Genomic DNA, 115,343 nt, shown 5'->3' on the forward strand with positions numbered 1-115,343 from the left:
ACAACGCAGCAGAGGAAGACACCGACCAAGCCCTTCTGGCCGGATACGAACAGGATGGCCTGACGCTGCGTGACGACCCGGACAGCCACAGGCTGCTCATCGGGGTAGACCCGGCATCTTTCCGGTCACAAGTGCAGTCAGGAACCAATCAATATCACCTGGCCGTGCGCGACGTGCTTTCTGCCGCTGCGTCATATGCCTATCTTTATTTTGGGCAACATCCAGATGCCACAAGCCTGACTGTTCAGGCCGATATTGAGAACGATACACCCGTCCCAACGACTGGGGGAACGGCAGATAGCTCATCTCAACAACCAGCATTGTCGTTTGATATCCCACGCCCTGCGTTGCCTATCACAGCAGACCGTAAACCGGATGCGTATTCAGCCCACATGATAAGCCAGATTTTAGGGACGATAGACCCCGCTCAGGCAACGATAGCGCCATGGCTCCGCGCCAGCCTGCAGCCGTCCGCTCAAAGCCAGTAAAAAACAGGTGGATGGCTGGCTTGTTTCCTAACGCGGGATGACCTGATAAATTTTTGCTGTTTATACGCCCAAAACTCTATAAAAGCGCAGGTCCGGTGCATGCCGGGGCTTTTTCTGCTACAAGTAGCCCAGCATTATTTCCCCTTTACCATGGCGCAGTGTATGTCTCTCGTTAATTCCGCTCATCCATCCCGCACACATGATGCAGAGGCCGCTGCGGCGCTTAATGCAGAAGAAAGATCCCGTATTCTTGCCAAGGCGGCTCTGTTCAGCCCGCCGGATGCAAGGCTGCCTGACGGTCGGCGCGACCTTGTCGGCCTGTCACGGGAAGAATTGACGGACATTCTGGTAGAAATTGGCGAAAAGCCATTCCGGACCAAGCAGCTCTGGCACTGGATTTATCATCAGGGCGTGACAGATTTTACGCTCATGAGCTCCATTGCCAAGCCGCTTCAGCAAAAACTGGCTGAGCGCTTCATAGTGGGTCGCCCTGAGCCTGCCATGGTTCAGACATCCAATGATGAGACACGTAAATTCCTGTTCCGCTTCCGCGATGGTCAGGAAGCCGAGACTGTGTATATCCCTGACAGACGGGAAGACCGGGGCGCGGTCTGCATTTCCTCTCAGGTTGGCTGCACTCTCTCTTGCACTTTCTGCCACACAGGTACGCAGAAGCTGGTCCGTAATCTGGGTGCCGCAGAAATTGTGGGGCAGTTTATGGCTGCTCGGGATTCCTACAAAGAATGGCCTAGCCCGAAGGGTGACACGCCCCGCCTGCTTTCCACCATTGTATTAATGGGTATGGGTGAGCCGCTCTACAATTACGAAAACATCGCCAAAGCCATGAAGATTATCATGGATGGTGAAGGTATCGGTCTGTCCCGCCGCCGCATCACACTTTCAACCTCGGGCGTAGTGCCTTTGATGGACAAGTGCGGAGATGAGTTGGGCATTAACCTTGCGGTGTCTCTACATGCCGTCCGGAATGACCTGCGGGATGAAATTGTCCCCCTCAATCGCAAATATCCTATTGAAGAAGTTCTGGCTGCCTGCCGCCGTTACCCTGCTGCGAGCAACGCACGACGGATCACTTTTGAATACATCATGTTACGCGGCATCAATGACAGTGAGTCCGATGCCCGTGAACTGGTGCGCCTGATTTCTGGCATTCCGGCCAAAGTTAACCTGATACCGTTCAACCCGTGGCCGGGGAGCGACTACCGCCCCTCCACGCGGGAACAGCAGAATAAATTTGCCCAGATTATTATGGATGCAGGCTTCGCCTCCCCCATCCGCACCCCGCGCGGGCGCGACATTCTGGCAGCCTGTGGGCAGCTTAAAACCGAAAGTGAGCGTGTTCGCGCCTCTCAGTCCTGATTTTTCTGCCTTTCTGCATCAGTCTTGCCCACCGGGGCACTGGCTCCCCGGCATGACTGATGCTAGGACACTGTGCGAAACAGCATTCGTTTTTAGATTCAGGAGATCATCCTCATGGGCGCACCTGCAGCCAGAAAAGATGTCAAAAAAGTTGTGCTTGCCTATTCCGGGGGGCTCGACACATCTGTCATTCTACGCTGGCTACAGAAAACCTATGGGTGTGAGGTCGTTACCTTTACGGCTGACCTAGGCCAGGGCGAAGAACTGGAACCTGCCCGTAAAAAAGCCGAAATGTTTGGCGTGAAGGAAATCTTCGTTGAAGATCTGCGCGAAACGTTCGTTAAAGACTTCGTATTCCCCATGTTCCGGGCCAATACGCTGTATGAAGGCCAGTACCTACTCGGCACGTCCATTGCCCGCCCGCTGATTGCACAGCGCCAGATTGAAATTGCACGCGCCGTTGGTGCTGATGCCGTTGCACACGGTGCGACTGGCAAAGGGAATGACCAGGTCCGGTTTGAACTGGCTTACTATGCCCTGCAACCTGACATCACGGTTGTAGCTCCCTGGCGCGAATGGGATCTGACATCCCGTACCAAGCTGCTGTCTTTTGCTGAAGAAAACCAGATCCCCATCGCAAAGGACAAGCGTGGCGAAGCCCCGTTCTCGGTAGATGCCAATCTGCTGCACTCCTCTTCCGAAGGCAAATTGCTGGAAGACCCCGCTGTTGGTCCGGAAGAAATTGTGTTCCAGCGCACCATTTCTCCTGAAGCCGCACCGGATAAGGTGACGGAAATTACCATTGACTTCGTGTCAGGTGACCCGGTTGCCATTAATGGTGTGGCCATGTCTCCGGCAACGCTGCTGACACGCCTGAATGAACTGGGCAAGGAAAACGGCATTGGCCGCCTTGATCTTGTTGAGAACCGTTTTGTAGGCATGAAGTCACGCGGCATTTACGAAACGCCCGGTGGCACCATTCTGCTGACCGCACACCGTAGCATTGAATCCATCACGCTCGACCGTGAAGCCATGCACCTGAAGGATAGCCTGATGCCGCGTTATGCTGGCATTATCTATAATGGTCTGTGGTTCTCACCCGAACGCCGCATGCTTCAGGCCCTGATTGATGCGTCCCAGCAGTCTGTCAGCGGTCGGGTTCGCCTCAAGCTGTATAAAGGCAATGTCGTGTGTGTTGGGCGTGAAAGCGCCAACAGCCTGTACGATACCCGCGTTGTGACGTTTGAGGACGATGAAGGCGCATATAATCAGCAAGACGCACAGGGCTTTATCAAACTCAATGCGCTTCGTCTCCGTCTGGGCGCTCAGATTGGCCGCGCAGGCGGTACACTCTGATCTGTCTCCCCTGCCATTTTTTGTGAAGTGTCGAGAGGACCATGACCCGTCGTTTCAAACTCATCCCTTATATGCTTGCGGCCAGCATGGCCGTTTCTCTTACAGCCTGCGGTGGACATAAAGACGATGATGTGGAGCTGACACCGCAGCAAACAATGGCCAAGCTGCGTGCTGAACCGGGTGTCGTGACACTGAAGGACGGTCTGGCTTACAAAGTCATCAAATCTGGCCCCAAGGATGGTGAACAACCACGCGTTGGGGACATGATGATGGTGATTTATGAAGGTCGCCTGCCTGACGGGTCCATCTTTGACAGCTCCGAACAGCATGGTGACGGCGCTTACATGCAGATGCCTCTGCAAGGGCTGGTGCAAGGCTGGATGGAAGCCATGCCCATGATGCATGTTGGTGACACCTGGATGCTCTATGTTCCGCCCGAACTGGGTTATGGGCATAAAGCTATGGGGGTTATTCCCTCTGATAGTCCTTTGATTTTCCGTATCCAGATTTTGGGCGTTGATCACGCGCATTAATCAGGCTGTACGATTTTACCGGCTCCGTAGTTCTATGGAGCCGGTGGGATACCTGCATATGGCAGTAAAGTTTCCAAGCCGCCGGCCTACCCTGCTCTCTGTGGTAATGCTGGGTGCGCTCTCCCTGTCCCTTACCGACTGCTCTCGCAAATCTCCAAAAATGCTCTACGGAAGTAATTGCGGAATTTGCCATCATAGCGGGGATGGGATGCCGGGTTCTGTTCCGCCTCTGGTTGGCCGAATTGATAAAATTGCCAGCACCCCTGCCGGTAAACAGTATCTGGCCAATGTGCTCATGAACGGTGTAAGCGGCCCCATTACGGCAAATGGCCAGCCTTACAACGCTGAAATGCCTCCCTTCCGGTACCTGAAGGACGATGAGGTTGCCCAAATTCTCTCCTGGCTCTCTGCCAGAGGAACAACGCAACCAGCCCCAGAGTTTTCCGCACAGGACATTGCAGCCGCTCGCGCAAACCGCATCTCCTCCGGCAGAGTGGCAACCGAGCGTGAGACCTTGAACAAAACCACGCCCCTCCCCTGATTTTTATCTGACGTCATACTGGTAAGACCAATGCAACGCATTTTTTCTGGCATTCAGCCGTCTGGCATTCCTCAGTTAGGTAACTACCTTGGGGCCATTCGTAACTGGGTTAATTTACAGGCTGACCATGAATGCGTGTTCTGTCTGGTGGATATGCACGCCATTACCGTATGGCAGTCTCCGGAAGACCTGAGAAGACAAACCCTGACACAGGCCGCCATTCTGCTGGCTTCTGGCATTGATACTGAAAAACATATTCTGTTTAACCAGTCTGCTGTTTCAGCCCATGCACGTCTTGCATGGATTTTTAACTGTGTCTCCCGTCTCGGCTGGTTAAACCGCATGACGCAATTTAAGGATAAGGCAGGCAAGGACCGTGAAAACCATTCTGCGGGCCTGTATGTTTACCCCAATCTGATGGCTGCGGACATTCTGGCATACAAAGCCACACGCGTGCCTGTTGGCGAAGACCAGAAGCAGCACCTTGAGCTAACCAATGATATTGCCCAGAAGTTCAACCATGATTACGGCGTAGAGTTTTTCCCTACGGTAGAAGCCGTCATCCCTCCGGCCGCAGCTCGTGTCATGAGCTTGCGTGACGGGACCAAGAAGATGTCAAAATCTGACCCGTCTGCCCAAAGCCGTATTGAAATGACCGATGATGCAGACGCCATTGCGCTCAAAATTCGTCGCGCCAAAACGGATACAGATGTCCTACCGGGAGAAGAAGCTGGGCTTGAGGGCCGCGCAGAAGCTAAAAATCTGGTCACCATTTACGCAGCTTTGGCTGACATGAGCGTTGCTGATGTGCTGGCGCAGCATCAGGGTGAAGGCTTCGGTCCCTTCAAAAAAGCCCTGACAGATGTTGTGGTTAACGCAATAGCTCCCATTGCGCAGGAAACCCAACGCCTGATGCAAAATGAGGATCATCTTGTCTCCGTGCTACGGGCTGGCGCTGCACGCGCGCACGCCATTGCAGACCCGATTGTGACTGAAGCCGAAAAAATTGTAGGTTTTGTAAAATAAAATCCAAAGGGTTGAAGGCACAGGCGGTGCTTCAACCCGTTTACGACACATCCCCTTTATCCCGGTTCATGTTGACCATGATACCGGGAAGGGACAAACATGCCAGCACACCGGCCACAGCAAACAGAAAACCTGTTGGCCAATGTGTGTAGCCGTACACACCCAGGCCACTCCCGAGAATAAAGCAGCCAATAATCTGACTGTGTAGCCAGAGGCGTTGCTGCATTTTACGGTGCTTCTCGGCATCCTCTTTTTGCCGAAAAGAGCTCAACCAGTCTGCCAGTTCAATACCAAGATCTGTCACCATCCCAGTCACATGCGTGGTGCGCACTACAGCGCCGGAGACACGGGTCACCGTAGCGTTCTGCAACCCCATGAGAAATGAAAGTAATAATGGGGTTAGACTGGACGGTGTGCCATGAGGCTGCCAGAGGAGTTGCATACAGGCCAGCCCGCATAACAAAACGGCTTCAAGCAGAATGGTAAATGCGTAAATGGCACCCTGCCCCCGCCGTCTTCCATTATTCATAAGCAACGTGCAGGTCATGGCCCCGCCCAGAAAACACAGAACAATTGCGCCCGCCATAAAGGCGGGTTGCAGTTTTCCTGCCACAAAAGCGCTAGCCAAAGCCGACACATTGCCTGTCATGTTTGCGCAGTAATAGCCTACGCTTAAAAAACCTGCTGAATTGAGAGCCCCCGCGACCAATGCCAGAGAACTACCGAGTTGTCGGTCCTGTAGAAAAGTACGGTTCCCTTTGTGAAGCCATAGCACTGGTGCACAAATCCTCTCAGTTGGTGTGTAGGCTATTGCAGCTCACGGCAGGTCACATGCGCCGCTCCACCTGCGTTTCTCTGCGTAAAAAAGGCTTCTTTTTCTTTTGTCCACCAGACGAAGTTGTCGGCAGCATATTTTGCACCGGAAGCCGCCACAACATTGGCAAAAACCAGCGTTTGGCCATTTAAAGGTAAGATTGCCAAACTGGTTTCACCTGCATTGATATAGGTAACGGGCACGGTCTGGCTGGAAAAATGCGCCAGAAGTGCCGGATCACCCAAACAGCGATAACTGGCTTTTGTCGTTTTCACCGCAACGGCAGGCTTCAGCGGTATAGAGAACGAGTTTTGGGGCGCTGCTTCTGTGGACATGGGTTGCGCGTGCCCTACCTGTGTAGAGAGGCCGATAAAAGCTACCAGCAAAGAAGCGACACCCATCTTTTTCTGCTTAGACACAGTCAGCATAATTATTTCAGTCCTCAGACGCATCACTTTACTCAGCCTACACTGCTTACAGGGCCTAACGCAAAGCCTGCCTTCTGGCGCAATAGCGCAGAGGGAGCTCGCTGCACCTCGCACCAAAACATTACCCTATGCCGCAAAACACGACCCCTTGAAAAAATACCCCCATATAATGTAATGTTATAGTGTTTCATTTATGGTGTGTTTATGATGCTCTCCACCAGTTGCCCCACAAGAAGCCTTTTTCCGCTTATTTCTGCACCGCTACCGCAGACAATAGGCAAAGGCCCCCTCTTGCGTATCCGTCGCCCGCTGTCCTCTCCCCTTCAGCAGGCTATTGCTGCGCATATGGCTTATGGACCAAGCTTACTTCTCGCTCGTGGTAGACCCCAGCATATCGGGACATTACTTCAGCCCCATATGCCCCCCGATGCCGTGTTACTGTTGAAAGATGCACTCGCATTGGCGCGCCTGTATCAAGTTCATAGCGGGCTTTCTGAAGTCAGGTTCAGGTTGGAGCATGTCAGCACAGACTCTTGCCGAAAATTCCATACAGATCACGTCAAGCTGCGGCTGTTATGCACCTATCATGGATTAGCGACAGAGTGGGTGCCGCCTGAATTTTTACAGGCAGACACTCTCAACGAACGCGGCGTACCGGCCACCATTCCTGCGGACTGTATTCACCGGTTAGACACAGGAGATATCGCATTACTGAAAGGCCGTGCGAACGCTGGACATACAGGCGTTGTTCACCGCTCTCCCCCTGTGTCCCATCTTCCCAAAAATCAACGGACCCGATTGCTGCTGACGATAGATGAACCAACCGCATGTGGCATGTCGGACGACCAGAACCCGACTGTGCGGCATACCGTCTGTTAGGCTTTATTATATTCGGCGGCCATGGCGTGCAGGCAGGCCCGAACTTGTGCGAGCTTTTCCTTGCTTTGCACGGATGGGGCATTTTTAATCTGGCTCCCAAGCCAGTGATCCACCATAGGGCTCCAGCGTAATGTGCTCATGCCCTGCTGGCTCCATTTGCGCAAAAACACGCGTAAACCACGACGGGCAGTAACGGGTATAACTGGGTCTTGCGCCGCATCTCGCACAAGCACCACCCCCATCCCAAGGCTCATGGTCTGGAGTTGCTCCTGCATGTAGGCCAGCCGCATGGGCTCTGGAACGCCCTGTGCATTGCGCAAAATTCTCACAAGACTATCGGCACTGCCGGATAGCCATTGCTGCATGGTTGTGTGGTCATTTTTCTCAGCCAGATGCTTGAGGCTCTGGTTACGCCATGCCCGCGTACGCCGCATGTGTGAATCAATATGAAACGGCAGAATTGCGCGGTACGTCCACCCGACAAACAGAACTGCAAATAAAAAGGCCAGAGCCCCGTTAAGGAAAGACTGTTCATCATACCGTCCGGTATTGGATGGCCCCAGCAGAACCGGCAGAAACATGTTGAAAGAAAACGCATAGCCCGCCGTATTAGCATGACGCGCCGCAAGCCCGCCAATGGTCATGGGAACCATAAGCGCTAGCAGGAGCATTTCCGGGGTTGTGACAAGTGGCATCACCATAAAGGCGTACAGGCCGGCAGCCAGAGCACACCACACCGCCCCTTTGAAGAATGCGCTGGACGCCAGAATAGGGTTCTCTCTGGTAGCAAGCAGACCATATACGAGTGCGACAAAAGAGATAAAAGCCGCACCGGAAGGCCACGCTGTAACGTCCCACACCAACCATGCAGCAGTAATGCCCGTAGCAGAGCGAATACCGTTTTCAAGGGCCTCCCGCGCATGTCGTCTGGACGTCATTTTAAAGCGGAAGCGGTCATTCTTTTGAGGGGTTTCGCTCGCCTGAATATGATAGCAGGCCGACGTGTAATCACTCTTCAATGCCGTAGGGAAAACATTGTCCTGCGCTACACCGGCGGGCTGCTGGCGGGCTAACAGAGCAATGCCCCGCGCTCTGGCCAGCATGACCATAAGATGAGACAGGGCGGCTTTAGCGTGATCTCCCGCGTGGGTATGCGGCCCCAGTTCCAATGCATCAAACTCAATACGGCTGTTGGCCGTAACAAGGGTCGTCAACACCTGTGCCTGCGTCTGGGGGGTCGCTTTTCCATCCAGCATGTCTGTCACCATGGAGGTAACAGCCTGCAGGGCACCGTTCAGGCGTTGCCGGAGATTGCGCTTGGCCTGCTCCCGCAGAGAGGGCGTGCACAGAATAGCTAAAGCCGCCTCACACACGACCCCAAGAATAATGTACGAGCCACGCGCTATGGCGATATCGAACACATGATCAGGCTCAGAAATAGCGCCCGTTGCTACAATAGCCGAGGTAAAGCCCGTCAAAACAAGGCCGTAAGCACGGTAGCTTTCCAGAAAAGTCGCAAGGCCACAGCACAGGCCGACCCAAAGCGCCAGCGCACCAAAAAATAGGGCCGTCTCCTGCGGGAAAGCCGCAATAAGTGCTACCCCTACGCAACACCCGACAACAGTGCCAATAATGCGCCACCGCGCTTTTGAAAGACTTTCCCCGCGGGAAGACTGGGCCACCACCCACACACTGAGGGGGGCCCACTGCGGGCTGTCCAACTCCATCCACATAGCAATGAGAAGAGACAGGCCGGCAGCAAAAGCGGAGCGTACAGCAAATGCCAGATCAGCCAAAGATGGCTGTATTAACCATTTTAGCTTGTCCCGCCACGGTTTGGGGCGGCTATGGAACCAAGATGGCGCAAACCATGACAGTAAGCCCGCGTACGCAACAGCACCGCTTTGCCCTGCCTGCTGCCGTGTTCTGCTCATGATAACGCTTACCCCCTGCGCCTGTAGCGGCAGACCATGCAAAAAGGCGACTTAGGCGTCCAAGCGTTTGTTATAATAACATCATAAACACAGATTATGATGCAGTGGCAGCACCATAAATATCTGCCAGTTCCAAGCTTTGTGTTACCCCCCACAGTCGTTCCAGCAGGGCAGTGCTATTGGGTTGGCTAAGCCGCACAACCCCTACATCCGGTGAGACAAAACCTGCCATGCGGCGGGTTTGCAGGCTTTCCCTGCCAGTTCTTTCCGGTAAGGCCGCAACGGGCAGAATGCTGGCTATTTGCCCTTTAAGAATTTCCGCATGCAGGAGTTCAAGCGTATCCGTTTCCAAAAGTATGTTGGGAAGAACTCCCGCCTGCCTGAACCCATCATCAACAAGTTGCCGGCTACGCATATTCCGGCTGAGCAGGCACAGAGGAACGTTTTCTATATCTTTCCAGTTAAACACCCGCCCCGCAGGCAAAGACATTGATTTTGCGGCAACCAGAACATGCTCCTCCGCATAAAGCGCATGTTTTTCAAACGGCCCATCGGCTGGCACCTGATCAAGATACATCAAACCAAGTTGCAGCGTATGTTCCCGCAGCAACTGCACAATCTCGTTGCTGGAATAAACCTTAACCTCAACATGAAGCGCCGGAACAGCAGCCCGAAAGCTTTCCAGCAGAGTGGGGATAACCAATATGGCTGGTGGCATAACCCCAATGGCAATTGACCCACCGGCAACATCCTGAGCAAAAGCCGCTTCCTGCCGTAACCCATCCAGAGCGGCAACGGTCTGGCGAGCCCAGCTCAGCACGCGCTCGCCCTCTGCCGTCAGACCGTAAAAACGCCGGTTACGTTGAATGATGGTAATGCCAAGTTCTGTTTCAAGCTGCCTGATACCCGCAGAAAGTGCTGGTTGGGATACACCGCAACTTTCCGCTGCACGAGAGAAATGCCGAAAGCGGTCCAGTGCTATCAAATACGTTAACTGCCTGAGAAACACGGCCTATCCTTGCTTTACTCTCTGCACAGCAGAGGATTGCCTATGCCGCCTGAGCCTGTGAACGCTGATCATAACGGCAGATAAAAAAATGGCCAGCACACCACAGAGCAGCGGTGCCACGACACTCCACCGTGCCAGCGGATGGCGAAGCCATGCCCAAAAATCCATATCGTGAAGGCCATAGACGAACCAGCGTGAACGCTGCGCGGAGGAATCTATAAGAACCTCAACTTCTCCTGTTTCGGCATTCAGATAAAAATAGGTGCCATCACGGGCTATTCCCCGCAAAACAGGAAAATGCCGTGTGCGCGTGTCTTTGTTGAAGTAATACGCGTCGGCCTTCGTCAAAAATGTCAGCTTTTGGGTGGGTGCCATAAGCCCAAACTCTTGCAGGCCCCGCTCCATATCGGTCAGCCTCAAGGAGCTTGGCTGTAAGGCTTTATCCAAACGCACCCAATGCCCGTCCGCCTTCATTACGGACAAAAAAATCTTCCGACCGACAAGAACACTGTGCACGCTGCGCCATTCAGGCGGCGCTATTTCAATAATCTGGCGCAACACTGGCACCAGATCCTGCCCCAATACGGTCCCGGTTATCCTAACCGGCTTGATCTTCTCAGGGTCACTTTGAAAAACCCCTGCTGGGTTCATGGTCAACAGACCGGTCGTAATCCACACCAAAGCCAGACTACCAAACACGGTGCCGCTTACATGATGCACAAAATGCCAGCGCCTATACGGGCTGAACGGCCATCTGCCCCGCACTCTTAGTACGCCGACCCACAGGCCCGTTACTGTCAGAAACACACCGGCACCCGACAGCACAATAACAACCTCCTGCCACACGAACGGATGCTTGCGCAACACAGCAGGATAGAGCCAATGCGGAATAGCCCCAATCCATGCCCAGAACCGTGACTGCTCGGTTGTGGCCTGCACAACATCTCCGGTAAAACGGGAGACATAAACAACGTCATGAGCAGCGTTCTGAAACCGGAACCGGGCAAAACCTTCTGCGCGCCCGTGAGTATTCAACACCCACTGGTCATCTGTGGTCAGACCATCAAACTGGGGAGCGCCCTGCCCGCCTAATGCCTGCACATAGCGGCCTGCATTTATGCCGCTTTCAACATCATTTACGGCACCGGTGTGCCCCGTCCTCAAATCTACGGCTGTAACTGCCCCATCTTGCGCGTAGAGGGTTAAAACAGGCACCTGCCCTATCATCCCGATACGAAAAGACTGGAACCGCGTTGTGTAAAATGCTGCGGGCAGAACCGGCACGCGGTCTGGCCATACCAGAACAGAGTGTGCCCGCTGCTGGCCGTTTTCATCTGGTCTGGGCCATGTATGCCACAGCATGACCAGACCAGAGGCACACCAACTGCTCATAAGCAGACAGAGCGAGATACCCAGCCACCGATGCACCAGATACAGCGTGCGCAGAAGAGTTTTTCTGGTCATGTTTGAGGAGTATTTAGCGCCATGGCCCCGGTAGATGCCCTTAGATCCTGTAATGCGATTGCTTGTTGCACGGCTATACACCCACCAATAGCTTTACCAGGACACATACTTAATACCCGCATAGTTCTTGCCTCACCTGCCCGGTGCTTGGCATGACGATGATCAACAAACTCCTGACATGCAAATCATTGCGGCACTCTTCGCCTTCCAGCACGGAGTGTCCTTGGCATATCGGTTCCTATAACAGCAAGATTTCTCAAACATCATACTGTCGCCTTATGGCATTGACAGACTTTGCCATACCGTGTCTACGCTGCCGCAGCTATGGCTCCCGCAGGCTGCATCTGCATGGCTGAGGGCTAAGAGGGAAACCGGTAAAAGCCGGTGCTGCCCCCGCAACTGTAAGCTGAGAGGCTTTTGGCCATAACGCCACTGCCCCCCTGCAAAAGGGAGTGGGAAGGCGGCCAAAAACCGATGACCAGCAAGCCAGGAGACCTGCCATTGCCTGAAAGTCACGGACGGACGCAACCATACGGGGTGATATGGTGGCGAGGTTTTGCTTCGCGCGCAGGCCTCCACCATGGTGACGCTTTGTTTGGAGCATACGCGTGCGCATTTTTTATCCCGCCCACAGTCTGGCTTTAGTGTGCCTGACCTGTTTACCAGCAGGTTACGCCATGGCCACTGACACACAGCCTGTTTCTTCCCCCCGCAAAGCACCCGTTGCACCACGCGCCAGCAAAGCAGAGGCAAAGCCGGAATATATTACTGCCTATGGTGCCACAGCACCCCTTAAAATGGCTCCCGCCATTGGTGGAAAACTGGGGCTGTCCGTACAGCATAATCCCGCAACCATTAATGTTGTGCAGCATGACCTTATGATGCAGCGTGGTTATGCGCAGGCCGAAAATGCAGCAGATAGCGCACCGGGCGTTTCCTCCGGCGGTGGTCCAGGTAGCCCGGCACAGCTTATGATGCGCGGTTTTACTGGCAACCAGATCCTGACGTTGCGGGATGGTGTCTATTTTGGGCCAACCACCATGGTTAACCGCCCTCAAAACACCTTCAACCTTGAAAGCGTGCAAATCCTCAAAGGCCCCGCCTCCGTGTTATATGGTCAGGGTGCGGTAGGCGGCACGGTGGATATGCGCACCCGTGACCCGCGGTTTGATGGGCCACATGCCAATGCTCTGGTATCCTATGGAAGTTTCAACACCTGGAATGCTGGTGTTGGCGGCTCTGTGCCCATTACACAAACACTGGCTATACGGGCAGATTTCAGCCGCACCTCATCCGATGGTTTTGTCAAAGGGGCAGACCCACACTCCAACGACCTGACGACAACACTGCTCTGGAAGCCATCGGAAAAATTTACGGCACACCTCAGTATGGATTATCTGACGGACAGGCTCTCCACCTATTACGGCACACCTTTGGTTGATCTCTCACAAACAGGGGGGCGTGTTGGCGGGCTTTTGAGCTCCACCAAGGGGCTAGGGATTACGCGTGCTTCCTTATGGCGTTATTATAACGTGCGTGATGGCAAAGCTGGCTCCGTCAATGCCACCCCTACCCTGCATCTGGACTGGCATGTTTCAGACCACGTACTGCTCCACAACACCAGCTATTTCATTTATTCCAAACGCCGCTGGAATAATGCGGAAAGCCTCAGTTACATCAGTAAGTCTGGCGCTATTGATGCCGCAGGCACACCAATTAGCCCCGGCCGTATAGCGCGTGACAGGTTTTATGTTTACCAAAACCAGCATCAGGTTGGAGACACACTCTATTCCCGCTTTGATTTCTCAGTATTGGGTATAAGCAACCGGCTTGTTGCAGGAGGAGATACCTATTATCTGCGTTTTATCCGCAACCGGGGCTTCCCTGATGCTGGATATGCTGACAGCGTTTCTCTAGCGAGCCCGGAACAAACAGAACTCGGGTCTTTTGCCGGGGAATACCCTTTCAAAAAATCTCCTACAACCATGGTACAGGCCGGTCTTTTTTTGGAAGATGTTGCCACCATACGGGACAACCTGCGGGTAGTAGGCGGCTTCCGCTATGACTGGCTTTCTCTGGACCGGCAGAATTATAACCAGAATGGTCAGTTCGCCTCAGGGTCAAGTTTTAAAGGGCACTACAACCCCAACAATTTTCGTATTGGTCCCGTTTATGATCTGACAAAAAATGTCAGCCTTTATGGTGTTTACACAACTGGTGAAGACCCGCCGGGCTCTAACCTTTTTCTGGCCAATAAAGGCCAGTTTTCCCGCCTGAGCCGTGCCCGCCAAGGGGAAATTGGCGTAAAGGCGAACCTCTGGCAGGGCCGCTTTACAACAACTCTTGCTTTTTACGATATCCGCCGCACACGCGTGCTCGTGACCACCGGGCCGGATACGGTTGCGACAGCAGGTGTGCAAAAATCCAGAGGCCTGGAATGGCAGGGCGACCTTGCTGTCACCCGTCACTTCAGCCTGTCTGGAAATGTTGGCTATACCTATTCCCGGTATGGGTCATTCCACCCAAGTGCATCTGTCGATGCTTCCGGCAATCAGGTGCCAAATGTTCCAGCCATTACCGCCAATATGTGGGGCATCTGGTCCCGCGTGTATGACCTGCCGCTCGATCTGGGCGCAGGGCTACGGTATGTTTCAGCCCGAAAGGGAGACTACGCCAACACGCTTACCTTAAAAGACTATGCACTGGTTAATGTTTTTGCAGGCTGGCATGCTTATAAAGGTATTACTGTCTATGGCCGCATTGATAACATTGGCAATAAACGCTTCATTCAATGGGCGGATACAGGATATTCCGGCCAACTCCTTTTAGGAGCTCCACGCTCGTTTTCCATAAGCGCACAGGCCGATTTCTGACGTATCAACAAACATGCAGGAGGCCGAATTTCCGTCCTCCTGCTTTTTCAAAATTATACGTTTTCTAGTTTATCGTATTATCTCAACTACATTTTTATAAATTTCCAGCCCCTCATCTGTCGGCTCAACCCGGAGAGTTATGCTACTTTCCGTGGCGCTGATAACTGCTGCATGCTGCGCATTTGCTGTGTCATCCAGCTTTACACCAGCCCATGCCAGGGCCTGACAGACCTCCCGCCGTAATACGGCATCATGCTCACCAATACCGGCTGTAAAAACTATTCCATCCAGTCCGCCCATAACTGCGGTAAGAGCGCCTATTTCCTGTATAATACGGTACACAAACAATTGGAGTGCTTGCGCTATGTGCTCCGCCTGTTCAGGTTGACTGCCTTGCGCCAGTGCATCCCGTAACACGCGCATGTCAGAAGACACGCCAGACACACCCAGCAGACCAGAGTGATGATAAAGCGTGTTAACCAACCCCTGCCAGTCTGCCTTTTCCTCCTGCACCATGTAAAGCAAAGCGCCGGGGTCAATGGCGCCGCAACGTGTGCCCATCATCAGCCCATCAAGGGCCGAAAAACCCATTGTAGTTTCAATGCTTTTTCCGTCCTTTAAAGCACATAGACTGGCACCACTGCCCAAATGTGCAATGATGGTGCGTCCCCGTGCCAAGGCAGGATCAATTTCTGCCAGCCTGCCTGAAATGTAGCTGTAAGAAATACCATGAAAGCCATAACGCTTTACCCCACGCTCCGCATACCGCCGTGGCAATGGTAGCAGCCGCGCCATTGTTGGGATTGTGCTGTGGAATGTTGTATCAAAACACGCCACCTGTTGTATGTCTGGCCGCTTGCCCGCAATAGCCTTGGCGGGTGCCAAGGTTGCCTGCTGGTGCAGGGGGTCAAATGGCGTGAGTTGATCAAGTTTTTCCAGAACATCCGCGGTAATAAGAACAGGCTTCAGAAATTCTGACCCACCATGGACAATACGGTGCCCAACTGCCACAACTCTGGTCTGGCGGGAAAAACTACCAAACCAACGAAACAGATGGTCGTAAATATCCAACCCTGTTTCAGACCAGTTTTCCTGCGCGACTATAGTCCCAGCATGGTCTTTGGCGACAAATTTAGCTCCCTGCGGGTTTTGCTCAATTTCACCTTTCAACACGCGTTGTCCCGCATGGCCGTTATCAGACCTGAAAACCGTAAATTTCAGGCTGGAAGACCCGCTGTTAAAAACAACAATAACGTCCTGCATTGCGTGTTGCACTTTCCTGCTCTGGCGTTCAGTGGGGTATTTTTTTTCACCCCTTTTGAATGTTTAAGTCTTTATTACGTGGCCTATTACGCTTTTGCGCCGCTAGCAGCACCTTGCACATAACGAGCATACACTGCCCCTACCGCAGCAGAAGCAAGACGCGCCTGCACGCTATCTGCTCGGCTTGTCAGCAGAATGGGCACACTCGCCCCCAACACAATACCGGCGGACTCTGCCTGTGATAGAAAGATCATGTTTTTGGCAAGCATGTTCCCGGCCTCAAGGTCTGGGGTCACGAGAATTTGCGCCCTACCCGCAACAGGAGAGTTAATCCCTTTTATCTGTGCAGCTTCCTGGTTAACGGCATTATCCATTGCCAGAGGGCCATCCAGCACACCGCCCTGTATCTGGCCACGATCCGCCATTTTGCATAAGCACGCAGCATCAATGGTGCCGGGAATTTTTGGGTTAACTGTTTCCACGGCAGAAAGCAGGGCAACACGCGGCGTGCCCAACCCTAGGCCGTGATGCAGATCTATCGCGTTCTGCACAATATCGCGCTTTACACTTAGGTCGGGGAAAATATTGATGGCTGCGTCCGTTACAAACACAATGTTATCGTAAGTCGGCATAGCCAGAAGAAAAACATGACTAATGCGGCGTGCTGTACGTAACCCGTTGTCTGCTGCAACAACGGCATGCATCAAGATGTCCGTGTGCAGACTTCCCTTCATAAGGGCATGAATCTTGCCAGCTTTGACCAGTGCTACCGCCTGCGCGGCGGCGTCCTCCGGTGTTGGCACATCAATCAAAGCAACACCCGTAATATCCAGATTGCTTTGCTCCGCCACACGCATAATGGTCTGTTTGTCGCCAATAAGAACAGGCTCAATAATGGTTTGTCGGGCTGCGTCCAGAGCCCCTTCCAGCGCGTGCTGTTCACAGGGCCAGACAATTCCCATGGGTACTGCATCAGGGTGTTGGATGGCGTGTTGAATCAGGTTTTCAAATGCCTGATGGCTTTTGGAGGTTTGGGGTGCTGGCATGTCGGCAATATCATGCACAAACTGCGCGGCACTTTGCCCGGTTACTGCTGAAGTCATGAGAGGTCAGATCCTTCTTTCTTCCGGCATCACCGGTTAAGTGACGGTGTGGGGGAGATAATGCGCCGATACTGCTGGCGCAGGAACTTCTCCGCCGCTTGCGCTGTGCCGTGCGCAGCAGAGTGTCCTTTAAAGTCCTGCACACTCTCCAATTTTTGTGCCGTCATCCACTCCTGCACTGCCACAAGCATGGTTTTGATAAAATCCGGCCCGTTCCGCAATAACGCCGAAGTCACCATAGCAACGTCAGCACCAGCCAGCAGGCAGCGAACAACATCATCCCCCGACGTCACACCACCGGACACGGCAAAGCTGGTGTCTAACCGGCGTGAAAGCAGCCCTGTCCAGACAAGCGGCAGCCGCAGATCATCGCTGTTGCTCAAGGGCACATGACTATCCAAAGTTTGCGCCCGGATATCCAGTTCTGGTTCATAAAACCGATTGAACAAGACGAGGCCGTCAGCCCCAGCCTGCACAAGCTGCTTGGCTACATTGCCCGGAGCACTCCAGAAAGGCGGTAGTTTTACACTGACCGGAATAGTCACGTCCGCCTTGACCGCCTTTAAAATACCAACCAGCCGTGCTTCCACATCCGCTCCTGTCTCGTCAGGATCAGTTGGGACATGCCAGATATTCAACTCTATTGCGGCAGCTCCCGCCTGCTCAAGCTGGCGGGCAAAATGAACCCATCCCGCCTGTGTGCTCCCATTCAGGCTGGCAATAATTGGTACTCCAGCACGGTCAGCAGCCCGGCGCAGGGTGTTCAGGCGGCCTTCCAGAGGGGACGCCACAGCAAAAGACGGAAAATACTCCGTTGCTTCAGGGTGACTGTTTTCCCCCATACTCATCAGGCTGGCTTCATGCACCTCCTGCGCAGCAATATCCTCCTCAAACAGCGAGGCCATCACGATCGCAGATGCCCCGGCATCTGCCACGCGCAAGATGGACTCAAGCTCTGCTGTGAGCGGAGACGCTGAGGCCACGACTGGGTTTTTAAGCGCCAACCCCATATAACGAGTTGTCAGATCCAGCATTGTAAAGCCCCCTTCTCTCAACCCACATCTTCCCAGTGCGGCAGGAAGCGGCTGCCATCCCGGGCGGCCATGTCTTCGTAAATACGATATTTCTCGTTCAGAGCAGCCTGTGCCTGATGCAGCATGTGGGCCGCAGCATCAGGGTGAGAGCGGACAAGCGTTTTGTAGCGCAGTTCACGGTAAGCGTAGTCTTCCAAAGGAATACGTGGCCGTGTTGAGTCCAGCCGGAACGGGTTTAGCCCCTCCTTCCGCATGGTGGGGTCAAACCGGAACAAGGGCCAGTAGCCCGATGCAACGGCACGGGCCTGCTGCTTCATACCTGTACGCATATCAATACCATGTGCAATACACTGCGAATATGCGAGAATGATGGACGGCCCCTCGTACGCCTCGGCTTCCCGCATGGCAATAACCGCTTGTTCGGGGTTTGCGCCCAACGCTATCTGCGCCACATACACATTTCCGTAAGAAATAGCCTGTAATGCCAGATCCTTACGCGGTGCACGCTTGCCCGCTGCCGCAAATTTTGCGGAGGCACCAAGCGGTGTGGCTTTTGAAGATTGACCACCCGTGTTGGAATAAACCTCTGTATCCAGCACCAGCACATTGACGTTGCGGCCCTGCGCCAGAACATGGTCCAACCCGCCGGAGTCAATATCGTACGCCCAGCCATCACCCCCGATAATCCAGATAGAACGGCGGATGAGGAAGTCAGCCACGGAATGCAGCATGATAGCATCCGGACTTTCCATGCTCTCAAGCTTCTTTTTCAGCGCCGCTACACGGTTACGCTGCTGCACAAAGTCATATTCCGTATGCATGGTGGCGCCTAGCAAGGCTTTGGTGAGGTCCTGCCCAATGGCTGCCGCCTGTTTTTCCAGTAGCATCCTTGCCAAGGCCGTCTGTTTATCCGCGGCAATACGGAAACCAAGCCCGAACTCGGCATTGTCTTCAAACAAAGAGTTAGACCACGCAACACCGCGCCCTTCAGCGTTGGACTTCCACGCATGGGCTGGTGTGTTCCCTGCGAAAATAGCAGAACACCCGGTTGCATTTGCAATTTGCAGACGGTCACCAAAAAGCTGAGACACCAGCTTGAGGTACGGTGCCTCGCCACACCCGGCACAGGCACCACTGAACTCAAACAATGGCTCAAGAAACTGTATGCCCCGCACATTGGCTTCATTAATTGTCGTGCGGTCCATATCAGGCAGTTTTTCAAAGAACGCTATATTCTTGCGCTCCTGCTCCAGAATGGGCAGCTTTTCGCCCATATTGATGGCGCGTTTCTCAGTCTCCGGCACAATGGCGGGACAGTTTTCGACACAGACCCCGCACCCTGTGCAGTCCTCTACATAGAACTGAAGCGTAAACCGTGAGTCAGGGTAGCCGCGTGCGTTGATGGGTGCTGATTTGAAGGCTTCTGGTGCGCCTTCAAGGTCCTTTTGCTCATACATTTTGGCGCGGATAACACTGTGCGGACAGACAATGCTGCACTGGCCACATTGCAGGCAGGCATCAGCGTCCCACACCGGCACTTCAACCGCAATATTGCGTTTTTCATACTGTGTTGTGCCGCCCAGGAATGTGCCGTCTACCGGCATGTGACTTACGGGAATAGCCTCCCCTCGCCCGGCCATAATCTCGCGTGTGATCTGCTGCACAAATTTGGGAGCCTCTGCTGGCACAAGCGGCGGCATAGCCAGTGTGCCTTCGGCCTGTTGCGGCACCTTAACCTCATGCAGGGCCGCAAGCGCAGCATCTACCGCCTTGAAGTTCAGTTGCACAACGGCATCGCCCTTGGCACCATAACTATGCTGAATGGCCTTCTTGATTTCTGCTGTTGCCTCATCCTGCGGCAAAACATTGGAAAGATGGAAGAAGCATGTTTGCAGAATGGTATTAACACGCGGCCCCAGCCCCAAATTCAAGGCTACTTCCGAGGCGTTGATAACAAAAAACTTCAGCTTTTTCTGAACTATTTGGTCCTGCACCTTGCGCGGCAAATGATCCCAGACATCCTCTGGCCCGTAAGGACTATTCAACAAAAACGGTGCGCCATCGTTTGCAGCAGCCAGAACATCTCGGCGGAACAGGAAGTCAAACTTGTGGCAGGCTACAAAATCGGCATGGCGGATAAGATATGGCGCATTGATGGGTTGTTTGCCGAACCTGACATGTGACGCCGTTTCACCGCCGGATTTATGGGAGTCATAATCAAAATAAGCCTGCGCATACCATCCCGGTTTTTCGCTCAGGATTTTAACACTATTCTTGTTGGCTCCCACCGTACCGTCTGCGCCCAGACCGTAGAACAGGCAACGCACCGTGCCCTCGGGCTCAATATCAAAGCCCTCATCATAGGTCAGGTTGGTGTGCCCAACGTCGTCAATAATACCAATGGTGAAGTGGTTTTTGGGCGCGGGTTTGGCCAGTTCATCAAAAACGGCACGCGCCATACCCGGGTTAAAGTCCCGTGAAGACAACCCATACCGGCCACCGATAACACGCGGCATGTGCTCAAACTGCCCATCCGCCACGGCTTCGGCAAGCACACTGACACAATCAGCATGCAGCGGCTCCATGGGAGCGCCGGGCTCTTTGGTGCGGTCCAGCACTGCTATCTGTTTAACGCTTTTGGGCAACGCTGCCAGAAAATGTTTGGCAGAAAAAGGGCGGAACAACCGCACCTGCAAAGCCCCAACTTTTTGCCCCTGTGCGCATAGCCATTTAGCCGTATCCCGCACAACATGAGAGCCAGAGTCCATACTGATGATAACCCGCTCAGCGTCCGGCGCGCCGTCATACTGGAACAGGCCGTAATGTCTGCCTGTCAGCGCAGCAAAACGGTCCATAGCGTCCTGCACCGCATCTGGCACGCGTGCGTAAAACGGATTAACGGCCTCACGGCTTTGAAAATAGGTATCTGGGTTCTGCCACGTACCGCGAATAAACGGGTTCTCGGGACTTAGGGCCCGCTGCCGGTGCGCCTGTACCAGCCGATCATCTATCATGGCGCGGATGGTTTCATCCGGCACCATAAACAGTCCGTTATATTCGTGGGATGTTCGGAAACCGTCCGTATAATGAATAAAGGGTACCCGCGCCGCCAGCGTAGCGGCTTGTGCAACAAGCGCCAGATCATGCCCTTCCTGCACGGAACCGGCACCCAGAATGGCAAAGCCGGTTGTGCGCGCTGCCATGATGTCCTGATGGTCACCAAAAATGGAGGAAGCTCCAGCAGCCAGCGCACGTGCTGCGACGTAAAATACGGTAGAGGTGAGCTCACCTGCAATTTTGAACATATTTGGCAGCATGAGCATAAGCCCCTGCGATGCCGTGAATGTTGTGGTGAGCGCGCCCGTTTGCAGGGAGCCGTGAACACAGCCCGCAGCCCCACCTTCGGCCTGCATTTCCTGCACAACAGGAATATCGCCCCAGATGTTTTTAACACCCTGGTCTGACCATGCATCTGCCAGCTCAGCCATAGAGGATGACGGCGTAATGGGATAAATTGCACAGACCTCGTTCACGCGGTAGGCAATGTGCGCAACGGCCGTATTGCCGTCGAGTGTTACGGTTTGTTCGGTCATATTTCCATTCCCTCTTACGCACGCACTGTGAAGGCTGCTGGCGCTACAGGTTCACCCAAGCTCCCAGTCGGGGCAGTGTTTTCCTGAGGCTCGGGGTGCATTTCTATGGCATGGCATGGGCACTGGGCGGCACACACAGCGCAACCGGAACACAGGTCCAGAGAAACACTGTATCCCTTACCACGACCAAGACGGCTGATGGCTTGCTCAGGGCATGCTGCAAAACAGTTGTCACATTCGTAGCAATTACCGCAGGAAAGACAGCGCCCAGCCTCGTACCGCGCCTGCTGTGCGCTCAGGCCCGCTGTAACCTCCTCAAACCCCACACGCTGCCCAGATGGAACCTCCGCTTGCTGGCTTTGTGCTGCGTTGCGGTAGTCGGGCAGATGCAGCATCTCCAGCCCCACAACAGCAGGAGTAGGTGGGTGTTCATAGGTCTTGCCAGCAAGATAAGCATCAATAGCAGCGGCTGCGCGTTTCCCGTGCCCCGTGCCGGCTGTCATGGTGCGGGCACCGCCTATGCAGTCTCCTCCTGCAAAAATACCCGGCTCACCCGTCATCAGGGTTAGGGCATCCACAGCAAGGGTCGCATCTTTGTTAACGATAATGGAGGGCGTATTACCAACCAAAGCGAGGTCACTATGCTGCCCAACCGCCATCAAGACACTATCTGCGGCCAGTTGAGTGGTCTCACCTGTGGGGGTAACACTCCCATCCGGGTTCATGGTGACTTTTTCAACAATCAGGCCGTCAGCACCAAAGTGATCCACCACGCTGAGCCAGCGTATTTTCACGCCTTCTGCAAATGCTTCCTCTGCCTCGGCGGGGAGTGCTTCCATGTGGTCCCGGTCTACCGGAACACCACCACAACATCGCTCGCACCAAGGCGCTCGGCCGTTCTGGCTGCGTCCATTGCCACGTTACCGCCGCCCACAACGGCCACAACCTTGCCTAGCTCCGGCCGCTTTCCGTGGCTGACCTCATCCAGAAGACTGACAGAGTCCACCAGCTTTTTTCCGTCCTGCGTAGGGATAGCCAGGTGGTTGGCAACCTGCGCTCCTACAGCCACGAACACGGCATCAAAGCCACCGTCTTCTTTGGCCTGCTTGACATCCTGCACTGTTACACCACAACGGAGTGTTACACCCGGCATGGCGGCAATACGGTCTATTTCCTGCTGAAGGGGGCCACGGGGCAGACGATACGCCGGTATACCATGCATCATCATGCCGCCGGGTTCTGGTGCTGCATCCCGCACTTCCACAGCATGACCCCGGCGCGCCAGATGATAGGCACAGGAAAGCCCGGCGGGCCCGGCCCCAACTACCAGCACCTTCTTGCCTGTAGGCGGCGCCACTTCAAACTGCCAGTTCTGTTTTAGGGCTTCGTCCCCCAGAAAGCGCTCTATTGCATGAATTGAAACGGCATCATCCAACCCGCTGCGGTTACATCCGCTCTCACAAGGGTGGTAACAGGCACGACCGTGCACTGCTGGCATGGGGTTATTAACCACAAGCGCACGCCACGCAGCCTCATAATCCCCTGCCTGCGCGTGAGATAGCCACCCCTGAATGTCCTCCCCTGCGGGGCAGGCCTGATTACAGGGCGGTAAAAAGCTTTCATATACAGGCCTCTGCCACCGGTAACTACCAACCCCCTTCCTGACCGTATCCTGCATACTCTGCGTCATGTCATGAAGTTTTAGAGACATTATGCGCTCTCCCGTTGGATGCGTGGCATGATGCACCCACCAAAAAAACAGGTGCATGGCCCGCACGCAGGCGTCGTTAACAAATTGCTGCCAAGGATATAAAAAACGAACACGTTGTCAATTTTAATTGGGTTAAATTTGATTGTTTTTTGTGACAATATTATTTTGTAAAATATGAATTTACTTACAACCAAGAAAAACAATTTGATTTTAATTAGGACTTATTTGGTTCTCTATTTCGGTTTAAATTCCAAAATAATAACTTGACGTTTTCGTCATAAATTATAGATAGTTTGATCTTCACGTCAAACCCCTTCCCCTCGTTCCTCATCTGTTTTTTGCCACGCAAGGTTTATTGTGAAAGCTCCTGCTAAAATAACGCTTATTGCCGCCTCTGCCCTTGTTCTCATTGGGGGCGCTTATGCGTGGCACCACCAGCAGGAAGCAAACCGCATTCCTGATGGCATCATTTACGGTAATGGCCGCCTTGAGTTCACGCGGGTGGATGTAGCCGTAAAGTATCCTGGCCGTATTATCAGCCTGACAGCACACGAAGGTGACACTGTTGCTGCGGGTCAGGTGCTGGCGCAGGAAGATACAGGCACAGTGCTGGCCCAGCTTGCGCAGGCGCAAGCACAACTGGACCGGGCCGGAAGCACGGGCCGTCGCGCAGAGGCTGAACTTGCAGCACGACAGTCGGCCCTCAAGCTGGCACAGGATGAACTGCGCCACGCCCAGACCATGCGCCGCCAAAACCTGATTTCCGATATGGAAGTTACGCAGCGCCGCACACAGGTTGAAACATCACAATCTGCCGTGGCCGCCACAACTGCTGCCGTGCAGGAGGCCCAGCACGCTCAAGCTGGCGCTACAGCGCAAGTGCAGCAAATTCAGTCCATACTGGATGACATGACCATTCATGCACCTTTAGCAGGCCGCATCGAATATCGTGTGGCGGAGACTGGCAGCGTTCTTGCCCCCGGCGGCCGGGTCTACGCCATGCTGGACCCTGTTGACCCATACATGACCCTGTTTTTCCCGACTAAAGCCATAAGTGGCCTGAAAACTGGTGATGAAGCCCGCATCAAGTTTGACGGGCTTGACCAGCCGGTTGCCGCCACTGTGTCCTTTATTGATACGCAGGCCCAGTTCACGCCCAAATATGTTGAAACAGCGACAGAGCGTGAGCAGTTGATGTACCGGGTCAAACTGCGTGTGACCGCGGCGGAGCAGAAGCGTCTGGGCAGCGTGTTGAAAGCTGGCATGACTGGCAACGGCTATATTCGTGAACGGCAGGACGTTGCGTGGCCTACAGCCGCACAACAGAATGGCATTTAAGCATGAGCGCTGATGCCTCTGAAATCCGGCTGGAAGGCGTCTGCCACAGCTATGGTGGCCAGCAGGTTCTGCACGATATTTCCCTGCGCCTGCCAGCCGGGCAAACCATTGCATTTGTAGGGCCGGACGGGGTTGGTAAATCCACATTGCTGGGCCTTATTGCCGGGGTGAGGCACCTCCAGCAGGGGGAGGTCCATACTCTTGGCGTCAATGTCAGAAACAAACCCGAGCGCGAGGCTTTTCTGTCTCGATTGGCCTTCATGCCGCAGGGTTTGGGGAAAAACCTATACCCCACGCTTTCTGTTCGGGAAAATATTGATTTTTTTGGCCGTCTGTTTGCCCTGAATGCCGCTACGCGCGAAAGCCGTATTACGCATTTGTTGGATGCAACAGGTCTGGCACCCTTCCCTGACCGCCCCGCAGGCAAGCTGTCTGGCGGCATGAAGCAGAAAGTCAGTTTATGCTGCTCCCTCGTGCATAATCCGGACCTGCTTATTCTGGATGAACCCACAACCGGCGTGGACCCCTTATCCCGCAGGCAATTCTGGGCACTTGTTGACCAGATGCGCGCTGAGCGCCCATCCATGACCGTCATTGTCTCAACCGCCTATATGGATGAGGCTGAGCGCTTTTCATGGCTTGTTGCCATGAATGGCGGCCGCATTCTGGCCTCGGACACCACGCAGGCTATCAAGAACCAGACCAACACGACCAGCGTGGAGGACGCCTATACGTCCCTGCTGCCGCAGGAAGATCAGCAGGAAATTGCTGGCTTTACCATTCCGCCTTATCAGGATGACGGCAGCCCTCCGGTCATTGATGCTGAAAATCTGACCCGGCAATTCGGGTCTTTCAAGGCCGTAGATAATGTGAGCTTCCGCATTCGCAGAGGCGAGATCTTCGGGTTTCTTGGCTCGAACGGGTGCGGCAAGTCCACCACCATGAAAATGCTGACCGGGTTGCTGGATATTAGTAGTGGCACAGCAAAAATGTTCGGGCACCCTGTCACGGCAGGTGACATGACAACGCGCATGCGCATTGGCTATATGTCACAAGGTTTTTCTCTCTACGAAGAACTGACAGTACGCCAGAACCTCATGCTACAGGCCCGGCTTTTCCGTATGCCGGAAGCAGAAGCCAAACAGCGTGTCACGACCATGCTGGAAAGCTTCCGGCTGGCAGAGGAAGCGGACAGTCGGCCTACAGGTTTGCCCCTTGGCTATCGCCAGCGGCTACAGCTTGCCGCGGCCTGCATTAACAACCCCGATATCCTTATTCTGGATGAACCCACCTCCGGTGTAGACCCTGCTGCGCGGGATATGTTCTGGAAACATCTGGCCAACCTGTCCCACGCCCAGCATGTGACCATTTTTGTCTCCACCCACTTCATGAATGAAGCAGCACGCTGTGACCGTATTTCCCTTATGGATAAAGGCAAAGTGCTGGCAATGGGCACGCCCGAGGAGATTACCCAGCAGGCCGGTGCGCACACGCTGGAAGACGCGTTTATTCAGTGCCTGGAAACTGCGGGCAACAATGCCGGTGTTACAGCCGCTCCGCCTGCACCACCAGAAGCACTGGATGCTGAGACTAAAACAATCCCTCCTTTCATAAGCTGGTTTTCACGCTGCTGGGCCTTTGCTCGCCGCGAGGGTGTTGAGCTTACCCGTGACCGGCTACGCCTGATGTTTGCCATCCTAGGCCCTGCTATTCTGTTGCTCATTTCCGCTTACAGTGTGTCGTTTGACATTAACTCCATTCGCTACACTGTGGTGGACCATGACCAAACCCATGCCAGCCGTGAATTGGTTGAGCAGTTCCGTGGGTCTCGGTATTTTCACGAAGTCTCCTATGCCCCAGACCGGGAGAGCGTGGAGAACCGTATTCAACAGGGCAAAGTGGCGTTTGGTCTGGATATTCCGGCCAATTTTGGGCGCGACATGGCGGCAGGACGCCATCCTGGCCTAGGGGTGGTGATTGATGGCTCCATGCCGTTTCTGAGCGCCAATGTGCGTTCTTATGTGGATGCGGTGCTGCTCAGCTACGCCGCCTCAATGCAGAAAACACTGCCACGTTCTGTTTCGGCAAGCCTTATGCCCGTCAGCATTACACCGCGCTTTGTCTATAATCAGGAATTCCGCAGCATCTACGCCATGACACCGGGCACCATTATGCTGGCGCTTATTCTGGTTCCCACCATGCTGACAGCTCTTGGCGTGGTGCGTGAGAAAGAAATTGGCTCCATCATGAACCTGTACGCCTCCCCGGCCAGTTCCGGGCAATATCTCATAGGTAAGCAACTGCCTTATGTTGGTCTTGCCGTGCTGGCGTATCTGGTACTTGTCCTGCTTTCCACCACATTGCTTGGCGTTCCTCTCAAAGGCTCGTTTATTGCGCTGACTATTGGGGCCACGCTGTATATTTTTGCCTGCACAGGGTTTGGGCTGCTGATTTCCACGTTCGTCAGCTCTCAGGTGGCGGCCATTTTTGGCACGGCTATCAGTTGCCTGATCCTCTCCGCCAATTTTTCCGGGTTATTGTATCCGGTCTCTACCCTGTCTGGCGTTACGTACCTGATCAGCCAGTTTTTTCCGGCATCATGGTTCCAGCTTATCAGTCTTGGGTGTTTTACAAAGGGTCTGGAGCTGAATGCCTTCTGGCGCATGTATGCAGCGCTTATTGGCTTTGCGGCTCTCTACATGACGGGAGCCCGCCTTTTCCTTAAAAAACAGGATACGTAATGCTGCGCTGGTTTATGAATGTCAGCCTACTGTGCCGCAAGGAATTTCACAGCCTTATGGGCGACTTCGTGCTGCTTGGGCTGATCGTGTTTTCCTTTTCCGCGGCGATCATTGAAGTGGCGCATGGCGTGAAAATTGATGTCTCAAACGCAACCGTGGCGTTTATTGATGAAGACCATTCTGCGCTCTCCCGCCACTTGCGGTCTGCGGTTCTACCGCCTTACTTCAAGCCACCAACCCTGACAGACCGCGCCCATGCCAGCACCGGTATGGACGATGGGACATTCAATTTTGTTGTCGATATCCCGCCCCGTTTTGAAGCGGACGTGCTGGCAGGACGCACCCCGGACGTGCAGGAACTGATTGATGCCACAGCCATGACACAGGCCGGGCTTGGCGCGGTGTACCTCCAGCAGATTTTTCTGGCAGAGGTCCAGGCTCAACTTCATTTACCCTCCATGACCAGCCTGATGCCGTTTGAAATCGACAGCCGCATCCGCTTCAATCCCAACAGTGAGTCAGCCTGGTTTACCTCCGTTATGCAGGTTGTCACCAACGCGACTGTTCTTTCAATTGTGCTGGTCGGAGCTGCGGTTATTCGTGAACGCGAGCATGGAACAATGGAACATTTGCTGGTGTTGCCTGTTTCTGCCAGCCAGATTGCCATTGGTAAAATTCTGGCCAACGGAGCGGTTATTTTCATCGCCAGCCTGCTGTCACTGTGGCTCACCGTCCATCTCTGGCTGGGCGTGCCTATCGCCGGGTCGCAACTACTTTTTGCGGGCTGTCTGGTGCTGTATCTGTTTTCCGTCACGTCCCTTGGCATGATGCTGGCAACCATTGCCCCCAGTATGCCGCAGTTCGGGCTTCTGGTCGTGCCGGTCTATGCCGTCGCCTACCTGCTGTCTGGCGCAGCAACCCCGGTTGAGAGCATGCCGGACCTTATCCAGTCTCTTGTCCGGTTTTTCCCGACCACGCAGTTCGTAAAAATTGCGCAGTCCATTCTCTATCGCGGTGCGGGGCTTGAGAGCATTTGGCCCTCCCTGCTGGCCATTATTTTGTCTTCCACTCTTTTTCTTGCCATGGCGCTTACTCGTTTCCGCTCCATGCTTGCCCGTCAGGACTGAACGCCGATGCCTTCTTTTCCCGTGCATTCCGCCCGCCTGCTGCTGTCCAGCCTTGTATGTGCCAGCCTTGCGGCCTGCTCCCCTTTCAAAACACAGCATCCAACATCAAACGTGACGGTTCCCAGCCATTTTGCGGCTCTTCCAGCAACAACTCCTGATACGGACCTGACAAAATGGTGGACTGCGTGGCAGGACCCTCTGCTGTCCCACCTTATTGAGCAGGCACTGGCCGCCAACCCCGACATAAAGAGTGCTCAGGCACGTGTGCGGGAGTCCCGGGCTTATACAAAGGAAGCGAAGTCTGCCCTTTACCCGACAGTGGGTGTCATGGGGTCCATGATGGGCGGCGGCATGGACTGGCGTCACCCCGTACCACCCCTGCTGAAAATGGCTGCACCCGATATTCAGGACCCCGCAACAGATGGTCATATTGCAGGCCTGACCATGGCATGGGAGCCTGACATCTGGGGTGGCAAGACGGCCACCAAACGTGCCGCCCAACACATGTCTTTGGCAACAGAAGAGATTTTGCACGGCACACATATGGCCATTGCCGCCGATGTTGCTGCCAATTACCTCACTGCCCGAGGGCTTCAGCAACGGCTTACCTTGCTGGACCAGTCAATCACGACACTGCAAAGCCTCAAGCACTATGCTTCCGCCCGCTTCAACGCAGGTCAGACAACTCAGGCTGATATTCAGACCATTCAGGCGCAAATAGACAGTATGCAGGCGCAGCAACCTCTGCTGCACGCTTATCTGGATGCATGCCGTCACCGTATTGCTATTCTGGCAGGTGTCCCGCCGGAGCAGGCCCCTGAACTGCCGCTCTCTGTAGGCTTTCCATACACTGTGCCTGCCGTACCTACCGCCGCCCTGCCGTCAACCGTGCTGGAGCGGCGACCAGATATCCGGTTGCAAAAGAATATTCTGGAAGCCAACTTCCAACGCCTGATCAGCGCCAAGACAGACCTGCTGCCGCGCTTTGGGCTGGAGTTTTTTGGCGGAGACGGTCGCCTTCGTTTTGATGGCCTGCCCGGTGTTTCTGGTTCAGGCGGGTTGATGGCCGTGAATGCTTACCTTCCGCTTTTTACAGCAGGACGCATCCATGCGCAGATCAACGCCGCAGATGCCCAACTGGATCAGGCCGTGGCAGGCTATGACAAGGCCGTTCTCACCGCTTTAAGTGAAATTGAAGACGCTTATGAAAATCGCTTCAGTGCGGACCAGAATACGACGCATCTGACCGCACAGGTTGCTGCCCTAGCCAAAGCTACATCTCAGGCAACAGGGCTTTATGAAGGTGGGCGTTTTACCATGCAGGATGTTCTTACCACCCGTATGAAGAAAATTGCCGCGCAGGATGATCTGGCCAGCGCCCGGACACAACGCGCTCTGGCAACCGTGCAACTGGCCCGTGCGCTTGGCGGAGGCTGGAATGCCGATGCAATGCCTGGCACATCCGCCCCGCCTGCCGCAGAACAGAAGAGATAAATTTTTTAAGGGCTTATCGCGTAGCGTTATGACATAATTCGTATTAGAAAATACTTCCCCTTTCCCCTTTTCTGCCCGCACCATCGTTACGCGGGCAACAAAGGAGCACAGAAGCCATTGAGCATGCCCCAACCCTCCTCTTCCAACACCACTCCCCCAAAACGCAAGGCTTATCGGGCGTCAAAAAAACGAGAGATGACACGGTCTTTCAAAGAAGAAGCTTTTGAAAGTGCCGCCTGGAAGATTTTCTCTTCTTTGGGGTTGGATGCGGCGACGGTGCGGGACATTGTGTCTCTTAGCAATGTGTCACCCGGTAGCTTCTATAATTACTATAAAACGAAAGAACGGATTTTCGATATTCTTCTGGTGCGCGTGACAGAACGCGTCAAACAAACCGTTCTGCAAACACGCACAGAAGCTGATGACCTTGAAACCATGCTGACCAAAAGTCATGGGGCAGTATTGCGTGAACTTTTAAGCATAAACGGTGCACCCAGCTTTTTTGAGCTGAACCAGCATCATATTCGTGCCCGCCTGTTTACCATGAAAGAAACGCGGGACATGCTGGATAATCTCAAACAGCACCTGTTACGGCTCATCCCCGTTGCTACAATTTCTCCCGACCGCATGACCTTTATTGCTGCCTCCACACTCACCATGGGTCTGGAATCCCTGCTTTATATGGCGCGCAACCCATTGCTTGATATTGATGAGACAGCACTTCTTGCGGGCAGTATGGCTGCGGGCAACATTCGGGGGGCTGTAAAGGTTCTGTCACCGGAACATATACCCCCTGCATAAGGCGGCATAAATCAGTTTTTCACAAAACCTTCATTCAATTTCAAAAATTACTTTTTACTATGTGGCACTATGCCTGTTTGACACCCAAAACCATTTCCAATACGGTTTACTTGTTTTTAGAACTCTCTCTCAGCAACTTGGCTTTCCGTTGGCTTTCACGCGCGACACAAAGCCTGAATAAATGAGACCATCTGCATGCATTCTTTTTCACTCAAAAAAATCACACGTCACTGTGCCGCTGGTATCGCCCTGTTGGCCACAACAGCGTTAGCCCATGCTAACCCAGCGCCAGCCAGCCAAACAGCGGGACATGTGGTGAGTGCTGAACCACTCTCACCTGCTTTTAGCCTGCCAGATGCAGGCGCGGCCTACCGTGTCACCTATCTTTCAACAGACGGCCTGACCCAGAAAGGGTTGGTTCCGGTGACTGAAGAAGTGATTTTACCCAAAGGAAAAGCACCAAAAGGCGGTTGGCCAATTGTGGCGTGGGCCCATGGGACCGTGGGAGTTAACAGCCAGTGCGCCCCCTCTCTAGCTCCTTATACAGAGCGTAACCGTATTTATCTTTCAGCCTGGATGAAGCGTGGTTTTGCCATTGTAGCCACAGACTATCAGGGGTTGGGCACATCAGGCGTACATCCTTACCTCAATACGCGCGTGGAAGCCTACAGCGTGCTGGATGGCGTACGGGCGGCCCTTTCCTCCTACCCGCTCAAAAATAAAGTCATGATCGTCGGGCAGTCTCAAGGCGGTGGGGCCGCAGTCGCGTCAGCATCGTTCGCGCCAGAATATGCCCCAGATATTGATATCCGTGGCACTGTTGCAACTGGCGTTCCCTATCTGGACCCTGCCTTGATGGCGGCACTTCTGAAGCCACCTGCCGATGGCAAGGTGGAAACCGGCTTTAACCCGCTTATTGTGTATGCACTGTATCTTGCCAACGGGCTTGCCGCGCATGACGCCGCCTTCTCGCCGAAGGATGCGTTTACAGCTAAAGCCATGCCTGCTTATCACGCAGCGGCACAAAGCTGCGTCAGCCAGCTGACAGACCAGGTGAGAAATGAGGGGCTGAATTTTCAGAATGCCATCAAGCCCGAATTCAGCAAACTGATGGCACCCGCTATTGCGGATATGCGGTATCCCACCCTTAAACTGGCTCAACCTCTGTTTGTCGGCACAGGGTCTGAAGACAGGGATGTTCCGCCTGCCCTTCAATTTGCACTTGTAAAAGCTGCTTGTACAGCGGGTTCAAACGTGCAGGCTCATGTTTACAAAGGGCTGGACCATAGCCAGACCGTCAATGCCTCTTTGCCTGATTCTGCAACATTCACCGTAGCCGTCATGGCAGGTAAACCGGTTGCATCTACTTGTAGTGCGCTGAATAACTAAGACATGTAAGGCATCTTACTGCTTTATGGTAAGATGCCTTTCTTCAAGCATGCTGCTTATTTCGTTTATTTTTAGAAATACACAGCATACTTTGATCTAAAAAAGATTATTTACGTTTAGGGTGCGATTTCATGCGCACCCTAAAAACACTGTCCCTCATCCAGCAACTTGAGATGAGGAGGTCGCAATCAGCTTGGCGCTATTTCCACCGCCAATAACCTCAAACACACCCAGTGCACGCCGTGCCTGCCCATCGGGCTGCAAGGTAAAGTGCCCGTCCACCCCGGCAAATCCTTCTGGGCGGGTCAACACGTCCACAGGATAACCGGAGGGAGCAATTTGCGCTGTGGTTTTTGCAACCATGGCGGCATCGTAAGACAAATCGGCCAATGGGCGTGGCATGTGGTGGTTACGCGCCATAAACTGGGTCGCGAATGTCTGCCGGGAAGACGGGTCTGGCGCAGCATACCAAGCGCCCTTCAGTGCACCAAGCTTGGTCGCAAACGCAGCCCATAGGCCTGGGCCAAGAATACGAACCTTATCCGACGTGACTTGGGAGTCATTCAAGGCAGATATAACATTTTTCAAAGCCAACCCGGTGTCACCCAGCAACAGCGCATCAAATGGCGGTGCGCCCAGCTTTGGTGCTGAAGCTGCATCTGCACCGTTGGAATTAAGCGCTGCGGCAAGGTCGGATGGTAACGCCTTGTCGGAGGCCGCGTCTGTATCAGGCTTTGCAGCATCGGTTGTGGCTTTTGCGTCAGCCAGACGGCTATCATACGCCGCTAACTGGCGCATCATAGCTGTGATATTCGTCTCGGTGCCCGTGTGGTAAATAACCGTTGGCGCAATAAGCCCCTGTTCTTGGCAGGCAGCGCGTAACCCGTTGCCCAGCGCATGACCAAGAGGATTATCCGGAAGCAGAGCCGCAAAACGGCTCCGGCCTGTTTTGTGGGCCAGAGCCACCAGGCGCTGCACCTGATCTTCAGGCGTAATGCCCATAACCCAAACGCCGGGTTTGGCCTGCGTGATATCACTGGTAAACGCCAGAACGGGTACGTTGGCACTTATGGCTGCTGGGGCTGCTGCTGCGGTATCCCCTGCCGTTAAGGGGCCAAGCAAAATACCGTCACCTGCCGCAATGGCTGCCGCAGCGGCTGCAGACGCACCCCCTGGCCCGGCGGTATCATGCACATCCATTTGTGCAGGCAGGACCGCCGCCGTTGGGCCAGACGTCACTGTAGATTGAGCAGGCGCATCTCCCAGCGCCAATTGTGCGCCAGAAAGCAGTTCGCGCCCTAGTCCCGCATTAGGGCCTGTCAGCGGCAGAAGCACACCAACCTTATGGCTTACTTTTGCTGGCTCGGCACTGGAGCCGGCAGGGCCAGAGTGGTCAGCACATCCGGCAAGCAGCAGGCCCATTGTACCCAGTACAGCCATTCCGCTCTTGCGTGTTAAGCCGTTTGCCGCCAGACCACCATACGGCGGCTTGGTCAAGCCAACCTCTGACAGGAAAGAATAGGCGCGTGTCATCATCCAGTTCGTCCTCCGAAAACAACCGGTCTGATGCACAATGCGACCGGGACCCTGCTATCCATAGCGAAGGACGCAGCCCAAGTCATGCCCCCCGTGCCTTCAGCCTGACACTTGTTGCCACACCAATTGGTAATCTGGGCGATTTCAGCCCGCGCGCCGTGCAAGCCCTTGCAGCCGCAGACGTTGTTTTGTGCGAAGATACCCGCACCACAGCACGGCTGTTGATTGAAAACGGAATTTCCGTGCGCACGGAAGCCCTGCACGAACATAACGAACGCCAACGTGTGCCCGCCCTGATTGAGCGACTGCAAAACGGCACTAATATTGCCCTTGTGTCTGACGCAGGCATGCCTCTGCTCTCGGACCCCGGCTACAGGCTGGTGCGTGCTGCCATTGATGCAGGTGTGTCACTTACCGTTATTCCCGGCCCCAACGCGGCACTGACTGCGCTGGTTCTGTCTGGCCTGCCCCCGCACCCCTTCATGTTTGTCGGTTTTCCCCCTCCGCGTTCTGCTGCACGCAAGGAAGGCTTTGCCAAACTTCATGCTGCTGAGCGGGCTGGGCTTTCAGCAACGTTAATATGGCATGAGGCTCCACACCGGTTGGCAGAAACGCTGGCTGATATGGCGGAAATTTTTGGGTCCACCCGCCCCGCCGCCGTTGCGCGGGAGCTGACAAAGCGTTTTGAGGAAGTCAAACGGGCAAGCGTTGCAGAGCTTGCTGCATTTTACGCCGAAAACCCGCCGCGCGGAGAAATTACACTTCTTCTTGGCCCAGCGGAGGAGACGGAGACCAGTCAGGATGATCTGGACACAACGTTGCGCACCCTGCTGGAAACTCACTCCGTTAAAGATGCGGCATCCGTAGCGGCAACAGCCGCAGGCCTGCCACGCCGTACAGTCTACGCGCGGGCGCTTGAGCTTGCGGCAGAAAGTAAAAAAGAAGACTAACGATTACCCTTCAGCAATGGCCGTGCCAGCAGCATGGCCACTTGCCCATGCCCAGTGGAAATTATAACCACCCAGCCAACCCGTAACGTCCACGGCTTCCCCAATAATATAAAGTCCCGGAACGCTTTCTGCCTGCATGGTTTTGGAAGAAAGGGCGCGTGTATCAACCCCACCACGCGTAACCTCTGCCTTGGCAAAACCTTCCGTACCGGTCGGGTAAATATCGAGACGATGCAGAGATGCCGCCAGCGCACGAATAGTTTTGTCCGGCCACTCAACCACGGGCCGGTCAGGCACGTGTTGGCGGGCCATCTCCTGCGCAAGGCGTTGCGGCAACCAACGCCCAAGCGCTGCCGGGCCGCGCATTTTACCCTTGGTCGCTTTCAATCCGCCTACCAGTTGCTCTGCGTTCTGCCCTGGCAGAAGGTCCAGCCTGATTGGCTCTCCCGCATGCCAGTAGGACGAAATTTGCAAAAGCGCCGGGCCGGATAGCCCACGGTGCGTAAACAGCAACGCTTCCTCAAACGCCATCTTTCCGCAGGAGGCTTTTACAGGAAGGGAGACACCAGCCAGTTCGTGCATCCACCCCTGATCCATCCCACCAAAAACAAATGGCACCAGAGCGGGTTCGGGCGTCACTATTGGCAAGCCAAAGTGCTTTGCAACATCGTAAGCAAAGCCCGTTGCGCCAATTTTAGGTATGGACAGGCCGCCTGTAGCGAGCACCAGCGCAGGACTTAAAAACGTGCCGCGTGACGTTTCCACCCGGAACTTATCTGAGCGGCTGATCTCCCTGACCCGTACATCCGTGAACAAACGCACACCAGCAGCGGAACATTCAGCCAACAGCACGGACAGAATATCTTGCGCAGAATTATCGCAAAAAAGCTGCCCAAGCTTTTTTTCATGCCACGGGATACGGTGTTTTTCAACCAATGACAGAAAATCTGCCGGTTTGTAGCGGCTCAGGGCTGAACGGGCAAAATGCTTGTTCTGAGAAATAAAGCGCTCAGGCTTGATGTCCCTATTGGTAAAATTACAGCGTCCCCCGCCAGAAATAAGGATCTTGCGCCCAATTTCCGGTGAGTGATCAATAACTATAACCTGCTTACCTTTTTGGGCGGCAGTAAAGGCGGCCATAAGGCCTGCAGCCCCGGCACCAATAATCAGCACGTCTGGCGTGCGTACACCCACGCCATGCATATCTACCAAGAGAGCGTTACTTTCTTCAGAAATCGAGGTTGGCGTAATAGTCCGGCGGTGTAATGCCAGAGACGCGGTCTGCCAAAAGAGGCCGGAAGCATGGGCGAGACTTCATGCGGGCATACCAGTCCCGCACAGCAGGTGCGCGCGACCAGTCAATATCACCAATAAAATCAAGGCAGGACAAATGCGCCGCTGCGGCAAAGTCTGCCATGGACAGGAAGTTGCCAGCCAGCCAGTTCCTGTTTTCAGCCAGACTGTTCATATATTTCAGGTTTGGCTTCATGGCGGCATAGCCTTCACGCAGCACGGTGCCATCCGGGTTGCCACGGCCACTCAGGCGCTTAAGCACGCGCTCTGTAATGAAGCGGTTTGTCACTTCGTTGGCAAAATGGCCATCAAACCATGCCACAAGCCGCCGCACCTCCACACGCTCGGCCAAGGTCCGGCCAAGTAGTGGGGTATCCGAATACGCTTCTTCCAGATATTCGCAGATCACGTGCGAGTCAGGGACAATCAGCCCGTTATCCTCAACCAGCACAGGTACTTCCCCTGCGGGATTAAGAGCCAGAAACTCGGGACGTTCTTCCCACACGCGTTCGACAACGGCTTCAAACGGCAGGCGTTTTTCACCCAGTACAAGGCGCACCTTGCGGCAATAGGGCGAAATGGGATGATGAAAGAGGGTACGCATGCAACAGATTTATGACATTGTCTCCGCTCTTGCCAGAGGTTAAATGACATAAAGCACCATCAATTATGCTTAAACTCTCGGTGCGCAGCCCCGGATACTCGACAGAGAGCGGGCTGGCCTATACCACTAGGCTGTATTGACCCGACCTTATCCAGCGAGACCACACCCTTTGTCCGGCACGTCCTCTCTTCCCCGTATCCGATTGTCTGGCCGGTCTTTTCTGGCCCTTACTCTTACGCCAGAAGCGCCTTTGGTGAATTGGTTAGAAGCGCTTGATGCGCAACTGGCACGTTCTGCAGGCTTTTTTTCAGGCAAGCCTATTATTCTTGATCTGAGCCGTGTCACCGCAGACACGCCTAATCTGCCGTATCTGAAAACGGCTCTGGAAGAACGCGGTGTCCGCATTATCGGCATAGAAAATGGCGATAGAGACTGGCCTGCTGTTGCAGAATGGGACTGGCCCGAGAGTTTTGTGGGCGGCCGCGCCTCCGGGGAGATGGACGTTCCAGAAGAAAACATTCCTCCCCCCCCTCCCACAAGCCTGCTGATTGAAGAACCAGTACGCTCTGGCCAGCATATTGTCTGGCCTGATGGGGATGTCATCATTCTAGGTTCTGTCTCCTCCGGGGCGGAGGTTTCTGCTGGCGGGTCCATCCATATTTATGGTGCTCTGCGGGGGCGCGCCATTGCCGGTATTGGTGGCAATGCAAATGCGCGTATCTTCACCCGCCATCTTGCTGCCGAATTGGTGGCTATTGATGGGTTTTATGCGACAGCGGAAGAAATGGGAGCAGAGCATAATGGCAAACCGGCACAGGTACTGCTTGACGGTGAAACCATCGTTTTTCGGTCAGTTACATAACAACAAACACGTTACCTGAAACTATTAAGATTTTATGCCATATTCTCCGTTCCCTTTTTAGCAGTAGATTGTATCCTAGCCTTAACATGGCCGTCATATCCTGATGATGGCACTTGCCGCGTAAGACAAAGAGGAAAAAAGACCAATGTCAAAGGTTCTGGTCGTCACGTCAGGAAAAGGTGGGGTCGGCAAAACGACAACAACCGCCGCCCTGGGGGCCGCGCTTGCCAAAGCAGGCCAAAAAGTTGTTCTGGTCGATTTTGACGTTGGTTTGCGTAACCTTGATCTGGTCATGGGTGCAGAGCGCCGGGTTGTGTTTGACCTGATCAACGTCATTCAGGGGGACGCCAACCTTGCGCAGGCCCTGATTAAAGACAAACGCGTTGAAAATCTGTCACTCCTCCCTGCCTCTCAGACACGGGACAAGGATGCCCTGACATCTGAAGGCGTTGAAAAAGTTATCAACGAACTCCGCTCAAAGTTCGACTGGGTCATATGCGATAGCCCTGCTGGCATTGAACGCGGCGCCCAGATGGCAATGTACCACGCTGATGTGGCCGTCATTGTCACCAACCCGGAAGTGTCCTCCGTACGTGATAGCGACCGCATTATTGGCATGCTGGACAGCACGACAGCGCACGCCAAAAAAGGCGACAAGATAGATAAGCACCTGCTTATTACCCGCTATGACCCGCAGCGCGCTGCCCGCGGTGACATGCTGGGCACCGATGACGTGCTGGATATTCTCTCCATCCCGCTTCTCGGTATTATCCCTGAAAGTGGTGATGTACTGCGCGCTTCAAACGTTGGTGCGCCGGTAACCATTGCCGAACCTGACAGCCCGCCTGCCCGCGCCTATACGGATGCCGCACGCCGCCTAAATGGCGAAAAGCTGGAAGTGACTATTCCTACAGAACGCAAGGGCCTGCTCGACTGGCTCTTTAAAAGGAGAGTTGCATGAGCTCCTTTCTCTCCAGTTTTTTTAAAAAACGTTCCTCAGCACCCGTAGCGCGTGATCGGTTGCAGATCCTGCTTGCCCATGAACGTATTTCCGTGGGCGATGGCAAGGATGACCTCTTGGGTCAGCTTCACCGTGAGATTATGGAAGTTATTCAACGCCACGTGGCAGTTGATAAGGACAAGGTTCAGATCAAGCTTGATCGTGGAGCCCATTGCTCCACGCTTGAGATTGATGTGGAAGTCCCCGGCCTGACCGATGCAAAAAGCAAGGCGGCCAAAGCTCCGGAAGCATCCAAGGCATAACGCCACAACGCTACCCAGCGCATAATATCAAAAAAAAGCCTGCACAGATTATGTGTCAGGCTTTTTTTGTTGGGCTTTTATCTCATCCCATTACGGCAGGAATGGCTCCAACCAAGACTGAGCCTGTGCAAAGTCCTTGCGCATCGCTTCCCCCGCAGCATCCGGGTTATGCTGACTAAACGCTTCAATAAGCTGTAAATGAGGGTGGTGTGCATCTGCCGGGCTGATGTCCGGCAGACCATTTGCCACGGCGTAAATCGGGCCAATACGTGTCCAGAGCCCATGCACAATACCAGCGGTCAGGCTAAGATTGGAAAAATCTGCCACCGCATTATGAAACGCGGCATTCGCGACAGCCGTCCCGTGTGAATCCTCTGCCTGATACGCCTGAATAAACGCGTCATGTCGTTCTTTCAGAACTTCTATCTGCTCCACGGTTGCGTGCTCTGCTACATCGCGGGCCAGACGTTCTTCAATATCTGCCCGCAAGGCGTGAATTTCCAGAAAAATGGCGCGCGAAATTGCGGGCACCCGCGCCGTGTTTCGCTCATCCAGTTCCAACGCCTGCTCTGATACGAGCCGCAGCAGCGCCTCTCGCACAGGCGTTGGGCTAAGATTGAGGGATGTTGCCAGTGGCCGCAACACAAGCCGCTCCCCGCCGCGGTACTGGCTATGGATCAGCCGGTCCCTGATCTGCTGGTACGCATAGGCCGCAAGAGCCCCCCGCCCTGATGGACGGTCTGCGTGGGAAGAAAGGGCTGCATCCTGCATGGTCATGCGTGGGTTACCTGCTTACTCAAAAAGTAGTTATACGGGCCGTCTTGCTGCTCCAGCACACCGGGAGGGCCATCCTCCACAATTTTGCCGTCCTGCATCACGACAATTCTATCAAAATTCCGCAATGTTGAAAGCCGGTGTGCAACCGCAATCACTGTTCGCCCGATCATGAGGCGGTCTAGCGCCTGCTGAACATGCTCTTCACTCTCTGTATCCAGAGCGCTGGTAGCTTCATCAAGGATAAGGATGGGAGCATTGCGCAGGAAGGCACGGGCAATAGCAATTCTTTGCCGCTGACCACCGGAGAGTTTGACCCCCCTATCCCCCACAATGGTGTTGAATCCTTCTGACATGGCCTCAATAAAATCTCGGCACCCCGCTGCCTGCGCTGCGGACTGCACTTCTGTATCCGTTGCGTCCGGGCGGCCATAACGGATGTTTTCCAGCACACTTCTGTGCAGAAGAGACACATCCTGCGGCACTATGGACAGGCAGCTACGCAATGCATCATCTGTCAGACCACGAATATCCTGACCATCAATCAGAATTTTACCGCCATTCACAAACCGCAAACGCTGTAGCAATGCCAGTACCGTACTTTTGCCGGAGCCAGAGCGGCCAACCAAGCCAACACGAGTGCCGGGCGTAATGTGCAGGTTAAAATCGTTCAGAACCGCAGAGCCATTGGGATAGGAAAAACTGACATCCCGAAAATCGACATCCCCTTTAACAGGCCCAGCCATCACAGTAGCATCGGCCGCATCTGGCATATCGTGCGGGATAAGAAGTGCTGACAGCACCTCTGACAGGCGGGCATTATGCTGGATTGTTTCCACCAAAGACATCGCAAGGTCACGCGTGCCATGCAGGATGGCAAAACCCAGCGTGATGACCATAACAACCTGCCCTACGGTTGCCTGCCCCCACTGCCACAGGAGCACCGCCCATAGTAACAAACCGGTAGTCAGCACAGCGGTCATGGCCGCATGCACCATACGCAAGCGCTCCATATAGCGCAGAGATTTCAGCCTCTGCCCCATTTCATGCTGGGCAAGCGTATTAAAGCGCATGCGCTCCCGGCCGCGCATCCCAAAAGCGCGCACCAGAGCAATGTTACCCATAACGTCCAGTGTTTCACCTTCAAGCCCGGCAGCAGCCTCAGCGTAAAGGCCGTGCAGCCTGCGGCCCCTGACGGCCAGTTTGAACATGAGAAAACACAGGCCAAGAGCCGTCACGACGGTAACGCATCCCATAGTGCCACTGACCGAGAGCATCAGTATAACGGACAGCAACACATTCAGCGCGGGCGGCAGCACGTTCCATGCCAGCATGTTTTCCATAACAAAACTGACATTACCTGCCGTGGCAATGCGTACAGCAAGGGATGTTGGCATCCGGTCTGCAAAATAGGCTGGAGAATGACCTGTCAGAAAACGGAACAAATCCTGCCGAATATCCCCCGTTACCGCCACAAACGTGCCAGAGGCAAACCAACCGGCAACACGCCAGGAAATATTGTCGGCAATAATCAGGCCGATCAACAACCCGACGGCCTGCCAGACACTCCGGCCAGGCCCGCCCGTACCAGAAGCCGTCATGATGTCCACAAGATGTCGGATGCCGTAAGAAGACAGGACCGAGCACGCAATGGCCATCCCCACCGCGCCAAACACCATGACATGCGCAAAAGCGCGATGCCGCATATAACGGAGCAGAAACCTGACAGGATGCCCAGCATACTGGTGCAGTTCGTCATCTGGCACCGTCACGGTCGTGGAAGATGTCATGCGTGTCCTTTTTGATACTCTATGCTCAAATCCAGGCAGCCGTTGCGCAATACCGGAATCCCTGTCACTTGGGCCATACTACACTCCGTGAAAAAAGCAGATTCGGGCCGCCTGCGTCTCCCCTATTTCCTGCCAGATAGCGGCTCCAAGATGGCAGGGAGGAGATGAGGCTGGAAATAGCATTTTTTTCCGGTCATTTTTGCCTTCAAGACTTGCCTTACTGGCGCAAGCCTGCTTGCTGATCTGATTATGCAACGATCATCATCGCATACGACCTGGTTTCCTATCGTGCTCCGCATGGACGGTGCGCGTGTTCTTGTTATTGGCGGCGGCAATGTCGCGGCCAATAAAATACAGCTCCTCGTCCCAACCGGTGCCAAAATTGAGGTTCTCTCCCAAAACCTCACGCCAGAATTGCAGCGCCTTGCCGAGGAAAGTGCCATTGAGCACGTCGCGATAGACGTAACCCCGCATGATGTTAAGGCACGATTGGCCGGGTGCAGGCTGGTCTATGTGGCAACAAACGATGCTGCTTTGAACCGTGACATCGCCTCCGTCTGTCAGGCAGAAAATGTTCCTGTGTGTGCGGTCGATGATCCCGGAATTTCCAGCTTCATAACGCCCGCCCTGTCCATACGCGGCGCTGTGCAGGTTGCCGTGTCCACAGGTGGCGCGGCGCCTGTTCTGGCACGCCGCCTACGTGCCAGAATTGAGGAAGTTCTGCCCGCCGGGCTGCATAGGCTGGTGGAGTTTATGCAGGACAAGCGCCTTCCGCTGCGCGAAAAGCTGCCCGCCTCCTCTGACCGCAGACAGGTATGGGAGCGTTTTCTGGATGGCAGAGGGCAGCATCTGGCTCTGAAAGGTGACACGCAGGCCGCAGCAGAAGAGCTGGACCAGCTTACACAGGGTCATACGCCACAGGGTGAGGTCTGGCTTGTTGGCGCAGGCCCCGGAGACCCTGACCTGCTGACATTGGCAGCACTCCGCCTGATGCAGGATGCCGATACGGTTTTATATGACAACCTGATCGGCCGGGATATCCTCAATTATGTCCGCCGGGACGCAGAGCGCGTGTTTGTTGGCAAGCAGCGCAACCGGCACACCCTGCCTCAAGAAGGCATTAATGAAGAACTGATCCGCCGCGCCAAAGCCGGCGAGCGTGTTTTGCGCCTAAAGGGGGGAGATCCCTTTATCTTTGGGCGTGGCGGCGAGGAAATGGAGGCACTGGTTGCTGCGGGGGTACCCTTCCGCATTGTGCCAGGTATTTCCGCTGCCAATGGGTGTGCAGCTTATGCCGGTATTCCCCTGACACATCGGGACTGTGCTCAGTCCTGCCTGTTCATAACGGGCCATGCACGTGCCGATGGCACTTTGGAACTGGCGTGGGACAGGATAGCCCTCCGCGGCCAGACTGTTGTTATCTATATGGGTCTTAGCATGCTGCCTGACCTGTGCGCACAACTGCATGCACACGGCCTGCCTGCTGACTGGCCAGCAGCACTTGTGGAGCGTGGCACCTCGCCTGAGCAGCGTGTATTTACCGGCACTCTCGCATCCCTGCCAAACCTAGCCCAGAGCAACGGGGTAACAAGCCCTGCGCTCGTTATCGTTGGCGAAGTTGTCCAGCACAGAGTAGTTCCTGCGCCTCCCACTTAATAAAATAATCGTGATAAGTGGGATATTCGCCCCCGAACTCTGTCTCCATTTTTTCGGCGCTGCAAATTTTCGCAGTTTTTGCAAGATTCAATCTTGGCATACCTCCCCCTTTGTCTTCACGGGGTAAGGGCCAGCGCGCTTCATTACTTGCGCCCTGTTATAACATTTTTTCCGCGAAACAAATTCCCACAACCAACTGATATATAAAGTTTTTCCTGCCCTCACCTGTTTTTACCACGCCCATGCCGTGCCCAACACCACAGGCAGGCTCGGTACCGCGCCATAACAATCGCTTGAGTTGAAGAGAAAACTGTCAGGTTTGCCTACACATGTTTGTGTAGTTCTCACCATGTTGACGACAACGGGACTGTTCCTCAACAGAAAGGAAGATCACCCCAAGGAGCATGCCGCTATGGCTCACAAGAAGCCGTTTTTGTTCTCGACCCTTCTTGCCGCCTCGGTTTGTTTCCCGCTTGCCTGCCCCTCTATTGTGCTGGCAGATGATTATAGTGACCTGCTGGATATTTTACGGGCAAAAGGCAGCCTGACCCAGCATGAGTACGACACCCTCCTGTCCAAACACATTCACCGCGCTGCGGCACCACAACACGTCACACGTACCGCTGAGCATACCGCCGCAACGCCATCGGCGCGGCGTGTCGCAGCGCGTACGACCTCTCACCCGGTAGAAGCAGGCTACGAAGACGGGATTCGTTTTGACCCCGGACAGGAAGAGAGCGCTACGCTGCGTGCACAGAATGCCGCCGACCGCGCAGAAGCCAGCGCACGGTCTGCCCAGCAGGCCATGCTTTCCACTCAGAACGCCCTTAACAGTTCCAGTGTTGTCCGTGTGGCCAAATACGTGCCCGGCAAGGGGTTAACCTTTAAAGCCGGTCCGGTTGACATCAATTTCTCTGGCTTTGTGAACGGTTTTTACACTTATAACAGCCCTGCGGGAGGCCGCCCGGTAGCCGGGGGCGTGTCCACCGGGTCAAGTGGCTTTGACTCGTCTTCCGTACGCAATGGCCTGCTCCCGGCAGGCTTCATCCTCAAACTCAGCACCACGCAGTCCGGCATTGATATGTCTGCTGTGCTCGGCATGTATCCGGGCGTGAACAACGCCAAAAACGGGGCCTTCAACGCCAATACTGGTGGTAGCCCGGTTGGTCTGGGTACCGCCGGGATCGATTTACGTCAGGTTTACGTTACGTTTGGCACCAAAGAGGTAGGAACATTCAAGGTCGGGCGTGATCTGGCCATTTTCGGCAGCGATGCCATCCTGAACGATGCCACGCTGCTCAGTGTGGGCTCAACAGGCAGTAATGCGGCCCCCGGCAATACCTCTCTGGGCCGTATCGGTGTTGGATATGTTTATGCGGACTGGATCCCACAAATTTCTTACGTGTCCCCCACCTATCATGGGCTTCAGGGGTCTGTGGGTGTGTTCCAGCCACTGGACCAATTCAATTTTGCTGGCGGAGGGCTGTCGGCTGAATCCCAACAGCATTCTTCACCCATGGTACAGGGCAAGGCGACCTATGACTTTGCTATTGGCGGCATAAAAACACGCCTCTGGGCCAGCTTCCTGATCCAGCATCATCAAGGCCTGACAAGTGATACCATTGCCGAAAGCGACCATAGAAGCGCCATGACGGAAGCCGGAGAAATTGGCGCAAAATTCACGTACAGGAACTTTCAGGGCGTCGCGTATTATTACCGTGGGAGCGGCCTGGGCACCACGGCTCTGTTCTTTGATGGGGTAGCCGCCAACGGCCGCAAACGCTCGTCAGAAGGATATTATGTGCAGGCCATGTATAACTTCACCAAAAAATTCAAACTGGTGGGGAGCTATGGGGTTAGTAACCTGTATCAGGCACCGGGAGAAAATGACTCCATGCTCGTCCGGCGCAATCAGTCTGAAGTAGGTGCCGCTTATTACAGCCTGACAGACTGGCTGAACCTTGTAGCCGAATTTGCCCACACCAACTCCGCCGCCCACGGTGGCAACCATAACAGCGATAATTCAGGCTCCGGCGGGGTTATTCTTCTGTTCTGAGTGTCAGGTTCTGGCTGGGTTGCTTGGAACATCCCAGCCGACCGCGCGTTGGCAAGGCAGTCTCTCATACGTTTTGTTAAAGGATAGTCACCATGCCAGCAGCACCGCTCCTTCCGCTTAACGATGGTAAGTCCATTCCGTCTGTCGGGTTTGGAACCTACCCGATGAAAGACCAGCAACTGGAAACAGCCGTCCAGGCGGCTCTGCTAACCGGTTACCGGCTGATTGATACGGCTGCCAGCTATGAGAATGAAACGAACGTAGGCAATGCCCTGCAGGCCTCCAGCGTTGAGCGGAAGGACATTTTCCTTTCCACCAAGCTCCGTGGATCTGACCAAGGGTACGATGCAGCCCTGCGTGGGCTGGATGCCAGCCTTCAGCGCCTGAATGTTGAGTATGTTGACCTGTACCTCATTCACTGGCCCCTGCCCGCGAAGGATCTGTACGTCGAGAGCTGGAAAGCCATGATCGCCGCCCAGAAAGATGGGAAAATCCGGTCAATCGGGGTCTCCAACTTCAAACCAGCCCATTTGGAACGTCTATTGCAGGAAACGGGTGTGGTGCCCGTGGTCAACCAGATCGAAATTCATGCGGATTTCCCACAAAACGAACAGCGCGCCTTCAACGCCCGCCACAACATTCTCACGCAGGGCTGGAGCCCGTTGGGAAAAGGCCTGATGGACAACCCCACCATCACCCAACTAGCGGAGAAGCATAACCGCAACCCTGCCCAGATCATGCTGCGCTGGGCAACCCAGCTTCAGATCATCCCTCTTCCCAAATCCGGCAACCCGGACCGTATGCGCGCCAATCTGGATATCTTTGACTTCACTCTGGACGCTGACGATATGGCTGCCATTGCCAAGCTGGACACCAACAATCGTCTGGGCGGAGACCCGGACACACACGAAGAATTCTAACTTATTTCACCCTTGACGGAGGCATAGTTGAGCCCTCCGTCAAAAAAACTTTTTTTATTTTTCAGGCAGAAGCCACGTTAAAGCCGCATCTTTGCTACATATCCCCTCCTCGCGTACGATCTGATCCCGCAAGGGGGTGTTGCCCTTGTGGCAGGAGGGGGTAGATAAGGCAGATGACCGCCCGTTCATTTCAGCTCTGGTTGAAGAAGCACGCTCCAACTCTGGACCGTTATATTTTTCATCAGCTCTTCATTGCCCTGCTGGCAACAACCGGCGGGCTGGCGGCGCTTATCTGGCTGATGCAGTCCCTTCACTTTGTATCGCTTGTTGTAGATCGGGGGCTGTCTCTCCGCGTCTTTATTGAGCTGACCAGCCTGCTCATTCCCTCCTTCGTGGCTGTGGTGCTGCCTATCACAACATTCGTGGTCAGCCTGTTCGTGTACCAACGCTTGGCCGGAGACCGTGAGTTAACGGTCATGCGGGCGGCGGGCCTGTCCCCGCTCTCTCTGGCACGACCGGGACTGGCTTGCGCCATAGCCGCCACCTTCGCCGGGTTTTTGCTGAATTTATGGGTGGTGCCGCATTCTTATCACGCCTTCCGGCAGTACGAATATCAGATCAGAAACAAGATGGCGGCCTTCATGCTTCAGGAAGGGGTATTCACCAAGGTGTCGGACGTGATGACGGTTTACATCCGCTCCCGCACTCACGATGGCACCTTGCACGGCATTGTCGTGGAAGATGACCGCCAGCCGGACCGCCACGCCACCATTCTGGCCAACCGTGGCACAATGGTTATCGTAAACGATGCGCCGCGCGTTGTGCTGTATGACGGCTCCCGTCAGGTGATTGACCGCAAGACGGGCCGACTGGATATGCTCGTGTTCAAACAGGACACCATGGACCTGTCTTCCAGTAGAAAAAATGACGAACGCGATGCCGATGCAGCCGAGATGTCCCTGCATGATCTGCTGCATCCGGATACAAAACAGGTTGCCAAAAACGATATTGGTAAACGCAAGGTCGAAGGCTGGAGACGTCTGACGTCTCCCCTCACCTGCTTCTCCTTTGCCATGGTTGGTCTGTTTGCCATACTGCGGGGCGTGTTTTCCCGGCATGGTAATATCAAGCGGCCGTTGGCGGCTGTCCTGAGCGTTGTGGCGCTCTTGGCCCTTAATCTGGTACTACAAAACCTCGCAAGCCGGAATATGGCGCTTATTCCGCTTATCCCGCTCCTTGCCATACTGCCGGGCATTGTCTGCTCGGCCATCCTGTTTGGCCCAGAGTTACGAACGGGGCGTAACCAGCCCCGCACAGCGTAAGGGCGGGTAGCAGCATGGTCGTTTCCGTTACCCTCTCGCTCTATATTGCGCGGCAGTTCGTATTTTCTGTCGTCGCCATGATTGCGTCCTTGACCGGCATTGTCTGCCTGTTTGATTTTATTGATCTGCTTCGTCGCGTTGCCACAAAACCTCATGTTTCCACCAATGTGGTGACGGAAATTGCGGCGCTGCATGTGCCCCATTTTTCTATTGAAATTCTGCCGTTTGGTATTCTTCTGGGTGGTATTGTCTGCTTCTGGCGGCTGACCCGTTCGTCTGAGCTCGTGGTGGCACGCGCCGCGGGTATCTCGGCATGGCAGTTTCTGGCCGGTCCGCTGGCCTGCGCCATGATGATTGGTACAATCGCAACAACCATCATCTCTCCGGTCTCCTCATCCCTTTATCGCAAGGCCGAGGAACTCGATCAGCAATATCTCCGCACGGAAGGCGGCCCTCTCAGCCTTTCAAGCGGCGCATTATGGCTGCGGCAGGCGGATACACAGTTTGACCCTCATGGCGTTGCGCTGCTGAACGCCCGCGGTGTGCAACTTGGCAAGGATAGCGTACTGCGAATCAGGGACATCAGCATTTTCCGTCTGGACCACGCGGATAAGCTCATTCTGAGAATCGAAGCTCCAGAAGGGTATCTGGACGACCATGCCTGGATTCTGAAAAACGCCCAGACAGTACGCCCCTACGAAATTCTCCACCCCGTAGGGCAACTGACCCTTCCCACAGACCTGACCGTTGGGCGCGTGCAGGAAAGCTTTGCATCCCCAGAAACCCTGTCCATCTGGGCCCTTCCAAGCTTTATTAAACTGTTGGAACGCTCAGGTTTTTCTTCCATCCGTCACCGTATTCACTTCCAGTCTTTGCTCGCACTCCCTATGCTAGCAGGCACAATGGCGCTGGTTGCTGCGGGTTTTTCCATGCGCCCCACACGCCGTGGTGGCGTTGCGCGTATGATCGGGTCTGGTGTTGCCGCAGGTTTTCTGCTTTTCACAGTCTCGAAAGTTGCTGAGCAATTTGGTAATTCAGGAGCGCTGCCTGCCGTTCTGGCTGCCTGGGCCCCTACTGTTGCTGGATTGTGCCTTGCTATTTCGTTGTTGCTTCATCTGGAGGATGGCTGATTGACCGTGGCCCATCGGCCTTCCCGCGCCCTGCTGTTGCGCCGTCGATACGCATTGGCTGCTGCCACGGCGTTGGGGAGCGTTGCAACCTGCGTTGTTCTGCAAGCCCCCCGCACTGCCCATGCGCAGTTCCGGCCTGCCCCCATGCATATCAATACAGGCCGCACTTCATCCTCTGATGAGCCGGCAACCTTTCAGTCTGACAAGGTTGATTATGACGATAATGAGCACACTGTAACCTGGACCGGGAATGTTCAGGTCTGGCAGGGTGAACACGTCATGCGGGCCGACAAAATTGTGTATGACCGGGATACCGGCGTTGTGGCCGCCCGTGGAAACGTGGCTACAATCCAGTCAGACGGCTCGGTACTTTACGCGCATTACGCTGAACTGAGCGGCGGTATGCGTGATGGTATTATGATGCATGTTAACGCCAGCCTGCCGGAAAACGCCAAGCTGGCGGCCAACGGTCTCCGCCGCACGGGCGGCAAGATCAACGACATGAGCCGCACTGTTTATACAGCCTGTGAAATCTGCGCAAAAGATAAGACCCGTGCGCCCTTCTGGCAATTTAGAGCGTATGACGCCACGCAGGATCTGGAACACCAGAAGATAGACTTCCGGGATGCATACCTCGATATCTTCGGCATACCTGTTCTCTATCTTCCGTTCTTCTCCATGGCAGACCCCTCAGCCAAGCGTCATAGCGGGTTCCTGATGCCTGGCATCACACCGCATGACCGCTACCTGGGCACCTATTTCACCATCCCCTATTACTGGGTGATTGATGATCAATCTGACGTCACGGTTCAGGCGCTGTTTTCCACCAAAACCAACCCGCAGCTAAGTGCCCAGTATCGTCACCGGTTCAACTTCGGCTCTCTGAACCTGCAAGGGGGTGCTGCCTACAGTTCGCTCCGCTCAAACTCCTTTACCAATGGGTTTGGTGAGCATGTAGAAGGCGGGAACGGGCATGGCCTGCAAGGCTATCTCTTTGCCAATTTCCAAGCCTCTCTGAACAAATACTGGCGCGCTGGTGCCAACGTAAATATTGCCACATCAGCCGATTACATGCGGAACTACCGTGTGCAGGGTTATGGGGCCGACACCCTGAATTCCAACGCCTATTTTGAAGGGTTTGGAACGGGCGCATATAGCCGTCTGGACGGGCAATTCTACCAGGGGCTGAACCAGGGCGTTATTCGTAACTCTGACCTGCCATTCGTGCTGCCCCGCTACACATACAGCTTCCTCGGCCAACCTGATGCCTGGGGCGGGCGCTTTGGTCTGTCCACCACAGACTTCAACGTCAAACGCTCGAACGGTGCCTCAGACGTCCGTGGCCAAGTCGCCCTTAACTGGGACCGCCCTTTCCGTAACAAGTTAGGCCAGCAGTTCCTGCTCACCCTGCATCTGGATTCCATGGTGTACCGGGCCAGCAAGCTCTACCAGCAGCCAAACTACTACAAGACCACCAAAGCCATGACGAGCGGGCAGGTTCTGCCTACCATAGCTCTCAAAACCAACTGGCCTTTCGTGCGGACTTTTGAGCACGGGCGTGGCACGCAAATTCTTGAACCCATCGTACAAGGGATCTACGCACCTAACACAGGTGCCGGGGCAAATGACTTCCTGCCCAATGAAGACAGTCTCGCTTACGAATTTTCCGATTCCACGTTGTTCTCGCTCAACCGCTTCCAGGGCACCGACAGGCTGGATGGCGGTTTGCGTGGCAATGTTGGCATTCATGCCAACTGGACGTGGGATGGGCACGAGGTCGACCTGTTGGCTGGGGAGAGTTTTCAGGAGCATATTACGCATGACCGTCAGCCCTATTCCGGGCTGGACCACCATGCGTCTGATGTTGTCATGAGGGCTCGCGTCTCACCCAATCAGTATTTTGACTTCACTTCGCGTATGCGTCTGGACCCCTACACATCCAAGGTCAATTTTGGTGATGCACTGTTCAGTGCCGGGGTGCCGCACTTCCGCATCCGCGGCGGCTATGTGTTTGAGCCAGTAACACCATACTATTACTACGCAAGTGACTATCGCTCCTCTGGCCCAACGCAGCTGTATTATGAGCGCGTTAACGAAATCAGCGGTGGCGTGTCCACAAACTGGGCCAACTGGTACATGTCTGGTTTTGCGCGCCGCAGCCTGTCCCGCAAGCAGTTCGTGTCACTGGGCGGCAATATCGGTTATACGAACGACTGTTTCGGTCTGGATCTGATGTATCTTAAACAATACACCACCATTGGCGGCCAGCAGCGTAACTCGACTTTCCTTTTCACGGTAAGCCTTAAAACCCTCGGTTCGTTTGGCCTGAAATAAGAACTGCTTCAAAAAAGGCTTAAGCTCGGCTATCAGAGAGCATGCTCCTTTTCTGGCAGAAAGCTGAAAGACTGTCCTGTATGCGTTTGCGCTCCCTTACTCTGGCATGCTCTCTGGCTGCGCTCACCGTTGTGCCAGCCTCTGGCCCTGCGGCATGGGCAGCCCCCCACGCCACGTCACAGGACAAAACCAAGGGGAAAGCGGCCAAACCCGCCGCACCTGAACCCGATGACATGATCCTGGCGGTCGTCAACGGTATCCCGCTGACCAAGCGGGACGTTGACAACCGCGGGAAGCTTTTTGCGCTTTCCACAGGCCTGCCGGTCAGCAACGAACTCATGACCCGCCTGCGCCCGCAGATTATTCGGCAGTTGATTGATGAACGCCTGAGAACGCAGGAAATTCTCAGCCGCCACATTGATATCTCGCCTGAGCAGATTGCAGCCGCCATTGCTGGTATTGAACACCGCAACGGCATGCCCGCCAATGCCCTGCGCGACAAGCTGGCACAGGATGGCGTGTCCCTCACAACGTTGATTGACCAGATCCGGGTACAGATTGGCTGGATTCAGGTTCTGCGTCAGGAACTAGGGGCCAGAGGTCGCGTAAACGCTAACGAAATTGCCCAGCGTGAAGAAGCCCTGAAACGCGAGGACGGCCGTACGGAATTCAACCTGAGCGAGATTTTCGTGAAGGTGGATGACCCCCGCCATGCGGAAGAAGAGCTGGACTTTACCAATACCGTTATTCAGGAATTGCGTAAGGGCGCACCCTTCCCGATTGTGGCGGCCCAGTTCTCCCAAAGCCAGACAGCGCTTGACGGCGGCTCTATGGGCTGGGTGCAGGAAGATGAGCTTGACCCGGCAGTGGTCGCCATCGTCAAGCAGATGCCTGTTGGTGTGAATGCCATCTCTAACCCCATCAAGGTACCAGGTGGGTTTGTGATCGTGACCGTCAACGGTAAACGCGTCATTGGCCATCAGATGGGGCATCTGATCTCCATTCGGCAAGCATTTCTACCGTTTGATACCCAGCTCAACCCCCAGCAGGTTACGCCCCAACAGCAACAGACCCTGCAAAAGGCCATGCATTATATCAGTAGTGTTCAGTCCTGCGATGAGCTGGCTGCCATTAACAAGGCCAATGGCGATAAGCGCCCCAGCGACCCGGGTGAACTTCAGCTTGAACGCCTGAACCCGCAGATGCGCGACCTGCTGGCTACTCTGCCGCTCAATAAGGTTTCTCGCCCTCTTGTCGCACCTGACGGCATTGCTCTTTTGATGGTGTGCAGCAAGAAAGAGAAAAACTTTGCAGACCGCGCTCCGAGCGAAATTGCTGACCAGCTCATGAACGAACGTGTGGAACAGACAGCCCGCCAGTTGGACAGCGACCTTCACCGCCGGGCCATGATTGATAAGCGCGTGAAGCTCAAGGGAGTTTAAGGTTCTGCTTCCCCAACTTGAAAGTCTGAGCGCGGTTATCAGCCGCCATGGCCTTGATGCACGCAAAGCTCTTGGCCAGCATTTCTTGCTGGATCCGGACATTACCGCGCGCATTGCTGCTCTGGCAGGCTCCTTGGTTGGCCGCCATGTTATCGAGGTCGGGCCAGGTCCCGGAGGTCTTACCCGCGCCCTGCTTGCAACACCCGCCGAGAGCGTGACAGCAGTTGAACTTGATTCCCGTGCGGTAGCGGTCATCAGCGAACTGGCAACAGTATTCCCCAACCGCCTGACTGTGGTTGAGGCCGATGCGCTCAAACAGGATCTGACACAGCTTTGCCCGGCACCCCGGCATATTGTTGCCAACCTGCCCTACAACGTCGCCACGCCTATGCTTATTGGCTGGTTACGGCAGGGACTAGCATGGGAACGTCTGACCTTGATGTTCCAGCTTGAGGTCGCTGAACGCATCTGTGCTGCTCCCGGCAGCGACCATTACGGCCGTCTGGGTGTTCTGGCACAGTGGTGTGCGCAATGCGCTATTGTCATGAAACTGCCTCCTGGCGCGTTCTCTCCTCCGCCAGCAGTGTGGTCTGCGGTAGCCAGCATCATCCCCCATGCAGAACAACCTGAACCTGCGCTTTTTAAAGCCATGGAACGGGTTACGGCAGCCGCATTTGGCCAACGGCGCAAAATGCTACGCGGCTCATTAAAAAGCCTGAACGGGGAAGTCTTGCTGGCAGAAACAGGAATAGATGGTGCACGCCGCGCCGAAACCCTGACAATTGCCGAATTTGACCTTTTGGCAAAAGCGCATCTGTCTCTTTGTCGCAAAAACTGACCGAGCGCGGCTCTTTTTACAGCCACAAATTTAAGACTAATTTAGGCCGCTCCATGCTCTGCCTTTACACCACCCCCCTTACTAAGTGGCGATCCGTGTAAAGGCAGAAAAATACAAAAATCTAGATCTAGTTTTTAAAGAGCTGCTGCATTTTCTGCTTCGGCCATGTAGTCACGCGTCAACGGGACTGCCTCTATGGCTGGCGAAAGCTGAATTTGAAAATTCATGTGCCCTTGCACACGGAATGAAAGTTCTGCTGCATCCAGATAAAATTCGAACATCCGCGCAAAACGCTCATCATATAACGCAACAGCTTTAGCCCGATTAGCAGCAAACCGTTCCCGCCAGATGGCTATCGTTTTAGCGTAATGCAGACGCAGAATTTCGCAATCTGTGACCCATAGGCCTGATTTTTCTGTCGCGGCAAAAACTTCGCTTAAGGCTGGAGAATAGCCGCCTGGGAAAATATATTTGTTGATCCACGGGTTGGTCGTGCCGGGGCCATCCATACGGCCAATCGAATGCACCAAAGCAACGCCATCTTGCACCAGACTTTTTTTGATAATATCAAAAAACTGCTGATAGTGCCTTACACCGACATGCTCGAACATACCGACAGAGACAATACGGTCAAACCGTCTCTGAAGGTTGCGGTAATCCAGCATTTCAAAGCGCACACGCCCCTCCAGCCCTTCATCACGCGCACGCTGGCGGGCAACGCTCAACTGTTCTTCTGACAGGGTAATGCCTGTAACAATGGCACCGTAATCCCGTGCCAGCGTCAGGGCCATGCCACCCCAGCCGCACCCAATGTCCAACACTTCCAGCCCCGGACGATTGAGCAGAAGCTTTGACGCTATATGATGTTTTTTAGCACTTTGTGCTTCATCCAGCGTTTCCTGCCCCGTGCGAAAATAGGCGCAGGAATATTGCCGGTCCTTATCCAGGAAAAGCTCATACAGCCGACTATCAAGGTCATAATGGTGCGCAACATTCTGGCGCGAACGCTGGATGGGATTAAACTGAATCCAACTTCTGCACGCAAACCGGAAACCCGCCGCTATCTGCTCCGGCAAATGGCCGGGTGACATGGCATTCAGCATCAGAAGGTCAAGAAGCTGATAGAGCGTACACCCTACGGGAGCAATGCTCCCATTCATGTAACCTTCCCCAAAGGCCAAACCGGGGTTAAGGGCCAAACTGCGTTCAGCAGCGGAATCACGCAGTACCATCCCCGCTTCGGGGCCTGTATTGCGTCCGATATAAACGGTTTTATCACCTTCCGGCCAGGTAACGTGCAAACGTCCTGATGAAATAAAATGGCGTAAAATCTGGTCCAGCAGTCGTTTCATCTGTCTTGGCTCCATTGTGCCCATCTGTATGGCGCACACAATAAGCCAAAAAAAAGAGCCCGGAAAATACTTCCGGGCTCTTTTTCAGTCAGATGTAGAAAAAACCACTATCAGGCGACAGTGTTTTCTTCTTCAGCAACTGTGGTGTCAGCGTCTTCAGCAACGATTTCGCCTTCAATGAGGGCTTCATCGCCAGCCAGTTCAGCTTCTTCTTCCACACTGGTTGCTTCGCCACGTGCCTGACGTTCAGCTTCTTCAGCAGAACGAGCAACGTTGACGATAACCGGCACAACAACTTCCGGGTGCAGAGCAACCTTAACTTCATACAGACCAAGAGACTTGATCGGATGAGCAAGGGAAACCTGCTGACGGGAGATGGTGAAGCCAGCTTCTGTCACAGCCTGAGACACGTCACGTGGAGACACGGAGCCATACAGGCTGCCGCTGTCACCAGCCTGACGGATCAGGATAACAGCCAGACCATCCATACGTTCGGACAGGCGTTCTGCCTCTTCACGACGTTTGATGTTCTGTGCTTCCAGCTGAGCGCGTTCACGGTCGAAGCGTGAACGGTTGGCTTCGTTTGCACGAATAGCCTTGCCCTGCGGCAGCAGATAGTTACGGGCATAACCCGGACGAACCTTCACCACATCGCCCATCTGTCCCAGATGGTCAACGCGCTGAAGCAGGATCACTTCTGTAGCAGCCATGATCGTCTCCCTCAGCTCATAACGTAGGGAAGCAGAGCAAGGAAGCGAGCACGCTTGATAGCCTGTGCCAGCTCACGCTGCTTCTTTGCGGATACCGCCGTAATACGGCTAGGCACGATCTTGCCACGTTCGGACAGGAAACGGCTCAGCAGACGTACATCCTTGTAGTCGATCTTCGGAGCGTTAGCACCGGAGAACGGGCAGGATTTACGACGACGGTAGAACGGACGACGAGCGCCGACGGCCGGACGACGAGCGGCGGGATTGATTTCCATCGTGTCAGACATTCTGGATTATTCCCCTTCGTCAGCAGCGTCAGCTGCTTTTTCATCACGAGCGCGGTATTCTTCACGATCTTCGGAAGAACGACGACCACGACCGCTTTCAAAGCGCCCTGCGGTTTTCGGACCACGGAAGTTGCCACCACGTTCACCACGATCTTCGCCCTTGCGGGACAGAACAGGTGATGGAGCTTCGTCAATTTCGTCAACACGCAGTGTCAGCTGACGCAGGATGTCTTCGTTAAGAGACAGCTGGCGTTCAACTTCTTTAAGCGTTTCAGACTTCGTATCCAGACCGAGCAGCACATAATGGCCTTTACGGTTCTTTTTGATACGGTAAGCCAGCGTACGCAGACCCCAGTATTCGCGCTTCTGGACGCTACCACCGTCTGCTTCGATCTGAGCAACAACACCATCAATGATGGCGTCAACCTGCTGCTGAGAGATGTCATTCCGCGCAATAAGCACGGTTTCATAAAGCGGCATAATGTCTCCCTTCGGATAAGGTCAACCCGACTGCGCCGAACCCTTCCGGCTAACAGCGCCCCTTGAAGAGGCCACGGGTATAGCCGGAGCGATGCCACGCATCCGGCAGGGAAGATGGCGTGTCTTTCACACTTCCCAATAAAAGGCAAGCTATTCAGGCCAAAAAACGTTCCGGAATAGACAAACCAAGCCTCTGCGGAACGTCCCACACTTCCTCAACCTCTTTCACCGTGACAAAACCAGCCTGTTGGTAAAAGGGCAAAGCGCGGGGATGATCTGCCGTACAGGTGTTTACCCGCAAGGTAGTCGGCCGATAAGACCACGCCAGACGCACCACGGCGTCCAGAAAGGCACGGCCTATTCCCTTCCCCACCGCTTCAGGAAAAAGCCCGAAATAGGAAAGGTTGATGTCTTGTGGGGCTGTCAGGTCAAACTCGAAAAACCCGTAAGGGGTTTCATCCTGCATGAGCAGGCCGATCTGAACTGCCGGATTATGTAATATGCCTGCCAGAATAGCATCCGTACTGGCCTGACGCATCCACCAGCAATATGCCCGCCCGACATGATCCTGAAGGTAACGATAATACGTAACCGATGGCTTAATAAGCCTCAGGCTCCAGCCATCCGGCAAGAGCACTGGCGAACCTTCGGGGGGCGCTGCCATTTGCATGAAGGTGACACACACCTTCATGCGGGTTGTTGGCTCAAGTGGCCTTATGGTTATCTCAGTTGTCATCCAGGAAAGAGCGCAGCTTACGGCTCCGGCTTGGGTGCTTGAGTTTACGCAGGGCCTTGGCTTCAATCTGACGAATACGCTCACGCGTCACGTTAAACTGCTGCCCAACTTCTTCCAGCGTATGGTCCGTATTCATGCCTATGCCAAAGCGCATACGCAGCACACGTTCTTCACGCGGGGTAAGAGAGGCCAGAACACGGGTTGTTGCTTCACGCAGGTTGGTCTGGATCGCCGCATCCAATGGAATAACAGCCGTTTTATCCTCAATGAAGTCACCCAGATGGCTGTCTTCCTCATCGCCAATCGGCGTTTCAAGAGAAATCGGCTCTTTGGCGATCTTCAGAACCTTGCGCACTTTTTCCAGCGGCATTCCCAGCTTTTCAGCCAGTTCTTCCGGCGCGGGTTCACGACCAATCTCATGCAACATCTGGCGGGATGTCCGCACCAGCTTGTTGATGGTTTCAATCATGTGCACAGGAATACGAATGGTACGGGCCTGATCCGCAATGGAGCGGGTAATGGCCTGACGTATCCACCACGTAGCGTAGGTCGAGAATTTATACCCACGCCGATATTCAAATTTATCCACCGCCTTCATCAGGCCGATATTGCCTTCCTGAATCAGGTCAAGGAACTGAAGCCCACGGTTGGTATATTTTTTGGCAATAGAGATAACCAGCCGCAGGTTGGCCTCAATCATCTCCTTCTTCGCGCGGGCGGAATCGCGCTCACCACGGGCAACGGTCGCGTAAACGCGGCGGAATTCACCAATGGGCAGGCCAGTTTCCTGAGCCAGTTCCGCAACCTGGTTCCGGAGGTCCACAACCGTGTCACTATGTTTGGCGACAAAGTTTTTCCATGACTTGCCCGGCAGACCGGAGATCATTTCCATCCAGGTGGGGTCAAGTTCACGGCCACGATATTTCAGCAGGAAGTCTTCGCGGGAGACGCGGCAGCTTTCTGCCAGACGCAGCATCCGCCCTTCCAGCACGTTCAGGCTACGGAACATTTCCTTCAACTGCATGACCAGATCTTCAATCCGGTTGCTATGCAGGTGGATCTGCTCAACCTTGCCCACTAGTTCATCGCGCAGAGCGGCGTAATCAGCTTCGGACTGATCCAGCACTTCTTCGCCAGCAGTCAGCGCTTCAATACGCAGAACCTGTACCTTGCGCAGTTTCTCGTACAGCGGACCGATATCGTCAAAATGCGCCAGAATTTCGGGCTTCAGCTTTTCTTCCAAAGCGGAGAGGGACAGACCACTGCCTTCACCTTCTGCCTCGCCTTCGCCTTCGTTTTCGGCATCAGGCTCTTCAGCTTCTTCATTCTCGTCGCCGTCAAAACCAGACTCGGCTTCTTCCGGCGGGTTGCCACCAGCCTGCATGGCTTCAAGGTCAACAATGTCACGCAGCAGCATCTCGCTGTTACGGATCATTTCATGCCAGGAGATGATGGCGCGGAACGTCAGGGGGCTTTCGCACAGCCCACCAATCATTTCATCGCGGCCAGCCTCAATACGCTTGGCAATGGCAATTTCGCCTTCACGGGAGAGCAGCTCAACGGTGCCCATCTCGCGCAGGTACATCCGCACGGGGTCGTCCGTACGGCCAAGGTTTTCCGTGTTGACGTTACCGGCAGGGCTTTCGGAAGATTCGGAATCTTCTTCCGCTTCTTCATCATCCTCGGCTTTTTCGCCTTTGGTCCCTTCGGAGTCGTCACTCTCCTCGTTCTCAACAACCTGAATGCCCATCTCTGAGAGCATGGCCATAATGTCTTCTATCTGCTCAGAAGACATTTTGTCCTGAGGGAGAACAGCATTCAACTCATCGAACGTGATACAGCCGCGCTCACGCCCCTTTGCGATCAGTTTTTTGACCGCCCCGGACTGCGTGTCGAGCGTGGTGGTGTCACCATCCTGCTCTGCTTGCGCTACGTTACCTGATGCTGTTTTAGTTGCCATACCAGACCTGCTCCCTCCCCGCCCACATCCTGAAAAGAATGCAGAACGACCAGTTCACCATACATACTGTTCAGTTTTCCAAGGGCGGGCAGGACGTGGGGTATCCAGCCGCGGAAGTCAAGAGGAACACCGCCTGAACGTCGTTATTCCTTACGCCTCAAACTCTTCCATTTCGCCACGTTTGAGGCGTGCTAACGCCTCCAGACGGGGCTGCAATCGCCTCCATTCTGCCAAATCTCCCCCCTCCACCGTAAAGCGAGCCACTTCCTGCTCAACCTCTTGCTGGAATTGAGAAAAATTTAGCAAACCGTAGAAATGCCACCACTGTGTTCTGATGGCAACAGCCAGAGAAGTATCTTTTTCCTCCAGAGCGAGCGGCAGCCCGCCACCCGTCAGAACCGCCTGCACAACCTCTTCTTCATCCTGCCCTTCGAGGCTGCTCAACAGCGCATCCCCCGTTTCCGGCAACATGCCCTCTGCTGAAAGATCAAGCAACAGGTCCCTTACCTCAGCAAAAGCCGGTGGTAAGGCCAGACGGCAGAGAGCATCCTCCACTTCCGGCACCACTTCCGGGTAGCGCAACAGGAGTGCCAGCAGGATACGTTGCCGCTCCTCCATGGCGTTAAGAGCCACAGGCCCACTATCCCGCACCACGGAGCGCGCTGGTGCAAGCGCACCGCCTTTTGCACCGCTTTTTTTCCGCCGGAATGTCTCAAAGAACCGATCAAGCAGGGTCGAGCGATATTCTGAGGCCAAAGCCTTATCGGGAATAAGCCCGGCAACCTCCACCAACTTATGGCGCAGGGCTGCACGTTCTTCTGGTCCGGGGTTACTCACGCCCACTGTCAACAGATCGAACAGCATCTCAGACAACGGGCTGGCGGTCGCAAACATCTCCCCTACAACTTGCGCGCCTTTTGAGCGCACCAGACTATCTGGGTCTTCACCTTCAGGTAACAAACATAGTCTTAGGGAGTGGTCCGCCTTGACCAGCGGCAAGGCAACCTCCGCCGCCCGCGCAGCGGCACGCCTCCCTGCTGTATCCCCGTCAAAACACAGGATGGGAGCGCGATCGACCTGCCACAGCACCTCAAGCTGCTCTGGCGTCAAGGCTGTACCAAGCGCTGCTACAGCGCCGCGAAAACCAGCCTGATGAAGGGCAATGACGTCCATGTAGCCCTCCACCACAATCAGGTCTGTTGGAGAAACACCTTTCGGGCGCGGCGCCCTGACCGCAGCCCGCGCCTTATCCAGCCCAAAAAGCAGACGGCGCTTGGAAAACAGCGAGGTTTCAGGCCCGTTCAGGTACTTTGGTTGCCCATCTCCCAAAATACGACCGCCAAAGGAAACAAGTCGCCCCTTCCGGTCCCGGATGGGAAACGTCACACGCCCCCAGAAAAGTTCCCCCTTGGGCCGCCCCTCTTCATCAATGCGCATCAGGCCAGCTTCGGCCATCATCTGGGGGGTAATGCCTTTAGGGGCCAAGGCTTCCGTCAGGGCACCACGCCCATCAGCCGCCCACCCCAATCCGAATTCCTCAATGGTCTGACGTGTCAGGCCACGCCGTGTCAGATACTCCAGTCCAGCTTTCCCGGCAGGAGAATAGAGCGCCTGAGACCAAATTTGCTGCGTGTGCTCAAGCACATCTTCCAAAGACTGGCTGTGCGCCACCTCTTCGCGTGTGCGCCGCGTGTCCTTGGGCACTTCCATACCTGCGGAGCCAGCCAATTCCTCCACGGCTTCCGGAAAGCTTTTTCCTTCCATCTGCATGACAAACGAAATGACATCGCCATGCACCCCACAGCCAAAGCAATGGAAGTGATCATCGTAAACGTAAAAAGAAGGCGTTTTTTCCCCGTGGAATGGGCAGCACCCCTTCCAGTTCCGCCCTGAGCGCGCCAACTTGACACGCCGCCCGATGACGGACGCCAGCGGGGTGCGTGCGCGCAGCTCATCCAGAAAACCCGGCTCTATCGCCATAAATACTCCAGCCGTCTATCCTGTTTACGCACACTCACCCGCTTACGCTGCTTAGCTTAACTGCGCTTTCACAAGCCCATTGGCACGCCCCATATCCAGCGCGGCACCGAATTTGGCTTTTAACACAGCCATAACCTTGCCCATTTCCTTCATGCTGGTTGCTCCGGCTTCAGCAATCGCGTCTTTCACGGCGGCATCCAGAGCGGCCTCGTCCATTTCCGGCGGCAGGTAGCTGCGAATAATCTCTATTTCGCTTTCTTCTTTTTCTGCCAGTTCCGGACGCCCTGCATCACGGTACATAGTGGCAGACTCGGTACGGGACTTCACCATCCCGCGCAGGGCGGAAATCGCTTCATTCTCATCCAGGCCTTCACCACCCTTGGCACGGGCAGCAATTTCCACATCTTTCATTTTTGCCGTGATCATGCGGATAGTGCCTACACGCCCGCTTTCTCCGGCCTTCATTGCCGCCTTAAGGTCTGTCATCAGGCGTTCGCGTAAAGACATGATCACTCCTACTTCCGTTTTTTAAATTAGGCTCCACATAGCCTCTTGCAGAGCATGTTTCTCAGTAGTGGGAAAAAATTTCCCACAAACCACCCTCCCCCTTTGCGTTCAGTGGGAAATTTCTTCCCACCGCCACAGCAAACTGGTAAAGGACAGACTACGGGAGGAACAACATACCCTATGCCTATGTCAATCGACACCATAATCGCCCGCCTTGGCGGACCGGATGCAACAGCCCGCCTGACGGGCGTTGGAACAGAAGCTATCCGCAAATGGCGGCAGGCACAGGCTATTCCCTCCCGCCATTGGCCGGTCATTGCGCAGGCAACTGGCCTGTCTCTGGCAGAATTACAGCCCGCACACGCAGCTAACACAGCCTCTCCAGCCCCAACACAGGGCAGCAGCACAACAGGATCATCCATGCCCCACGCCCGCCCGGATGGCGCAACAGCCGCCCTTGTTCTTGCAGACGGAACCGTTCTTTGGGGCAAAGGCTTTGGTGCTTTTACCAAACAGCCAGCCTTGGCCGAGATCTGCTTTTCCACCGGCATGACAGGTTATCAGGAAACCCTGACAGACCCGTCCTTCGCCGGACAGATCATTACCTTCACCTTCCCGCATATCGGCAATGTCGGCACGAACGATGCTGATAATGAGGCCACCAAGGTCTGTGCCCATGGGCTGGTTGTGAAGGAAGATGTGACGGAACAGGCCAACTGGCGCGCAACCGACAGCCTGCAAAACTGGCTGAAAGAGCGCAATGTGCCGGGCATTGCCGGGGTGGACACCCGCTCCCTCACGCTGAAAATTCGGGACAAAGGCGCACAGACCGCTGCTCTGTATTACCCGGAAGATGGCCGGTTTGACTTCCCCAGCATACTCGCTGCCGCTCAGGCCTGGCCTGGGCTTGAAGGTATGGACCTTGCAAAAGAAGTCACATGTGCAGCGCCCTACACATGGTCCGACAGCGTTTGGGAATGGCCTAATGGCACCCGCACGGTTGAAGGCAAACGGCGCAAGGTTGTGGCTGTAGACTACGGTGCAAAACGCAACATCCTGCGTTGCCTTGTTGCCGCCGGGTGCGATGTCACTGTAGTGCCAGCCACCACCACCGCGCAGGAAATTCTGGACCTGAAGCCTGAAGGGGTTTTCCTGTCCAACGGTCCGGGTGACCCTGCCGCAACAGCAACCTATGCTGTCCCTGCCATTAAAGGTGTTTTGGACGCTGGCATTCCGCTGTTTGGCATCTGCCTTGGCCACCAGCTGCTGGCACAAGCTCTGGGCGGCACAACATACAAGCTGACGCGCGGCCACCGTGGCGCTAACCAGCCGGTGAAAAATCTCCTCACTGGCCGCGTTGAGATCACCAGCCAGAACCATGGCTTTGCCGTTGATGCAGATAGCCTGCCATCTGATGCGCATGTTACGCATGTCAGCCTGTTTGATGGCTCCAATGAAGGTCTGGCATCTGACCGCTACACGGCTTTTTCCGTCCAGTATCACCCGGAAGCCAGCCCCGGCCCCTCTGACAGTTTTTACCTGTTCGAGCAGTTTGTGGCGCTGATTGATGCTCATGCCAGCAAAAACTAACCAGCCCCGGCCTGCCATGCCTCACCGCATGGTGGAAGCCCGTATTCGCCCTCATTTTTGCTTATCCAGCCCCGTGTGGGCTGCCTGTCAGGACTGAACGTACCATGCCCAAACGGACAGATATTCGCTCCATCCTCATTATTGGCGCTGGTCCCATTGTGATCGGACAGGCGTGTGAGTTCGACTATTCCGGCGCACAAGCCTGTAAGGCGCTGCGTGAGGAAGGGTACCGGGTTATTCTGGTCAACTCCAACCCCGCCACCATCATGACCGACCCCGGTCTGGCCGATGCCACTTATGTGGAGCCTATTACGCCGGAATGTGTTGAGCGCATTATCCTGAAGGAAAAGCCCGACGCCGTTCTGCCAACAATGGGTGGCCAGACAGCACTGAACACAGCCATGGCCCTGGACGCTTCAGGCTTCCTGAAAAAACACGGTGTGGAACTGATTGGCGCCAATGCGGAAGTCATTGACCGCGCTGAAGACCGCCAGAAATTCCGTGAAGCCATGGATGCCATTGGCATTGAAAGCCCACGCAGCCTAATTGCGCACACCATGGCAGAAGCCAATGAAGCGCTGAAGGAAATTGGCTTCCCCACCATTATCCGCCCGTCTTTCACCATGGGCGGTTCTGGCGGCGGTATTGCTTACAACCGTGAAGAGTTTGAGCAGATCGTCGCATCAGGGCTTGATGCCTCCCCCACCACAGAAGTGTTGATTGAAGAATCCGTTCTGGGCTGGAAAGAGTACGAAATGGAAGTTGTGCGCGACAAAGCGGACAACTGCATTATCGTCTGTTCCATTGAAAATATTGACCCCATGGGCATCCACACGGGTGACTCCATTACCGTTGCCCCTGCCCTGACGCTGACGGATAAAGAATACCAGCGTATGCGGGATGCCTCTCTGGCCTGCCTGCGCGCCATCGGGGTGGAAACCGGCGGGTCCAACGTGCAGTTTGGGGTCAACCCGGCAGACGGCCGCATGGTGGTTATTGAAATGAACCCCCGTGTTTCCCGCTCGTCCGCTCTTGCCTCCAAGGCAACAGGTTTCCCCATTGCCAAAATTGCCGCCAAGCTGGCCGTTGGCTACACGCTGGATGAGCTGAAAAACGACATCACCACAACAACCCCGGCATCCTTTGAGCCGACGATTGATTATGTGGTTGTAAAAATCCCGCGCTTTACGTTCGAAAAATTCCCCGGTGCGCCAGCTCTGCTCTCCACGTCCATGAAGTCTGTTGGGGAAGCTATGGCCATTGGTCGCTCTTTCCCTGAAGCCTTGCAGAAAGGCCTGCGCTCCATGGAAACCGGCTTGCATGGTCTGGACCCCGTGGAAATTCCTGGGGACGGTGGAGAAGATGCCTTCCGTGCAGCCCTCTCCCAGCCACGGCCAGAGCGCATCCTCATGGCGGCACAGGCCTTACGTGCCGGTTTGTCTGTTGAAGACATTCATGAAGCCTGCCGTTTTGAACCATGGTTCCTGCGTGAGCTTGAAAAGCTGGTTCAGGCAGAACGTCAGGTTGAAAACCACGGCCTGCCGCGCGATGCACAAAGCCTGCGCCGCCTGAAGGCCCTCGGATTCTCTGATGTGCAACTGGCTCGGCTGTCCGGCCTACAGGCTGAAGAAGTTGCTAAGCTACGCACGGATGCAGGCGTTACTCCGGTTTACAAGCGCATCGATACCTGCGCTGGTGAATTCGCATCCAGCACGCCTTACATGTATTCCTCTTATGAAGGCATGTTTGCGCCGCCTGTCTGTGAATCTGACCCGACCGACCGTGAAAAAATCGTTATTCTTGGCGGCGGCCCTAACCGTATCGGGCAGGGCATTGAGTTCGATTACTGCTGTGTGCACGCGGCCTACGCCCTGCGTGAAGCCGGGTTTGAGACCATTATGGTCAACTGTAACCCGGAAACCGTTTCAACGGATTACGACACATCGGACCGTCTGTATTTCGAGCCTCTGACAGCGGAAGACGTCATTGCACTGATCCGGTGTGAGCAGCAGAAAGGCAAAATCAAAGGCTGTATTGTTCAGTATGGTGGGCAAACCCCGCTCAAACTGTCCCATGCGCTGGAAAAAGCAGGTATTCCGCTGCTGGGCACGCCGGCAGATGCCATTGATCGCGCTGAAGACCGTGAGCGCTTTCAGGCCATGCTCCACAAGCTGGGCCTACGGCAGCCAGCAAACGGCATTGCCCGTAACCCGCAGGAAGCGGAAGAGATTGCCGAACGCATTGGCTACCCCGTGGTGGTACGCCCATCCTACGTTCTGGGTGGTCGCGCCATGGAAATTGTCTATGATCGGCAGGCCCTTCAGCGCTATATGCGCGTTGCTCTGCAACTGGCCGGAGCAGATATTGCCAACGGCCCTGTGCTGATTGACCATTACCTGAACGATGCCATTGAAGCCGACGTTGACTGCATTTCTGACGGAACGGAAGTGTATGTTGCCGGTGTGATGGAGCACATTGAAGAAGCAGGCATTCACTCTGGTGACAGCGCCTGCGCCCTGCCGCCTTACACGCTCTCCCCTGCAATCGTAACGGAACTAAAGGCACAAACCGAAGCCATGGCCCGTGAGCTGGGCATTGTCGGTCTGATGAATGTTCAGTACGCCATCAAGGATCAAGATATCTTTGTGCTGGAGGTCAATCCCCGCGCCTCTCGTACTGTGCCGTTTGTGGCGAAAGCCACTGGGGTGCCGGTTGCCAAGATTGGTGCCCGCGTTATGGCTGGCGATAAACTGACCAGCTTTAATCTTGATGACCGCGCAGTGACCCCGCATGTGGCGGTCAAGGAAGCCGTGTTCCCCTTCAACCGCTTTGCGGAAGTGGACACCATCCTTGGTCCGGAAATGCGCTCCACCGGTGAAGTCATGGGGCTGGATACGTCTTTTGAGCGGGCTTTTGCCAAATCCCAGCTTGGTGCGGGTGTTCGCCTACCAACGGAAGGCACAGTGTTCCTGTCCGTGCGGGATAATGACAAGGTGCATCTGCCTGCTCTGGGGCGTCAGCTTGCCCGCATGGGGCTGAAAATCCTGGCAACGCGCGGCACTGCCAAGCAACTGCGCGAAGCAGGCATTGATGTAACCGTCGTCAATAAGGTGCTGGAAGGCCGCCCACACTGCGTGGATGCCATCCGCTCAGGTGAAGTCCAGATGGTTATTAACACGGCACGCGGCGCCCAGTCCGTTGCAGACAGCTTTGACATCCGCCGTTCTGCTCTGGTTTTGGGCATTCCACACTATACAACGGTTGCAGGCGCACGGGCTGCAATCCATGCAATTGCGGCCATGCGGGAAGGACCGCTTGATGTTGCGCCACTTCAGTCATACTTTAGTGGGACATTCTAAGCAGACCGGGCGGGGTTAACCCCCTCGCCCATTCTGTTGCGGACTGCAAACTGCCTGTGTTTTCGCTGTGCGGTAGGTGTCCGCTTATCTGTGTAACTTCTCTGCCGGCATGTTGCCGGCAGCTTTACTCTGGGGATACGCCTTGCAGAAAACTCCGATGACGGGCAAGGGCTTGCAGCGGCTTGAAGACGAACTGCGCAGACTCAAGTCCGAAGAACGTCCGGCTATCATCCGCGCCATTGCGGAAGCCCGTAGCCACGGTGACCTTTCAGAAAACGCGGAATATCACGCCGCGCGTGAACGGCAGTCGTTTGTTGAAGGGCGTATTCTCGAGCTGGAAGAAATTGTTTCAACCGCCGAGGTCATTGATCCCACGACCCTTTCCGGTGATCAGGTCAAGTTCGGTGCCACCGTTACGGTAGTGGATGAAGATACCGACAAAGAAGCGACCTATCAGATTGTTGGCGTTTACGAAGCCGACATTAAGCAGAAGCTTCTCTCTGTCTCCTCCCCTCTGGCCAAGACCCTGATTGGCAAACATGAAGGTGACACCATCTCCGTCCCCGCTCCTGGCGGTGACCGGACCTACGAAATTCTTTCTGTGAAATTCATCTGATATGATCGCGTTTGAGGACATCACGGCGGCCGCGGAACGGATCAAGGGCAAGGTACTCCGCACGCCCACGATTTCCTCTCACGCCCTTTCCAAAGCGACCGGGGCCAACATCACACTGAAGCTTGAAAACCTTCAGGCCGTTGGCTCTTTCAAGGAGCGTGGGGCAGCAAACAAACTGGCCTTGCTCACACCTGAGGAAAGACAGCGCGGTGTTATTGCTGTCTCCGCAGGTAACCACGCTCAGGGCGTTGCCCGCCATGCCAGCCTGCTTGGTATTGACGCCGTTATTGTCATGCCAAAGTTCACGCCAGCCGGTAAGGTTGTGCGTACCCGCAACTGGGGTGCACGCGTTATTCTGGAAGGTGAGAGCTTTGCTGAAGCGCTCATGTTCGCTCAGGATCTTCAGGCGCGTGAAGGCCGAACCTTCATTCACCCGTATGATGACCCCGCGGTTATGGCTGGCCAAGGCACTTGCGCTCTGGAACTGCTGGAAGATGCAGGACCATTGGACATGCTGGTAGCCCCCATTGGGGGTGGCGGTTTGCTCAGTGGCTGTTCTGTTGCCAGCAAGGCCATTCGCCCCGATGTCGAGTTGGTTGGCGTACAGGTTGAAAATTATAATTCACTCTCAGCCTTTCCCGGCGCAGCCACACGCCCTAATGGTGGCTCCACCATTGCGGAAGGCATTGCCGTTCTCCAGATAGGCAAAGCCCCTGATCAGGTTATTCGTAACCTGGTTTCCAAAGTGCTGGTGGTACCAGAATGTGCTGTAGAAAATGCCATCACACTGCTGGCGGAAGGAGCCAAGCAGGTCAGTGAAGGAGCTGGCGCAGTTGGTCTGGCTGCTATTCTGACGTACCCGGATCTGTTCCGTGGGAAGAATGTGGCGCTCCCTATTTCCGGCGGAAATATCGACAGCCGCATTCTTGCCAACACGCTCCTGCGTGCCATGCTGCGCGATGGTCGTATTTTGCGTCTGGTGATGGAAATTCCTGACCGTCCTGGCGTATTGGCCGATATTTCCAAGACGATTGGGGAAGCGGGCGGCAATATTATTGAGGTCTCACACCAAAGGCTGTTTGCGGCCCCGTCCGTTCAGGCTGCTGAGCTTGAAGTGATGATTGAGGCAAGAGACCCTGAGCACGCAGCGCTCATTACCAAAGCGCTGGGCCATTCCTATATTGTCAGACGCGCCTAAAACTACCTGTAAAAGCTGGGCGCGGCCTAGAACCGCCCCAGTTTTTCGTATCCAAGATTATACGCCAGACACTGAGCAATGCGCCGAACGCGGCTGTCAGACAGTTTGCGAATAACAACATCGCAGTACATTTTTTCTTCCAGACAAAAAGCAACCATTTCCCACCGATCACGCAGCATGAACTCGTGCCCGGCCTGGATAACGCCATAAGGGCCGTTATCATCCCTCATGATATAATCATTCAAAATAATCAGCCCGGTCACAGGCTTGATCTTACGCCGCACAACCTCAAGGTCACGCACAACGGCCAGATAATTATGGTCGGCATCCAGATAAATAATGTCTACGCTTTCATCAGGAAGGGCATTAAGCATCGCGCCGCTATCGCCCTCAAGCACCTTAACAACCCCAGTTGCTATATCCGCACCAAACTTGCTTTCAAAAAAGCCCCGGTGTGTTTTTCCTTCAAAAAACTCGTCTATAGGACAGCCCCAAACCTCTGGCAGCGTATGCACCCTATATTCGTCAATAGCGTAGAAGGTAGAGGGTTTGCAGACATCCAGTATTTTTCTGGAAAACCCTCCTTTCATTACACCTACCTCCGCAATAACAGCATGCTTTGGCAGTAAGGGGAGCATATCATCACGGCTTGGCAGAAGACGGGCATTCCGTAAAAACCTCTTGGGGAGAGGAGGAACTGCAGGGAGTGAAAGAGCCATAACCGAGACCTTTAATGTCGCAAAAGAATATTAATGTATAGTAATTTTCATGCTGATAAAGCTGATAAAGAAAGAGCAGAGGACTTACCCTCTGCTCTGATGCTTTAGACTGCGCTACCCGTTTTAGCTTCCGGGTTAAGCCTGTAACCACCGCCCTCTGTTATCAGAAGGCTGGCGTTGGTCGGATCCGGCTCAATTTTCTGGCGTAGGCGGTAAATATGGGTTTCAAGCGTATGCGTCGTGACCGCAGCGTTATAGCCCCACACTTCGTTCAGAAGCACCTGCCGTGGCACTGGGCGCGTGCCTGCGCGGTAGAGAAACTTTAGAATAGCCGTCTCTTTTTCCGTCAGACGAATACGCTTGTTTTTAACCGGCTCCTGCAACAGCTTTGCTGAAGGGCGGAAGGTATATGGCCCAATAGAGAAGACCGCATCCTCGCTGTTTTCAAACAGGCGAAGCTGTGCCCGCAACCGCGCCAAAAGCTCAGCAATACGGAAAGGCTTGGCAACATAATCATTGGCCCCGGCATCCAGCCCGCGAACAATGTCTGCCTCATCATCGGAACCCGTCAGCATGATGATCGGCATACGGAAACCGTCTTTTCTCAACTCCGCACAGAAGTCCCGCCCGTCTCCGTCAGAGAGGGTGACATCCAGCAGAACGGCGTCAAAACGGCTATCTGGTGCTTTCAGTTTTTCGCGGGCTTCAGCAAGACTGGCTGCTTCCTTGACGGCAAATTCACCATCAAGCTGCAATTGCTCGACAAGTGTTTGTCGAAGTATCTGATCATCATCGACAACCAATATGGGACGTGCACCTGTCATGAGTGTTTCTTCTCCTTCGTGTCAGCCTTGAAGTCTCTTGGCGGACTCAACCTTTTGATTTTAGAACTCTCTCACGAATTCCGCTTCAAACCAATAGCTCAAGCATAATCCGCTTTTTTCTTCATAAGATACGATATAGGCTTTGTTATCCCTATGATGATACACGTTCACCCAGTCGCGCGCAGTAACCACAATGCACAACTGCATTGCGGACACAAAATCATGACCGCCGTCATAGGTAAAAACGGTGTAACCCCTTGTAAACAAGAGGGAGACCACGCAACGCCGTTAGGGCTATTCCCCCTCCGCCGCGTATTTTACCGCGCAGATAAAGTCGCCCGCCCCCATACATGCCTGCCGACAGAAGCCATAAGCCGGACAGACGGATGGTGCGATGACCCTACATCCCCGCATTATAATAAAAAATTGACCCTACCCCATGAAGCGCGGCACGAAATTCTGTGGCGTGAGGACGATGTGTACGACATTATCGTTGTGATCGGTTATAATGATGACCCAGCACAAGCAGGGCGCGGTTCCGCCATTTTCATGCATAAACAGCGACCTGACCGCTCCCCTACAGAGGGATGCGTAGCTCTAAGTGAAGCAGACCTGCTGGCCGTACTAGCCAGTCAGGCTACGCATATTCTTATTCATGCCCCGACATGATGGGCGGCATCCTGAAACAAGGACGTCTCTGAAAAATCTGGCGGCACAAGGGCAACCACACAATGCCCGTTTTCAAGCTGCGGCCGCGCCTGATCTTCAGCGGACAGAACTGTAATGGAGACGCCTTTTTGTAGAACAAGAAACGGCAGAAGGTTGCTGCCCTCGTAAAAAATAGCGTCCTTGTTTTCGTCCGTTACGGTGAGGTTGATAAAGCGCCAACCTTCCTTGACCAGAGTTTCAAGCAGGGTGAAATTCCACGAAGGCTCACCAAGCACTTTCCCCCTCGCCTCACGACTCAGACCACGATACTGGTCAAGCCGTGCTATGCCGGGACTGACCTGATACACACGCTGCCCGCCAAAATGCGGCGTGAGATGAGCACAGACAAGCCCGTTGTAAATGGCATCCGGGGTTGTGCATATCAGATAGTCCGCAGGGCGCTCTTCCAGACTTTCTGCACCTTCTTCAGAAAGCACCTCTGCAGGCAGCACCGGCACACCAGCAGCCTGTGCGCGTGTCAGGTCAAGCGAGGAATTATCAACCAGAAGAACCGGCACATTCGCTTTGTGTACGGCAATGGCCATCTTGCTGGACCAGTCGTTTGCCCCAACAATGGCTAGCGCAGGCTCATCAGACAAAGTGAGCTTAAGCCTACGACCCAGAGGTGCGAGGGAAAAGCCATGCAGGATCATGGTTGAGGCAATAACGGCAAATACCGCTGGCATCACCTGCCCTGCGCCGGGGTACCCTGCATCCTGCAAGCGCAGCCCAGCCACGCCAGCCACAGCTGCGGCAACAATACCACGCGGCGCAATCCAACCAACAAAGATCCTCTCTGCCCAAGGCATACTGGAACGTGCTGTTGCAAGAAGAATGCCCAATGGCCGCACAAGAAACAGCACGGCCAGCGTAAGCGCACCGATAGACCATGACAGATGTGCCAGCTCAGCACGCTGCAAATCAGCCGTAAGCAACACAAAGAGAATAGAGACAATCAGCACTACCAGCGCTTCCTTCATGCGCTGGATTTCAGCCATACCGGGAATACGCAAATTCACCAGCGCCATACCAAAAACAGTGGATGCCATAAGACCGGCACCATCCATGGCGAGCGTTCCCAGTGAAAACAGGACCAGAGCCGAGGTAATCAATACCGGAATTTTCAGGACTTCGGGCATCATGTCCCGCACCCACAGCCAGCGCATGCCCCACGCCGCACCGATACCCAACGCAATCATCAGCCCTGCACTGGCAATCATATGCGGCAGAATAAACCCGAAAAACGTGCCAGAGCCTTCGTCCGGGCGCATCAGCAGAACTTCGAGCACCAATGTTGCCAGAATGGCGCCTATGGGGTCGTTTACAATGGCCTCCCACCGCAGAAAGGCTGCAACGCGCGGGTGCAGTTTGGCATTGCGCAGCAACGGCAGAACCACTGTCGGCCCGGTCACCACAATAATCGCCCCGAACAGAAAAGCAGCGCCCCAGCTCATCCCGCCGATATAATGCGCCGCAACAGTACCAAGAATAAGATTAATAGGTAGCGCCACCAAGGTGAGACGCAACACGCCCTCCCCGGCTTCTTTTAACTGCCTGAAATCCAACGCAAGCCCGCCCTCAAACACAATCAACGCCACAGCGAGCGAGACGAGAGAGTGAAAGGCCGGGCCGATCATGCGTGTTGGGTGCAAAACTTCCAGCACCGGGCCGTACAACAACCCTAGGGCGAACAATAGAACAATGGCTGGCAACCTGAACCGCCATGCAGTCCACTGCGCCAGCATGCTGCCGCCCAGGACAAAAAAGATGCTGAGAAGTACGCTTTCAGTCATGGTGATCCAATGTGCTGCTATGCTGCGGAGGGTTCTCAACCAGAACCAGCGCAACGGATATCGTGCGAGACAAGATGCTACAGTTTACACGAATATGCACAAATTGGTTTTTTGAAAATGCGTTCTTCTTATAAAAAAATGTATATTTTGCAGCTCTGATTCGTTTTTATTGTAACAACAGAGCTTGCCTCTGCAACAGTTTCCAAAAAGAGAGAAATTCTGTCGCAGAGTGCTGGGAGTATTTTTAGCTTTCCGCTGCCGCAGCTTCAGGTGCAACCTCAGCTTTCCGCTCAAGCACGGCTGCAAAAAAACCATCCGTGCCATTTTTATGCGGCGTGAGCGCAAACATAGACGTCTGATTCAGGCTTTCAGGCAGTTCCGTACTGTCGGACGGCACAAGATGAAACGCACTATTCCGTTTCAGAAATGCGTCTATCTGCTGTGTATTTTCCGCAGACAGAATGGAGCAGGTTGCATAAACCAGCCGACCGCCGGGCCTGACCAGCGTTGCTGCCTTATCCAGAATTTGCGCCTGCTTGACCAGCAATTCATCAAGGTCCTGCCGTGTGGTGCGCAAGCGAGCATCCGGGTTACGCCGCCAGGTCCCTGTACCACTACAGGGTGCATCCACCAGTACCCGGTCAAAAGACCCAGACCGCCGTTTGGCCCATTTATCTCCGGCAGTCAGTAAATGCCGCTCCACGTTGTGAACACCCGCACGCCGCAGCCTGCGTACCGCGCCATCCAGACGTTTTTCCGCAACGTCACACGCGGCAATATGCCCCTTGTTTTCCATCATCATGGCCAAAGCCAGAGTTTTTCCTCCAGCCCCGGCGCAATAATCCAGAACGCGCATATGGGGGGCAGCCCCCAGAATAGCGGCGACAAGTTGGCTGCCTTCATCCTGAATTTCAACACGCCCATCCTGAAACGGCGTAGAAGATGTAACAGGCAAGCGCCCACTCAAGCGCAAACCCCACGGGGAGAGAGGCGTCAGTTCCGCATGCAATCCTTCCCGTGCCAGCGCTTTTTGTGCTTCAGGCCGGGTTGCGCGCAACATATTCACACGCAAATCCAGCGTTGCTGGTTCGGACAGGGCGGCAAGTTCCTGCTCAAGCGCGTCCCCAAAGGTGGCTTCCAGTTCCGGCATCAACCAGTCTGGCAGCTCCAGCTTCACGGCGCGGGGCATGTCCTCCATATCAAGGGTTCTGCGTGCCAGAGCGTGTACGCTATCCCGCTCTTTAAGCGTGAGAGCCCCTGCAGCAAAACGCCCTTCTTCAAAAAGAGCGCTTACCTCCTCCACCCCTGTGCCTTTTAAAACCAGAGAGGCCGCAACCAGCAGGCGCGGGGTTGCCTGTGCCCCAATTTCTGCCAGATGCCAGCCGATCCGGCGCCAAGCCCGCATAATATCCCAGACAAGGCCTGAGACTGCCCGGCGGTCCCCACCACCAATATAGCGCCGTTCACGAAAAAAACTGTTCGCAACGGCATCCGCTGGTTTACGGGGCGTTGCCTCCATAGCGGCAAGAAGGTCAATGGAGGCTGAAAGCCGGGCTGAAGGTGTCATGATTAAATATTAGTCCCGACGGTAGTTAGGGGCTTCGCGCGTGATGGACACATCATGCACATGGCTTTCACGCAGACCCGCTCCCGTAATACGGCGGAAACGGGCGCGCGCCTGAAGGTCTGGCAATTCGGCAGAACCGGTGTAACCCATGCCTGCCTTCAGGCCACCAACCAACTGGTGAATGACGGCTGCCATACTACCCTTGTATGGTACGCGGCCTTCAATACCTTCTGGCACCAGCTTGAGGGAATCCCGCACTTCCTGCTGGAAATACCGGTCAGCAGACCCACGCGCCATAGCGCCAAGGCTGCCCATGCCACGATAGGATTTGTAAGACCGGCCCTGATACAGGAACACCTCACCCGGTGCTTCCTCGGTCCCTGCCAGCAAGGAGCCAACCATAACCACGTCCGCACCCGCACCAATGGCTTTAACAATGTCACCAGAGGTACGGATACCACCATCCGCAATAGCTGGTGTGTTGAGTTCATGGCACGCAATAGCCGTTTCGAGCACCGCCGAGAACTGTGGAACGCCAACCCCTGCTACAATACGTGTCGTGCAGATTGACCCCGGACCAATGCCAATCTTCACGCAATCAGCGCCTGAGTTGATCAGTGCTTGAGCCGCTTCCGGGGTTGCTACGTTACCAGCAATAATCTGGATGGAGTTATCAAGAGCTTTCAGGCGTTCGACTGCCCGCAATACACCTGACGAATGACCATGGGCCGTATCAACAACCAGAACGTCCACACCGGCTTCAACCAGAAGTTTTGCACGGCTGAAACCATCTTCTCCCACGCCGGTTGCCGCAGCGCAGCGCAGCCGCCCCAAACTGTCTTTGATAGCCAGCGGGTAGGCAACAGCCTTGTCCATGTCCTTGACGGTGATAATACCAACGCAGCGCTCAGCGTCATCAACCACCAGCAGTTTTTCAATCCGGTGTTTATGCAGAAGCTGGCGTGCCGTATCAGCGTCTGCGCCATCACGCACAGTCACCAGATTATCGCGGGTCATCAGTTCAGAGACACGCTGGCTCGGGTCTGTGGCAAAGCGTACGTCGCGGTTGGTCAGAATACCCACAAGCTTCTGGCTTGCTGGTTCAACAACCGGCAGACCGCTAATCCCGTTGCTCTGCATGATGGCGCGTACTTCAGCCAGTGTCTGCTCCGGACCAACCGTCACGGGGTTAACCACCATGCCTGACTCAAAGCGTTTGACACGACGGACGTGTTCAGCCTGCTCTTCTGGTGTCAGATTTTTATGAATAACACCCAGGCCACCTTGCTGGGCCATGGCAATTGCCATCTGGTCTTCCGTTACCGTGTCCATGGCGGCGGAAACCAGAGGAATATTCAACTCAATGGAGCGTGTCAGCCGGGTACGGACGGAGGTCTGGCTTGGCACAACCTCAGAGGCGGCAGGAACAACCAGAACGTCATCAAACGCCAAGGCTTCAATTACACGGCTATATGGGGAAGACGTCATACCACGGGAGCCCTTAACTAAAGTGCGGTTGGGGTCACCCGATAGCAGTGGTTTGCCTCAGGTCACCTGACCATTGGCGCTTCCTCTTATGGCGTTGGGGCACGAAAGGCAAGATGAAAGACGCAGAATTGACATGTTTTTAAAACTGTCATGTCTTTGCCTGCAATCGGCGTCACGGGGCAAGCCGACCTGTTTTCATGGCGCGCCGGAAGGCCTCCAGCGTTTCATCACTTACAAAATGCTCCATCCCCTCGGCGTCCATCCGCGCCGTACAGACATCAACCCCCAAAGCCAGCAGAAACTCCTCTACAATCTGGTGCCGCGCTCTTACAGATTCAGCCAGTGTCGCGCCCGCTTCTGTCAGAAATATACCGCGATACGGTTTACGGGTGACAAATCCTTCCGCCACCAGCCGCGTCAGCATTTTGGCGACCGTAGGCTGGGATACCCCAAGGCGATCTGCAATATCTACCTGCCGTGCTTCCCGCCCCTCTGCCAACAAATCATCAATCAGTTCTACATAGTCTTCTATCAGCACATTCCGACGCGCTTCCCGCGCATGGCGAAATCCTTCGCTTTGGCTTTCTGCATCAAGCAGAACTGGCTTTTGCTGTTTCACCGTAGATCTCCGCGTCACATGTGTCGGCCTGGGGGTTGGAGGGTGATATACCGGAACTGAGGGGGGAGCAAAAGCTCGCAATTTCCACGCCCTGTGCACACAACACCTACCAGAACTCGCCTTGGTCAGTTTACTTTCCGCTCATTTATGATATTGATAATCATTATTAACTTTTGACAAAGATTGAGTGCACAAAAATGAGTGACATAGCAGCCCTGTTTATGGGTTACAGTTGCACTGCTGTTGCCATTGGGCTGCTCTACACGACCTCCCCCAATCAGAGGCTTCTGGCTGCACCGAGCCCCCTTCGTTTGAGTGCCCCCATAGCCCTGATATTATGGAGCCTTGGGCTCGTGTTTTTATATGCTCCTTTGGGAGGCGTAATTGCGGTTTTGTGCAGTATCGCCACGGCTATTATTGTCGCCACCCTGCTTCCTTTGTTTATGGCTCTGTGCCGCACCTATGCCGGTGGGCGCATATGACCAAGCCACACCTCTACACTCTCAAAGGGTGGCTCGGCAAAAGCTTGGCTGGTGTAGTCATGGGCTTTGCCGTTGCCTTGGCTTTTTCGGGCATTTTAATCAATCAGGTTTTTGTATCCCGCTCCATTGTCACCGTGCAACTTGCCATGTGGGTTATGCCGCCACTGTGGCTCGCCTGTGTTTCAGTCTGCTTTCTGTTTTCCACCGCTTATCGCGCATGGTTTTTCATGAGCACGCTTGCTCTCATCCTCTTCATTGCTGGCTACGTCTAAACTCATGAAAATCAATACAAGCCTTGTTCTCCTCTACAAAGAAATACACACGTGGGTTGGCATAGTTTGCGGCTTATTCCTGTTTATTGCGTTTTATGCAGGCGCCATAACCATGTTTTCACCCGCTATAGATCAATGGGTGCAAAATGACTTTCTGCACCCTGCCCCCATGCAGGACACGCCAGCTCTCCTGACAAAAATACAGGAGCAAAGAAGCGATCTTTTAAAAAACTATACACTCACGCTGATGGACGCAGACGGCAGCAAAAGCGCCTTCATTGGTTACGCAGGCGGACATGGCCGGAAGAACGAAGGCGCGTCAGCATTCACAGCGTTTCTGGATGATACGAACACACTTCAGGTTCAAAAAATTAATCCCGCCCATACTGGAGAAATCATTAACAAAATTCATCAGACTATCGGGCTACCCTTTAACCATACAGTTTCAGAATTCATCATGGGGTGGGTAGCGCTGCTCTACGGGCTGGCACTAATAACGGGCCTTATTATTTTTCTGCCGGGCCTTAAAAAAAATCTTTTTGCTGTCCGCGTTGGAACAAACAAAAAGAAAATGTGGCTGGATATTCACAACGTCTTAGGTGTTTTCAGTCTTCCATTTCATCTTATCATCGCCCTCACCTCAGTAACCTTTGCCTTTCATGATGTCTTTTATGCAGCACAAGATGCTTTGTTTTATCATCATGACCTCAACAAAACATTCGCCTCAGCAAGGCCTCCTGCCACCCCCACCAGCAAAACCGAGCATGTGTTAAGCCCGCCAGAATTACTGAACGCCCTGAAAGCACAGGCTCCCAATTTCCAACCAACATCCGTTTCTGCTCAAGCTGGCCCACATGGCTCTCTTATTACGCAAGTTCACGGTATGGACCTCCATCACCCCATGCGCTCACTGGCAGGTGGTTTCGTCACATTGGACGCCTATACAGGCGCAATCACGCAGAAGGACTATATGCCCGGCTTGCAGCCCACCAGCTCTGCTCTGCTGACGAGCTTTTTTGCACTGCATTTTGGCAGCTTTGGTGGCACAGCAATGCTGTGGGCTTATTTCGTACTCGGTGCCTCCGGGGCTTTCATTTTTTACTCGGGAAATATTTTGTGGCTGGAAACACGACGCAAAAAAGGAACTCAAGCAGCCCAGACGCCCCCTAAATTATCTCATAAAATTTTAAGCTCTCTGACCGTAGGCGTTACAAGTGGTTGTATTGCAGGTATTTCTGCAATCGTTTTAGCTGCCCGCTGGTTGTCTCATTACAATCAATCACCGGACGTAAGCAGCGTCATACTGTATTACAGCGTTTTTAGTCTTTGTGTCGCATGGGCTTTTATAAGAAAACCGCACTATGCAAGCTGGCACCTGCTTGGCTTTTGTGGCCTTATTACGCTTGGTATTCCCCTCTCCAACCTATGGGCCATATACGGCACCCAACTCTCCGCAACGCCTGTAACGGGGACTACTGAACAGCTCATAGACCTCATTGCCGCGCTTGCGGCGTGCAGCTTTCTATTTATGGCGTATAAAATACGCCAGAAGGCACTCAAAGCGTCCCAAATTTAATATGTTATTTATTTTCAGGCCGAAGGTATCTGTCACACAAACGTGTTGATATGAAAATGAAAGCATTCCACGTCAAAACGTTGCGTTTCTAGATATTTTCGGGACACTTCTGGACTAAAGTGCAAAATTGCCTCTTGGCCACAGGAAACTCTGCGTTTGGATTTGCATATCCTCCTGTTGCCTTTGTGTTCCGCTGCTGCCATGATGCATGAATATGTGCTGGGGTTGAATAGAGTAAGTGTTCCTGTCTGTTTTCTGTTCCGTCTTGCTGCATAAAACCACTCACAAAAACGGCTCAGAAAATGTCTCCATCCCCCCGGCGTTTCTGCCTTCGCCAAGGCACTTGGGCCACCCATCAGGAACTGGATGCCCTTATTGGGCCGCTTAACACTCAGGCAGCCTATAAGCGTTACCTGCTAGCTGTTTACACGCTACGCAAAAGCTTTGAGTCCGCGGTTAATGAGGTCATTTGGCCCGAGCATTTTGCCACCTGGCGGCCAACCATGCTCGCAGCCGCTATGGAGCAGGACCTGGCTGACCTCGGCCTTGCCGCACCCCCAGTCCAGCCGTTACCTCTATTTTCAAATGCGTCTTCTCTATTGGGTGCCTTGTATGTCACTGAAGGTGCCTCACTGGGCGCAAGACTTCTTGTCCGGCAGGCGGCCTCTCTTGGCATGACAGCCAACTTTGGCGCGCGCCACCTCACCCAGCAGGTTGCCGAGAATGAGCAATGGACGCATTTCCTGACCGTGCTGGACCAAGCTCCTGAATTTGACGGCACATTAGCCATAGAAACCGCCCTAAGCCTTTTCTCTTATGCCATGGCGGCCGTTCACCGTGCTGATGCAGCACTGGAAGTGCAGAAACATGGTTAAATTTGGCCAAGCTGACCTGACAAGCTGCGATAAAGAACCCATTCATATTCCCGGCAGCATTCAGCCCCATGGTTGCCTGATAAGCTGCGATCTGGAGCATTTTACAGTCCGCCGCGTGTCCACTAACGCAGCCGACATGCTGGGCCTTCCAATTATTGAACCCGGCAGTGCGTTGTCCGACCACTTACCCGGCGAAACCCTGCACGAAATTCGTAACGCCCTGACAAACAGCTTGTCACTCAAGCGGCCTTCTTACCTGTTTAATATTCCGTTCTCGCCACAACGTAATTTTGACGTATCTGTACATGTCTCCGGGAGAGAAGTTGTCATAGAGTGTGAGCCCGCAGGCTCACCAGAAACAAGCCAGCGCGTTATCAGCCAACTACGGATGATGCTGGACCGTATTCGGGACATTGCCGATCTGGCCCGCCTGTTTGACACGGTGGTCAAGCTCATGCGTGGCCTGCTACATTATGACCGGATCATGGTTTATCGGTTTGACCCGGACTGGTCCGGCAAGGTGGTGGCAGAAGTACGCTCCCCCGTACTGGAAAGCTTTTTGGGCCAGCATTTCCCAAGCGCGGATATCCCGGCGCAGGCGCGTGACCTATACCGCCGTGCCCTGATCCGCATTATTGGGGATGCCTCTTACACACCGGTCATGCTGGAAGAAGTGCCCGGCGCTGAACCGCTGGATATGTCGCTCTCCCAACTGCGGAGCGTGTCCCCTATCCACTGCGAATATCTGACAAACATGGGTGTTGGGGCATCCATGTCCATTTCCCTGATTGTGGATGGTGAGTTGTGGGGCATGATTGCCTGCCATAACTATTCACCTAAAAACCTGACACTTGCCGAACGTGTCATTGTCAAAATGTTTGGGGAATTCGTGGCGCTGCGGATTGTGGTTCTGCTGCGTACCGGTCGCCTTCTGGTAACACAGCGTACCCACACCCTCATTGAGAACTTCCTGCGCGACTCAGTCTCCATGAGCAATATGCCATCCTATCTCCGCAGCCGTATTGCGGATCTGGAGCCGCTTGTCCCCTGTGATGGCATTGGCCTCTGGATTGATCAGGATTGGACATCCCACGGCCTGACCCCCAACAAACCGGAAATTGTGGCTGAGCTTGCCCGTGCGGCAGGCACCCTCGCGGCCCATCAGGTGTGGCACACCACCCATCTGTGCGAAACATTTGAGTGGGCGCGTGACCTGTTGCCAGACATAGCTGGCGTATTGGTCATCCCCATTTCACCCCAACCTGCGGATTACCTCTTTCTGTTCCGCAAAGAAATAATCCAGACCTTGAACTGGGGCGGTGACCCCAACAAGACCTATAAATCCGGCCCGCATGGCCCACGCCTGACACCCCGCACCAGTTTCGCCATCTGGAAAGAGCAGGTGCAGGAGCGCGCCTACCCCTGGACCGCGAACGACCTTGAAGCCGCAAGCCTCTTGCGGTCCGCTTTAATTGAGGTGATGGGCGCTTATCACCAGCAGCAGCTCAAGGAACGTGCTGAGGCCGATGTACGGCAACGTATGCTGAACGAAGAGCTGAGCCACCGGGTCAAAAACATTCTGGCAGTCGTGCAGTCCCTTATGGCTCGCCCGGTGCCGGAAGACCGGAGTGCTCAGGAACATTTCCAAATTCTCAAGGCGCGTGTCAACGCGCTGGCTCAGGCGCATGATCAGGTTGTACGCGCTGACGGCGGTGGCTTGCTGCGTCCGTTGCTGGAGGCTGAACTGGAACCCTATCGGCTTGAGGCAGACACCATACAGTTAAGCGGGCCGGATATATGGCTTACCGGCCGCGCACTTTCCGTCTCAGCCCTTGTCATTCATGAACTGGCAACAAATGCTGCCAAATATGGCTCGCTTTCCCGCAGGGAAGGCAAACTCCATGTCCAGTGGTGGTTTGATGAAGACAGCCAGAACTGGGTGCTGACGTGGCAGGAAAGTGGTGGCCCCTCCGTCAAAGCGTCAACACGTAAAGGGTTTGGGTCTGTTCTGGTTGATCGCGCCATTCCGCATGAATTAGGGGGCAAAACCACAAAAGAGTTTAGAACCAACGGGCTCTTTATTCGTTTTGACTTACCAAGACGCCATGCTGCACTGGTAACACGCGAGGAAAGCCCGATGAACACAATGACGGAAATTCCGACGGTCAACACCCAAAGCAAAGGGCTGCTGGCGCAGGCATCCGTATTGATTGTTGAAGACCAGTTGTTGATTGCCATGGATATTGAGCAGGCTCTAGCTGAAAACGGCGTCACTCAGGTCCAGACTGTTGCGTCTGTCTATGAAGGCGTTCAGGCCATAACCCAGCGCGTGCCGGATATCGCATTGCTTGACCTCAACCTTGGTGATGAAACCTCGGCAGACATCGCGGCCCTACTACGCAAAAAGCAAGTCCCTATTCTTTTTGCCACTGGCTATGCAGACCGCTCCATGATCCCTGCGGGCTTTGAAGATGTCCCGGTCATCCGTAAACCCTATGTAACACAGTCTGTCATACGGGAAATGGAAAAATTGCTGGGCGCGTCCGACACCTGACTCGGACGGGCACCGACAGATCCCAGCGACAAAAAAGCCCCCTTCAATTTTTGGTTTGAAGGGGGCCTTTCCGCTTAATAGTCAAAAGGTACAATGCTCAGGGAATGGGATGAGCCGCGTTCAGCGCGTTACGCTCAGCCATCATCTCGGCACCCTTTTTCGGTTTTGAACGAGCGGCCTTGATGTCATCAGCCGTTATGGTCTGTGCCGTGCCACCAAGAGTCGTTAGGTAAGACAACACAGCCGCCAGATCATCATCTGGCAATCCTTTGAAAGACGGCATGAAGCCCACATAGCTTGCACCACCGGCCTGAATGGGGCCATGTAAACCATTGATTACCACATCTGCCAGATAGGCTTTGCCTTCCGGTGTGGCGGCAATTTTATCAATACGCCCCTTAAGGGCAGGAAATTGCCCCGGCATACCCACGCCACCAGCCTGATGACATACGGAGCAGTTGGTGCTGTACACCGCCGCACCATCTGACGCAGCCAGAGCTGAGCCGGTCAGAACAGAGCAAGCCATTAGACCGCCAGCAAGAAGTGAAAGGCCTGTTTTCAGCATTAAGAACGCCCCAAAAGTATCGATATCATAACAATTGCAGATTAAGGCTTTGCAGTCAAAGCCAATAAAGCTGGTTTTGCCTAACAGGTTTTAAACCACGTCACCAGCCACCCCGGCACAGGTCAGCCCATCCGGGAGGAAATGAAAAGATAAACCAGGAACACGACATCAAGCCCCATCAGCATGATGCTAAGCTCTTTCCACTCCCGCCGCGCGCACACCAGCACGGTATAAAGCAGCAGCCCCAATGCCAGACTGATCATGAAGTCACCCGTCATGACGGTCACCAGCACCATGAGCAGCGGTACAGCTTTATCCTGGGCAGACATATCACGCAGGTCAGTCAGGCCGCCGAGCATCCCCAGCCCCACCAAAATAAGAACAGGCGCCGTCGCAATAGCGGGCACAGACGTAATAAGGGGCCACAGAAAAGAGGACGCCGCAAACAGAACAGCCACAGTCAGCCCCACAAGCCCTGTGCGCCCTCCGGCCTCAACGCCAACCAGAGATTCAAGATAGGCTGAGACAGTGGATGTCCCCAGTGCGGAGCCGACGACACTCGCAGTCGCATCAGAGGCAAACGCAGCCTGCCCAAGCAGAGGTTTACCGTCTTTATCCTTCAGGCCGGACCGCTGGGTCACTGCCATCATGGTGCCCGTGGCATCAAAAAAATCACCAAGGAAAAAATACAAGGTGACAGGCAACACCATAAAGAAGTGCGAGAAAAAGCCCTTAAAGTCATAGGGGAAGAGCATGTGCCACGGGTAATGTGGCCATTCTGCCCAATGTGCTGGCAGGCTGGTAACAAGGCCGCCGCCTTTATGCGGCACAAAGCAGCCTGCTATTGTGATGGCAATAATAGAGAACAGCATGGCCGCTGGCACCCTTGACCAGCGCAGGACCACAGCCAGAAAAACACCGGCTATACTGAGTATGACCGCCGGGTCAGTCAGGCTGCCAAAAGACAGACCTTCGTTACTTTTGACGGCCAGGCCACCTGCCACCATGCCGATATGCGCAATAAAGGCCCCAATGGCAAAATGAATACCCATCCGCACGGGGATAGGGAACGCGGCAATAATTTTCTGCCGCCATTGGGTCAGGGACAGAAGGAGAAAAGCCAACCCGCCAAACAGCACCATTGTAAAGGCAACCGCAGGCGGTACGCCCATACGCACCACGACAACCTGAGCAAAAATGACATTGCTGCTCATGGCCGGCGCCAAGGCTATCGGCAGTCTGGCCCACACTCCCATTAACAACGAGCCAAAAACAGCCGCGGCAATGGTCGTCATGACCATGGCGTTTTTATCCAACCCGGCAGCAGACAGCACGTCCGGGTTCACCGCCATGATGTAGGCCATCGCCCCGAATGTTGTAATACCGGCTATAATCTCCCGGCCAAAGCTGGACCCTCGCGCAGAAACCTGAAAATAGCGGTCAAAAACCTGACCTATACGTGCAGAGAGTCCGGCCATTCATTCCTCGGTGCTGCTGGGGCGTTGCCGGTGTATACCCACCCAGAGCCTGCGCGCCAAATAGTTTCATGTTCAGGACAAATGCCCGGTACAATCCTGCCCGCTTGCACGCGCTATTTTTTAATAGAGCCCCTGCCCAAAAGCCGCCTGCACGGCGTGCACGTCCGTCACGCCACCCGCAATAAGTACCTGTAGCAAAATGCGGGCCTTTTGCGGGTTAAGGTCGTAAGACACCACATAGCCGTGGGTATCGTCCGAGACCTCAACATTCCGGTTCACCAGCCCGCTCCCTACCCTGCTGGCGCGCACCACCAGCAAGCCCTTGGCAACTGCACGATCCAGCCCTGCCAGAGCCTCATCAGATGCGTTGCCATCCCCAATACCAGCCAAAACAATGCCGCGGGCACCATCTTCAATAGCATGGTCTACCTGGCGGGCATCCATGTTGCTATGGCCATAAATAATTTCCACACGTGGCAGCTTGCCCTCGGCGTGTGTCAGGTCCGGCACAGCGGCCTCTGCTTGCACGGCTGGTGTCAGAAACCGTACGGACGCAGGGTCTACATAGCCAATGGGGCCTGCATTGATGGAGTGGAAGGTTTGCACATCTGTCGTGCTAACCTTGGTAACCCAGCGGGCAGCGTGAATGGTGTCATTCAACACCACCATAACCCCTCGCCCTTTGGCTTGCGGTGCAACTGCCACTTTAACAGCTTCATACAGGTTGGCTGGCCCGTCAGCACTTATGGCCGTACTCGGCCGCATAGCACCCGTAACAACAACGGGAGAAGCGCTTTTCAGAACCGTTTGGAGGAAGAAAGCCGTCTCTTCCATAGTATCGGTGCCGTGCGTGACCACAACGGCATCAGCCTCATGGGCCGCAAATGCCGCTTTTATCCGTTTTGCCAGAGCAAACCAGACACCATCGTTCATGTTTTGGGAGCCGATATTGGCAATCTGCTCCACATGCAAGGTCGCCAGTTTGTCCAGTCCCGGCACGCCCGCAATCAGGTCCTGACCGCTAACGCCCCCTGCATCATACCCGATTGCAGACCTTGCATCAGCCTTACCGGCAATTGTTCCACCCGTGGCCAGAATAAGAACGCGTGGGCGTGAATGAGTGGCTGTTGACATAGGGGCCTCCGGAGCAGTCTGTGCAGCAAACGTGGCTGATACCATGGCTGATGCCAGGCACAAGCCTGTTACCACAGAACAAAGCCACCGCCTGCGCCCCATGCCTCGGGCAGCACTCTCTTCGCACCGTCTCTGCTTTGGCATCATCTCAGATTGCGTCCTCAGTCCGGCCTTTGGACAATACACCTTCCCATTTGGCAGAAACCGCTGCGGCATACCCATTACCCAGCACATTTGTGGCTGTGCGCAGCATGTCCAGAAAGTGGTCAATCCCAAGAATCAGGGCAATCCCCGCCTCAGGCAAACCAAACTGCGGCAGAACCGCCACCAGCGTAACAAGAGAGGCACGGGGCACACCGGCAATACCCTTACTGCTCAGCATCATGACAAGCACCATCAGCAACTGCTGGGTCCATGCCAGATGAATGCCATAAGCCTGCGCAATAAACATGGCACCGAAGGACTGGAACAGAATGGAGCCGTCCAGATTAAAGCTGTAACCCAGCGGCAGCACGAACCCACCAATCCGGGCAGGCACGCCAAAATCTTCCAGTTTTTCAAGCAGGAGCGGATAGGCAGATTCACTACTGGCAGTAGAAAAACCGAGCAGAACCGGCTGCACAAGATTTTGGATCAGGTCCTTGATGCGCGTGCCCAACACACAGAATGTAATGCCCGTCAGCACCATCCACTGGAAAAAAATGGTGCCGTAGAATTCCGCAAGGAAACGGCCAAACTGAAGCAGCATTCCAAGCCCACTATGGGCCAGACTGCCCATGATGGAACCAAAGACCGCCAGAGGTGCCGTCACCATCACCATATCGGTCATGCGCAACATGATTTTTGCGAGTTCTTCTGACCATCCCAGCATGGTTTTCCCCGCAGTGCCGGCTGCGGGTAGCGCCAAACCAAATAGAACGGAAAAAACAACAATCTGCAAAATATCGTTCCGCCCCATAGCATCCAGAATACTGGTCGGGACAATATGCAAAATAAAATCAATGGGTTGGAACGGGTGCTTAAGCCCTGACACATCCGCAGCGTGGTCCGGTGTAAAGCCCAAGCCAGGCTGAAGCAGATTGGCCCCCAGCAGCCCGATGGTCAAAGACAGGAAGGACATGGCCACAAACCAGAGTAGCACTTTGCCACCCACGCGCATGACAAGGCTCTGATCCCCCAGCTTTCCAATACCGCTCACCAGCGTGGCAAAGACCAGCGGTGCGATGACCATACGGATCAAGCGCAGAAACAACCCGGTCAGCAGGGATGACACCTGCTCCGCCGTATGGATGTAGGCTGGCAGGAAAGAATGAACAGCAAGCCCGCTTACAATACCAAGAAGCAACGCCACCAGAATGGCGACTGTTCTCTTACGTGTATTGCCTGGGTGTGTCGCAGCGCCCATCCGCATTCCCTTTACCATAGTGTCATTCGATTATGAACATTCTGCACAAAGAACGAACCTATAGAGAAAAACCCGTCCGAGGTCAAAATGTGAAATTTTTTCTTCTTTTTCGTATTGCGAAATTTCCATTTTGGTATGTAAAAGCCCCCGTGTTTTGATTATTATTACGGTTCGTTATCGTATCGTTCTGTATTTATAACACATTCGTATCGAATTTCCGTATCCTGCACTGGCCTTGAAACAGAAATGCTCTACTTTCTTTCATCACTTAAGAAAACAAGACTTTTAACCTGTGCAGGAAGTGTTATTTTATATTTAGCCTGTGTTTATGATGTAGCACAGGCTGAGCAATGGTACACAGGCTCGCTCCTTTCCCCTGCTCCGGCCAAAAACCATGCCGGCCAAGGCACGATTGAGCCTTATTTCACCTATTCTCTCCCCGTAGGATATTTTGATGCCGCAGGCGTGAGCCAGCCGCAGCACCCCAGACAGCAGCTTTTCAGCAACTCCACACTCTGGAAATACGGCCTGACGGAAAGCCTGAGCATACAGGCCCACACCGTGGTGTCTTACGGGTGGAAGAACTCGCAAGGCCACTCCAACGGCCCAAAATTCGGTGACTTCCCGGTGGACCTGATCTGGCGCTTTATTGACGGCAATCAAAAGCGCTATATTCCCTCTTTCAATATTTTTGCGGGTGTTGTGTTCCCAACAGGTGACTACAATAAGCTGCAAAATACGCAGAACGGCGTGGGTACCGGATCTTATGTATTCCGCACCGCCCTCCTGAGCCAGTCATCCTATACGTTGCCGGGCAATCATCCTCTACGGGTGCGCACGTGGGGGTGGTTTCGGCATGCGTTGAATGCGGCCAAGCTTAACGACCGCACAACCTACGCCACCACAACCGGCTTTCAGGGCCGCGGCAGACCTGGCATGAGCGGCCAAGCCGGTTTTTCCCTTGAATACGGCATAACGCGCCGGTGGGTTGCTGCCGTAGATGTCGCGCGGGATTGGGCCAATGGGTCAAAAATTTGGGGCACGACGCAGAACGGCAGCTATTTGAAGAAAATCGGCACGTCTTCAGGGGACTGGCAGGTTGACCCAGCTGTTGAATATAACTTCAACTCGTCTATCGGCCTCATCACGGGGGCATCCATTTATTACGCTGGCCACAATACAGGCATTCGCGTGGCACCACAGTTCGCCGTCAACGTCGTTTTTTAAACAGGAACACTCTTCTGCTCATGAGGCGTTCATCAAAAATGTTGCGTTCCCCGGAAAGAGAACATAACATGAACAACCATGAAGCACAGCCTGACATCCCGCCTGGCCATCCTGTCCGATGCCGCAAAGTATGATGCCTCCTGCTCATCCAGCGGTGCAGGCAAGCGGGATTCTGCCGCCACCAAAGGGCTAGGGTCCACCAGCAATGGCATATGCCATGCCTATACACCTGATGGTCGCTGCATTTCCCTGCTGAAAATACTGCTGACCAATTTCTGTATTTATGACTGTGCGTATTGCATCAACCGCTCCTCTTCCAATGTACAACGCGCACGCTTTACAGCGGATGAAGTTGTCTGGCTGACGCTGGAATTCTACCGAAGAAACTATATTGAGGGCCTTTTTCTCTCCTCCGGCATTATCCGCTCCTCAGACGACACAATGGGCCAGATGGTCAGAGTGGCGCGTGAGCTCCGGTTAACGCATGGGTTCCGGGGCTATATTCACCTCAAGACCATCCCCAATGCCTCCCCCGCTCTTCTGGCGGAAGCCGGACTATATGCTGACAGGCTCTCCATAAACGTGGAAATGCCGACAGAAAGCGGGTTAGCCGCCTACGCGCCCCAAAAACACGCATCCGAGATCCGCCACTCCATGGGAGAGATGCGCACCCATATTGATGCCGGAAAAGAGAAGACACTCTCTGGCAAGAAAGCTCCGCGCTTCGCTCCCGGCGGGCAGAGTACGCAAATGATTGTGGGCGCTGATGCCGCGAGTGACCGTGATATTCTGGGCAGCAGTTCGTCCCTTTACACAGGCTACCGCTTGCGGCGGGTCTATTATTCGGCCTTTAGCCCTATTCCAGATGCATCCTCGCTCCTGCCAGTTAAAGCGCCCCCTCTCCTGCGGGAACATCGGCTGTATCAGGCAGACTGGCTCTTTCGTTTTTACGGCTTTCAGTTTGCTGAAATCACGGCTGACAGGCCCGATGGCATGCTTGATCTGGAGCTGGACCCCAAACTGGCATGGGCTTTGGCAAACAGAGCCCTGTTCCCGGTTGACCTGAACCGCGCCAGCAGGGAGATGCTGCTCCGTGTGCCAGGGCTTGGGGTACGCTCTGTTACCGCCATTCTTGCTGCTCGCCGGCACAGACATCTGCGGCTGGAAGATCTGGCCAAGCTGAACGTGTCGCTCCGCAAGGTTAAGCCATTTCTGTACACTACGGGTTGGTCTCCCACCCGGCTGGCAGACCGGCAGGATCTCCGCGCCCTCTTTGTGCCACCACCCCAGCAACTGTCCCTGTTATGACCATGCTTTACCGTATTCGGCTGCCCGACCATGCCAGTTTTGAAGACTGGCGCCCCCTCGCCCGCCAGTGCTTTCTGGCAGGCCTACACCCGCATGAAGTAGAATGGTGCACCACGTCTGAAGACGCCACGCTGTTTGACCTCGCCACCACGCTCCCGCCAGCGCAAACCGGCAGAATATCCCCTGTCCTGCGCAATACCTGTCTGGCACTTCTTAAATCCATGCTCAGGCACGCCAGCAAAGACCGCTTTGCTTTGGCGTATCGTATCCTGTGCCGCGCACAGCAGGAGCCTGCCCTTGCCTCCATTACTGTCGACCCTGACATTGCTCAGGCCCTCCGCATGGACCATCAGGTGCGGCGTGATGCCCACAAAATGAAAGCCTTTGTGCGGTTTCGTGAATGTGGGGCAGACACAGAAAATACTCGCAGAAACTTTCTGGCGTGGTTTGAGCCAGACCACTACATTCTCTCTACCGTAGCGTCTTTTTTCACGAAAAGATTTGCGGATATGGATTGGGTTATCCTGACCCCAAAGGGGTCTATCGCCTGGAATGGCGAACGTTGCGCACTCTCTCATAAGCCCTGTGAAAAAGCATCGGTTGATGATCAGATAGATGCTCTATGGCAGACATATTATGTCTCCATTTTTAATCCCGCGCGTATCAAGACCAAGGCCATGCGGTCAGAAATGCCTCGTAAATACTGGAAAAACCTTCCTGAAACGCAACTCATCCCGCAAATGCTGGCCGATGCTGAAAAGCGGGTAGCCGAGATGGCAGCACAACAACCCAAAGCGCCTCCAAAATTTCACACGTCACTGCAAAAGAGGTCACATAACGACACGCCGCCACAAACAGGCTAATATACAAGGCTCTGTTTTCCCGTTGCTGTCGCAACTCTTAGCCATGATGTACGGAGCCTATGTTTAAAAAAATCATGCTGGGTCTGGCCTTTGCGCTCACAGGGCCAATTTCCAGCCTTCCAGCTTTCTGCGCCACCGCGCCCACACCCGCTGCAAACACGATAGAACCCAAAGTTATTATTGTAACCGGATGGGAAAATGGAGCCGACACTGGCGATGCACCGGGGGAATACCAATTCTGGGTGGAACGGCTGCACCTTGACCAGACCGTGCCGATAAAAGGCATCTCAACGCAAGTCCTCCGCCGCAATGCTGACGGAGTTTATGGCATTGTGCTCAAAGATGGCATTACAGATCTTGCAGCCCTCGCGCTGGATACCCGGTTTGATCTGCACCATACATATTGGCTGTTTACCGGCATTTCTGGGGTCAACCCCAATGTGGCGTCCGTTGGGAGTGTCGCCTGGTCCCGCTGGGTTGTGGACGGAGATGCCCTGCGCGAAATTGACGACCGCAGCATTCCCCACTCCTGGCCCTACGGCCTCTATGCCATAGGCGCAGATAAACCCAACACTCTGCCCAACAACCCTAACCATTATGGGTCTGTGACAGATATTGCTGACCTGACAAAAGCCTACCCTCTTAACAGAGGTTTGGAACACTGGGCTTACAAACTCAGTGCATCCGTCACATTGGCTGATGCACCCGCCATTTCTGCCCAACGCAAAAACTGGGACGGCTACCCCAATGCCCAAAAAGTACCTTTTGTGCTGGAAGGCGAAACATTAGGAGCCTATCGGTACTGGCATGGTGCGCGCCGCAATACGTGGGCGGAAGACTGGGTTAAGCTTTGGACCAAAGGAGAAGGGCTTTTCGCCATGACCAATGAGGAGAGTCAACTCAACCAGGCTGAAATGCGTATTCTCAGCCAACTTGGTCACATAGACCTTGCACGCATCATGGTATTACGGTCTGGCAGTAATTTCAGTATGCCTCCTGCCCATGCAGACATTACGCACTCCATGGGAGATGAAGGACCAGGACAAGTGATTGCGTTTGATAACAACGAGCGCGCTGGCGAACCTGTTGTTAAAGAACTCGTGAAAAACTGGTCGCATTTTTACAACCACATTCCCGGCAATCCACTCTAAGGCTTTTGGTTTCAAACCCTGTGCCACTTACAGTGCACAGGGTTTATACCGCCACCTACATCCCCGCTATGGAATTTCTGGCCGTAAAAAGAGAAGCACCTACCAGAGCAGTATCAATTTACTTCTCCAGATAGAATAAAAGAACAGACCGTCCCGTCACAATATATTTGTGATCTTTCAAAGTGACTTCTTGTTCCTTTTCTTCGTAATCAGGCTGGTTTGTATCAATAAGAAGCGTCCAGCCCTTTTCCTGATAATCGGGCAGCATAAACTCAACGACATCGTGCCAACTGTTAAGTATGAGCAGTAAGGTTGCATCAGCGCCTCTCTGCTTGATGCCACTCGGCTGAGCTCGACCGTCCAATATCAGGCCAAAACATTGCGCAGCTTGCCACTCTTCTTGCTGCATCTCCTGCCCGTTAGCGCTTACCCACGTTAGTTCCTTAACATCAAGCTCCTCGTTATATCCTTCTGTCAGAAAACGATTACGCCTTAAAATTGGAAAACGTTTCCGAATTTTCATTAATTTTTCTGAAAAATCTCTTAACGCATGTCCCTCGCTGGAAATATTCCAGTCTAGCCATGAAATATCGTTATCCTGACAGTATGCATTGTTATTGCCATTCTGGGTACGCCCAAACTCATCCCCTGCCAAAAGCATTGGTGTACCCTGAGACAGAAAAAGTGTCGCCAGCATATTACGACATTGCCGCCAGCGTACCGCTACTATCTCTTCGTTATCTGTTGGGCCTTCTACACCATAATTGCTGGAACGGTTATCGTCTGACCCATCATTGCCGCCCTCTCCATTGGCGTCATTATGTTTGTCATTATAGGTCACGCAGTCTTTGAGGGTAAAACCATCATGCGCCGTAATAAAATTGACGCTCGCCCATGCTCTCCGCCCGCTATGATTAAAGAGGTCCGGGCTACCTAACAATCGGGGGGCCAGGGCTGCGGCAAGAGCATCCCCACGCCAGAAATCTCTCACGGTATCTCTAAACTGATCGTTCCATTCTGCCCAACTGGGTGGAAAATTCCCGACCTGATACCCACCGGGACCAATATCCCACGGTTCGGCAATAAGTTTAAGCTGCGCCAAGGTCGGGTCCTGCCGGCAAACACGCAAAAAACCAGCTTCAGGGTCAAACCCCTCATGTTCGCGGGCAAGTATGGTTCCTAGATCAAAGCGAAAACCATCCACTCCCATTTCTTCAGCCCAGTAACGCAGGCTGTCCGCTACAAATTGAATGGCGCGCAGATTAGTAAGATTGAACGTGTTTCCAGTGCCGGTATCATTGATGTAATACCGACGATTATCCGGCATCAGACGGTAATAGGATGCGTTATCGATCCCTTTGAAAGAGAGCGTTGGACCCAGTTCGTTCCCTTCGGCTGTGTGGTTATAAACCACGTCCATAATCACTTCCAAGCCAGCGTCATGACAGGCGTTAACCATATGTCGGAATTCGGAAGTAGGGTCTGCGTGGTCAGCAGCATAGCGGGTGTCAGGAGAGAAAAACCCAATAGTATTGTAACCCCAGTAATTACTGAGGTTCTTATCAACCAAGTATTGATCATTCACAAAACTCTGTACGGGCAAAAGTTCTATAGACGTCACACCCAGTTTTTTTATGTACTCAAGAACAGGCTTCTGAGCCAACCCAGCATAAGTGCCTCTTAACTCTTCTGGTAGATCTGGGTGGTTTTTTGTAAATCCTTTCACATGCGTTTCGTAAAGAACGGTATCGGTCCATGCCGTTCTGAGAGGTTTATTATTACGATCCGATGGAGCAGAGATAATGCACTTTGGTATAAACGCAGCACTGTCCCGCTCATCAAAACTGAGATCAAGGTCAGGGTGCCCTAACTGATACCCAAATAAAGCCGGGTCCCATTGCAGGGAGCCAAAATGACTACGCGCATACGGGTCCAGCAAAAGCTTGTTGGCATTAAAGCGATGTCCCGCATCTGGCTCATAAGGGCCATGAACCCGCAGGCCGTAAAGTTGGCCTGGATGCAGGTCCGGTATCCACCCATGAAACACCTGATCGGTATATTCTGGAAGGCGGATGCGGTCTGTCTCTGTCTTACCATCTGGCGAAAAAAGACAGACATCCACAGCAGAAGCATTTGCAGAAAACACCGCAAAATTGACCCCCGCCCCGTCATATGTCGCACCGCGCTCTACGGGACTACCTTCTTTTAAATTCTTATGAAGCGGAAAACTCATGAAAAGGGTTCCAACGCCTGCGGAATATCGTGCCGGTTTACCGCCCCATGGCGAAACCGTGATATTCTTGAGGCGAGAACGCCTGATAGTGAATAAAATAAGATCACATAACCGTGATGATCTGACTTTTCGTTAGGAAAAAACGTTCGGTCAGAAAGGGCATATGGCTGCAACTTACGCTGTCATGGCGCCTCTTTCCCCATTTAGAGAGTGCATGCCATGGTAACCCCTCTCCAGACCGTTAACCTGCTTTCTGTTGCATCAGAAATGTATCCTTTTATCAAAACGGGTGGATTGGCTGATGTTGTCGGGTCTCTCCCAGCCGCATTGGAACAATACGGCATAGCTGTCCGCACACTCATACCCGGCTATCCTTGCGTTTTAAAAAAGGTTTCTGAAAGAACAGTCGTAAAGACATTTGAAAATGTGCTCGGTTACGAAGTGACTTTGTGGAGTGGCGTATCCAATGGTCAGCAACTCTACATTTTAGAATCACCGCAACTTTTTACACGCACGGGCAATCCCTATTGTTCTGCTCCGGGGGCAGACTGGTCGGACAACGGACTGCGTTTTGCCGTTCTATCCCGTATTGGCGCGTCCATTGCTCAGGGCTGCCTTACGGATTGGGCTCCAGACGTTGTGCAGACCCATGACTGGCAGACTGGTCTTCTGGCAGCCTACCTGCATTATGACGCCCAACGTACAGTTCCCACCGTGCATACAGTGCACAACCTAGCCTTTCAGGGTATTTTTCCACAAACCTGCCTGCACCAATTTGGCTTGCCTGACGAAGCTTTCAGTTTTGACGGCGTGGAATATTACGGCCAAATCAGTTTTCTTAAAGCCGCATTACAGTTTTCCACCCGCCTTATCGCAGTTTCCCCAACCTATGCTGAGGAAATCAAGACCGCAGAAATGGGAATGGGCCTGAATGGCCTCCTAAAATCCCGTTCCTCAGCGCTTGTTGGAATACTGAACGGGTTGGATACAGTAGAATGGAACCCCCTGACGGACCAGTCCGTAAGGTTTCCGTACAAAGTGGGAGACGCTCTAGGTCGCGCCCCAAACAAACGCGCTTTTCAGGCTGAGTTTGGCTTGCCCCAAAACAAGGATACGTTTCTACTTGGGCTGGTAAGCCGGTTAACAACCCAAAAAGGCATTGATATTCTTGCAGATATTATACCTGACCTGTGTGAGATGAACATACAGTTGGTCGTCGTTGGCACCGGTGACCCTGCCCTCGCACGGCGGCTCAGTGCCCTACAAAATCAGTTCCCGCGGCAGGTCGCCTGCTATTTGAACTATAGCGAAACTCTGGCACACAGACTACATGCCTCCGTAGATGCCTCGCTCATTCCGTCACGTTTTGAACCGTGCGGTCTTACTCAGATGCAAGCACTACGGTATGGGTCCGTGCCAATTGCCGCGCGTGTCGGCGGCCTTTCTGATACTATTGTGGATGCAAACTCGGCAGCAATTGCTGAAGGTGTGGCAAATGGCATCCTGTTTACACCGACAGATCCCAGCACCCTTTTAGGGGCAATACGGAAAGCTCATTCTCTTTTCAAGCAAAAATCGGTCTGGGCTAGGCTGCAACGCAACGGCTCCCTCCATGATGTGTCCTGGCTAGGGAAAGCGGGAGACTATTCAAAGATATTTATGGAACTTGCTGGCCACACCACATCCTTGTCCGAACATGACGGTGACATAGCACCCAGAAAAGGGGATGTCGCACCCCGTGCACCAAAAATGCGCAGCCGACTACACACTGCCCGCATGCCACGCGCCAGCGCATTTTCTCCAAAAGCTGAGGCGCTAAAGCTGACAGGCACCCGTCACTAAAACATCATGCTCACTCCTGTGTTTATAGTCTTAAAAGGTTGAATAGGTATGCTTTATCATGGGAACTGAACCGTCCGCCCGAAACCGGAAGGAGGCCGATGACGCTCTTCTTCAGCAGATTGCAGCCATTGCATCAGGCGCTAGTTCTGACCCATTTGCAGTGTTGGGTCGTCATCCCGATGGGCGCGGAGATATTGTCAGAGCCTTTTTCCCCGATGCCCTAACTGTCACCTTGACTGCTCTGTCGTCTGACGGAAAAAAAACAGAACGGCAAATGCAGCGTATCCACCCGGATGGCGTGTATAGCGCCACTATCCCCAAGCGCAGCGTCTCTTATCTACTGCATGTGCAATGGGCCGATGGCTGGCAGGATGTAGTTGACCCCTATAATTTTGGCGTATTGCTGGGGGACCTCGACCTCCACCTCCTAGCCGAGGGCAGACACCGCGCACCAGATGAAGTCATGGGGTCCCATATTCAGACGGTTTCCGGCACAGCAGGCGTTCGTTTTACAGTCTGGGCACCGAATGCAAGCCGTGTTTCCATTATCGGAGATTTCAACATCTGGGATGGCAGACGTCATCCCATGCGTCTGCGCCATGACAGCGGCATTTGGGAACTTTTCATACCCGGCCTTGCTGAGGGTGAGCGGTATAAATACGAAATACGCTCCCAGGAGGGCCGTATCCTCCCGGCCAAAGCTGATCCCTACGCACGGTGGGCAGAAGTGCCTCCTGCGACGGCGTCTCGCGTTTTGGCTCCCCTCACCCACGTCTGGCAAGATCAGGAGTGGATGACGCATCGGCCTACAGTTCATGCACCAAATTCTGCTATTTCTGTATACGAAGTGCATGCCCCCTCTTGGCAGTTACCGGAGGATGGCAGCCGCTGCCTCTCCTGGTCTGACCTTTCACGTAAGCTCATTCCTTATGTCTGCGGCTTGGGTTTTACGCATATCGAACTTCTCCCCATCACAGAGTATCCGTTCGCCGGTTCCTGGGGCTATCAACCTGTCAGTCTTTACGCCCCCACCTCCCGGCATGGCTCGCCCGGTGAGTTCGCTGCCTTTGTCGATGCCTGTCACCAAGCTGGGCTTGGCGTCATTATGGACTGGGTGCCTGCACATTTTCCGTCTGACCCTCATGGGCTTGCCTGCTTCGACGGCACGCATCTTTACGAGCATGAAGACCCGCAGGAAGGGTTTCATCAGGACTGGCATACGCTCATCTATAATTTTGGCCGTAACGAGGTGCGGGGTTTCCTTATAGGAAGTGCCCTGTACTGGCTAAAAAATTTCCATATTGATGGTCTGCGAGTCGATGCCGTGGCATCCATGCTCTACCGGGATTACAGCCGCAAGGCTGGAGAGTGGAAGCCGAACATTCATGGCGGACGGGAAAACCTTGAAGCGGTGTCGTTCTTTAAGGAACTCTCCACCACACTAGGCAACATGCATCCGGACACAATGCTGATAGCCGAGGAATCTACCGCCTGGCCGGGCGTAACCTCCAGCGCGGATGAGGGAGGCCTAGGCTTCCAGTTCAAATGGAACATGGGCTGGATGCATGACACATTACGCTACATGCAACGGGACCCCTTATGGCGTGGTTTCCATGCGCATGATGTTACGTTTGGTATGGTGTATGCCTATTCTGAACGGTTCTTTCTTCCCCTTTCTCACGATGAAGTCGTGCATGGCAAAGGCTCTCTCATCTCCAAGATGCCGGGAGATGAATGGCAAAAACACGCCAATTTGCGCAGCCTCTACGCGCTCATGTGGGCCTATCCGGGCAAAAAACTTCTCTTCATGGGCGGGGAGTTTGCCCAAAATGAAGAATGGAACCATGACAGCCAACTTACGTGGCCAAAACTCGCTACACATTTGGGACAAGGGATGCATGCCACGCTCTCAGTTCTGAACCAAATTTATAAGTCCAATCCGGCTTTGTATGCGGATGACAACAGCCCCAACGGGTTCCACTGGCTCATTGCCGATGACACTCAAAACTGTGTTTTTGCATGGATACGCCGTGCTTCAGACGCACCAGATGTCCTTGTCGTCTGCAATATGACCCCCGTGCCACGCCACGGTTATCGTGTGGGTGTCCCGCAGGCCGGTCACTGGCATGAACTTCTCAATACGGACGCGGCCTGTTTCGGCGGGAGTAATATGGGCAATGCTGGAGGCACTTTAGCCGAGAACGTCTCCTCCCACGGCATGGAGAATTCCCTTGTACTGACCCTCCCTCCCCTTTCTGTTTTGTATTTTTCTCTCGGACAAGCCTGAAGTTTTTCTCATATCATCATGGAGTGCTGTCATGGCTAGCTTTGGATTTCGGAAGACTTATGGGGCAGAGTTAACGCAAGACGGACAGACACTTTTTACGGTATGGGCACCCTCCAAACGCAGTATCTCTGTTAAGATAGAAGGCCTGGGCACGTTTCCACTGCACCCCACAGAACATGGTCTGTTTCAAACTAAAGTGAGATGCAGCGCGGGGGCACGGTACCGCTTCGCCTTGGACACGGGAGAAATGGTGTCAGACCCGGCAAGCCGCTATCAGCCAGAAGGCGTTTTAGGACCGAGCGAAGTCATTAATCCTAATGACTACGATTGGCAAAACCCACATTGGCTTGGCAGACCTTGGAACGAAGCTGTCATTTATGAACTGCATGTTGGCTTAATGGGGGACTACGATGGCATCATCACCAAACTCGACGAACTCCGGGAACTGGGTGTAACAGCCATCGAACTTATGCCGCTCAACAGTTTTGGCGGGTCCCGAAATTGGGGGTATGACGGAGTGCTGCCCTATGCTCCCTCCAATACTTATGGCCATCCAAATGACTTAAAAAGCCTAATAGACGCTGCCCATGCACGCGGTATTATGGTCATTCTAGACGTTGTTTATAATCATTTCGGGCCTGAAGGTAATTTTCTCCCACTTTATGCAGAAGACTTTTTCGATCACGACAATAATTCTACCTGGGGCACCGGCATTGCCTTCGCAACACCGCCTGTCGCTCAGTTTTTTACAGAAAATGTCCTCTATTGGCTCATGGAATACCGCTTTGACGGTATAAGAATTGACGCTGCCTCTGCCATTTCTGATCGACACTGGTTCTATGATGTACTTCAGCGTGTAAAAGACACTGTTGCCCCAGAGCGCCACGTCCATCTCATTCTTGAAAACGAGAATAATGATTCAGAACTCTTACGGGATGGGTATACAGCGCAATGGAACGATGACGGGCACAATAGTCTGCATGTCCTGCTAACGGGTGAGCATGAAGGCTATTATGAAATGTTTTCAAAAAATCCCACGGAGGATTTAGCAACAGTCCTTTCCGAAGGCTTTGCCTATCAAGGAAAATTTAATCCCTATTCTGGAAAAAACCGTGGATCACCTAGCAAGGATCTGAACCCGCAAAAATTTATTTTCTTCCTTCAAAATCACGATCAGACCGGAAATCGCGCTTTAGGAGAACGGCTTGTTAGCCTTGCAAACTCTGACGCAGTAAAGGCGGCATATGCTCTGGTGCTCCTTAGTCCAATGATACCCATGATTTTCATGGGCGAAGAATGGGGATGCACGACACCTTTTTATTTTTTTTGTGACTTCAAAGGAGAGTTGGGCAACGCTGTTAAAGAAGGACGATTTCGAGAGTTTGAGAAATTCTCCTCATTTAAAGACCATTCAGAACGTACAAAGATACCAGATCCCAATGCCTTACAAACTTACGAGAAGTCACGCCCAGATAGAAGTATGAGAAACACCCCAGAGGGACAGGCTTGGCTCGAACTGACAAAAACATGCCTAGAACTAAGAAAAAAATACGTTTCACCTTTTCTCAACCATATACAAACTGCTCAAATAGACATTCTTGGCCCCGGATGCATATGGGTAAAATGGTGCCTTACAGACCAAAGTAACATTGTTCTTGTTATTAACATTTCTGAAAAAAATTATACGCTCAATAAAAAATTTCACCTTATTTTTTCAACAAACACAAACATTTCTTCTGAAAACATACCTACCAACACTCTACTTTTTGGCCAGGAAATATGCTCATGAAACCAGTTCTGCGCGCCACTTACCGTTTACAATTTCACAAGGACTTCACGTTATATGATGCTGTGAACCTTGTGCCCTACCTGCAAAAAATGGGTATCAGCCACATTTATGCTTCCCCACTTTTAGAATCTATAAACGGTTCCATGCATGGTTACGATACCGTTAGCTGGGAAAGAATAGATAAAGACCGAGGTGGAGAAAAGGGGCTGGAAGCCTTGGTCAACGCACTCCGTATTCATGGAATGGGGGTGATTTTGGATATCGTCCCCAATCATATGTCTACCAACCACGAAAATTTATGGTGGAATGACGTCGTAAAACGGGGCGCACGCAGCAAATATGCATCTTATTTTGATATCGCATGGGACCAAAAAGAAAATTTCAAGATAAACCTTCCTTTCTTGGAAAAACCATTATCATCAGTTCTTGACGATAAAAAATTATTTCTCGCTTATAATCGTGAACAAAAAAACTTTTACTTTTCCTATGAGGATAAAAAATTTCCTATCCTCTGGAAACATATAAACACCCACTTCAAGTATCATGATAAGACTGATCTGTCTTCTGAGCATGTACATTCTATTGAAGATTTTTTCTCCACCAAGCACCCACTCCATATAAAGGAGCTTCTCTCCAAACAAGCTTACGAACTGTCATGGTGGAAACTTGCTGGCGACACAGTAAACTGGAGACGCTTTTTTGATGTGACCTCCCTCATTGCCCTTAACATGGATAATGAGACAGTTTTTGACCACACTCATGCCTATATTTTTAGTTTGTTTGAGCGTGGACTAATAGACGGCTTACGTATTGATCATATTGACGGACTAAAAAAGCCGTCATGGTACTGCAACAAATTACGAGAACGACTAAAGGCAATACAGAAAAAAAACAGTCAAAAATTACAAGGAGAAATTTATATATTCGTAGAAAAAATACTTAACAAAGAAGAAAAAATTCCTCAAATATGGCATTTGGATGGCTCAACAGGATATGACTTTCTAGAACAAACATCTCTACTTTTCCACAATCCACAGGGAGAGGAGATATTAACATCCTATTGGGACAGTATCGGGAACTCCTCTTATAACTCAATCCAGAAAGCCGCGAGAGCGGAAAAGATAGATACAGCTTTCAATCAGATGTATGAAAGATTTTCTCATCTTCTTTTTAACGCTCTCCCCGCTTGTGGTTACATTTCAAAACATCGAGTATCTTCTATCTTGAAAGAAATTTTATTAGAATTTCCAGTTTATAGAAGCTATTTTTCTGATGTTACAAGAGACAATCAAAGCGATATTTTTATCGATCAAGCCTTTAAAACTGTTAAAGAGCATCTCCCAGAGTGGCAACACAATGCTCTGGAGGCAATAAAGCACGCCCTTACCCAACCCGTTATTGCTGGAAGTAATTTAGAACAAGCGCAAAATATTTTCGAGGCACTCACAGCCCCACTTGCCGCCAAGGCGGGAGAGGACACGGCATTCTATCGTTATAACCGCCTCCTCTCCCGCAATGAGGTGGGAACTGAACCGGGTATATTTAGCGATACTATTGCCAGTTTCCATGAGGCTAATATGCTGCGCCTTGCCGCCTTCCCCTACAATTTGCTTTGTACAGCCACACATGATCACAAACGTGGAGAAGATGGACGGGCTCGTTTAACAGTACTAAGCGAACCAGAGGCAGCCTGGGTACCAGAGGTTGAAAAATGGTTTTCTTATCATGAGGATTTTTCAGAAAAATATCTTTCTAAAGCCGATCAATATTTTATCTATCAGACGCTTGTAGCATCATGGTCTTTTATGGATCTTAACAAAACCTCCTTCTCCAAAAGACTCAAAGCTTACCTTATCAAGGCTCTTCGCGAGGCAGGCCAGACCACAAGTTGGCTCTCACCTAATAAAAACTACGAACAAAGGTGCCTGGAGTTTGTTGATGACTTGCAAAATTCAGAGTTCATGCTTCATCTTGAGAAATATCTCGACCATATAGGCCCCTCTTCCACTTTAAATAGTTTATCTCAGCTTGTATTGCGCTGTACCTCACCGGGCGTTCCAGATCTGTATCAAGGGAGAGAAAGCTGGGATTTCAGCCTTGTTGATCCTGATAACAGGAGAGCTGTAGATTATGCTTTGCTACAGCAGTCTTTACAAAGCGATACCTCACAAGCTGAGCTTATGAATTCATGGAAAGACGGAAGAATAAAACAATGGCTGACACAAATAATTCTTAACTTTCGGAAAGAATTTACAGATTTGTTTGCTCGTGGAGATTATCAACCAGTAGAAGTCACAGGTACTTTTTCAAATAACATTGTTGCATTTTCCAGAGAATACGATGGCGTGAAGATGCTTGTTATCACTTCTCGCTTTGGGTTCTCTCTTGGCCTTGATCATACGCTCAGATCCTATTCAGAAAACTGGAATACCACGGAACTCGCTACCAAAGGTTCTTACAAAAGTATTTTCGATGGCAAGGTTTTGAGCGGCGAGCAAACACTTTGTCTCGATAATATGAGAGGAACTCTACCTATAGATGTACTGGTAAAAATATAAATCTGACAAAACTATAATTTCCTTTTTAGGCACTCGGTGACTTTAATTCTTCGTTTCTGATAGGGCAGAGTACTATAGGATGGTATGTCTCTACGACAGTAAGAATGTATTTACGCAATTGGGGAGACTGTCTTACGCTCCCCCATTAATCACAACATAAGAAACAAAGTCATCGAGAAATACTCAGGATTCAAACAGGAAAAAAATATTTTTATTATGAAATAACTCTCACTTTTCTATATACAGAATATTTTCCCAATATTATGTTTAATCCTTAAATACATTTTTTACTTTAAATATGTCTAATTCTAAACTTAGGGATTAAATATTTTCAATCCTTCATAATATAGCTTATTTGTAAACGCATACAAAATTGGGTTTTTCTTTAGTTCTTTTGTGTAAATTATATCGATATAGATAGGGTCAAGCTTCTCTTTTGTATCTATCATGTAGATTTTTCCGGAAGCAACCAAGTGCGCCGTCAAACTTTCACACGCAACAAAAACACAATTAAAATTCATTCCTTCTGTAAGAGACATATAAAGAGAGTCAACAATCATTAAAACATTATCGAAAGAGTATTTATTCTTGCCTCCATCTGATGTCAGGTAATTAAACTTAGATGCATCCGCTTTTATAATCGGCACATTTTTTAAATCCAGAATAGAATATTTCTTTTCTATAGAAACATTTTTATTTTCGAAAGTTGTAAAAAAAGAGACTTTCGTAGTAGATATATTTTTTACCAGCATAGAGTCAGCATCTTTACTATTTCGGCCAATACCAATGAATATGGTATTGTCGCGAATATTGTTTCCTGTAAGCATTCCATCTGTTATAACCCGTACTTTTATATCTTTATTTTCTACCATAAAATCCTTAATGCATTGCGTCACCCAAGAATTAAGAAAAAACTCGCTACTAATTATTGTTATTTCATTATAATTTTTCTCATTTAAATCTTTTTCATAGTCATTTATTTTTTGAATGAGCACATTTATATTCATGTAATAACTATTTCCTGCTTCGGTGAGAATTATTTTGTTTCCTATTTTTTTTGTTAATTTAAGCCCTATACGGTCCTCTAGATTTGATATGCTTCTAGATACTGTCGAGGGATATATCTGCAAATCTTCAGCCGTTTTACTTAGGCTTTTATTTTCACAAAATCGGATGAATACTTATCTATCTGAAGCATATGTTTGTGTTTTTTCCATTTTTTTCACTCCAGACCTCCCCTTACTTACACGGTATAATTTTAAATTCCATCGCAATCGCGCGAGCACTTAGCAATTCCCTAAATTTCCTGTTTGGGAAAAGGAGTCATGCTTTAACGCAAAATGGTTTTGCGTTAAAGCATCATTTTTTGGATAAATCTCAGCAATATAATAACCGTACTAGTATGTATTTTTCTTGGGTAATGATATAATAATAAAAGTAAATAAAAATTATAACGTATTTTTCATTTTAGTTTGTTTTATTTACAATGAATTGAAGACAGAACTTTCAGTCATTATTAAAATTAATATTAAGTATGATACCTGCCACATCGTAAGTTAGGATGGTATTGGTCTTTACGAAAAAGTATGAAAAACGTAGCTCTACTTCCAGACAGACAGCCAAATTACGACAAGAATTTGCTCAATCTGAATGGAGCATTACAAATGGCCAAAAAAACATGATTAATGCCCTAAATTCAGGGAGGCGCAAAGCACATCAAAGGCTGTCAGATTACTTCACGTGCCACTCGTGGAAAGATGGCTTCTAAAGATATAAGAAATACCTCTTACTGATGATGATTAATTTTCAAAGACTTACCGCGTCAATGGTTGAAAACTGCGGGGATGTGAGCAAAAGATTCTCTACTCTGCCTTGAATTTTCCTGAAAACTTGAGAGTGATTTTGAATTAGATACTGATGCATAAACGACCAGTAGTCTGGGTAACCATCAGCAAGAGAGGCTTCAAACCATAACGCTGCAGTAGTCTGATCCTTCTCCTGCATGTACAGACGCCCCAGATTAAAGGCTGCCCAGCAATCCCGGACATGAGCACCGGCCAAAAAATACTGTCGGGCTTTTTCTTTATCAGGAGGCTGCGTTCCCACCCCGGTTTCACATAGTGTACCAAGCATGTTTAGGGCCTTGTTCACACCATGACAGGCGGCTTTTGCATAACACTCGAAGGCTTTGACCGGGTTAGGCAGCAGTCCGTCACCTGCGAGGTATAAATCTCCCAAATTAAAATATGCCCACCCATATCCTTGTGTCGCTGCCGCTTCGTAATACTTCATTGCTAGTGGGGCACTGCGTGGCACGCCCCACCCTTTTTCATAAGCGCGCCCCAGCATGTTGAGTGCCTGAGCCTGACCACTTTGGGCTGCTCTAGAAAAAAAATTAAATGCTTCTACAAAGCTTCCGTTGTTTAAAGCAATTTGCCCCAAAAGAAGTTGTGCTTCCGTATTATCAAATTTTTGACTGGTAGAGAGAATATTCCCTACCAGAGTGCTGTTTGGCATCAGAACGTTAAACCCACATTACCCAAGAAGGAACGCCCCGGGCCAGGCACAGCGCGGCTGGTGCTGAAAGAAGACGCATAGTTCAGATGATTGGTGAGATTATTTGCATTAAAGGAAATTCGATAATGCTTTGTTTCCCACGAAATCATTCCATTGAGCGAGAACTGGTATGGGATACGAGCTGTGTTACTAAAGTCTCCATTCGACCAATACGCGGAAGCATATTGTGCTCCACCTGCAACTTTAAGATGACCTGTTTCTGGCTTAAACAAATGTTCACTTAAATCGTAGGATGTCCAGACAGAGAAATTGTTATGGGAAACACCCGGCGCTTCCTTACCATTATAACTGGCGCTATTCCTTATCTTGGCATCCATCCATGAATATGCACTGTAAATATCCCAGTTTTTTGTAATTTTCCCGGTCAAGTTTAATTCGACACCACGCGTCCGTAACCCAACTCCGGAATCACTAAAACCATTAACCACATCACCACTTTCATCGTAATAATATGAATTATTCTGGCTAATCTGGAAAAATGCTACGCCCATACCAAGACGCTTATTGAAAAAATCTGTCTTGTTCCCAAATTCAAATAGATCACTGCGCTGAGGCTTGAAGTCCGCACCATTTTGCGGCGTATCACTAGCCAGAATGGTAACCTGAGAAGACACATCTGTGCCAATAGGTTTATACGAGCGCGAAAAAGTAAAATAAAATGACGAATTTTTTAACGGAGTATACATGATACTGCCTGAAGGACTCCAGCGGTATGCATTCTGCTTTTGGCGTGACAAAGGCGTAGCGGAAAGCTGGTAACCCGCAAAAGTAGACTGGAAAGCATCCCACCTTACAGAACCGAATAGAGACAGTTCTTTCGTAAGCTGGATATGATCTGACATAAATAATCCGACGTCTCGCTGGTCTGAGTTCGCCATATTTTCTTTGGGAAGGCGTAAAAAGGCACCATTAGCGGAATGTGAAGGATGCCGAATGGTCTGAGTGTTGGTGCGACCATACCATGTACCTACGTAACGGTTTTCATCCTGATAATTAACGTCCACCCCAAATTTCAGATCATTCTTAAACTGCCATGTATTAAAACGAGCATTTCCCATAAATACGTTTTCAGCACCCCACCCTTTTGAAAGATAAGAAGCGCCACCGCCCGCTCCATAGCTGAGCAGTGGATTTCCCCCGGCCATGAACTGGCCGACACAGGCTGCTGTACTGCAAGCCGCAGGTGTAGTAGCTGCATAATTTCGTTCATACTTCGTTAAGCGGGTGTTGTTACTGAGTGTAAACCACGAAGTAATCTTTGATTTGAGAGAAGATGTCAGACTGTGGATATCTGAATTATCTCTGTCCTCACTGCGTGCATAGGTTGTATTACGTGCCAATCCTTCACTGGTGATGGGACGATAAACACCGTTTGACGTTTTAATCATCCCGACACCATAATCAGGAATACTATCAGTATGTAGCCAACGCCAGTTGAGATGCCATGTGGTGTTGCTGTGTAATCCAACTCCTAAGTCTGCTGCAGCACCATAACGATTTGAATAAACGTAATCACGCTCAGCAACACCCGCACGATTATACATACCGTTGATGCGTAATGCGATATCCCGGTTAAACTGGTGATTTACATCTCCCTGACCACGATACATGCTGGCGCTGCCAAAAGCCTGATCGTAATTATAGGAGTTACCATCGTGTGCTTTTTTGAGTGATTCATTAATCAGACCACCAAGGTTGGCAGCCCCAAAATATTCACCGGCGGGCCCTTTGATAACTTCTACGTTTTCAACGTCGAAAATATCACGTGTATATGTTCCAAAATCTTTTAGGCCGTCTGTATACACATCGCCACGCGCCTGTTGGCCACGAATACGAAACTGATCGCCATTCAGACCACCGCGCCCCTCGCCCGTGGAAAGAGTAATGCCTGGTACGTTAGCCAGAGCTTGATCCAGCGTGTAAAGGCGCTGCTGTTTAATAATTTCCTGCGGCACCACATTTATAACCTGAGGTGTATCCCGCACCGACGTTGGCATACGGCCAATATCAAGCTGTGTCGCGTTAATATTCGGGATCTCATTAACAGTCTTGTTTTCTCCTCTGACACGCACGGTCGCAAGATTGATACTGGTGTCTGTTACCGAAGGCTCTACTTTAGCCTCCTGTGCCTCTGCTTCGTTCTCTGCGTAGCCAAGCCCGGCTGATAACCCAAGGGCCACAGCCGCCCCCAAATGCAATTTAGGGGACAGGGAACGATTAAATCGTTTCATCAACACTCTCCTGAGGAAGCTGTATTTGCCGTTACGGTCCAGATGCCGATCCATATGATGAGTTTGATTATCGTTCGCAACTAAAAAATTTAAACTGAAATTTAAAATTTTACCCCGTGTTGTTTCTTGGTCACAGAGAACCCTCTTTACAGAACGAATAGCAACAATTGGATAGCTACCTGATGCGAAAAATTAAAAAAATGCTTTCCACGTTCTCATTCGTATCGGAATTAGCGATGGCTGGGTTCAGTTCCTGTGAAAATATCATTCTGTAACAAGTTATTAACGGTCTGGATCTCAGACTAACGTGACTATTGGAAGTTGATAAATTTTTTAGGCTGCAAAGTGCTTGTTTCCTGCCACTTTACAGTCTTTTTCCGGTAAGCAGCGTTCAGCGCTACTCCCGCAAAGACACCAAAAATAACTCCCAATCTGACGACTTAGGCTTGCATACAGATAACACAATATTATTATGAGAATGACTCTTAGTTGCGGGTTCAAGGCATATCCATCATAAGCACTTTACTGTGCATTAACTAACCTTCGCCGTTCGGCGCGAATTTTTGGAGATATATGGCTCATGCCTCCTCTTTCACCCAGTTCACTGTCATTTTCTCCCTGGGACATGTTTCTGAATGCAGGCCCGGTGGTGCGCTGTGTGATGATTCTACTTGTACTAGCCAGTGTGCTGACATGGACAGTGTTTTTGGCAAAGTCTGTGGAACTGGTGCGGTTACGTCAAAACCTACGTAAATCTGAGCAAGCGTTGGAAAATGCAAATACACTTGAGGTGGGTGAGGAACGCACGCGCGAGAGCGGCATTGCTCACACTCTGGTCATGGCGGCGGAAACGGAGCGCACACGCTCACAGGACATTCCCAATGACAATGACGGGCTGAAAGAGCGCATTGTTCTACACCTTGAACGCCTGGAAGCCGCAGAAGGGCGTAGGCTAATGCGAGGCACAGGCTTACTGGCAACAGTTGGGGCAACCTCCCCTTTCATTGGGCTTTTTGGTACGGTGTGGGGTATCATGACCTCCTTCACAGGGATTGCTGCCAGCAAGGCTACCAGTCTTGCCGTGGTGGCTCCTGGTATAGCAGAAGCTCTGCTGGCAACCGCACTGGGGCTGGTTGCGGCCATTCCGGCTGTAGTGATTTATAACCACCTTGCCCGTCATACTGCCACCTGCCGCGCCCATGTGGCCGACTTGACCTCTCTGGTTATGCGCCTCGTCTCCCGCGATTTAAGTCGCATGCAAGCCCGGACCAAAAGCGGGCAGATTGTACACTTTGATGCACCCCGTCTGGCTGGGGAGTAAGATTACATGCTGCGTATTCGTCATACAGATGAAAACCCTCACGAAGCGAGCGAGATAAACGTAACGCCTTTTATTGATGTTATGTTGGTACTCCTTATTATCTTTATGGTGACGGCGCCGCTGACAACCGTAAATGTACCGGTGGACCTTCCCTCCTCAACAGAAAAACCAACCCCACGCCCTGATGAACCCGTGTTTTTAACTTTGAAGGCAGACCATAGTCTTGCGCTGGGTGAAGACACTATATCAGCAGACGCATTACCCACGGATCTCGCGCAGGCTACAAAAGGTGATAAAGAGCAGCGCATTTTTCTACGGGCCGACAAGACGGTAGATTACGGCTCTCTGATGAGCATTATGGATAAATTGCGTGCCAGCGGTTACCTGAAAGTTGCCCTTGTTAATCTGCAAGGCCAAGAAGAAGGACAGGAGCAGCACGGTGACTGAGCACACACCCGAAGCTGCTACGTCATACAGCACCTTCAACCAATGGCATTCTCAGCATATTCAGCAGGCCCACCGAGAAGAAGTAAAGCGATGGGGTCTTTCCCTCCTCACAGTACTACTTGTAGGGAGCGGCGCTGCATGGTGGATTATACACTTACCTGCACCTGCAATAACGGTAGCAGAACCACCACCGGCTGCCATTGCTATTGATATGGCCCCAGAACCTATTGCTGCTCCGACACCAACAACAAACGTACCGTTGGGGCCACAGCAAACGCTTTCCATACCGGACCCGGCACCCGTTGAGCCACCTAAGCTAACGGCCCTGCCCGCACCTGCCCCCAATCCACCCATACCGGTACCCAAACCAGAAAAACCAAAAAAAATTATAAAAAAACATAAACCTGTAATGAGTATTAAGAAAACACTTGCGAAAGATACTCCCCCTGCAGAAACAACAACAGCGCCTCCTTCGTCTGACGCACCACCAGCACCTGCTCAGGGGGCACCTGCATCTGGCGCTCCATCCGCCAAAACAACACAAGAACGAGTTACATGGCAGGGAGCTTTGCTAGCGCAACTTGAGAGATTCAAACGCTATCCACCAGAAGCGATGGCTGAGCATAAAGAAGGTGTGCCAAGTATAAAGTTTTCTATGGATAGAAAGGGCCATGTGTTGAGCGTCACTTTAATCAAAAGCACAGGAAGTCCCTCACTTGATGCAGAAGCCCTGGCTCTACCCAAACGAGCACAACCTTTACCCTCACCTCCTGACACCGTTCCTGGAAACATAATTACCTTAACGGTACCGATTGAGTTTTACATTAACTCTCAAAATGACTGAGAAAGTTTATTTTGGATAATTATTATAGTGATCTTATGAAAACTTTTGAAATCCAACCTGTCCGAGAAAAACCAACTAAACTTCCTTGTACAACAATAGGAAATAATGACCCTCTCATTATAATGGAAAAACGCTGCTAAGACGCCGGAATAAAAATGACTAGGTTACGTCGTCGGCTTCTCCTCGGGATATTAAAAGCTGGATCCGGTTTTACAGTAGTTGATGTTTGGAACGCGCTATCTAAAGTAATGCACGAAGTCCGTGTTCCGCCTCAGGAGTCGATACAACGCAACCTGAACCTGCTGGTAGAACACTCCATCCTATACAAAAACGTGACATCCGATCGGCGTTGGCGGTATCACACTGAACCTCAACCTTTGCAAAATTACACGATTACGGTTGTGGAGATTGAGAGTGGCAAACAACTTTTCTTTAACGCATCGGAAGTCGTGACATCATTACAACGGTTTGCATCGGCGCACCGATTAAACATCAATGAAGTCTCCATCAGTGTCACCCAGAACACGACAGATTTGAGCCCAATTTCATAAATTTCTTCTTGAATTCTAGTGATTTTTTCTCGGTTCAATTCACATAACTGGAGAAAATTTTCACCACGAGCATGCCTTATTTTTAATACGGAAATTTTATCTTATAGCACCAAAAACATAACTACTACACTTAAAGAAACGATAGCATTTTTCCAAAAAAGAAGAACACTATTGCCTCCTCAAATCAATCCAATACAGTCGAGCATCTTAATAATTAATACAGATATACTTAAAACACACTCCTGACAGTCGCCATAAAATTCCTAGGCTCACCATAGTAATTGTAATAATACAAATTACCCAACCTTTGGTAGTATTTTGTATTGGAAAGATTATTTACATTCACTGTGATATTAAGTTTTGGATTAAGTTGATAACCAACCTGCGCATTTGCAACCACGTAAGTACCCTGGGTAACCGTTCTGGTAGTGCCAAAAGTCGAACTTTGTGCTGTAACACCAGCACCAACGCTCCACACGTTCTTTGTCTGCTCAGGATCGGCAAAACGATAATGTGTCCATAACTTGAAAAGATGCTTCGGCGAGTTCGCAGCATAAGCCTTCCCCTCAAGCGTTGGCGTGCTGTCTTTTAAAATCACGTTGTCATTGTACGTGTAGCTGGCATTAATATCCCACCCCGGCAGGATCCGCCCCACAACCTCAGCTTCTGCGCCTTGGCTCCTTACTTTGCCAGCAGCACGATAACAGACGCCTGTTCCGGTTAGGCCGCAATTCATAGAACCGTCTTCGTCAACAATAGCTTTATTGCGTTCTATGACACGATAGCCTGTAAGAGAGACATTCAAATTATGATGGAAGAAATCACCTTTCAGCCCGCCTTCAAGCTGCTGCCCTAGATCAGGCTTCAACCGGCCGGAAGGTCCATAAGCAGACTGTGGTGTAAATGTATCCGTAAAGCTGACATAGGCTGATACAGTTGGAATAATATTCCACACCAATCCTAAATAAGGTGTCGGAACACCATTGTTTTTTGTGCTCACCACATAGGGTGTACCCTTGGAAATGTTTTTATATTTATATTCGTAAAAACTAATACGACCACCCATTAACAAATGAAGAGACTTCAGGAGTTCTATGCGGGTCGAACCATAAATGCCGGCTTGCTGTATTGGCTCACGGTACATCGTTGTAATAGCGGGCTGAATAGCACTGGAGATAACTGGATTGAAAATATTCAACCCTCCAAGAGAAGAATCTCGGGATGAGTTAATTGACGCCCCTCCATCGGTTTCAAGATAAGAATCATAATTCCCGCCGATAAGAATCTCGTTCTTGCGCCCTAAAACGCGAATAGGCCCTGTCACATAGACATCAGCGCCATTATACACTTCATTCACACTGCTGTTTGCGACAACGAAGTTCCCAGTCGGGGCGGATTTTGCAAGACTATTAAGATAAGTATAATGGAGGCTGGTATCCGTAACACGATGACGGCCAGTTAAACGAGCGCGCCATCCGTTCCCAAAACGATGTTCCAGTTCACCGCCTAATTCATACATAGGTGACGTAGTGTGACCCCAATCAGCCCCCACAAAACTGTTCCGCGAGAGGTTTAGGTCGCTCCCATTTGCCGCCCGAGGCAATCCCATAAAGCGCGTTGTATCATTTTTTTGCCCTGTCGCATTCATGGATAAGGTTGTGTTGGACGTAATATGAACGTCCACAACAGCATACGCCGTCCAGCGCCGATCATGGGCCTTGTTATAAAAATAATCACGATCAGACCCAGCAAGAACCAGACGGCCTGTAACACGCTTGGAGGCAAGAAGAGGCCCCGTCACATCTGCTGCTGCGTGCAAATTGTTCCACGAGCCGCCGCTAAATTCTCCTTCGGCTTTAAAATTGTCTAAAGGCCTTTTCCTAACAAAGTTTACGCTCCCCCCAGGAGATGAAGACCCTTGAAAAGTCCCATTGGGTCCACGCAAAACTTCAAGCCGGTCATAAATGGCAATGTCAAATTGCTGCGCCATTTGAAGACCTCCTGTAGAAGGAACTCCATCAAACTGAGGCGCCATTGAATATCCGCGGGACGTTATCCCGGCTGTGCCGTCTCCATACAGGTTCACATTCACACCGGGAACCTGCTTGAGGGCATCGTCAACAGTATTAAGGTTTTGGTCCTTCATCTGTTGACGGCTCAAAACAGAAACCGATTGAGGAATTTCGTTTAACCTTAGCAGCATTTTGTTCATTGAAACGCCTTTAACAACGTAGCTTCCCGTGCCATCCGTTGTTGCGTTTTTATGCCGCTCACCTTGAACAACCAGATTTTCCACACTACTGGGCGTGTCCGGCTCGGTCGTGTAGGCTTTTTGTTCAGCCGACGCCTTGTGTTCGTCAGGAGTAGCCTGAGCAGACACATTATTCTTTTTTAGGGCTGCATCCTGAGGATCAGCCGCCTGCGCTGCGCCGCCCAAAAAAACATAAGCTGTACCCCAGAATAATGCCCCATATCCGCATGCACGGCGCGAAGCGCTCCATGTTTTACTGTGCAAACCAAGCATCATGCTAGCGGACATACGTCTTCAACTCACGCAATATTGATAATCATTCTCATATAAGGCTCGGCTTTTTTTTAAGCAAGAAAAATATCGTTCCGTATATACTAAGCCCCTACTGACTGACGCTAATAGGCTCGAGACAATCGGGGGCATGTAGTAGCGCACATGAAGAACTGTAGGCTTGGACAGGCGACACTCTATTACGGCTTTAGTGTGCCAAACGGCAGTTCGATATCATCGCTCATATGGAAGCAGAAAAATCTGCTGGCTGGTATGAGACAGATAAGTCTGACTGCGCCTGGATTAATGGTGATGCAGAATTGTCGTTAGGGGAGCATCTGACACATGGTAATATGGGTAATCTTTCTATAACCATCCAGCCTTCCGCTCTTCATCTGTTAAAAAGCGGAAGGCATAGTGCTTTAAGATTAATCTTTAAACTGGAAATGAGCTCCTGCTCTTATTTCCAGTCGAGACAATCAAAACTCAATTCTGGCCGTCACTTTAAAGGAGCGCCCCGGCTGCGTGTAATACCGCTGGGACAGAGAACTAGAGGACTGGCCATATGGTAAAGAGGCCGCATTATAGTAAGCTTTATCAAAAATATTGTACATACCTGCCTGAATACGCAGTGGTTTATAAAAAGACGGGCTATACCAGCCATTCAAGTCAAACAGAACATAGCCTGAGGTTTTCCACTGGTTGGCTAATGATCCGGTGGATGTCAGATATTTGGCATTATCCCGCCCGGAAGCGAATGTGCCCGACAGGTCAGCCCCCCAGCGCTGGGTTTTATAGCCAAACCCAATAATCCCGCGGAAGGGAGCCACGGAGCTGAGGTGGAAGTTCATATCCTGATCACGCCCATCCGCATAAGCTAATGACCCCCACACATGCCAATGGTCATCAAACGACCAGTTACCGCTTGCCTCCGCTCCATAAATGCGCACACGTGCCAGATTGGTATAACCAAAGCACATCATATAACCGGTGCAACCGCTCATACCCATCATATCTATAAAGTTATGATAATGGTTGTCATAGAAAGAAATTTTTGCACCCCTTTCGGAGTTCCCATATTTCATACCAACTTCCCACCCCCTACTACTTTCAGGTTTAAGGTCTGGATTACCAACAACCTGATAAACAGGGGGGGTGCTGTAATTTAGATATTCTTCTGTTGCGGAAGGGGCACGATATGCCTCCGCATATTGCCCGTATAAAACGAGGTCTTTGGCAATACGAGCTTCAATAAGAACCTTGGGGGAAAAGTGGGAACCGTGTGCCCCATGCGGCAACCCTGCATAGCCTGCATTGGCCATGTAAGACGCAGTGTTATGCGTATCACGCTGGAAATAATCAAACCTGAACCCCGGCGTAATATGCAACCACTCACCTTGGCCAATGCCAATCCGGTCCTGCACAATAGCACCCATATCCGTCCCATGCACTTTGGGCATATCCGAAAAATTATCGTGGGTATAGGCATTGGACACAGCGCGCTGCCCTGTTTGCGTCTGGTACGTATCAGTCAAAAAGACTTCCCCACCATATGTCAGAACGTGGTGTAAAGGACCGGTAAAGATCGTATTGCTGGCAGAGCCTGTTACACCATAGGATTGCACAGGTAAGGTCAGATGCTGGTGCATATAGGCTGTTGGTCTAGCCGGGTCATTATTAGTGACATCGGTATCCGTTTTGATACTTTGCCAATATGCGAGAAAATGGGCCTCGCTAAAGAGCGATTGCGGGCTCTCTGCCTGATAATCATACTGGCCGGATACGCGTGAACGCTGGTTCTCGCTGCGGGTACGATAAACACTTGTTGCCGTAGTCTCAGATGTTCTGGTGCGTTCGTTGTAGTTTTTGTCAAACCACTCACCAGTAAGCCCGACCCTGTGGCCGCCTGCAAAATAATGGCGGATTTTACCCAGAAAACTTCCCTGATCATACGTTGCAGGATTTTGGGCAGTCCGGGTGCGGCCATACCCGCCTATGTTACCGCGGTTTCCGGTCTCACTGCCGTTCTGGTATCCGCCTTGCAGCAGAAAGACGGTATTTTTGTATCGGGCGGCAAAAGCCTGATTAAGCAATGCGGCCTCACTCACGCCATTGTAAGTGAGCTTGGTCAGGCCACCAAAGGTTTTACCGGGCTTGAGCAGGTCTTCTGGGTCCAGAGTGCGCAGGGCGATAACCCCGCCTAACGCCCCTGTACCAAAAAAGCTGGAATCTGCACTCTTAACAACATCAATGGCACCAAGGCCGTTAAAGTCAAAGCTACTCACCCCACCCTGTGCCGAACTAAAGGACCCTGCATAGGCACCATCATTCGCCCACGGCATACGCACGCCATCTATGGTGGTCAAAATCCGGTTCTGGTCTAGCCCACGAATGTTGATACTGGAATTGCCATTGCTATAGTTGACTGAGGCGTCAACACGCCGTGCAAAATCTTCCAGATTATCAATTTGCCGATCACGGAACGTTTTAAGCGTTGTTGTGGTGGTAAGCACACTGGCCTTACCCACTGCACTATGATCCTTGTCAGGATCAAATTTCATGGAATCCAGAATATCTGCTGTCCCTCTGACCTTTACAGGCCTCAACACAACAATACTGGAACCAGCAGACTGGGGGTCTTGGTTCTTTTTACCTGTATTAACCTGCGCAATAGTCCCTACCCCGGCCTGAGTGGAGGACGCCTGTGTTGCAGCAAGAGCAGGTGTTGTACACGCATAAACCAATGCTGTTGTTGCCAGCATCCGGTAACGCACAACCCGAAAGGAAAGCGGCGGCCTTATCATTGCACATCCATTAATTGCGATTAATAATCATTACCATTTTATGATGCGCTACGCATAAGCATTCGGCAAGCTCTTATTGCGCATGATTCTCATTTGCGTTAAATATGCCACACTATCCTATGCTTGAAATACACCTTATGCCGTAGAGGTCCTTAAAATGAATAAACCCTCTGATATACTCTCTCTTTCTCTACGCCTTAAAGAGGCCACCCATACGATCCATGAAGATCTGGACAAAAGCATCATGGCGCAGGGTCTGTTTTCCAGCACAGACCGATACCGCAATTTTGTAAAACTCCAGTACCAATTTCACAGAGATATCAACGTGCTTTATCATCATACCCAACTTGTCGAGATCATCCCCGACCTAAGTGCCAGAAATCGTTATGCACAGATTTGTCTGGATATGGACGACCTAGACCTCTCTTTAGCCTCCACACCAAAGCCGATAGACGCCGAAGAGGCATCAAGTGCTATTGGTTGGCTATATGTTGCCGAAGGATCCAAACTGGGCGCTAATTTTTTAATAAAACTGGCTAAAAAACTTGGCTTTAATGAAGCTTTTGGTGCCCGTCACCTGGCTGCTGATCCAGGTGGACGAGGATCATCCTGGAATGCGTTTAAAAGTGCTATTGATCATGCTGGGTTTGACCCCGCTCTGGCAGCAGAAGGAGCACAGGCAGGTTTCTTACGCGTTAAGAGTTATCTTCTTGCAGCCAATGATAAACATAACGCGCCTGCCTAAAGTTGTAAAAATGGCCTGAAAATACGCTTTATTTCAGGCCATTAAAACATTGGTTTTCTAAAATATAGGCCGGTATCAGACTGTTACGTCCTGCAATACGGTAAAGCCTTCAAAAACCGGCGGT

General features: G+C 52.6%; 89 protein-coding genes, 1 pseudogene and 1 riboswitch (1 of these 91 running past the window's edge). Of the genes and pseudogenes, 48 read left to right on the top strand and 42 right to left on the bottom strand.

Annotated elements, in window-relative coordinates; all coding sequences use genetic code 11:
- The 6 genes from Abci_RS00005 to trpS form a co-directional block, all read left to right on the top strand.
- The coding region (locus tag Abci_RS00005; protein ID WP_048837100.1) for a hypothetical protein at nt 1-488 on the top strand (488 nt) is incomplete at its 5' end.
- 162 nt (nt 489-650) lie between these two features.
- Nucleotides 651-1,865, top strand: a complete 1,215-nt coding sequence (gene rlmN / locus Abci_RS00010; protein WP_048837211.1) for a 23S rRNA (adenine(2503)-C(2))-methyltransferase RlmN — start codon at nt 651-653, stop codon at nt 1,863-1,865.
- A 114-nt stretch (nt 1,866-1,979) separates the two neighbouring features.
- Nucleotides 1,980-3,221, top strand: a complete 1,242-nt coding sequence (locus Abci_RS00015) for an argininosuccinate synthase (RefSeq protein WP_048837101.1) — start codon at nt 1,980-1,982, stop codon at nt 3,219-3,221.
- Between the two features lie 41 nt (nt 3,222-3,262).
- Entirely contained in the window at nt 3,263-3,754 is a 492-nt protein-coding gene (locus tag Abci_RS00020) for an FKBP-type peptidyl-prolyl cis-trans isomerase (protein ID WP_048837102.1), read from the top strand.
- 106 nt (nt 3,755-3,860) lie between these two features.
- On the top strand, nt 3,861-4,295 hold the full coding sequence (locus tag Abci_RS00025; RefSeq protein WP_371861397.1) for a c-type cytochrome: 435 nt from the start codon (nt 3,861-3,863) through the stop codon (nt 4,293-4,295).
- A 30-nt stretch (nt 4,296-4,325) separates the two neighbouring features.
- The gene (gene trpS / locus Abci_RS00030) at nt 4,326-5,321 is read left to right on the top strand and encodes a tryptophan--tRNA ligase (protein WP_048837103.1); all 996 of its coding nucleotides are present in this window, start codon (nt 4,326-4,328) and stop codon (nt 5,319-5,321) included.
- 40 nt (nt 5,322-5,361) lie between these two features.
- Here the strand turns inward: trpS and Abci_RS00035 are convergent, their stop codons facing one another.
- Nucleotides 5,362-6,096: a YoaK family protein gene (locus tag Abci_RS00035; protein WP_048837104.1), complete on the bottom strand. Its 735-nt coding sequence runs from the start codon at nt 6,094-6,096 to the stop codon at nt 5,362-5,364.
- A gap of 32 nt (nt 6,097-6,128) precedes the next feature.
- On the bottom strand, nt 6,129-6,563 hold the full coding sequence (locus Abci_RS00040) for an MliC family protein (RefSeq protein WP_052944736.1): 435 nt from the start codon (nt 6,561-6,563) through the stop codon (nt 6,129-6,131).
- A 204-nt stretch (nt 6,564-6,767) separates the two neighbouring features.
- Here Abci_RS00040 and Abci_RS00045 point away from each other — a divergent pair, with 204 nt between their 5' ends.
- On the top strand, nt 6,768-7,442 hold the full coding sequence (locus Abci_RS00045; protein WP_084597440.1) for a DUF1826 domain-containing protein: 675 nt from the start codon (nt 6,768-6,770) through the stop codon (nt 7,440-7,442).
- Here Abci_RS00045 and Abci_RS00050 read toward each other — a convergent pair.
- The 3 genes from Abci_RS00050 to Abci_RS00060 all read right to left on the bottom strand — a co-directional run bounded on the left by Abci_RS00050 (nt 7,439) and on the right by Abci_RS00060 (nt 11,849).
- Nucleotides 7,439-9,376: an FUSC family protein gene (locus tag Abci_RS00050; protein WP_084597441.1), complete on the bottom strand. Its 1,938-nt coding sequence runs from the start codon at nt 9,374-9,376 to the stop codon at nt 7,439-7,441. The genes Abci_RS00045 and Abci_RS00050 overlap by 4 nt on opposite strands.
- Before the next feature lie 94 nt (nt 9,377-9,470).
- A complete protein-coding gene (locus Abci_RS00055) occupies nt 9,471-10,385 on the bottom strand; it encodes a LysR family transcriptional regulator (protein WP_048837106.1) in 915 nt (304 codons plus the stop codon).
- Nucleotides 10,386-10,388: 3 nt separating this feature from the next.
- A complete protein-coding gene (locus tag Abci_RS00060; RefSeq protein ID WP_048837107.1) occupies nt 10,389-11,849 on the bottom strand; it encodes a hypothetical protein in 1,461 nt (486 codons plus the stop codon).
- A gap of 308 nt (nt 11,850-12,157) precedes the next feature.
- Nucleotides 12,158-12,366, top strand: a riboswitch (cobalamin riboswitch).
- 160 nt (nt 12,367-12,526) lie between these two features.
- Between Abci_RS00060 and Abci_RS00065 the strand changes: the two genes are divergently transcribed.
- The gene (locus Abci_RS00065; protein ID WP_048837109.1) at nt 12,527-14,722 is read left to right on the top strand and encodes a TonB-dependent receptor; all 2,196 of its coding nucleotides are present in this window, start codon (nt 12,527-12,529) and stop codon (nt 14,720-14,722) included.
- A gap of 69 nt (nt 14,723-14,791) precedes the next feature.
- Here the strand turns inward: Abci_RS00065 and Abci_RS00070 are convergent, their stop codons facing one another.
- The 6 genes from Abci_RS00070 to Abci_RS14485 all read right to left on the bottom strand — a co-directional run bounded on the left by Abci_RS00070 (nt 14,792) and on the right by Abci_RS14485 (nt 23,426).
- Complete coding sequence (locus tag Abci_RS00070; protein WP_048837110.1) at nt 14,792-15,985, bottom strand: acetate/propionate family kinase; 1,194 nt, start codon at nt 15,983-15,985, stop codon at nt 14,792-14,794.
- Between the two features lie 86 nt (nt 15,986-16,071).
- Nucleotides 16,072-17,088 carry a bifunctional enoyl-CoA hydratase/phosphate acetyltransferase gene (locus tag Abci_RS00075; RefSeq protein WP_084597442.1) on the bottom strand — a complete coding sequence of 339 codons (1,017 nt, stop codon included), beginning with the start codon at nt 17,086-17,088 and terminating at the stop codon, nt 16,072-16,074.
- 29 nt (nt 17,089-17,117) lie between these two features.
- On the bottom strand, nt 17,118-18,122 hold the full coding sequence (locus Abci_RS00080) for a dihydroorotate dehydrogenase-like protein (protein ID WP_048837111.1): 1,005 nt from the start codon (nt 18,120-18,122) through the stop codon (nt 17,118-17,120).
- 17 nt (nt 18,123-18,139) lie between these two features.
- Entirely contained in the window at nt 18,140-21,715 is a 3,576-nt protein-coding gene (gene nifJ, locus Abci_RS00085; RefSeq protein ID WP_048837112.1) for a pyruvate:ferredoxin (flavodoxin) oxidoreductase, read from the bottom strand.
- A gap of 14 nt (nt 21,716-21,729) precedes the next feature.
- Entirely contained in the window at nt 21,730-22,554 is an 825-nt protein-coding gene (locus tag Abci_RS14480) for an FAD-dependent oxidoreductase (protein WP_261766341.1), read from the bottom strand.
- An 11-nt stretch (nt 22,555-22,565) separates the two neighbouring features.
- Entirely contained in the window at nt 22,566-23,426 is an 861-nt protein-coding gene (locus Abci_RS14485) for an FAD-dependent oxidoreductase (protein ID WP_261766342.1), read from the bottom strand.
- Between the two features lie 357 nt (nt 23,427-23,783).
- Between Abci_RS14485 and Abci_RS00095 the strand changes: the two genes are divergently transcribed.
- From Abci_RS00095 to Abci_RS00120, 6 genes are all read left to right on the top strand, one after another.
- Complete coding sequence (locus Abci_RS00095; protein ID WP_048837113.1) at nt 23,784-24,764, top strand: HlyD family secretion protein; 981 nt, start codon at nt 23,784-23,786, stop codon at nt 24,762-24,764.
- A gap of 2 nt (nt 24,765-24,766) precedes the next feature.
- Nucleotides 24,767-27,505, top strand: coding sequence for a ribosome-associated ATPase/putative transporter RbbA (gene rbbA / locus Abci_RS00100; RefSeq protein WP_048837114.1), 2,739 nt, complete (start codon nt 24,767-24,769; stop codon nt 27,503-27,505).
- On the top strand, nt 27,505-28,632 hold the full coding sequence (locus Abci_RS00105) for an ABC transporter permease (protein ID WP_048837115.1): 1,128 nt from the start codon (nt 27,505-27,507) through the stop codon (nt 28,630-28,632). The genes rbbA and Abci_RS00105 overlap by 1 nt, the downstream gene beginning before the upstream one ends.
- Nucleotides 28,633-28,638: 6 nt before the next feature.
- Nucleotides 28,639-30,126: a TolC family protein gene (locus Abci_RS00110; RefSeq protein WP_048837116.1), complete on the top strand. Its 1,488-nt coding sequence runs from the start codon at nt 28,639-28,641 to the stop codon at nt 30,124-30,126.
- A gap of 123 nt (nt 30,127-30,249) precedes the next feature.
- The gene (locus tag Abci_RS00115) at nt 30,250-30,927 is read left to right on the top strand and encodes a TetR/AcrR family transcriptional regulator (protein WP_048837117.1); all 678 of its coding nucleotides are present in this window, start codon (nt 30,250-30,252) and stop codon (nt 30,925-30,927) included.
- 195 nt (nt 30,928-31,122) lie between these two features.
- The gene (locus Abci_RS00120) at nt 31,123-32,316 is read left to right on the top strand and encodes a lipase family protein (RefSeq protein ID WP_048837118.1); all 1,194 of its coding nucleotides are present in this window, start codon (nt 31,123-31,125) and stop codon (nt 32,314-32,316) included.
- A gap of 156 nt (nt 32,317-32,472) precedes the next feature.
- Here the strand turns inward: Abci_RS00120 and Abci_RS00125 are convergent, their stop codons facing one another.
- On the bottom strand, nt 32,473-33,849 hold the full coding sequence (locus Abci_RS00125) for a penicillin-binding protein activator (RefSeq protein ID WP_048837119.1): 1,377 nt from the start codon (nt 33,847-33,849) through the stop codon (nt 32,473-32,475).
- On the opposite strand from Abci_RS00125, the gene rsmI reads away from it, so the two are divergent.
- The gene (gene rsmI, locus Abci_RS00130; RefSeq protein WP_048837120.1) at nt 33,843-34,802 is read left to right on the top strand and encodes a 16S rRNA (cytidine(1402)-2'-O)-methyltransferase; all 960 of its coding nucleotides are present in this window, start codon (nt 33,843-33,845) and stop codon (nt 34,800-34,802) included. The two genes, Abci_RS00125 and rsmI, sit on opposite strands and share 7 nt — an antisense overlap.
- A gap of 3 nt (nt 34,803-34,805) precedes the next feature.
- On the opposite strand, the gene Abci_RS00135 is transcribed toward rsmI, so the two are convergent.
- Nucleotides 34,806-36,005: a BaiN/RdsA family NAD(P)/FAD-dependent oxidoreductase gene (locus Abci_RS00135; protein WP_048837121.1), complete on the bottom strand. Its 1,200-nt coding sequence runs from the start codon at nt 36,003-36,005 to the stop codon at nt 34,806-34,808.
- Between the two features lie 25 nt (nt 36,006-36,030).
- Complete coding sequence (gene fzlA / locus Abci_RS00140; RefSeq protein ID WP_048837122.1) at nt 36,031-36,699, bottom strand: FtsZ-binding protein FzlA; 669 nt, start codon at nt 36,697-36,699, stop codon at nt 36,031-36,033.
- A 169-nt stretch (nt 36,700-36,868) separates the two neighbouring features.
- Between fzlA and minC the strand changes: the two genes are divergently transcribed.
- The 3 genes from minC (at nt 36,869) to minE (ending at nt 38,824) form a co-directional block, all read left to right on the top strand.
- Nucleotides 36,869-37,561 (top strand): septum site-determining protein MinC, encoded by a 693-nt coding sequence (minC, locus tag Abci_RS00145; RefSeq protein WP_048837123.1) that lies wholly within the window; start codon nt 36,869-36,871, stop codon nt 37,559-37,561.
- A 145-nt stretch (nt 37,562-37,706) separates the two neighbouring features.
- Entirely contained in the window at nt 37,707-38,522 is an 816-nt protein-coding gene (minD, locus tag Abci_RS00150; protein ID WP_048837124.1) for a septum site-determining protein MinD, read from the top strand.
- The gene (minE, locus tag Abci_RS00155; RefSeq protein WP_048837125.1) at nt 38,519-38,824 is read left to right on the top strand and encodes a cell division topological specificity factor MinE; all 306 of its coding nucleotides are present in this window, start codon (nt 38,519-38,521) and stop codon (nt 38,822-38,824) included. The genes minD and minE overlap by 4 nt, the downstream gene beginning before the upstream one ends.
- A 90-nt stretch (nt 38,825-38,914) precedes the next feature.
- Here the strand turns inward: minE and Abci_RS00160 are convergent, their stop codons facing one another.
- Complete coding sequence (locus tag Abci_RS00160; RefSeq protein ID WP_048837126.1) at nt 38,915-39,601, bottom strand: GntR family transcriptional regulator; 687 nt, start codon at nt 39,599-39,601, stop codon at nt 38,915-38,917.
- Nucleotides 39,598-41,388 (bottom strand): ABC transporter ATP-binding protein, encoded by a 1,791-nt coding sequence (locus tag Abci_RS00165; RefSeq protein WP_048837127.1) that lies wholly within the window; start codon nt 41,386-41,388, stop codon nt 39,598-39,600. Before Abci_RS00165 ends, Abci_RS00160 begins: the two co-directional genes overlap by 4 nt.
- A 249-nt stretch (nt 41,389-41,637) precedes the next feature.
- Between Abci_RS00165 and cysG the strand changes: the two genes are divergently transcribed.
- From cysG to rsmA, 8 genes are all read left to right on the top strand, one after another.
- Nucleotides 41,638-43,044 carry a siroheme synthase CysG gene (cysG, locus tag Abci_RS00170; protein WP_048837128.1) on the top strand — a complete coding sequence of 469 codons (1,407 nt, stop codon included), beginning with the start codon at nt 41,638-41,640 and terminating at the stop codon, nt 43,042-43,044.
- A 412-nt stretch (nt 43,045-43,456) separates the two neighbouring features.
- Nucleotides 43,457-45,100, top strand: coding sequence for a porin (locus Abci_RS00175; RefSeq protein ID WP_048837129.1), 1,644 nt, complete (start codon nt 43,457-43,459; stop codon nt 45,098-45,100).
- A 92-nt stretch (nt 45,101-45,192) separates the two neighbouring features.
- A complete protein-coding gene (locus Abci_RS00180; protein ID WP_048837130.1) occupies nt 45,193-46,020 on the top strand; it encodes an aldo/keto reductase in 828 nt (275 codons plus the stop codon).
- 173 nt (nt 46,021-46,193) lie between these two features.
- Nucleotides 46,194-47,342 carry an LPS export ABC transporter permease LptF gene (lptF, locus tag Abci_RS00185; RefSeq protein ID WP_048837131.1) on the top strand — a complete coding sequence of 383 codons (1,149 nt, stop codon included), beginning with the start codon at nt 46,194-46,196 and terminating at the stop codon, nt 47,340-47,342.
- A 14-nt stretch (nt 47,343-47,356) separates the two neighbouring features.
- Entirely contained in the window at nt 47,357-48,472 is a 1,116-nt protein-coding gene (gene lptG / locus Abci_RS00190) for an LPS export ABC transporter permease LptG (RefSeq protein ID WP_048837132.1), read from the top strand.
- A gap of 6 nt (nt 48,473-48,478) precedes the next feature.
- The gene (locus Abci_RS00195; protein ID WP_048837216.1) at nt 48,479-50,806 is read left to right on the top strand and encodes an LPS-assembly protein LptD; all 2,328 of its coding nucleotides are present in this window, start codon (nt 48,479-48,481) and stop codon (nt 50,804-50,806) included.
- Nucleotides 50,807-50,886: 80 nt separating this feature from the next.
- Nucleotides 50,887-52,248 (top strand): peptidylprolyl isomerase, encoded by a 1,362-nt coding sequence (locus Abci_RS00200; RefSeq protein ID WP_048837217.1) that lies wholly within the window; start codon nt 50,887-50,889, stop codon nt 52,246-52,248.
- A gap of 4 nt (nt 52,249-52,252) precedes the next feature.
- The gene (gene rsmA, locus Abci_RS00205; protein WP_048837133.1) at nt 52,253-53,086 is read left to right on the top strand and encodes a 16S rRNA (adenine(1518)-N(6)/adenine(1519)-N(6))-dimethyltransferase RsmA; all 834 of its coding nucleotides are present in this window, start codon (nt 52,253-52,255) and stop codon (nt 53,084-53,086) included.
- 134 nt (nt 53,087-53,220) lie between these two features.
- Here the strand turns inward: rsmA and Abci_RS00210 are convergent, their stop codons facing one another.
- The 8 genes from Abci_RS00210 to Abci_RS00245 form a co-directional block, all read right to left on the bottom strand.
- Nucleotides 53,221-54,438 (bottom strand): SAM-dependent methyltransferase, encoded by a 1,218-nt coding sequence (locus tag Abci_RS00210; protein ID WP_048837134.1) that lies wholly within the window; start codon nt 54,436-54,438, stop codon nt 53,221-53,223.
- Between the two features lie 110 nt (nt 54,439-54,548).
- Nucleotides 54,549-55,148, bottom strand: a complete 600-nt coding sequence (gene rplI / locus Abci_RS00215; protein ID WP_048837135.1) for a 50S ribosomal protein L9 — start codon at nt 55,146-55,148, stop codon at nt 54,549-54,551.
- A gap of 11 nt (nt 55,149-55,159) precedes the next feature.
- Nucleotides 55,160-55,435 (bottom strand): 30S ribosomal protein S18, encoded by a 276-nt coding sequence (rpsR, locus tag Abci_RS00220; RefSeq protein WP_048837136.1) that lies wholly within the window; start codon nt 55,433-55,435, stop codon nt 55,160-55,162.
- 6 nt (nt 55,436-55,441) lie between these two features.
- Entirely contained in the window at nt 55,442-55,915 is a 474-nt protein-coding gene (rpsF, locus tag Abci_RS00225) for a 30S ribosomal protein S6 (protein WP_048837137.1), read from the bottom strand.
- A 154-nt stretch (nt 55,916-56,069) separates the two neighbouring features.
- Nucleotides 56,070-56,651 (bottom strand): GNAT family N-acetyltransferase, encoded by a 582-nt coding sequence (locus tag Abci_RS00230; protein ID WP_048837138.1) that lies wholly within the window; start codon nt 56,649-56,651, stop codon nt 56,070-56,072.
- Nucleotides 56,641-58,611, bottom strand: coding sequence for an RNA polymerase sigma factor RpoD (rpoD, locus tag Abci_RS00235; protein ID WP_048837139.1), 1,971 nt, complete (start codon nt 58,609-58,611; stop codon nt 56,641-56,643). Before rpoD ends, Abci_RS00230 begins: the two co-directional genes overlap by 11 nt.
- 150 nt (nt 58,612-58,761) lie before the next feature.
- Nucleotides 58,762-60,591, bottom strand: a complete 1,830-nt coding sequence (dnaG, locus tag Abci_RS00240; protein WP_048837140.1) for a DNA primase — start codon at nt 60,589-60,591, stop codon at nt 58,762-58,764.
- Nucleotides 60,592-60,642: 51 nt separating this feature from the next.
- Complete coding sequence (locus tag Abci_RS00245; RefSeq protein WP_048837141.1) at nt 60,643-61,098, bottom strand: GatB/YqeY domain-containing protein; 456 nt, start codon at nt 61,096-61,098, stop codon at nt 60,643-60,645.
- Nucleotides 61,099-61,278: 180 nt separating this feature from the next.
- On the opposite strand from Abci_RS00245, the gene carA reads away from it, so the two are divergent.
- The 4 genes from carA (at nt 61,279) to Abci_RS00265 (ending at nt 67,861) form a co-directional block, all read left to right on the top strand.
- Complete coding sequence (gene carA / locus Abci_RS00250) at nt 61,279-62,688, top strand: glutamine-hydrolyzing carbamoyl-phosphate synthase small subunit (protein WP_048837142.1); 1,410 nt, start codon at nt 61,279-61,281, stop codon at nt 62,686-62,688.
- Nucleotides 62,689-62,792: 104 nt separating this feature from the next.
- On the top strand, nt 62,793-66,047 hold the full coding sequence (gene carB / locus Abci_RS00255) for a carbamoyl-phosphate synthase large subunit (RefSeq protein WP_048837143.1): 3,255 nt from the start codon (nt 62,793-62,795) through the stop codon (nt 66,045-66,047).
- Nucleotides 66,048-66,189: 142 nt separating this feature from the next.
- Entirely contained in the window at nt 66,190-66,663 is a 474-nt protein-coding gene (greA, locus tag Abci_RS00260; protein WP_048837218.1) for a transcription elongation factor GreA, read from the top strand.
- A gap of 1 nt (nt 66,664) precedes the next feature.
- On the top strand, nt 66,665-67,861 hold the full coding sequence (locus Abci_RS00265) for a threonine ammonia-lyase (protein ID WP_048837144.1): 1,197 nt from the start codon (nt 66,665-66,667) through the stop codon (nt 67,859-67,861).
- 26 nt (nt 67,862-67,887) lie between these two features.
- Here Abci_RS00265 and Abci_RS00270 read toward each other — a convergent pair whose 3' ends face one another.
- Both Abci_RS00270 and Abci_RS00275 read right to left on the bottom strand, forming a co-directional pair.
- The gene (locus Abci_RS00270; RefSeq protein WP_048837145.1) at nt 67,888-68,580 is read right to left on the bottom strand and encodes a class I SAM-dependent methyltransferase; all 693 of its coding nucleotides are present in this window, start codon (nt 68,578-68,580) and stop codon (nt 67,888-67,890) included.
- A 104-nt stretch (nt 68,581-68,684) separates the two neighbouring features.
- The gene (locus Abci_RS00275; protein WP_048837146.1) at nt 68,685-69,404 is read right to left on the bottom strand and encodes a response regulator transcription factor; all 720 of its coding nucleotides are present in this window, start codon (nt 69,402-69,404) and stop codon (nt 68,685-68,687) included.
- A 153-nt stretch (nt 69,405-69,557) separates the two neighbouring features.
- Here Abci_RS00275 and Abci_RS00280 point away from each other — a divergent pair, with 153 nt between their 5' ends.
- Complete coding sequence (locus tag Abci_RS00280; RefSeq protein ID WP_086650208.1) at nt 69,558-70,073, top strand: L,D-transpeptidase family protein; 516 nt, start codon at nt 69,558-69,560, stop codon at nt 70,071-70,073.
- Here Abci_RS00280 and Abci_RS00285 read toward each other — a convergent pair.
- From Abci_RS00285 to mntR, 4 genes are all read right to left on the bottom strand, one after another.
- Nucleotides 70,058-71,905: a cation:proton antiporter gene (locus tag Abci_RS00285; RefSeq protein WP_048837147.1), complete on the bottom strand. Its 1,848-nt coding sequence runs from the start codon at nt 71,903-71,905 to the stop codon at nt 70,058-70,060. The genes Abci_RS00280 and Abci_RS00285 overlap by 16 nt on opposite strands.
- A 244-nt stretch (nt 71,906-72,149) precedes the next feature.
- Entirely contained in the window at nt 72,150-73,472 is a 1,323-nt protein-coding gene (locus Abci_RS00290; RefSeq protein WP_048837148.1) for an RsmB/NOP family class I SAM-dependent RNA methyltransferase, read from the bottom strand.
- A gap of 9 nt (nt 73,473-73,481) precedes the next feature.
- A complete protein-coding gene (gene guaB, locus Abci_RS00295; RefSeq protein ID WP_048837149.1) occupies nt 73,482-74,960 on the bottom strand; it encodes an IMP dehydrogenase in 1,479 nt (492 codons plus the stop codon).
- Between the two features lie 172 nt (nt 74,961-75,132).
- A complete protein-coding gene (gene mntR / locus Abci_RS00300; protein WP_048837150.1) occupies nt 75,133-75,579 on the bottom strand; it encodes a manganese-binding transcriptional regulator MntR in 447 nt (148 codons plus the stop codon).
- A 197-nt stretch (nt 75,580-75,776) separates the two neighbouring features.
- Between mntR and Abci_RS00305 the strand changes: the two genes are divergently transcribed.
- The 5 genes from Abci_RS00305 (at nt 75,777) to Abci_RS00325 (ending at nt 81,338) form a co-directional block, all read left to right on the top strand.
- Nucleotides 75,777-76,061 (top strand): hypothetical protein, encoded by a 285-nt coding sequence (locus Abci_RS00305; RefSeq protein WP_048837151.1) that lies wholly within the window; start codon nt 75,777-75,779, stop codon nt 76,059-76,061.
- Entirely contained in the window at nt 76,058-76,333 is a 276-nt protein-coding gene (locus Abci_RS00310; RefSeq protein ID WP_048837152.1) for a hypothetical protein, read from the top strand. Before Abci_RS00305 ends, Abci_RS00310 begins: the two co-directional genes overlap by 4 nt.
- Nucleotides 76,334-76,337: 4 nt before the next feature.
- Nucleotides 76,338-77,909 carry a PepSY-associated TM helix domain-containing protein gene (locus Abci_RS00315; protein ID WP_048837153.1) on the top strand — a complete coding sequence of 524 codons (1,572 nt, stop codon included), beginning with the start codon at nt 76,338-76,340 and terminating at the stop codon, nt 77,907-77,909.
- A gap of 302 nt (nt 77,910-78,211) precedes the next feature.
- Nucleotides 78,212-78,784, top strand: a complete 573-nt coding sequence (locus Abci_RS00320) for a biliverdin-producing heme oxygenase (protein WP_052944737.1) — start codon at nt 78,212-78,214, stop codon at nt 78,782-78,784.
- On the top strand, nt 78,777-81,338 hold the full coding sequence (locus Abci_RS00325; protein WP_048837154.1) for an HWE histidine kinase domain-containing protein: 2,562 nt from the start codon (nt 78,777-78,779) through the stop codon (nt 81,336-81,338). The genes Abci_RS00320 and Abci_RS00325 overlap by 8 nt, the downstream gene beginning before the upstream one ends.
- Before the next feature lie 97 nt (nt 81,339-81,435).
- Here the strand turns inward: Abci_RS00325 and Abci_RS00330 are convergent, their stop codons facing one another.
- From Abci_RS00330 to Abci_RS00345, 4 genes are all read right to left on the bottom strand, one after another.
- Entirely contained in the window at nt 81,436-81,903 is a 468-nt protein-coding gene (locus Abci_RS00330) for a c-type cytochrome (RefSeq protein ID WP_048837155.1), read from the bottom strand.
- A gap of 122 nt (nt 81,904-82,025) precedes the next feature.
- Nucleotides 82,026-83,381, bottom strand: coding sequence for an NCS2 family permease (locus tag Abci_RS00335; protein WP_048837156.1), 1,356 nt, complete (start codon nt 83,379-83,381; stop codon nt 82,026-82,028).
- A 120-nt stretch (nt 83,382-83,501) separates the two neighbouring features.
- Nucleotides 83,502-84,617 carry an asparaginase gene (locus Abci_RS00340; protein WP_048837221.1) on the bottom strand — a complete coding sequence of 372 codons (1,116 nt, stop codon included), beginning with the start codon at nt 84,615-84,617 and terminating at the stop codon, nt 83,502-83,504.
- A gap of 46 nt (nt 84,618-84,663) precedes the next feature.
- A complete protein-coding gene (locus tag Abci_RS00345; protein ID WP_048837157.1) occupies nt 84,664-85,920 on the bottom strand; it encodes a dicarboxylate/amino acid:cation symporter in 1,257 nt (418 codons plus the stop codon).
- Nucleotides 85,921-86,166: 246 nt separating this feature from the next.
- Between Abci_RS00345 and Abci_RS00350 the strand changes: the two genes are divergently transcribed.
- From Abci_RS00350 to Abci_RS00365, 4 genes are all read left to right on the top strand, one after another.
- On the top strand, nt 86,167-87,147 hold the full coding sequence (locus tag Abci_RS00350) for a hypothetical protein (RefSeq protein ID WP_244877528.1): 981 nt from the start codon (nt 86,167-86,169) through the stop codon (nt 87,145-87,147).
- Between the two features lie 78 nt (nt 87,148-87,225).
- Complete coding sequence (locus tag Abci_RS00355) at nt 87,226-88,455, top strand: putative DNA modification/repair radical SAM protein (RefSeq protein WP_048837158.1); 1,230 nt, start codon at nt 87,226-87,228, stop codon at nt 88,453-88,455.
- Nucleotides 88,452-89,318 (top strand): TIGR03915 family putative DNA repair protein, encoded by an 867-nt coding sequence (locus tag Abci_RS00360; RefSeq protein ID WP_244877529.1) that lies wholly within the window; start codon nt 88,452-88,454, stop codon nt 89,316-89,318. The genes Abci_RS00355 and Abci_RS00360 overlap by 4 nt, the downstream gene beginning before the upstream one ends.
- A 74-nt stretch (nt 89,319-89,392) precedes the next feature.
- Nucleotides 89,393-90,469: a purine nucleoside permease gene (locus Abci_RS00365; protein ID WP_048837224.1), complete on the top strand. Its 1,077-nt coding sequence runs from the start codon at nt 89,393-89,395 to the stop codon at nt 90,467-90,469.
- Between the two features lie 118 nt (nt 90,470-90,587).
- On the opposite strand, the gene glgX is transcribed toward Abci_RS00365, so the two are convergent.
- Nucleotides 90,588-92,702, bottom strand: a complete 2,115-nt coding sequence (glgX, locus tag Abci_RS00370) for a glycogen debranching protein GlgX (protein WP_048837159.1) — start codon at nt 92,700-92,702, stop codon at nt 90,588-90,590.
- A 219-nt stretch (nt 92,703-92,921) separates the two neighbouring features.
- Between glgX and glgA the strand changes: the two genes are divergently transcribed.
- Genes glgA through treY form a run of 4 tightly spaced genes read left to right on the top strand, consistent with a single transcriptional unit; the run spans nt 92,922 to nt 101,178 of the window.
- On the top strand, nt 92,922-94,544 hold the full coding sequence (glgA, locus tag Abci_RS00375; protein ID WP_048837160.1) for a glycogen synthase GlgA: 1,623 nt from the start codon (nt 92,922-92,924) through the stop codon (nt 94,542-94,544).
- Nucleotides 94,545-94,602: 58 nt separating this feature from the next.
- On the top strand, nt 94,603-96,831 hold the full coding sequence (gene glgB / locus Abci_RS00380; protein ID WP_048837161.1) for a 1,4-alpha-glucan branching protein GlgB: 2,229 nt from the start codon (nt 94,603-94,605) through the stop codon (nt 96,829-96,831).
- Between the two features lie 31 nt (nt 96,832-96,862).
- The gene (gene treZ / locus Abci_RS00385; protein ID WP_048837162.1) at nt 96,863-98,620 is read left to right on the top strand and encodes a malto-oligosyltrehalose trehalohydrolase; all 1,758 of its coding nucleotides are present in this window, start codon (nt 96,863-96,865) and stop codon (nt 98,618-98,620) included.
- Entirely contained in the window at nt 98,617-101,178 is a 2,562-nt protein-coding gene (gene treY, locus Abci_RS00390; protein WP_052944738.1) for a malto-oligosyltrehalose synthase, read from the top strand. The genes treZ and treY overlap by 4 nt, the downstream gene beginning before the upstream one ends.
- 314 nt (nt 101,179-101,492) lie before the next feature.
- On the opposite strand, the gene Abci_RS00395 is transcribed toward treY, so the two are convergent.
- The 4 genes and pseudogenes from Abci_RS00395 to Abci_RS00405 all read right to left on the bottom strand — a co-directional run bounded on the left by Abci_RS00395 (nt 101,493) and on the right by Abci_RS00405 (nt 105,986).
- On the bottom strand, nt 101,493-102,185 hold the full coding sequence (locus Abci_RS00395; RefSeq protein WP_048837163.1) for a hypothetical protein: 693 nt from the start codon (nt 102,183-102,185) through the stop codon (nt 101,493-101,495).
- Between the two features lie 24 nt (nt 102,186-102,209).
- Nucleotides 102,210-102,353 (bottom strand): annotated as a pseudogene (locus Abci_RS14350) (helix-turn-helix domain-containing protein); the annotation flags it as partial.
- 631 nt (nt 102,354-102,984) lie between these two features.
- On the bottom strand, nt 102,985-103,695 hold the full coding sequence (locus Abci_RS00400; protein ID WP_048837164.1) for a tetratricopeptide repeat protein: 711 nt from the start codon (nt 103,693-103,695) through the stop codon (nt 102,985-102,987).
- The gene (locus Abci_RS00405) at nt 103,695-105,986 is read right to left on the bottom strand and encodes a TonB-dependent receptor (RefSeq protein WP_048837165.1); all 2,292 of its coding nucleotides are present in this window, start codon (nt 105,984-105,986) and stop codon (nt 103,695-103,697) included. Before Abci_RS00405 ends, Abci_RS00400 begins: the two co-directional genes overlap by 1 nt.
- Before the next feature lie 580 nt (nt 105,987-106,566).
- Here Abci_RS00405 and exbB point away from each other — a divergent pair.
- Genes exbB through Abci_RS00420 form a run of 3 tightly spaced genes read left to right on the top strand, consistent with a single transcriptional unit; the run spans nt 106,567 to nt 108,598 of the window.
- Nucleotides 106,567-107,307 (top strand): tonB-system energizer ExbB, encoded by a 741-nt coding sequence (exbB, locus tag Abci_RS00410; RefSeq protein WP_048837166.1) that lies wholly within the window; start codon nt 106,567-106,569, stop codon nt 107,305-107,307.
- Nucleotides 107,308-107,313: 6 nt separating this feature from the next.
- Nucleotides 107,314-107,754 carry a TonB system transport protein ExbD gene (gene exbD, locus Abci_RS00415; RefSeq protein ID WP_048837167.1) on the top strand — a complete coding sequence of 147 codons (441 nt, stop codon included), beginning with the start codon at nt 107,314-107,316 and terminating at the stop codon, nt 107,752-107,754.
- Nucleotides 107,755-107,812: 58 nt separating this feature from the next.
- Nucleotides 107,813-108,598 (top strand): energy transducer TonB, encoded by a 786-nt coding sequence (locus tag Abci_RS00420; RefSeq protein ID WP_244877537.1) that lies wholly within the window; start codon nt 107,813-107,815, stop codon nt 108,596-108,598.
- 780 nt (nt 108,599-109,378) lie between these two features.
- Here Abci_RS00420 and Abci_RS00425 read toward each other — a convergent pair.
- Together Abci_RS00425 and Abci_RS00430 are read right to left on the bottom strand one after the other, a co-directional pair.
- On the bottom strand, nt 109,379-111,676 hold the full coding sequence (locus Abci_RS00425) for a TonB-dependent siderophore receptor (protein ID WP_244877531.1): 2,298 nt from the start codon (nt 111,674-111,676) through the stop codon (nt 109,379-109,381).
- Between the two features lie 473 nt (nt 111,677-112,149).
- A complete protein-coding gene (locus tag Abci_RS00430; RefSeq protein ID WP_048837169.1) occupies nt 112,150-114,474 on the bottom strand; it encodes a TonB-dependent hemoglobin/transferrin/lactoferrin family receptor in 2,325 nt (774 codons plus the stop codon).
- Nucleotides 114,475-114,631: 157 nt separating this feature from the next.
- Between Abci_RS00430 and Abci_RS00435 the strand changes: the two genes are divergently transcribed.
- The gene (locus tag Abci_RS00435) at nt 114,632-115,219 is read left to right on the top strand and encodes a biliverdin-producing heme oxygenase (protein WP_048837170.1); all 588 of its coding nucleotides are present in this window, start codon (nt 114,632-114,634) and stop codon (nt 115,217-115,219) included.
- A 75-nt stretch (nt 115,220-115,294) separates the two neighbouring features.
- Here Abci_RS00435 and Abci_RS00440 read toward each other — a convergent pair whose 3' ends face one another.
- A protein-coding gene (locus Abci_RS00440) for an antibiotic biosynthesis monooxygenase family protein (protein ID WP_048837171.1) crosses the window boundary here: on the bottom strand, nt 115,295-115,343 show its 3' end. 272 nt of this gene lie beyond the right edge of the window; 49 of the gene's 321 nt are visible here — the last part of the coding sequence; its start codon lies beyond the right edge, outside the window; it ends in the stop codon at nt 115,295-115,297.

The organism is Acetobacter cibinongensis (assembly GCF_000963925.1).
Lineage (GTDB): Bacteria > Pseudomonadota > Alphaproteobacteria > Acetobacterales > Acetobacteraceae > Acetobacter > Acetobacter cibinongensis.

What these genes read in the sequence shown, in the direction of transcription:
- Abci_RS00245 (WP_048837141.1), bottom strand. Translation starts at nt 61,098, where the DNA reads ATGTCTTTACGCGAACGCCTGATGACAGACCTTAAGGCGGCAATGAAG.
- Abci_RS00360 (WP_244877529.1), top strand. Translation starts at nt 88,452, where the DNA reads ATGACCATGCTTTACCGTATTCGGCTGCCCGACCATGCCAGTTTTGAA.
- Abci_RS00165 (WP_048837127.1), bottom strand. Translation starts at nt 41,388, where the DNA reads ATGACATCTTCCACGACCGTGACGGTGCCAGATGACGAACTGCACCAG.
- Abci_RS00320 (WP_052944737.1), top strand. Translation starts at nt 78,212, where the DNA reads ATGTCTCCATCCCCCCGGCGTTTCTGCCTTCGCCAAGGCACTTGGGCC.
- minD (WP_048837124.1), top strand. Translation starts at nt 37,707, where the DNA reads ATGTCAAAGGTTCTGGTCGTCACGTCAGGAAAAGGTGGGGTCGGCAAA.
- Abci_RS00285 (WP_048837147.1), bottom strand. Translation starts at nt 71,905, where the DNA reads ATGACTGAAAGCGTACTTCTCAGCATCTTTTTTGTCCTGGGCGGCAGC.
- minE (WP_048837125.1), top strand. Translation starts at nt 38,519, where the DNA reads ATGAGCTCCTTTCTCTCCAGTTTTTTTAAAAAACGTTCCTCAGCACCC.
- Abci_RS00020 (WP_048837102.1), top strand. Translation starts at nt 3,263, where the DNA reads ATGACCCGTCGTTTCAAACTCATCCCTTATATGCTTGCGGCCAGCATG.
- Abci_RS00040 (WP_052944736.1), bottom strand. Translation starts at nt 6,563, where the DNA reads ATGCTGACTGTGTCTAAGCAGAAAAAGATGGGTGTCGCTTCTTTGCTG.
- Abci_RS00070 (WP_048837110.1), bottom strand. Translation starts at nt 15,985, where the DNA reads ATGCAGGACGTTATTGTTGTTTTTAACAGCGGGTCTTCCAGCCTGAAA.
- dnaG (WP_048837140.1), bottom strand. Translation starts at nt 60,591, where the DNA reads ATGGCGATAGAGCCGGGTTTTCTGGATGAGCTGCGCGCACGCACCCCG.
- trpS (WP_048837103.1), top strand. Translation starts at nt 4,326, where the DNA reads ATGCAACGCATTTTTTCTGGCATTCAGCCGTCTGGCATTCCTCAGTTA.
- guaB (WP_048837149.1), bottom strand. Translation starts at nt 74,960, where the DNA reads ATGACGTCTTCCCCATATAGCCGTGTAATTGAAGCCTTGGCGTTTGAT.
- Abci_RS00025 (WP_371861397.1), top strand. Translation starts at nt 3,861, where the DNA reads ATGCTGGGTGCGCTCTCCCTGTCCCTTACCGACTGCTCTCGCAAATCT.
- Abci_RS00305 (WP_048837151.1), top strand. Translation starts at nt 75,777, where the DNA reads ATGAGTGACATAGCAGCCCTGTTTATGGGTTACAGTTGCACTGCTGTT.
- Abci_RS00290 (WP_048837148.1), bottom strand. Translation starts at nt 73,472, where the DNA reads ATGACACCTTCAGCCCGGCTTTCAGCCTCCATTGACCTTCTTGCCGCT.
- Abci_RS00280 (WP_086650208.1), top strand. Translation starts at nt 69,558, where the DNA reads ATGATGATACACGTTCACCCAGTCGCGCGCAGTAACCACAATGCACAA.
- Abci_RS00180 (WP_048837130.1), top strand. Translation starts at nt 45,193, where the DNA reads ATGCCAGCAGCACCGCTCCTTCCGCTTAACGATGGTAAGTCCATTCCG.
- rlmN (WP_048837211.1), top strand. Translation starts at nt 651, where the DNA reads ATGTCTCTCGTTAATTCCGCTCATCCATCCCGCACACATGATGCAGAG.
- glgX (WP_048837159.1), bottom strand. Translation starts at nt 92,702, where the DNA reads ATGAGTTTTCCGCTTCATAAGAATTTAAAAGAAGGTAGTCCCGTAGAG.
- Abci_RS00355 (WP_048837158.1), top strand. Translation starts at nt 87,226, where the DNA reads ATGAAGCACAGCCTGACATCCCGCCTGGCCATCCTGTCCGATGCCGCA.
- cysG (WP_048837128.1), top strand. Translation starts at nt 41,638, where the DNA reads ATGCAACGATCATCATCGCATACGACCTGGTTTCCTATCGTGCTCCGC.
- Abci_RS00160 (WP_048837126.1), bottom strand. Translation starts at nt 39,601, where the DNA reads ATGACCATGCAGGATGCAGCCCTTTCTTCCCACGCAGACCGTCCATCA.
- Abci_RS00125 (WP_048837119.1), bottom strand. Translation starts at nt 33,849, where the DNA reads ATGACACGCGCCTATTCTTTCCTGTCAGAGGTTGGCTTGACCAAGCCG.
- Abci_RS00175 (WP_048837129.1), top strand. Translation starts at nt 43,457, where the DNA reads ATGGCTCACAAGAAGCCGTTTTTGTTCTCGACCCTTCTTGCCGCCTCG.
- Abci_RS00060 (WP_048837107.1), bottom strand. Translation starts at nt 11,849, where the DNA reads ATGACCAGAAAAACTCTTCTGCGCACGCTGTATCTGGTGCATCGGTGG.
- exbB (WP_048837166.1), top strand. Translation starts at nt 106,567, where the DNA reads ATGCCTCCTCTTTCACCCAGTTCACTGTCATTTTCTCCCTGGGACATG.
- rpoD (WP_048837139.1), bottom strand. Translation starts at nt 58,611, where the DNA reads ATGGCAACTAAAACAGCATCAGGTAACGTAGCGCAAGCAGAGCAGGAT.
- Abci_RS00075 (WP_084597442.1), bottom strand. Translation starts at nt 17,088, where the DNA reads ATGACTTCAGCAGTAACCGGGCAAAGTGCCGCGCAGTTTGTGCATGAT.
- rpsR (WP_048837136.1), bottom strand. Translation starts at nt 55,435, where the DNA reads ATGTCTGACACGATGGAAATCAATCCCGCCGCTCGTCGTCCGGCCGTC.
- Abci_RS00045 (WP_084597440.1), top strand. Translation starts at nt 6,768, where the DNA reads ATGATGCTCTCCACCAGTTGCCCCACAAGAAGCCTTTTTCCGCTTATT.
- Abci_RS00120 (WP_048837118.1), top strand. Translation starts at nt 31,123, where the DNA reads ATGCATTCTTTTTCACTCAAAAAAATCACACGTCACTGTGCCGCTGGT.
- treY (WP_052944738.1), top strand. Translation starts at nt 98,617, where the DNA reads ATGAAACCAGTTCTGCGCGCCACTTACCGTTTACAATTTCACAAGGAC.
- Abci_RS00065 (WP_048837109.1), top strand. Translation starts at nt 12,527, where the DNA reads ATGGCCACTGACACACAGCCTGTTTCTTCCCCCCGCAAAGCACCCGTT.
- Abci_RS00400 (WP_048837164.1), bottom strand. Translation starts at nt 103,695, where the DNA reads ATGCCAAACAGCACTCTGGTAGGGAATATTCTCTCTACCAGTCAAAAA.
- Abci_RS00105 (WP_048837115.1), top strand. Translation starts at nt 27,505, where the DNA reads ATGCTGCGCTGGTTTATGAATGTCAGCCTACTGTGCCGCAAGGAATTT.
- Abci_RS00330 (WP_048837155.1), bottom strand. Translation starts at nt 81,903, where the DNA reads ATGCTGAAAACAGGCCTTTCACTTCTTGCTGGCGGTCTAATGGCTTGC.
- Abci_RS00275 (WP_048837146.1), bottom strand. Translation starts at nt 69,404, where the DNA reads ATGACAGGTGCACGTCCCATATTGGTTGTCGATGATGATCAGATACTT.
- Abci_RS14480 (WP_261766341.1), bottom strand. Translation starts at nt 22,554, where the DNA reads ATGGAAGCACTCCCCGCCGAGGCAGAGGAAGCATTTGCAGAAGGCGTG.
- glgB (WP_048837161.1), top strand. Translation starts at nt 94,603, where the DNA reads ATGGGAACTGAACCGTCCGCCCGAAACCGGAAGGAGGCCGATGACGCT.
- Abci_RS00350 (WP_244877528.1), top strand. Translation starts at nt 86,167, where the DNA reads ATGCTCTACTTTCTTTCATCACTTAAGAAAACAAGACTTTTAACCTGT.
- lptF (WP_048837131.1), top strand. Translation starts at nt 46,194, where the DNA reads ATGACCGCCCGTTCATTTCAGCTCTGGTTGAAGAAGCACGCTCCAACT.
- Abci_RS00435 (WP_048837170.1), top strand. Translation starts at nt 114,632, where the DNA reads ATGAATAAACCCTCTGATATACTCTCTCTTTCTCTACGCCTTAAAGAG.
- Abci_RS00230 (WP_048837138.1), bottom strand. Translation starts at nt 56,651, where the DNA reads ATGACAACTGAGATAACCATAAGGCCACTTGAGCCAACAACCCGCATG.
- Abci_RS00015 (WP_048837101.1), top strand. Translation starts at nt 1,980, where the DNA reads ATGGGCGCACCTGCAGCCAGAAAAGATGTCAAAAAAGTTGTGCTTGCC.
- Abci_RS00310 (WP_048837152.1), top strand. Translation starts at nt 76,058, where the DNA reads ATGACCAAGCCACACCTCTACACTCTCAAAGGGTGGCTCGGCAAAAGC.
- Abci_RS00325 (WP_048837154.1), top strand. Translation starts at nt 78,777, where the DNA reads ATGGTTAAATTTGGCCAAGCTGACCTGACAAGCTGCGATAAAGAACCC.
- rbbA (WP_048837114.1), top strand. Translation starts at nt 24,767, where the DNA reads ATGAGCGCTGATGCCTCTGAAATCCGGCTGGAAGGCGTCTGCCACAGC.
- Abci_RS00365 (WP_048837224.1), top strand. Translation starts at nt 89,393, where the DNA reads ATGCTGGGTCTGGCCTTTGCGCTCACAGGGCCAATTTCCAGCCTTCCA.
- carA (WP_048837142.1), top strand. Translation starts at nt 61,279, where the DNA reads ATGCCTATGTCAATCGACACCATAATCGCCCGCCTTGGCGGACCGGAT.
- Abci_RS00270 (WP_048837145.1), bottom strand. Translation starts at nt 68,580, where the DNA reads ATGGCTCTTTCACTCCCTGCAGTTCCTCCTCTCCCCAAGAGGTTTTTA.
- rpsF (WP_048837137.1), bottom strand. Translation starts at nt 55,915, where the DNA reads ATGCCGCTTTATGAAACCGTGCTTATTGCGCGGAATGACATCTCTCAG.
- Abci_RS00405 (WP_048837165.1), bottom strand. Translation starts at nt 105,986, where the DNA reads ATGAAACGATTTAATCGTTCCCTGTCCCCTAAATTGCATTTGGGGGCG.
- nifJ (WP_048837112.1), bottom strand. Translation starts at nt 21,715, where the DNA reads ATGACCGAACAAACCGTAACACTCGACGGCAATACGGCCGTTGCGCAC.
- Abci_RS00425 (WP_244877531.1), bottom strand. Translation starts at nt 111,676, where the DNA reads ATGATGCTTGGTTTGCACAGTAAAACATGGAGCGCTTCGCGCCGTGCA.
- Abci_RS00265 (WP_048837144.1), top strand. Translation starts at nt 66,665, where the DNA reads ATGATCGCGTTTGAGGACATCACGGCGGCCGCGGAACGGATCAAGGGC.
- glgA (WP_048837160.1), top strand. Translation starts at nt 92,922, where the DNA reads ATGGTAACCCCTCTCCAGACCGTTAACCTGCTTTCTGTTGCATCAGAA.
- lptG (WP_048837132.1), top strand. Translation starts at nt 47,357, where the DNA reads ATGGTCGTTTCCGTTACCCTCTCGCTCTATATTGCGCGGCAGTTCGTA.
- Abci_RS00345 (WP_048837157.1), bottom strand. Translation starts at nt 85,920, where the DNA reads ATGGGCGCTGCGACACACCCAGGCAATACACGTAAGAGAACAGTCGCC.
- Abci_RS00430 (WP_048837169.1), bottom strand. Translation starts at nt 114,474, where the DNA reads ATGATAAGGCCGCCGCTTTCCTTTCGGGTTGTGCGTTACCGGATGCTG.
- Abci_RS00335 (WP_048837156.1), bottom strand. Translation starts at nt 83,381, where the DNA reads ATGGCCGGACTCTCTGCACGTATAGGTCAGGTTTTTGACCGCTATTTT.
- Abci_RS00135 (WP_048837121.1), bottom strand. Translation starts at nt 36,005, where the DNA reads ATGCATGGCGTGGGTGTACGCACGCCAGACGTGCTGATTATTGGTGCC.
- Abci_RS00050 (WP_084597441.1), bottom strand. Translation starts at nt 9,376, where the DNA reads ATGAGCAGAACACGGCAGCAGGCAGGGCAAAGCGGTGCTGTTGCGTAC.
- Abci_RS00340 (WP_048837221.1), bottom strand. Translation starts at nt 84,617, where the DNA reads ATGGGGCGCAGGCGGTGGCTTTGTTCTGTGGTAACAGGCTTGTGCCTG.
- Abci_RS00200 (WP_048837217.1), top strand. Translation starts at nt 50,887, where the DNA reads ATGCGTTTGCGCTCCCTTACTCTGGCATGCTCTCTGGCTGCGCTCACC.
- carB (WP_048837143.1), top strand. Translation starts at nt 62,793, where the DNA reads ATGCCCAAACGGACAGATATTCGCTCCATCCTCATTATTGGCGCTGGT.
- treZ (WP_048837162.1), top strand. Translation starts at nt 96,863, where the DNA reads ATGGCTAGCTTTGGATTTCGGAAGACTTATGGGGCAGAGTTAACGCAA.
- Abci_RS00110 (WP_048837116.1), top strand. Translation starts at nt 28,639, where the DNA reads ATGCCTTCTTTTCCCGTGCATTCCGCCCGCCTGCTGCTGTCCAGCCTT.
- Abci_RS14485 (WP_261766342.1), bottom strand. Translation starts at nt 23,426, where the DNA reads ATGTCTCTAAAACTTCATGACATGACGCAGAGTATGCAGGATACGGTC.
- Abci_RS00395 (WP_048837163.1), bottom strand. Translation starts at nt 102,185, where the DNA reads ATGAATATAAATGTGCTCATTCAAAAAATAAATGACTATGAAAAAGAT.
- Abci_RS00210 (WP_048837134.1), bottom strand. Translation starts at nt 54,438, where the DNA reads ATGAAACGACTGCTGGACCAGATTTTACGCCATTTTATTTCATCAGGA.
- rplI (WP_048837135.1), bottom strand. Translation starts at nt 55,148, where the DNA reads ATGGCTGCTACAGAAGTGATCCTGCTTCAGCGCGTTGACCATCTGGGA.
- Abci_RS00115 (WP_048837117.1), top strand. Translation starts at nt 30,250, where the DNA reads ATGCCCCAACCCTCCTCTTCCAACACCACTCCCCCAAAACGCAAGGCT.
- exbD (WP_048837167.1), top strand. Translation starts at nt 107,314, where the DNA reads ATGCTGCGTATTCGTCATACAGATGAAAACCCTCACGAAGCGAGCGAG.
- Abci_RS00315 (WP_048837153.1), top strand. Translation starts at nt 76,338, where the DNA reads ATGAAAATCAATACAAGCCTTGTTCTCCTCTACAAAGAAATACACACG.
- Abci_RS00080 (WP_048837111.1), bottom strand. Translation starts at nt 18,122, where the DNA reads ATGCTGGATCTGACAACTCGTTATATGGGGTTGGCGCTTAAAAACCCA.
- fzlA (WP_048837122.1), bottom strand. Translation starts at nt 36,699, where the DNA reads ATGCGTACCCTCTTTCATCATCCCATTTCGCCCTATTGCCGCAAGGTG.